This is a genomic window from Coprococcus sp. AF38-1, from assembly GCF_003603945.1.
Lineage (GTDB): Bacteria > Bacillota > Clostridia > Lachnospirales > Lachnospiraceae > Coprococcus > Coprococcus aceti.
Genome location: NZ_QVGO01000001.1, coordinates 57,672 through 173,014 on the forward strand (window position 1 = coordinate 57,672; position 115,343 = coordinate 173,014).

At 43.8% G+C, this 115,343-nt stretch carries 99 protein-coding genes and 2 pseudogenes (2 of these 101 cut by a window edge); 73 read left to right on the forward strand and 28 right to left on the reverse strand.

Annotated features, from left to right (window positions below):
* The 10 genes and pseudogenes from DW025_RS00275 to DW025_RS00315 all read left to right on the forward strand — a co-directional run.
* A protein-coding gene (locus DW025_RS00275) for a diguanylate cyclase domain-containing protein (protein WP_118017139.1) crosses the window boundary here: on the forward strand, positions 1 to 658 show its end. 2,462 nt of this gene lie to the left of the window's left edge; 658 of the gene's 3,120 nt are visible here — the last part of the coding sequence; the start codon falls outside the window, past its left edge; it ends in the stop codon at positions 656 to 658.
* Positions 659 to 700: 42 nt separating this feature from the next.
* Positions 701 to 2,371, forward strand: coding sequence for an InlB B-repeat-containing protein (locus DW025_RS00280; RefSeq protein WP_243003534.1), 1,671 nt, complete (start codon positions 701 to 703; stop codon positions 2,369 to 2,371).
* 115 nt (positions 2,372 to 2,486) lie between these two features.
* Positions 2,487 to 2,918, forward strand: a complete 432-nt coding sequence (locus DW025_RS15005; protein WP_243104847.1) for a LytR/AlgR family response regulator transcription factor — start codon at positions 2,487 to 2,489, stop codon at positions 2,916 to 2,918.
* 44 nt (positions 2,919 to 2,962) lie between these two features.
* Positions 2,963 to 3,118, forward strand: a pseudogene (locus tag DW025_RS15410) (LytTR family transcriptional regulator DNA-binding domain-containing protein); the annotation flags it as partial.
* A 380-nt stretch (positions 3,119 to 3,498) separates the two neighbouring features.
* Entirely contained in the window at positions 3,499 to 4,488 is a 990-nt protein-coding gene (locus DW025_RS00290; RefSeq protein ID WP_243104849.1) for a sensor histidine kinase, read from the forward strand.
* Between the two features lie 117 nt (positions 4,489 to 4,605).
* Positions 4,606 to 4,947, forward strand: a complete 342-nt coding sequence (locus tag DW025_RS00295) for a hypothetical protein (RefSeq protein WP_022216291.1) — start codon at positions 4,606 to 4,608, stop codon at positions 4,945 to 4,947.
* Positions 4,948 to 5,265: 318 nt separating this feature from the next.
* Complete coding sequence (locus DW025_RS00300; RefSeq protein ID WP_117550958.1) at positions 5,266 to 6,603, forward strand: aspartate kinase; 1,338 nt, start codon at positions 5,266 to 5,268, stop codon at positions 6,601 to 6,603.
* Positions 6,604 to 6,828: 225 nt separating this feature from the next.
* Entirely contained in the window at positions 6,829 to 8,754 is a 1,926-nt protein-coding gene (locus DW025_RS00305) for a hypothetical protein (RefSeq protein ID WP_119998077.1), read from the forward strand.
* Positions 8,754 to 12,716 carry a DUF262 domain-containing protein gene (locus DW025_RS00310; RefSeq protein ID WP_119998079.1) on the forward strand — a complete coding sequence of 1,321 codons (3,963 nt, stop codon included), beginning with the start codon at positions 8,754 to 8,756 and terminating at the stop codon, positions 12,714 to 12,716. The genes DW025_RS00305 and DW025_RS00310 overlap by 1 nt, the downstream gene beginning before the upstream one ends.
* Positions 12,717 to 12,731: 15 nt before the next feature.
* Positions 12,732 to 13,391 carry a hypothetical protein gene (locus DW025_RS00315; protein ID WP_119998081.1) on the forward strand — a complete coding sequence of 220 codons (660 nt, stop codon included), beginning with the start codon at positions 12,732 to 12,734 and terminating at the stop codon, positions 13,389 to 13,391.
* A gap of 74 nt (positions 13,392 to 13,465) precedes the next feature.
* Here the strand turns inward: DW025_RS00315 and DW025_RS00320 are convergent, their stop codons facing one another.
* On the reverse strand, positions 13,466 to 13,699 hold the full coding sequence (locus DW025_RS00320; protein ID WP_119998083.1) for a hypothetical protein: 234 nt from the start codon (positions 13,697 to 13,699) through the stop codon (positions 13,466 to 13,468).
* A gap of 159 nt (positions 13,700 to 13,858) precedes the next feature.
* On the opposite strand from DW025_RS00320, the gene DW025_RS00325 reads away from it, so the two are divergent.
* The 9 genes from DW025_RS00325 to DW025_RS00365 all read left to right on the forward strand — a co-directional run bounded on the left by DW025_RS00325 (position 13,859) and on the right by DW025_RS00365 (position 19,180).
* Positions 13,859 to 14,368 carry a hypothetical protein gene (locus tag DW025_RS00325; protein WP_119998085.1) on the forward strand — a complete coding sequence of 170 codons (510 nt, stop codon included), beginning with the start codon at positions 13,859 to 13,861 and terminating at the stop codon, positions 14,366 to 14,368.
* Between the two features lie 316 nt (positions 14,369 to 14,684).
* On the forward strand, positions 14,685 to 14,894 hold the full coding sequence (locus tag DW025_RS00330) for a hypothetical protein (RefSeq protein WP_119998087.1): 210 nt from the start codon (positions 14,685 to 14,687) through the stop codon (positions 14,892 to 14,894).
* A 184-nt stretch (positions 14,895 to 15,078) separates the two neighbouring features.
* Positions 15,079 to 15,843 (forward strand): endo alpha-1,4 polygalactosaminidase, encoded by a 765-nt coding sequence (locus tag DW025_RS00335; protein WP_243104850.1) that lies wholly within the window; start codon positions 15,079 to 15,081, stop codon positions 15,841 to 15,843.
* 178 nt (positions 15,844 to 16,021) lie between these two features.
* Entirely contained in the window at positions 16,022 to 16,270 is a 249-nt protein-coding gene (locus DW025_RS00340; RefSeq protein ID WP_119998091.1) for a tyrosine-type recombinase/integrase, read from the forward strand.
* A 130-nt stretch (positions 16,271 to 16,400) separates the two neighbouring features.
* Positions 16,401 to 17,222 carry a hypothetical protein gene (locus DW025_RS00345; protein WP_119998093.1) on the forward strand — a complete coding sequence of 274 codons (822 nt, stop codon included), beginning with the start codon at positions 16,401 to 16,403 and terminating at the stop codon, positions 17,220 to 17,222.
* A 433-nt stretch (positions 17,223 to 17,655) separates the two neighbouring features.
* Positions 17,656 to 17,877, forward strand: coding sequence for a hypothetical protein (locus DW025_RS00350; RefSeq protein ID WP_119998094.1), 222 nt, complete (start codon positions 17,656 to 17,658; stop codon positions 17,875 to 17,877).
* Positions 17,878 to 17,909: 32 nt separating this feature from the next.
* Positions 17,910 to 18,374: a hypothetical protein gene (locus tag DW025_RS00355; protein WP_119998096.1), complete on the forward strand. Its 465-nt coding sequence runs from the start codon at positions 17,910 to 17,912 to the stop codon at positions 18,372 to 18,374.
* A 4-nt stretch (positions 18,375 to 18,378) separates the two neighbouring features.
* Positions 18,379 to 18,744 (forward strand): hypothetical protein, encoded by a 366-nt coding sequence (locus DW025_RS00360; RefSeq protein WP_207666789.1) that lies wholly within the window; start codon positions 18,379 to 18,381, stop codon positions 18,742 to 18,744.
* Positions 18,734 to 19,180: a hypothetical protein gene (locus tag DW025_RS00365; protein ID WP_119998097.1), complete on the forward strand. Its 447-nt coding sequence runs from the start codon at positions 18,734 to 18,736 to the stop codon at positions 19,178 to 19,180. Before DW025_RS00360 ends, DW025_RS00365 begins: the two co-directional genes overlap by 11 nt.
* A 109-nt stretch (positions 19,181 to 19,289) precedes the next feature.
* Here DW025_RS00365 and DW025_RS00370 read toward each other — a convergent pair whose 3' ends face one another.
* Entirely contained in the window at positions 19,290 to 19,685 is a 396-nt protein-coding gene (locus DW025_RS00370; protein WP_119998098.1) for a hypothetical protein, read from the reverse strand.
* A 158-nt stretch (positions 19,686 to 19,843) separates the two neighbouring features.
* On the opposite strand from DW025_RS00370, the gene DW025_RS00375 reads away from it, so the two are divergent.
* From DW025_RS00375 to DW025_RS00405, 7 genes are all read left to right on the forward strand, one after another.
* Positions 19,844 to 20,683: a hypothetical protein gene (locus DW025_RS00375; RefSeq protein WP_119998100.1), complete on the forward strand. Its 840-nt coding sequence runs from the start codon at positions 19,844 to 19,846 to the stop codon at positions 20,681 to 20,683.
* A 147-nt stretch (positions 20,684 to 20,830) separates the two neighbouring features.
* Positions 20,831 to 21,211: a DUF7768 domain-containing protein gene (locus tag DW025_RS00380; RefSeq protein WP_119998582.1), complete on the forward strand. Its 381-nt coding sequence runs from the start codon at positions 20,831 to 20,833 to the stop codon at positions 21,209 to 21,211.
* Positions 21,212 to 21,604, forward strand: coding sequence for a hypothetical protein (locus DW025_RS00385; protein WP_119998102.1), 393 nt, complete (start codon positions 21,212 to 21,214; stop codon positions 21,602 to 21,604).
* 61 nt (positions 21,605 to 21,665) lie between these two features.
* Complete coding sequence (locus tag DW025_RS00390; RefSeq protein ID WP_330521857.1) at positions 21,666 to 22,097, forward strand: tyrosine-type recombinase/integrase; 432 nt, start codon at positions 21,666 to 21,668, stop codon at positions 22,095 to 22,097.
* A 235-nt stretch (positions 22,098 to 22,332) separates the two neighbouring features.
* The gene (locus DW025_RS00395; protein ID WP_119998104.1) at positions 22,333 to 23,253 is read left to right on the forward strand and encodes a DUF4268 domain-containing protein; all 921 of its coding nucleotides are present in this window, start codon (positions 22,333 to 22,335) and stop codon (positions 23,251 to 23,253) included.
* Between the two features lie 51 nt (positions 23,254 to 23,304).
* A complete protein-coding gene (locus DW025_RS00400; protein WP_119998106.1) occupies positions 23,305 to 23,598 on the forward strand; it encodes a hypothetical protein in 294 nt (97 codons plus the stop codon).
* 302 nt (positions 23,599 to 23,900) lie between these two features.
* Positions 23,901 to 24,140, forward strand: coding sequence for a DUF6061 family protein (locus tag DW025_RS00405; protein WP_006858432.1), 240 nt, complete (start codon positions 23,901 to 23,903; stop codon positions 24,138 to 24,140).
* A 76-nt stretch (positions 24,141 to 24,216) separates the two neighbouring features.
* Here DW025_RS00405 and DW025_RS00410 read toward each other — a convergent pair whose 3' ends face one another.
* From DW025_RS00410 to DW025_RS00450, 8 genes are all read right to left on the reverse strand, one after another.
* On the reverse strand, positions 24,217 to 26,430 hold the full coding sequence (locus DW025_RS00410) for an FtsX-like permease family protein (protein WP_119998108.1): 2,214 nt from the start codon (positions 26,428 to 26,430) through the stop codon (positions 24,217 to 24,219).
* The gene (locus tag DW025_RS00415) at positions 26,420 to 27,187 is read right to left on the reverse strand and encodes an ABC transporter ATP-binding protein (protein ID WP_006858430.1); all 768 of its coding nucleotides are present in this window, start codon (positions 27,185 to 27,187) and stop codon (positions 26,420 to 26,422) included. Before DW025_RS00415 ends, DW025_RS00410 begins: the two co-directional genes overlap by 11 nt.
* A gap of 111 nt (positions 27,188 to 27,298) precedes the next feature.
* On the reverse strand, positions 27,299 to 28,312 hold the full coding sequence (locus tag DW025_RS00420; RefSeq protein ID WP_006858429.1) for a sensor histidine kinase: 1,014 nt from the start codon (positions 28,310 to 28,312) through the stop codon (positions 27,299 to 27,301).
* Positions 28,309 to 28,977: a response regulator transcription factor gene (locus tag DW025_RS00425; protein WP_006858428.1), complete on the reverse strand. Its 669-nt coding sequence runs from the start codon at positions 28,975 to 28,977 to the stop codon at positions 28,309 to 28,311. Before DW025_RS00425 ends, DW025_RS00420 begins: the two co-directional genes overlap by 4 nt.
* A gap of 108 nt (positions 28,978 to 29,085) precedes the next feature.
* Positions 29,086 to 29,832, reverse strand: a complete 747-nt coding sequence (locus tag DW025_RS00430) for a DUF6040 family protein (protein WP_006858470.1) — start codon at positions 29,830 to 29,832, stop codon at positions 29,086 to 29,088.
* A complete protein-coding gene (locus DW025_RS00435) occupies positions 29,771 to 31,492 on the reverse strand; it encodes a MobA/MobL family protein (RefSeq protein WP_119998110.1) in 1,722 nt (573 codons plus the stop codon). Before DW025_RS00435 ends, DW025_RS00430 begins: the two co-directional genes overlap by 62 nt.
* A gap of 327 nt (positions 31,493 to 31,819) precedes the next feature.
* Positions 31,820 to 32,134: a hypothetical protein gene (locus DW025_RS00445; RefSeq protein WP_006859613.1), complete on the reverse strand. Its 315-nt coding sequence runs from the start codon at positions 32,132 to 32,134 to the stop codon at positions 31,820 to 31,822.
* Between the two features lie 140 nt (positions 32,135 to 32,274).
* Positions 32,275 to 32,505, reverse strand: coding sequence for a helix-turn-helix domain-containing protein (locus DW025_RS00450; RefSeq protein WP_004843519.1), 231 nt, complete (start codon positions 32,503 to 32,505; stop codon positions 32,275 to 32,277).
* Between the two features lie 171 nt (positions 32,506 to 32,676).
* Here DW025_RS00450 and DW025_RS00455 point away from each other — a divergent pair, with 171 nt between their 5' ends.
* The 6 genes from DW025_RS00455 (at position 32,677) to DW025_RS00480 (ending at position 38,291) form a co-directional block, all read left to right on the forward strand.
* On the forward strand, positions 32,677 to 33,306 hold the full coding sequence (locus DW025_RS00455; RefSeq protein ID WP_015529844.1) for a helix-turn-helix domain-containing protein: 630 nt from the start codon (positions 32,677 to 32,679) through the stop codon (positions 33,304 to 33,306).
* 86 nt (positions 33,307 to 33,392) lie between these two features.
* Positions 33,393 to 34,688, forward strand: a complete 1,296-nt coding sequence (locus DW025_RS00460) for a tyrosine-type recombinase/integrase (RefSeq protein WP_006859611.1) — start codon at positions 33,393 to 33,395, stop codon at positions 34,686 to 34,688.
* Positions 34,689 to 35,200: 512 nt separating this feature from the next.
* Positions 35,201 to 35,698 carry a low molecular weight protein-tyrosine-phosphatase gene (locus DW025_RS00465; RefSeq protein ID WP_119998112.1) on the forward strand — a complete coding sequence of 166 codons (498 nt, stop codon included), beginning with the start codon at positions 35,201 to 35,203 and terminating at the stop codon, positions 35,696 to 35,698.
* A 143-nt stretch (positions 35,699 to 35,841) separates the two neighbouring features.
* Positions 35,842 to 36,384 (forward strand): prolyl-tRNA synthetase associated domain-containing protein, encoded by a 543-nt coding sequence (locus DW025_RS00470; RefSeq protein WP_119998114.1) that lies wholly within the window; start codon positions 35,842 to 35,844, stop codon positions 36,382 to 36,384.
* 11 nt (positions 36,385 to 36,395) lie between these two features.
* Positions 36,396 to 38,021 carry a 23S rRNA (uracil(1939)-C(5))-methyltransferase RlmD gene (gene rlmD, locus DW025_RS00475; RefSeq protein ID WP_243104851.1) on the forward strand — a complete coding sequence of 542 codons (1,626 nt, stop codon included), beginning with the start codon at positions 36,396 to 36,398 and terminating at the stop codon, positions 38,019 to 38,021.
* Between the two features lie 24 nt (positions 38,022 to 38,045).
* On the forward strand, positions 38,046 to 38,291 hold the full coding sequence (locus DW025_RS00480; protein ID WP_021683568.1) for a DUF6061 family protein: 246 nt from the start codon (positions 38,046 to 38,048) through the stop codon (positions 38,289 to 38,291).
* A 51-nt stretch (positions 38,292 to 38,342) separates the two neighbouring features.
* Here DW025_RS00480 and DW025_RS00485 read toward each other — a convergent pair whose 3' ends face one another.
* From DW025_RS00485 to DW025_RS15015, 7 genes are all read right to left on the reverse strand, one after another.
* Positions 38,343 to 40,988: an ABC transporter permease gene (locus DW025_RS00485; RefSeq protein ID WP_119998116.1), complete on the reverse strand. Its 2,646-nt coding sequence runs from the start codon at positions 40,986 to 40,988 to the stop codon at positions 38,343 to 38,345.
* Between the two features lie 15 nt (positions 40,989 to 41,003).
* On the reverse strand, positions 41,004 to 41,675 hold the full coding sequence (locus tag DW025_RS00490; RefSeq protein WP_118606060.1) for an ABC transporter ATP-binding protein: 672 nt from the start codon (positions 41,673 to 41,675) through the stop codon (positions 41,004 to 41,006).
* Positions 41,676 to 41,810: 135 nt separating this feature from the next.
* Positions 41,811 to 42,710, reverse strand: coding sequence for a sensor histidine kinase (locus DW025_RS00495; protein ID WP_118606063.1), 900 nt, complete (start codon positions 42,708 to 42,710; stop codon positions 41,811 to 41,813).
* A complete protein-coding gene (locus DW025_RS00500) occupies positions 42,703 to 43,380 on the reverse strand; it encodes a response regulator transcription factor (protein ID WP_118606065.1) in 678 nt (225 codons plus the stop codon). Before DW025_RS00500 ends, DW025_RS00495 begins: the two co-directional genes overlap by 8 nt.
* Positions 43,381 to 43,396: 16 nt before the next feature.
* The gene (locus DW025_RS00505) at positions 43,397 to 44,569 is read right to left on the reverse strand and encodes a hypothetical protein (RefSeq protein WP_118606068.1); all 1,173 of its coding nucleotides are present in this window, start codon (positions 44,567 to 44,569) and stop codon (positions 43,397 to 43,399) included.
* A gap of 34 nt (positions 44,570 to 44,603) precedes the next feature.
* On the reverse strand, positions 44,604 to 45,230 hold the full coding sequence (locus DW025_RS00510) for an alpha/beta fold hydrolase (protein ID WP_055058962.1): 627 nt from the start codon (positions 45,228 to 45,230) through the stop codon (positions 44,604 to 44,606).
* 12 nt (positions 45,231 to 45,242) lie between these two features.
* Entirely contained in the window at positions 45,243 to 46,346 is a 1,104-nt protein-coding gene (locus DW025_RS15015) for a DUF6076 domain-containing protein (RefSeq protein ID WP_055058963.1), read from the reverse strand.
* 221 nt (positions 46,347 to 46,567) lie between these two features.
* On the opposite strand from DW025_RS15015, the gene DW025_RS00525 reads away from it, so the two are divergent.
* The 6 genes from DW025_RS00525 to DW025_RS00555 all read left to right on the forward strand — a co-directional run bounded on the left by DW025_RS00525 (position 46,568) and on the right by DW025_RS00555 (position 52,425).
* Complete coding sequence (locus DW025_RS00525) at positions 46,568 to 47,188, forward strand: CHC2 zinc finger domain-containing protein (protein WP_119998118.1); 621 nt, start codon at positions 46,568 to 46,570, stop codon at positions 47,186 to 47,188.
* Positions 47,163 to 48,554 (forward strand): DNA primase family protein, encoded by a 1,392-nt coding sequence (locus DW025_RS00530; RefSeq protein ID WP_119998120.1) that lies wholly within the window; start codon positions 47,163 to 47,165, stop codon positions 48,552 to 48,554. The genes DW025_RS00525 and DW025_RS00530 overlap by 26 nt, the downstream gene beginning before the upstream one ends.
* Before the next feature lie 378 nt (positions 48,555 to 48,932).
* On the forward strand, positions 48,933 to 50,222 hold the full coding sequence (locus tag DW025_RS00540; protein ID WP_119998122.1) for a plasmid recombination protein: 1,290 nt from the start codon (positions 48,933 to 48,935) through the stop codon (positions 50,220 to 50,222).
* A 15-nt stretch (positions 50,223 to 50,237) separates the two neighbouring features.
* A complete protein-coding gene (locus DW025_RS00545; protein ID WP_021683581.1) occupies positions 50,238 to 50,423 on the forward strand; it encodes a hypothetical protein in 186 nt (61 codons plus the stop codon).
* A gap of 90 nt (positions 50,424 to 50,513) precedes the next feature.
* The gene (locus DW025_RS00550) at positions 50,514 to 50,744 is read left to right on the forward strand and encodes a helix-turn-helix domain-containing protein (protein ID WP_015540908.1); all 231 of its coding nucleotides are present in this window, start codon (positions 50,514 to 50,516) and stop codon (positions 50,742 to 50,744) included.
* A complete protein-coding gene (locus DW025_RS00555) occupies positions 50,725 to 52,425 on the forward strand; it encodes a recombinase family protein (protein WP_279221683.1) in 1,701 nt (566 codons plus the stop codon). The genes DW025_RS00550 and DW025_RS00555 overlap by 20 nt, the downstream gene beginning before the upstream one ends.
* A 124-nt stretch (positions 52,426 to 52,549) precedes the next feature.
* Here the strand turns inward: DW025_RS00555 and DW025_RS00560 are convergent, their stop codons facing one another.
* On the reverse strand, positions 52,550 to 53,581 hold the full coding sequence (locus DW025_RS00560; protein ID WP_119998126.1) for a glycoside hydrolase family 5 protein: 1,032 nt from the start codon (positions 53,579 to 53,581) through the stop codon (positions 52,550 to 52,552).
* Between the two features lie 180 nt (positions 53,582 to 53,761).
* Here DW025_RS00560 and DW025_RS00565 point away from each other — a divergent pair, with 180 nt between their 5' ends.
* The 4 genes from DW025_RS00565 to pap all read left to right on the forward strand — a co-directional run bounded on the left by DW025_RS00565 (position 53,762) and on the right by pap (position 58,819).
* Entirely contained in the window at positions 53,762 to 54,523 is a 762-nt protein-coding gene (locus tag DW025_RS00565; RefSeq protein ID WP_117550934.1) for a helix-turn-helix transcriptional regulator, read from the forward strand.
* A 91-nt stretch (positions 54,524 to 54,614) separates the two neighbouring features.
* Positions 54,615 to 55,985, forward strand: a complete 1,371-nt coding sequence (locus tag DW025_RS00570) for a Mur ligase family protein (protein WP_022215873.1) — start codon at positions 54,615 to 54,617, stop codon at positions 55,983 to 55,985.
* Positions 55,985 to 56,701: a glutamine amidotransferase gene (locus DW025_RS00575; RefSeq protein ID WP_022215872.1), complete on the forward strand. Its 717-nt coding sequence runs from the start codon at positions 55,985 to 55,987 to the stop codon at positions 56,699 to 56,701. The genes DW025_RS00570 and DW025_RS00575 overlap by 1 nt, the downstream gene beginning before the upstream one ends.
* 636 nt (positions 56,702 to 57,337) lie before the next feature.
* On the forward strand, positions 57,338 to 58,819 hold the full coding sequence (pap, locus tag DW025_RS00580; protein ID WP_119998128.1) for a polyphosphate:AMP phosphotransferase: 1,482 nt from the start codon (positions 57,338 to 57,340) through the stop codon (positions 58,817 to 58,819).
* A gap of 286 nt (positions 58,820 to 59,105) precedes the next feature.
* On the opposite strand, the gene DW025_RS00585 is transcribed toward pap, so the two are convergent.
* Entirely contained in the window at positions 59,106 to 61,148 is a 2,043-nt protein-coding gene (locus DW025_RS00585; RefSeq protein ID WP_119998129.1) for a beta-galactosidase, read from the reverse strand.
* Positions 61,149 to 61,559: 411 nt separating this feature from the next.
* On the opposite strand from DW025_RS00585, the gene DW025_RS00590 reads away from it, so the two are divergent.
* Positions 61,560 to 64,913 carry a transglutaminase domain-containing protein gene (locus DW025_RS00590; protein ID WP_119998131.1) on the forward strand — a complete coding sequence of 1,118 codons (3,354 nt, stop codon included), beginning with the start codon at positions 61,560 to 61,562 and terminating at the stop codon, positions 64,911 to 64,913.
* A 33-nt stretch (positions 64,914 to 64,946) separates the two neighbouring features.
* A complete protein-coding gene (locus tag DW025_RS00595; protein WP_119998133.1) occupies positions 64,947 to 67,037 on the forward strand; it encodes a fibronectin type III domain-containing protein in 2,091 nt (696 codons plus the stop codon).
* Between the two features lie 87 nt (positions 67,038 to 67,124).
* Here DW025_RS00595 and DW025_RS00600 read toward each other — a convergent pair whose 3' ends face one another.
* A complete protein-coding gene (locus DW025_RS00600) occupies positions 67,125 to 68,099 on the reverse strand; it encodes a putative ABC transporter permease (protein ID WP_118758030.1) in 975 nt (324 codons plus the stop codon).
* 387 nt (positions 68,100 to 68,486) lie between these two features.
* Here DW025_RS00600 and DW025_RS00605 point away from each other — a divergent pair, with 387 nt between their 5' ends.
* From DW025_RS00605 to trxA, 3 genes are all read left to right on the forward strand, one after another.
* Positions 68,487 to 68,807, forward strand: a complete 321-nt coding sequence (locus DW025_RS00605; protein WP_022217250.1) for a DUF6110 family protein — start codon at positions 68,487 to 68,489, stop codon at positions 68,805 to 68,807.
* Between the two features lie 37 nt (positions 68,808 to 68,844).
* Positions 68,845 to 70,920 (forward strand): heavy metal translocating P-type ATPase, encoded by a 2,076-nt coding sequence (locus DW025_RS00610; protein ID WP_117550919.1) that lies wholly within the window; start codon positions 68,845 to 68,847, stop codon positions 70,918 to 70,920.
* Positions 70,921 to 71,275: 355 nt separating this feature from the next.
* Complete coding sequence (trxA, locus tag DW025_RS00615; RefSeq protein ID WP_022217252.1) at positions 71,276 to 71,587, forward strand: thioredoxin; 312 nt, start codon at positions 71,276 to 71,278, stop codon at positions 71,585 to 71,587.
* Positions 71,588 to 71,765: 178 nt separating this feature from the next.
* Here the strand turns inward: trxA and DW025_RS00620 are convergent, their stop codons facing one another.
* The 4 genes from DW025_RS00620 to DW025_RS00635 form a co-directional block, all read right to left on the reverse strand.
* Positions 71,766 to 73,112, reverse strand: coding sequence for a citrate/2-methylcitrate synthase (locus DW025_RS00620; RefSeq protein WP_118758116.1), 1,347 nt, complete (start codon positions 73,110 to 73,112; stop codon positions 71,766 to 71,768).
* 40 nt (positions 73,113 to 73,152) lie between these two features.
* Positions 73,153 to 73,803, reverse strand: a complete 651-nt coding sequence (locus DW025_RS00625) for an endonuclease III domain-containing protein (protein ID WP_015533674.1) — start codon at positions 73,801 to 73,803, stop codon at positions 73,153 to 73,155.
* A 181-nt stretch (positions 73,804 to 73,984) separates the two neighbouring features.
* A complete protein-coding gene (upp, locus tag DW025_RS00630) occupies positions 73,985 to 74,614 on the reverse strand; it encodes a uracil phosphoribosyltransferase (RefSeq protein WP_015533675.1) in 630 nt (209 codons plus the stop codon).
* Between the two features lie 38 nt (positions 74,615 to 74,652).
* On the reverse strand, positions 74,653 to 76,041 hold the full coding sequence (locus tag DW025_RS00635) for a uracil-xanthine permease family protein (protein WP_118758031.1): 1,389 nt from the start codon (positions 76,039 to 76,041) through the stop codon (positions 74,653 to 74,655).
* A 279-nt stretch (positions 76,042 to 76,320) separates the two neighbouring features.
* Here DW025_RS00635 and ftsE point away from each other — a divergent pair, with 279 nt between their 5' ends.
* The 10 genes and pseudogenes from ftsE (at position 76,321) to DW025_RS00680 (ending at position 88,568) form a co-directional block, all read left to right on the forward strand.
* On the forward strand, positions 76,321 to 77,007 hold the full coding sequence (gene ftsE, locus DW025_RS00640; protein WP_022216898.1) for a cell division ATP-binding protein FtsE: 687 nt from the start codon (positions 76,321 to 76,323) through the stop codon (positions 77,005 to 77,007).
* Complete coding sequence (gene ftsX / locus DW025_RS00645) at positions 76,997 to 77,905, forward strand: permease-like cell division protein FtsX (protein ID WP_015533677.1); 909 nt, start codon at positions 76,997 to 76,999, stop codon at positions 77,903 to 77,905. Before ftsE ends, ftsX begins: the two co-directional genes overlap by 11 nt.
* Positions 77,906 to 78,038: 133 nt before the next feature.
* Positions 78,039 to 79,331: a murein hydrolase activator EnvC family protein gene (locus DW025_RS00650; RefSeq protein WP_242992703.1), complete on the forward strand. Its 1,293-nt coding sequence runs from the start codon at positions 78,039 to 78,041 to the stop codon at positions 79,329 to 79,331.
* Between the two features lie 282 nt (positions 79,332 to 79,613).
* Positions 79,614 to 81,038: an MBOAT family O-acyltransferase gene (locus DW025_RS00655; RefSeq protein WP_119998135.1), complete on the forward strand. Its 1,425-nt coding sequence runs from the start codon at positions 79,614 to 79,616 to the stop codon at positions 81,036 to 81,038.
* Between the two features lie 11 nt (positions 81,039 to 81,049).
* Positions 81,050 to 82,144, forward strand: a complete 1,095-nt coding sequence (locus DW025_RS00660; RefSeq protein WP_119998137.1) for a GDSL-type esterase/lipase family protein — start codon at positions 81,050 to 81,052, stop codon at positions 82,142 to 82,144.
* 52 nt (positions 82,145 to 82,196) lie between these two features.
* Positions 82,197 to 83,075 (forward strand): DMT family transporter, encoded by an 879-nt coding sequence (locus DW025_RS00665; RefSeq protein ID WP_118758032.1) that lies wholly within the window; start codon positions 82,197 to 82,199, stop codon positions 83,073 to 83,075.
* A 540-nt stretch (positions 83,076 to 83,615) separates the two neighbouring features.
* Positions 83,616 to 84,410, forward strand: a pseudogene (locus tag DW025_RS15420) (patatin-like phospholipase family protein); the annotation flags it as partial.
* Between the two features lie 201 nt (positions 84,411 to 84,611).
* Entirely contained in the window at positions 84,612 to 85,175 is a 564-nt protein-coding gene (locus DW025_RS15425) for a histidine phosphatase family protein (protein WP_334290611.1), read from the forward strand.
* Positions 85,176 to 85,456: 281 nt separating this feature from the next.
* Positions 85,457 to 86,167 carry an ABC transporter ATP-binding protein gene (locus DW025_RS00675; protein WP_119998139.1) on the forward strand — a complete coding sequence of 237 codons (711 nt, stop codon included), beginning with the start codon at positions 85,457 to 85,459 and terminating at the stop codon, positions 86,165 to 86,167.
* 43 nt (positions 86,168 to 86,210) lie between these two features.
* Positions 86,211 to 88,568 carry an ABC transporter permease gene (locus DW025_RS00680; protein ID WP_119998141.1) on the forward strand — a complete coding sequence of 786 codons (2,358 nt, stop codon included), beginning with the start codon at positions 86,211 to 86,213 and terminating at the stop codon, positions 88,566 to 88,568.
* Between the two features lie 212 nt (positions 88,569 to 88,780).
* Here DW025_RS00680 and DW025_RS00685 read toward each other — a convergent pair whose 3' ends face one another.
* Positions 88,781 to 89,635, reverse strand: coding sequence for a DUF11 domain-containing protein (locus DW025_RS00685; protein ID WP_118758034.1), 855 nt, complete (start codon positions 89,633 to 89,635; stop codon positions 88,781 to 88,783).
* Between the two features lie 170 nt (positions 89,636 to 89,805).
* Between DW025_RS00685 and DW025_RS00690 the strand changes: the two genes are divergently transcribed.
* From DW025_RS00690 to DW025_RS00725, 8 genes are all read left to right on the forward strand, one after another.
* A complete protein-coding gene (locus DW025_RS00690) occupies positions 89,806 to 92,097 on the forward strand; it encodes a S8 family serine peptidase (protein ID WP_119998143.1) in 2,292 nt (763 codons plus the stop codon).
* A 15-nt stretch (positions 92,098 to 92,112) separates the two neighbouring features.
* Entirely contained in the window at positions 92,113 to 94,239 is a 2,127-nt protein-coding gene (locus tag DW025_RS00695) for a HelD family protein (protein ID WP_119998144.1), read from the forward strand.
* 245 nt (positions 94,240 to 94,484) lie between these two features.
* On the forward strand, positions 94,485 to 95,066 hold the full coding sequence (locus DW025_RS00700; RefSeq protein ID WP_242992701.1) for a TetR/AcrR family transcriptional regulator: 582 nt from the start codon (positions 94,485 to 94,487) through the stop codon (positions 95,064 to 95,066).
* A 102-nt stretch (positions 95,067 to 95,168) separates the two neighbouring features.
* A complete protein-coding gene (locus tag DW025_RS00705) occupies positions 95,169 to 96,653 on the forward strand; it encodes a DUF6937 domain-containing protein (protein WP_119998146.1) in 1,485 nt (494 codons plus the stop codon).
* Between the two features lie 17 nt (positions 96,654 to 96,670).
* Positions 96,671 to 97,684 carry an alpha/beta fold hydrolase gene (locus DW025_RS00710; RefSeq protein WP_119998147.1) on the forward strand — a complete coding sequence of 338 codons (1,014 nt, stop codon included), beginning with the start codon at positions 96,671 to 96,673 and terminating at the stop codon, positions 97,682 to 97,684.
* A gap of 19 nt (positions 97,685 to 97,703) precedes the next feature.
* On the forward strand, positions 97,704 to 99,155 hold the full coding sequence (locus tag DW025_RS00715; protein ID WP_119998149.1) for a glycoside-pentoside-hexuronide (GPH):cation symporter: 1,452 nt from the start codon (positions 97,704 to 97,706) through the stop codon (positions 99,153 to 99,155).
* Positions 99,156 to 99,166: 11 nt separating this feature from the next.
* Positions 99,167 to 101,656, forward strand: coding sequence for an alpha-galactosidase (locus DW025_RS00720; RefSeq protein WP_119998151.1), 2,490 nt, complete (start codon positions 99,167 to 99,169; stop codon positions 101,654 to 101,656).
* Positions 101,657 to 101,814: 158 nt separating this feature from the next.
* Positions 101,815 to 102,216, forward strand: a complete 402-nt coding sequence (locus DW025_RS00725; protein WP_015533691.1) for a Fur family transcriptional regulator — start codon at positions 101,815 to 101,817, stop codon at positions 102,214 to 102,216.
* 110 nt (positions 102,217 to 102,326) lie between these two features.
* On the opposite strand, the gene DW025_RS00730 is transcribed toward DW025_RS00725, so the two are convergent.
* The gene (locus DW025_RS00730) at positions 102,327 to 103,883 is read right to left on the reverse strand and encodes an asparaginase (RefSeq protein WP_119998152.1); all 1,557 of its coding nucleotides are present in this window, start codon (positions 103,881 to 103,883) and stop codon (positions 102,327 to 102,329) included.
* 318 nt (positions 103,884 to 104,201) lie between these two features.
* Between DW025_RS00730 and DW025_RS00735 the strand changes: the two genes are divergently transcribed.
* The 8 genes from DW025_RS00735 to dut all read left to right on the forward strand — a co-directional run bounded on the left by DW025_RS00735 (position 104,202) and on the right by dut (position 113,549).
* Positions 104,202 to 105,470: a glucose-1-phosphate adenylyltransferase gene (locus DW025_RS00735; RefSeq protein WP_022217270.1), complete on the forward strand. Its 1,269-nt coding sequence runs from the start codon at positions 104,202 to 104,204 to the stop codon at positions 105,468 to 105,470.
* 2 nt (positions 105,471 to 105,472) lie between these two features.
* Complete coding sequence (gene glgD / locus DW025_RS00740; RefSeq protein WP_022217271.1) at positions 105,473 to 106,597, forward strand: glucose-1-phosphate adenylyltransferase subunit GlgD; 1,125 nt, start codon at positions 105,473 to 105,475, stop codon at positions 106,595 to 106,597.
* 79 nt (positions 106,598 to 106,676) lie between these two features.
* Positions 106,677 to 106,937, forward strand: a complete 261-nt coding sequence (gene spoVG / locus DW025_RS00745) for a septation regulator SpoVG (protein ID WP_015533695.1) — start codon at positions 106,677 to 106,679, stop codon at positions 106,935 to 106,937.
* A gap of 151 nt (positions 106,938 to 107,088) precedes the next feature.
* Positions 107,089 to 107,823 (forward strand): sugar phosphate nucleotidyltransferase, encoded by a 735-nt coding sequence (locus DW025_RS00750; protein ID WP_119998154.1) that lies wholly within the window; start codon positions 107,089 to 107,091, stop codon positions 107,821 to 107,823.
* Between the two features lie 43 nt (positions 107,824 to 107,866).
* Positions 107,867 to 108,424 (forward strand): aminoacyl-tRNA hydrolase, encoded by a 558-nt coding sequence (pth, locus tag DW025_RS00755; RefSeq protein ID WP_015533697.1) that lies wholly within the window; start codon positions 107,867 to 107,869, stop codon positions 108,422 to 108,424.
* A 12-nt stretch (positions 108,425 to 108,436) separates the two neighbouring features.
* Positions 108,437 to 112,003, forward strand: a complete 3,567-nt coding sequence (gene mfd, locus DW025_RS00760; protein WP_055223059.1) for a transcription-repair coupling factor — start codon at positions 108,437 to 108,439, stop codon at positions 112,001 to 112,003.
* Between the two features lie 57 nt (positions 112,004 to 112,060).
* The gene (locus tag DW025_RS00765) at positions 112,061 to 113,089 is read left to right on the forward strand and encodes a peptidyl-prolyl cis-trans isomerase (protein ID WP_243104852.1); all 1,029 of its coding nucleotides are present in this window, start codon (positions 112,061 to 112,063) and stop codon (positions 113,087 to 113,089) included.
* A 13-nt stretch (positions 113,090 to 113,102) separates the two neighbouring features.
* The gene (dut, locus tag DW025_RS00770) at positions 113,103 to 113,549 is read left to right on the forward strand and encodes a dUTP diphosphatase (protein ID WP_055146693.1); all 447 of its coding nucleotides are present in this window, start codon (positions 113,103 to 113,105) and stop codon (positions 113,547 to 113,549) included.
* Between the two features lie 53 nt (positions 113,550 to 113,602).
* On the opposite strand, the gene nrdG is transcribed toward dut, so the two are convergent.
* Positions 113,603 to 114,142, reverse strand: a complete 540-nt coding sequence (nrdG, locus tag DW025_RS00775) for an anaerobic ribonucleoside-triphosphate reductase activating protein (RefSeq protein ID WP_055146690.1) — start codon at positions 114,140 to 114,142, stop codon at positions 113,603 to 113,605.
* A 147-nt stretch (positions 114,143 to 114,289) separates the two neighbouring features.
* Positions 114,290 to 115,343: the final stretch of an anaerobic ribonucleoside-triphosphate reductase gene (gene nrdD / locus DW025_RS00780; RefSeq protein WP_015533701.1), read on the reverse strand. Its footprint extends 1,073 nt past the window's final position; only the last 1,054 of its 2,127 coding nucleotides appear in the window; its start codon lies off the right edge, out of view; the stop codon is at positions 114,290 to 114,292.

The window sequence follows — 115,343 nt, forward strand, 5'->3', positions numbered from 1 at the left end:
CAGGGATATATATGTATTATGTACTGGAAGAATGTTTTATGATTCGGCACTTCAGAAAGACAGAGGAGAAATAGTAATAGTGGATGTATCAAGTACATATGCTTTGAAGATGCTGACAGATGCGGAGCAGAATAAGGCGGATGTGAGACTCAGAAACTGGGAGAATACCTATCGTACAGATCCCCTCACAGGACTTTTGAACCATGCGGCATTTAGAAGTGACATGGAGCAGAGACTTCTTGAGTGTACGCACACAGCGGTGATGATCATGATGGATGTGGACAAATTCAAGCAGTACAACGACACTTACGGACATCACAACGGTGACAAATATCTTGTCCTTGTGGCACAGGCACTGCAGGCAGCACTTCGCGGTGATGACCATGCATGCCGTATGGGCGGTGATGAATTTGCAGCTATGCTGTTCTTCAACAAGAGTGTGTCTGATGATGTGATAAGGGAACGTGCCCAGCAGATATTTGACAAGGTGAACCTGACTGTGAAGGCCACAGAGGGAGGAACAGGAATCTCCATGGGTGCGGTGATCGCAAGAACTGAACTGACATTCAACGAGATGTATGAGGAGGCGGATAACGCCCTCTATGATGTGAAGGAGAGTGGAAGAGGCAGGATTGAGGTGAAGAGGCATGGGGAGTAGATTTAAGGGTGCATGATTTGTGAAAGTGACGAGGTATTGCTTATGATAAAACGAAAATTTGCAACATTTATGTTGACATTAATACTGGTGATGACAGGTGTATCGACGATTCGTGTGATAGGCTATGCGCAGGAAGAATCTTCTGGTTCATCAACAAATCCCCAAGATGGAGTTACAGAATATAAGTACAGTGCTGAAAGTGATTCTCAAAAAGGTGTCGCATTAAAGGTTGAATGGAACGAACCCAAATTAGGAGAGGATACAACATTCCACGTTTCGGCGGATGGTGGCAGTGGCCGGTATTTGTTTAGAATGGATGCACCGAGTTATTCCAACCCGGGTGAGTATAGTTTTGAATCCGTGGCGGATCCAAGCCGCGGAGCGTGGATTCAATACACAGATGAGTGCGAATCTCACGACTTTGAATTCACAATGGCTGCTTCGGGAGTCTATAACTTCAGGTTTTATGTAATGGATAAAACCTCAGGGGTCTATTATATGCGTGTGAGCACAAATATACAGGTATCTGACAGGGCTTATCCGAGCGTGGGTGACATCGTGAATGCTGCGGTAAAAAAGTGCAGCAAGGAGACTGATGGTTCAGACTATGAAAAGGCATTGTGGCTGCATGACTGGCTGTTGCAGCAGCTTGATTACGATCATTCCCTGAAATGGTCTTCGGCAGAGAGCGCACTGACACGAAAGCTGGGGACATGTCAAGCCTATGAGAGTGCCTATTCAAAACTGCTTACTGCAGCCGGCATAACAAATGCTGAGACAAGGGATACCTATGATGGACATACCTGGAATGCCATGAAGCTGGATGGCAAATGGTATCAGGTGGACTGTACATGGGATGATACAAAAGACAATTATTATAACTTTGATCCTACGCATTTGTATTTTGGACTGACGGATGAACTCATGGCGTTGGCACACAACGGTCATAATAAGATTTATATGGCAAGCGGTTATGGTACACGTTCTACAAGCCTGGCAGACAACTACTTTGTCAGAAACGGAGATGCCGCAAAGTGGGCGCGGGCCTACGCTGACAGGATTCAGAAAAATCTCAATGCAGGTAAAACCAAATTCGAAGTTAGCACTGACAATGCGTCATATCCGCCGAGCATTTCGGGTATTCAAAATGGGATTATCGCATATGCCTTAAATCAGATGACGTGGAAGGCGGGAAGTAAAAAAGTTACATTGCGTGTGGCGGGAGCATCCACCAAGCTTTCTTTTACTGCAAAATATACGGACACAGTAAAGCGCGTGAGAATAGCATTTGCTCCAAATGGAGGGCGTGTGAGTTCTGGAAGTAAGACAGTCATTTGTGGAAAAACTTACGGAGCACTGCCGGCACCGACCAGAAGGGGATATACATTTGCAGGCTGGTACACAGCAAAGAGTGGCGGCAGCAGGATCGGCAGCAGCTCGGTTGTGAGGACCACCAGGAATCAGACATTATACGCAAGATGGAAGCTGGTAAAGTATAAGATCCAGTACAGGCTTGGCAAGGGGACAAACAGCCGGTCCAATCCAGCCGGTTATACCGTCAGATCTAGGACTATAGTCTTGAAGAAGCCGGTCAGAAAGGGTTATACATTCAAGGGGTGGTACAGCGATCCAAAATTCAAGAAAAAGGTTACGAAGATTGCAGCCGGCAGCACCGGCAGCAGGAAACTCTATGCCAGGTGGGTGAGAAAATAAATTCGTATAAATCGATGCAAAACGAAGAATAGCCCCTTTGTTGTCGAATTGTGAAAAATATGCGATAATGAGTGCTGGAGAAAATATTTGGCGCCAAGGAGGCATAAAGGGGATTATGGCAAAGATTGCGTTTTGTGATGATGATGTTTCTGTGCTTGCTGAGATGCAAAGGCTTATGGAACAGTATTGTGCGGAGAGAGACTGCAAAATAGAATACAGTATTTTTAATCATCCTTTTGACCTGGTGGCGGAAATAGAGAAGGGAAACAGATATGATATCCTGTTTATGGATGTCTTGATGCCGGGAGAGAATGGAATTGAAGCGGCAACGGAGATACGAAAATACGATAAAAACGTCAAGATCATATTTGTCACTTCGTCCTCTGAGTTTGCGGTGCAGTCTTACGTTATAGGTGCATACTATTATCAATTAAAGCCCATCTGGGCAGAGAGCTTTTTCCGTTTGCTTGATTCTGTGCTTGCAGCCTGTAAAAAGGAGGCGGAGACCAGCCTCATTCTGCGATGTAAGAGTGAATCACCCGTATAGATATAAAAGCCCTGGAATATTGCGAAGTCATTCACCGCACCCTTATATTTCACCTGAATACAGGAAAAGTACTGGAAAGCGCCGGCAGCATGGATGAGCTTGTAAAGCAGCTTTCCACGTATCCTTTTTTTCACAGACCTCACCGTTCTTATCTGGTAAATCTGGAATATGTGCAAAACATAACATTTAGGGGGATTACCATGTCTAGTCTTGCAGAAATACCGGTTCCACGGGGAAAATACAATGAAGTAAAGGATGCATTCCTTGAATATGCGTTCCAGAACAGGCAGGTAATGATATGAGCCTATATATTTCGCTTCTTAACAATATGGCTGTGAGCTTTTTTGGGGGAATATTATCAGCGTCTTTTTGTAATGCGCTGTCCACCAGGAAAAGAAAACTCATTTTCATAGGATGCATGGTTTTACTCCCGCTGATACAGAGCATATTATATTTCAGCAAGGGCGCTGATTTTGTAAGACATATTTATCCGTTGGCGGTGCATCTTCCATTGGTCATTGTTCTCTGGATGTTGACGGGAAAATTGCTGTGGTCTGTTTTTTCTGTACAGGCGGCATACTTGTGCTGTGAACTTAGAAGATGGGTTGCACTTGCCACAGTTGCTGCATTTTCGGGAAGGCAGATGATGCAGGATATTACCGAACTTGTGGTTACAATCCCTGCATTGCTGCTTCTGCTTCATTTTGTGTCACCTGCAGTCAGAGGATTGTCAGATAAAAGTCTCAGGGAGCAATGGCAGTTTGGAATCATACCGGCGCTATATTATGTATTTGACTATTTTACAATAGTGTATACGAACCTTCTTTTGAGTGGTAGTTACGTTGTAGCGGAATTTATGCCTTTTGTATGCTGTGTTGCATATCTGGCCTTTCTCTTATATAACTCCAAAAAGGAACAGATGCAGAATGAGATGAAGCTGATCCGGAATAATCTGGATCTGCAGTTAAGTCAGGCGGTGAGGGAAATCAGCAGTCTGCGTGAGTCGCAGACATTGACCAGACAGTATCGCCATGATATGCGTCATCACCTGCAGTATGTGTCTACATGTATAGAAAATGGTGAAGTTGAACAGGCGCAGGCTTATATATCGGGAATATGTAAGGAGATTGAGGCGCAGAAGGTCCAAATATACTGTGAAAATGAGGCAGTGAATCTGATCCTATCTTCATTTGCGGGTAGAGCCAGGAAGAAAGAAATTGAAATAAAGATACAATGTGCAATTCCCGCAGATCTTACGGTGTCGGAAAGTGATCTGTGTGTGCTCTTATCTAATGCCTTGGAAAATGCCTTGCATGCATGTGTGCCTTTGGCTGCAGAGGGAAGATCATGCGAGATTGATGTGAATTTTTATGAAAGAAATAAACACCTTTTTTTACAGGTGGTAAATGACTGTAAAGCTCCCATAAAGTTTCAAAATGGAATACCTGTGTCTGATATGGAAGGACATGGTATAGGCGTTCAGAGCATATGTGCGATCGTGCAGCGTTACGGCGGGGGTTTCAGCTTTGCAGAAAATGATGGCAAGTTTACGCTCAGACTGTCATTGTAAAAGAGTGTCGATTCGATACATTTTTGGTACGATTCGTGCATTTAGACCTCACTGATTGCAAATACATAATAAAATATACTCAGATTATGTGATTGCAATAAAGAGGAGGAAATTATTATGAAAAAGACAATGAAAAAACTGATGGTTCTCATAATGACCATGATGATGGGAATGTCGCTGGTGGCGTGCGGCGGTGCAGATAAGCAGCCTGCGATTGATGCGTTCAATAAGACAAGTACATCTTTTAATGAGGTTGCAAACATTATCAACGAAAATCCACAGGCTTATGATCAGGATTTGGTTGATACAATGGTCGACATGGCCGGAGTGCTCAATGAGCATAAACAGATCTTAGAGAGCGATGATGATGTTGAGGAAGAAAAGCTTCAGGAAATGATCGACTGGTATGGTACGGTTGATGAGTGGGTTGCTCAGGTTAAGGAAGAAATTTCAAAATAGTTTATTATTAGATCATGTGGTGAAGACTGTATACCAGAGGGGCGGGCGCATTGGAGTGCCTGCCCTTTTTTAATAGCAAAAATTAAATTTCTCTTGCTATATTGCAAAAAGACGTATAAAATGCATGTGTATTTTTATGTTTTATATCTCAGTCTGGACTCTCTATCTTCGACGGAGATATACACTCCGTGAGTATTGCTGAGCCGCTGATATGATATATGTCAGCAGAGCTGACTGGCAGCTTGCGGCAAGATTCGCCAGCGAATCTTAAGAAGAAAGACATTCAAATAAGAATATGGCAAAGGAAATAGTGGAATTATGAAAAAGGTAGTAAAATTTGGCGGAAGTTCATTGGCAAGTGCAGAGCAGTTTAAAAAGGTTGGAGCAATCATCACATCAGATGAGAGCCGTGTATACGTTGTTCCTTCTGCACCTGGAAAGAGATTTTCAGATGATACAAAGGTAACAGATATGCTCCTTCATGTGTATGAAACTGCGAAGGCAGGGAATGATTTCACAGAGGAAGTGAAGGCGATCAAGGCCAGATATGATGAGATCATCACAGGCCTTGAGATTAAGGATTTTTCACTTGATAAGGATTTTGAGGAGATTACAAAGCAGTTGGAGGATCTTACCAATCCGGACCCAATGTGCACACTGGACTATGTGGCATCAAGAGGAGAGTTCCTCAATGGTAAGATTATGGCTGCATATCTTGGCTTTGAGTTTATAGATGCTGCAGAGGTTATCTTTTTCAATGCAGAGGGCAATCTCAATAGCTATAAGACGGAGAAGGTACTTGGTGAGAGACTTGCCAAGACACAGCATGCGGTTGTTCCAGGATTCTATGGACTTGGCAAGGATGGCAAGGTAAAGACATTTTCCAGAGGCGGTTCAGATGTAACGGGCTCGATAGTCGCACAGGCAAGCAGAGCCGATGTATATGAGAACTGGACAGATGTCTCAGGCTTCCTTGTAGCTGACCCACGTATTGTTCCAGATCCAAAGCCGATCAAATATATTACTTACAGAGAGCTTCGTGAGCTTTCATACATGGGTGCATCAGTTCTCCATGAGGATGCGATATTCCCTGTACGCCACTGTGGTATCCCAATCAATATCCGCAACACAAATGCGCCTGAGGACGCAGGAACATGGATCGTTGAGAGTACCTGCCAGAAGCAGGATTATGTTGTAACAGGTATTGCAGGTAAGAAGGATTTCTGTACAATATTTATTACGAAGGCTATGATGAATTCAGAGATAGGATTTGGAAGAAAGGTGCTTCAGGCATTTGAGGAGAATGATATCTCATTTGAGCATATGCCATCAGGTATTGACACGATGACTATCGTAGTTCATGCAGATGAATTCGTACACAAGGAGCAGAGAGTTATATCTGCCATCCATAGACTTGCAGAGCCGGATTCAGTTGAGATTGAGTCAGGACTTGCACTTATAGCTGTTGTAGGCCGTGGGATGAAGTCAGCAAGTGGTACAGCAGGCAAGTTGTTCAGTGCACTTGCAAAGGAAGGCATCAACATAAAGATGATAGACCAGGGTTCATCAGAGCTGAATATCATAATCGGAGTAAAGAACAGTGATTTTGAGACAGCCATAAAGGCAATATATAACACATTTATAACAGACAAGTAATAACAGATTGCTAAGCATCGTAGGGGTGGGCACGTATTAGTGCTTGCCCCTATTTTATTGATAGGTATTTTGGGAAGCTATTTCAAATCAAGATGCTATTTCTTGGAATGAAGTGGTTGGAAGAGGTTAGAACGGCATATCAACCTTTATACTATAGGGGAAAGAAATGAAAAAATGAGTGCTTGATTAGACAATTTGAAAAGATACGAGGAGAAAATGAAGAAAATGTCAAACGATTTAGAACGAAAATGGAGTAATTTTTTGACCAGTTTAGAAAATAATCATTGCGAGGAAAAGAATTATTTTGAGGCTATAAAATATGTTTCAGATATTGACAGTAAAACGATTGATGACGAAGAGATAAGAGAAAAAATAAATGGTTACATTGAAACGATTGTACAGTTTATTGGTAAGCATAAAAATTATTATGAATTGAGTAATGTTAAGGGATTTAAAAAAAATGATGGTAGCATTAGAGGACGAGATTATTATTACTATATTGCAGATCAGCAGATTAAAGCAACGGTGTATTATGCTAGATATTTGAACTTTATTGAAGGCTGCGAAATTACAGCGGAACGAGATCTTGATGTACGCGTTAGACTACAGAATATATGTGATGAACATGGTGTTCAATTAGATTGTTCTAATAAAGATAACAAGGTTGAGTGCATATGCAAAAGCCTAGTAGAACATATTGAAACGAACGATTTTCCGGCTATGAAAACTTTGGAGAAAGAAGTGCTCGAACAAGTAGATAATCAGTCCGGCAACTTCGAAGACACAGATAGTCAAGTATCAAACTTGGGTGATAATGGGCAGTTAACATTAGATGAATTAAAGAGTATACGAATAGAGTTATTACGGTATGGGGAGGAATACAAAATCTCAAATAATATAGATTACAGATTATATATGATGCTTAACAATATGATGCATGAAATCCGTTTTTGGGGAGCTGCATACCAATATCTATGGCATTGGAAATCTTACAAAAAAACGTTGTATAGAAGTGGACTATTAGAAAAAAAAGATGCTGAAAAAAAACAAGATAAAAATGATGATATAGCTGTACATAAATTTATGAAAGACATGTTTCAAGAATGCATAGATCATATGAATTCGCCATCACTAAGTAGACATTCTTTTTCTGAAAATCTATTGATAGATGTTTATAAATACTTAATTCTAGAAAAAGAAGAACACAATGCGTTAATTAAGATTAAGGATGAAAATGGATTATGTATTGTTTGTAAGTCTATAAAAAATGAAAAGGAAGTGGAATTTCATATTATTAAAGGTGCTAGCATTAACAGTATTTTTGTTGATGGTAGTGATCAGGATTTTTCTACATTCATTCAGAATAATAAAATACCTGTCGATTATGGTTATACAGTCGAAATATATCCACAGGAGCTACAGGGGGAAACAAATGATAAGGGTACTATTAAAGGAATGAGAGATACCTTATTACCATTATACTTTAAATCATGGGGGATAGATGCAAGTCTAAGTAGGACAAAGGTTGCAGATGATAAGGAAGTAATTACATATGGTAAATGTTATTCGGACAGCGTGAAGCTAGATGCTGAAAATAAGTCATCTTTTATTGAAAAAAAAGATGGAACATTGTTTAGTATGAATTTAAAAAAAGATGATATCATCAAATTATTGTTACTATTATATCAAAAAAAGAAGGATTCTGATGAGGCGATTAAAATTTTGGTTGGAAAAATAGTCAACGGTATGAACTATAATCCAGGTTTAAAGGGAAAGTTTAAAAGTTTTTATGAGGGTGCAGATATATGGAGGCAACAATTAATTTGGAACAAGAATGACGGCGCCCCATTTAAGATTGATATAAATGTAAACAAAGATTATTTGGATCAGATGTCTGTGGATGCTAGAAAAGACCTTAAGAGTGCTAGTGACACAATAATAAACAAAGTTAGGGAGAGCATTTCAGATTTTTTAACAAATAGATATGCATATATTTTAGCGGAAGATAATACAAAGATAGAATTTATCATGAGTACAATAGAATATAAAGATTTTAATTTTTGGCTTGTAAGTCAGTACAATGAGTATATGGTAAATATAGAAGATCCTGAGATTGCAATGCTAAAATATATAGTTTTTAAGGAGGCATAATGGCTGCAAAATCTGAATTATTATCTCTTAGCGAGATATGTAAAAGATTAAATGAAAAAAGTGTTGTGATACCACTTTTACAGAGAAATTATAAATGGGATGTCGAGGGGAACAGTGGTAGCGATAACACATTAGAAATAAATAGTATGGCTGACTATTATGAATTGTTGGAGAATAGTGAAAGTACCAGAAAATCAAGACCATCCATAGAGAATTTATTTAACGATATTTTATATGCAAGGGAAAATAAAAAAGATGAATATACAATTGGAATGATAACATTATATGAAGAAAATAGTGAAAAAAAAGACAGCAAGCCTATTGTTCATATATTAGATGGACAGCAGAGAATGATTTCACTTGCTATTATTTCTAAAGCTTTAGGTAAATCAAAAGATTTTGTTCGTCTTACATTTGAAAGAGATAAAGAAAATAAAGAAAGAGAAAAATTTTTGTATAGTAGCAGTAGTGAGCAGGTAAAATCTAATAATGAAAAATCTGTTGATGTACAACATATGAAGACGGCGTGCGAGTTTTTGCAGGAAAAATGTTTAAAAAAGAATGAAAAAAAATGGTCTGGAGAAGAAAAGAATGATTATTTTGATTGGATGATGAGAAACGTAATGATTATTTGCCGATATACGGAAAATGAGCCATTGCAAGAATTTTTGTGCTTAAATGAGAAAAAGACACCATTTTCATCGACTGATTATGATAGAGCATATCAACTAAAATATTGGTCTAATCAAGAGATTACACAGGAAATGGTTCTAAAAGAACATGCAGAAATTCAAAGGTACTTATATACAAATGATAAACTGTATGATCTTGTAAAATATAGATATCCGGGCTTCCTTAATCATATGGATGTAATATTTCAAAAACTATTAGAAGATAAATATGATAAAGCAGAAGGAACAACTGGACAACATAAGGGCTATAAGGATGCTTTCTTTTATTTGCAATTATGCCATGTAGTATTAAGAAGCATTTATCAAGAGCTGGAAGAACAAGGAAATGCAAGTATGAATGTTAATGTCTATAATGCTGTTATGACATTATATCAACTGGATAAGAATTTCAAATTTTTCGATTTGGTTGATATAAACAGCAATGAGACATTCGAAATTCAATTGAGAAATAGATTCAATTTGTTGGGAAAAACATATAACTATATGAAGCAAAAAGAATATCAGAATGAGTTTTTACAAAGTCAGTTATATGGGAAAATTATTGTAGAAAATGGTAATATTGATAATGCTGTTCTCAAAGATGCATATAAAGAGGAAAAGCAATATATATCACCAGGCATATATAATATTGTTTCAGAAAAAATAAAAGTTACAGAAGAATTGATTGAGAGAGGGAAAAGCTTTTCACAATTAGTAAATGGAGGCAAAAAGTCTTTTTATGACATCTTAAATCTTGATGATATCAGAAGTATTATTGTTCCAGCAGTTCAAAGGGATTATACATTGGGAAGCAGTCAAGAGTACTTGGAAACACTTTTATTTGATATCAGTAAGTCGTTTTTGCAGAATAAACTGCCGGATAAAAAATATAGTAAAGGTAGTCCGGAATTGGTTGTATATAATTCTTTTTATGAGGGGGTGTTATGGGATCAACCTGAAATTCATCAGTATAATTATTATAGTGAGAATGACTTAACACCATATTTCATATTATGTCAAAAAGCAGGATATAATATTAGATCAGAATTTTATACTAATTGCCGAGACTCGGGTGGGAAAAAGAGACTAGTAAGCAAAGCAGGTGAACTGTTAAAAGTCCTTGACTTGAATGATGATTTGCAAAAATTGAAAAATGCAGATTTTTTCAATGACAAAGGGGCAAATGATAATAAAAATACATTTATCCTTAGTGCTATATTGGGATATTTAGAAGAAACGGGTATTTTTTATTTATATGATGGACAACAACGAGTTGTTACACTGGTTTATCTTTGTGCGTATTTATTAAACAATAAGTTTAGTGATAAAGATGAATGTGTTAATAAAGAAAAATATGAATTATATAGGAAGTTGTTGAATAAGTTCCGTTTTGAAAAGAGAGAAAAGGCAAATGAGATACTATATATATTGTTGAATGAAAGCGGAGTTACTTTAGATCAACTCAAAGAATATATAGTGGATCACTCTACGTATTCTATTTACAAACTATTAGAAACGTACGAAAATTACCAAAATAAATATGGGAAAAAAATACTGGCTTTTGATGTAGATTATTTATTGAAGTGTATACAGTTTGAATTTGCTGTTATTCAGGAGGCATCAATTGCAGATCAATTGTATATGGATTTGAATTCAAAAAATGAGCCACTGACAATATATGAGAATTATAAAGCTGAACTTGTATATATGTTAAGTAACAGAGTGAATGAAGAATATAAAAAAGATTGGGAAAAACAATTAGATAATGATTATTTGGATAGTTGCTATAGATTTGAAAAAACAGATGAAACACCTATATGGAAGAAATATTTAGCAGAAATAGCAGAAGAAAAGGAAATGCTGATGATACATTGGTGTTTTAAGATGGCATGCATGGAATATGGAATAACAATTCAGAATATAGATAATAAATCGAGGCTGGCATGGATTGATTCGAATAATCATACAGATGTTAAAAATATCGTACGCATTACCGGAAAAATTGCAAAAAAAGTATTCTTAGATGAAATTGCATTTATTGACAAAGTGTATAATGACTATACACAAAACATAAGAAAAGATGGAAAGTATTTTAAGAAATTAAAGGAATATGTTGATATATCTGAATTTGAGTCATGGATGGAGTTGAGATTTGAGGAGCAAAAAAATGAATATGCTTTTACAAAAATTGGAAGTTTTTTGCTACGTGTTCATAATCTTGATCTGGAATATCTAAAATTTTTGGCGGAATATATTAAAATGTTAGTTCATGAAAAGAACAATGGTATATCAGAAGAAGTAGTAGTAAGAAACTTAATGAAGAAATATAATTGCTTATGGGAAAATGGCTATCTTGAAGTGAATACATTTGAAGGTATACAAATATTTAGTAATGTGACACAAAATAATCAACAAACAAAAGATATAGATGGCATACCTGATTACTTGAATTATTTTAATGAGAACTATTTGTGTGCAACAGGTTCTGGGGATGGAGAATTCAAAAATGAAATAGATTGGATTGATTATATTTTCTTTGTAAAAATATATGAGCGATTGTTTATTGAGCTTTATGATAGCGTTAAGGAATGGGAACAATGGGAATTAAAACAAAAGAAAAGCTTTTCATTTCTAGAAAAGTCACTAGCTAAAGAAAAACTGAATGGAAATTTGAATTTGTATCTAAGATACAGAGAGATTTGTAAAACAGAGTGTTCTGTTCATGGGAGGTTATGTCAAGAAAATAATATATCCAAAGAGGTATTATCGTCATTAAGCGAAGAGCAGTGGAAAGTATGCATATCAAAAAAAGTAATAGAGAATCAACATACTGAATTAGAGGTTTTCATAGATTTTGACGATAATCAACAGGCAAAAGAAGCTATTATTAAATACATGTCAGAGAATCATGATAGTAAGTTAACCAAGGATTTTGTGGCAAAGGTGATAGAAGAATATTACTTTAACAAGAATAAAGATGAAATATTCTTTTGGAAATGGGATGACACAAATAAGAATTACTATGAGATACAAAAAGAGGAGGCGATTACTGTAGGTAAATTTCATATTCAAGTTTCTAAACTAGTTAAATTTAAAGAAATGTTTAAGCGGAATACGAGTGAGCATTTATTAAAATATATTTGGACAACGTATGAAGGTGAAGATAAAGATAATTGGTTAAGTGATAATTTAAATAAATTTGACTATAGTAGAGCGATGGGAATACTTGAGTTTGATTGTGAAGACTTTAAGAAAAAATGGATGGAATTATATGGGGATAATTCTATTTAGAAAAGAGGAATGTGCATGAAAGAGCTGAAAGAAGTTATTCAAGAACTATCGATAGACAATTTGCAGAAGTGTCAATTTGAATATAGTGATAAGTTCGATTTTGATGAGCTAGAGTTGAGTGATGGTATTGAAGAAGACTTTTGGATGCGTATGTATTACGGAGGTTCTGTTACCTCAGAGACACACAAAAAGTTCAAAGAAAATGGCAGCATAAAGCATGGAAATGTAAGAAAAATAATGAAAATATATGACTATATTTTCGATATGAGAGATGCATCGACAATAGAGGATAATGAAGCTAATGAGATAAGGCAATGTCTTGTTGATCTGTACATAATGAGACCAAAGGAAAACTTTAGTTATGAGGATAAGCTTAAGGAATTAATGTTTTACACGTATTTACATACAAAGGATAATTGCCTTAGGGAAGCTGCATTAGAATATTTTTCAAGATTAAAATATCAGAATGTCGATCTAAACAACTGTGAAGATATATTACGAATAAAGAGACCGAATGGAAAAGGCTACAACACGAAATATGGAATACAGTGTGAATCGTGTGTAGAGAAATTAGATGAAAATAAATCAACAGGTGATTCTCTAAATTGTATTGATGAAAAAAACGATGACTGGATATCAAAATATTTGAGTGGAGTGGAGTGGAGAAGGAGATAAATGACTAAATGACTAAATGACAGCCAGGGCATCATGAGTCCTGGCTGTCAGAGAGTAACGAAAGTGCTTCTTATCTAGGGGGTGTATATATATCCATCGCTAGAAGTTGTTCCTTTTAGCTTAAAGAAAGTACTACCAGCTGCTGTTAGCTCAAATAGATATCGACATAATCTTGGATGGGGAAGTAGTCCCATGAGATCAAATAGGTCTCGAGTTTCATAAAAGAGACCTTCTTGAAGCACTTGCGGTAAATCCGCCATCATTTTGTTAAATACCGCCTGTTCATTTTGGTTTAGCTTAAAATTCATAGATATTCTCCTTTTTGCTCAATAAGATAAAACCATAAGTAAAGCTTAAATGCGCTTTACCATATTATTGCATATGTTAAAGTAAAAGTCAATAACCCTATAATAAGATTTACTTTGTTGAATACCTGTGGTAACATAATTATTATGGAGGTATTAAGTATGTATATTTATGAACTTTCGATTTCAATGGCAGATAAAAGGATAAAATTTCATAGTGATGAGGACGAGTTGGTATTAGCTATCAAAAGGTCAATAGAGATTGCTAATAAATCATATTCCGCAACGCGTTACCATAGACATATAGAATACATAGAAAGAATAAATGAGGATAAAATTCATATTCAAATGACATCTCCAGAACCTATAAATCCTGTTAGATGTATTACTAATCTTTCGCGTGCTCTGTTAAAAGATGCATATTGGATAGATAATTTCAATGAAGAGAATTTGCCAAATAAGTGCGTGTTTTCTACAAAAGTATTAGAAAATGAGAAACATGAAAAGATAACATCATTGTCAGATACAGAGATATTAAAAGAGTTGATATCAATATTTGTAGGGCAAGGTGAATCGGATTCGTATACAGATAAGAAGCAAGCACGTGAAGTAGCTGAAAAGATAAGGGAAATAGTAATAGAATATGTTAATAGAAAAAATGATATTAAGTAAAAACTTGACATTTGGCAGCAAAAAAGGAGTAAATTAAACTATGATAAAAGTGCTCTTCATCTATTACGGCACTCCAATTTTATGATAATGCATACCTTTGCAGAATGGGGCAACACAGGGCAGAATATGGCGGAAAACCTTGGAATTACTACGGTTTAGACTACTAAGCGATGGCAGATGTACAAGAGTTTGAACAGATAAAGCCACAATCTTTGGTAGTAAGACTACCAGGATTGTGGTTTGGGGAGTATCCTAAAGTTTGTGTAAACCTCCAAACTGATGTAAGATAAAATTACTCAGTTTGGAGGTTATTTTTATGGCAATAAGAAAAGACGGCCCACAAAAAGCAGTAATGAGAGAAATGATGCGTGACTATCTGAAAAATAATGATATCAGCATCAAAGATGGCACCGATGTTAACAGCATCATGTGTGACATGATGTTTGTCATTTTGGAAGGTGCTTTGGATGAAAAATTAGGATATTCCAAAATGACGGTAGAACTGTTCACAAGTTTTAGGGTATAATTTGAATGCAAATTGAGCAACAAATCTGGGAAAACATAATCATCAATGTGTAAAATGTGATAGTCATGAGGAAAAAACGAGAATTACCGAAAGGGTGTGGGAGGCATTGTGCGGGAAGAGGACCAAACAAGCAGTAGCCTTGGCTGTATTATTTGTTCTAATGTTTATTGGTGGATGTTTTTTTGTGAAAGCCAATCAAGCAAAGAAATTTGAGAAAAACGATTATGGGGTGTTTTTAAATGCGGACGCCTCATCTTTGGAACGATTTAAAACGTATGAAACGATTGTAATTGATGCACAGTATTTTACAAAAAGGGATATTGAATTGCTCCATCAAAATGGAACAGTCGTATATACATATCTAAATATTGGGTCGATTGAAAACTTTAGGGAGTACTATACAACCTATGCGGAACTGGCAATCGGTGAGTATGAGCACTGGGAGGAAGAAGAATGGGTAGATGTAGCAAACCCAGACTGGCAGAAGTTTATAGGACAGCTTTCTCAGGAACTATATGAAAAAGGTGTTGACGGATTCTTTATAGATAATTGTGATGTATATTATTACAATCCGCACGAGAGTATTTTTGAAGGCATTACAGCGATTCTACAAAACATAATGACGTTTGGCAAAGCGGTCATCATCAACGGTGGAGATACTTATGTGGCGGAATATAGGGAACGCTATGGGGCGATTGATCAGATTATGACAGGTGTAAATCAGGAATCAGTATGGAGCAGTATTGATTTTGATAGTGGAACTTTTGGTGAACAAACGAGCGAGACGAGAGATTATTTCTGCAAATATTTGGAAACGTGCAAGGCGGATGGGATGGAAGTGTATCTTTTGGAATATACAACTAATCAAAAACTGATTCAAAAAATAAAAGAATACTGCAAGGAGCAAGATTTCCATTTTTATATTTCCAATTCCCTTGAACTTAGATAATGAGTGTTGAGAAATACGAAAAAGATGAGCAAATTAAGTTTCGTCAAGGTGGCTACACCCCCTTGCGCCGCTAAAGCGGCTATCCCCTGTGGACTTGCCGTCCGCAAACAGCATAAAATGCTGTTCGCCGCCAGCAAGTTTGAAAAAGAGACATAAAGCTTTAGAGGTGCTTATTTGAATGAAAAAGTTGATAGCATTGCGAGCCGTCCGTCACATGGCGAAATCTGGCAAGAATCCTAAGACATTGCAGTACCTCATGGGGCATTCGGATATTGCCGTGACACTTAATGTTTACACCCACGTTGGACTTGAAGATGCCGAAAAGGAACTTCAGAAAATGCAGGGGTTAGAAAATGCAAGAAAAGAGGTGGGGATTTCGGACAAGGATGATAAGCCTTTGAAACAGAATATGTTCAAGGTGATTTGATAATAGAATATTGGTGGAAACTGGTGGCACTCAGGCATATAGCTTGGGTGCCTTTTTGACTGGTAAAAATATGCCTTGGCCGATATAATGTAAATTGAAAACAAAAAATATTTTGTTAAGGAGAGATTTGATGGGAACATGGGGAGTAGGCATTTATCAAAATGACATAAGTGCAGATGTGAAAGAAGATTATATTGCAAAACTTAAGTCGGGGAAAAGTGATGAAGTTGCTCTGAAGGAAATATTATCAGAATATCAGGAGGACATGGAGGATATCGACTGCAAATATGATTTTTATTTTGGTCTGGCAGATACGTTGTGGAAAAAGGGAAGATTGACAGAGAAAATTAAAACAATAGCACTTCAGTTGATAGAAGAAGATAGAATATCACAACGTTGGCAAACAGAAAGAATTAGGTATGAGAGAAGTAAGGTATTGGACAAGTTGAAAGTGCAGTTAGAAGAGACGATGCCGGAATATAAAAAAATTCCTGTTCATAAACCATATGTCTTGGGATGGGAAGAGGGAGATGTATATTTTTTTCAAATTAAAGAGAAAATAGAGAGTTATGAAAAATATCTTGGTTGGTATGCTTTGTTTTATGTGAACAAAATATATTTGAGGGATTGGAATGTAAATGGAGTGGCTGATGAAGTAGCAGATGTATACTTTTTCTTAACTAAAGATAAACCCGAAAGTATAGATGTTCTTCGTACATCGAAAAGAGTATGCTTTCATATAGGAAAAACAGGTAATAGATACAAAATGCATATTTATGAGAGCTCGAGGAGAAATCGTCCAAAGGATTTAACTTTGCTTGGGAAGTGTGACGGAATTCATTATCCTTTAAATAATAGTAGTAAGGGAGGCCATTTTTGTTGGAGTAGAGTAGATATAAGGGAGATATTATATGGTTACGAAAATCAGTTGAAATTAGACAAGCCTTTTTGATATGACGCTTATTGCGATAAGCACTTCAGCCAGCTCTTCATCGAGTTCAGCATCACGCTCTTCGTAAGCGTCCATTGTCTTGTCTGCCATGATTCGCACCGCCTTCCTGAAAGGTTTGTTCTTATCCCTTCACTTTCCTATGGACATCCTTTCCGATTTTGGGCGGGATTTTTTTGAAAAGTTGTAGTGGATTTTTCCTTTCACTTTCCTATGGACAGAGATGTGGGATTTGGGCGGGGAAAAAATTAAAATCGTTCTAAAATAGGGTTGACAGCCGCATAGAACGATGGTATATTCCTTATTGGATGTGCCGTACAGAACGAATGGGCTGAATAGCACAATACATGAATAATATTGTTTGCCGGAAAACAATCAGAACCACTAAAACTACACAGCGCGGGGTAAAGCGGATTTACCCAGAAAGGAATTGAATATGAAATTGAATCAGACAGAATACGATTATTATGAGAATACCTTAAAGAGGAAAGTGGTAAATGCACCTACTGGGATATCATTTACCCCAGCATGGCTTTTTGATAAAGATCCAGTTTCACCGAGGATGTGCAGAAAGTTCTTTGAAGAAGTATCAGCTGGGCTTATTCCTAACATTCGCAGAATTGGAACTAGATCGCAGGATGGATATACTGTCATATAGAAGATGAGTGCGAAGAGGTATCGAGAACGACTATGTCTTTTGGTGGATACCCCAACAGCCCATCCGAGAGAATTGAGGCTTGTATTTATTGGCATCTTACAGCCTTTGAAGGCAGAGTATATTATGCCGAGCCTGGTCCATCTGTTGTGGCAGATTCGAAATATCTTGCTGAAGCATATAAATTGATTAACTTCATTAACTCTCATGTGTGGCCTAAAAATCAAGATGGTGCGGATGGCCGTGTTTATGGTTCAAGTTATCTGATCCAGCCACGGTTTTATATAACAGATGAATACGACATCACAGCTACGATTGTTGCAGATTATTCTTTATCTATAGAAATTGCCCCGTTAGAACTTGCAGATTTTATTACGGCGGCGATCCCAGAATTATTAGAATCCTTGGCTCCATATATCTTTGGGGTGGTTGTTGGGAGTTTGCGACTTGAAGATGCTATACAAGGTATTAAACATAATGTATTATTTGAGGAGGCTTGATGATTTGAAAGTTATTCTTAATGAAACGAAACTGCCGCTTCCATCAAAAGATAGTGATAAGGAATATTCTGATGTTAAATTGCATCATATTTGCGAAATTTGTGGATCGGAGGCTTGGCTAACCCCGGAAGAGGGATTCGCTGAAGGCTGGGACTACGCACCAAGAATGTATCCTTTTAAGGTCATCTCGCCACGGACTTGTGGGAATTGTGGGGGTATCGAGGGAACGGCATGGTACGAAATTTGTGTAAAACACAAGCGGTTTGATGAACTCACAGATAAACAAAAACAAACAGTAATGAGGATTTATAATGAGCTAGAAAGTATATTGGCTACAGATAATAAAGGAGGAGATGAAGATGCAGATTAATGTATTGGTTGATAAAAAAAGTGATGAACAGGCAAAGGTGTTAAGGGAGAGGTGGTACCCGACAACTAATGCTTATCAGACCCGCGATGCCTTTATCTTCAATGATGCTATTGATCGGTTTAAAGGAAGCCCGGAAGATTTGATCGATTACATTGAAAGCGGCGAGGAGAATGAAACCATACAGAGAAAAGTTACTATAAAAAGCGAGTCTAATGATAGATTGAAAACCATTGCAGCAGCGATAAATAAGCCTGTTACGACAACCTACAGAGCCATAATAGCATATACTATAGCTAATCTTCCAACTACTGAAAAAGAAGAAACTGCTGAGCCGGTAGGTGTATCACAGTTATTAGTCGAGAAGATTTCGTTGCTGGAAAAACAGATGGAGGCTTGCAACCAGACATTGAAGGAAATCAAAGAACTTACAAAATAATATGAAACAACACATGACCCCGGGGAGTGAACTCGGGGCTATTTTTATAAAAAAGAGCGAACCCTGTTACGGATTCGCACCCTGAAAGGAGGTGTATATGGAAAGGAGACTATTTTTCGGAAGGAGTGTTGTTATCGGTATCAGACTCTTCGGTCACATCATCGGAGGGAGTTTCTTCTACTATTACTGTGTTTTTGTTTGCGGACTTCTGAAGGGTGTTAAGGATAACCTTGCCCTCGGTTTCTAACTGCTTTTTCTGTGTTTCATGGTATATGAAAGCAATTCCTCCGGCTACGGCAGCAATGCCGATTACACCGACAAGGCCACCCTGTATTCTTCCAAGCCTTAAGTTGGATGCTGACTCGGCTGCGAAGTAGCTAACGATTCTTCGGAGACCGTTCTGCATACTGCCGTTACCAAGTTCTGCCAGAGCGTGAGTTGTGATAGGTGCTGAAGGGTTAGGTGTAGAGATAATCTTTGCTATTTGGTTTGCTGTAGTGTTCATAATTGTTTTCTCCTTTGGAATGAAAATATTTGTTTTCTTGTTGTATAAATCATACATCCGTGCTATTCTAAAGTAAAGAATAACAGTTCGTAATACTAACCGTTATAAGACGATGAATATATTTATAACGAATAGTAATTCGTTTATGAGGTGAGATAATGTCCAAGAAAGCCGAAAAGTATAATACATTTGGTAAAAGACTGCTGACCGTTGCTGACGCAAGGCAGATGGGAGATACAGGAACTCTTGCAAATGCCATCTACAGTAATAAAAGATGCCGTGAAATAGTAAAGATACGTGAACACAAAGAGTATACTAATCCTTTTGAAGAAGTTGAGGCAATAAGAAGGAACATTCAGAATCATTTAACGCAGGATAAATATGATGAGGCTTGGAAGGTGCCGAGTCAGTATATGTATGCATACAGCGTTATCTTGGATTGTTCCCTCGATTATTTATATGGAAAGTCCGAGATAATGTCATCTGATCTTGAGGTTGCTGACATATGCCAGAAGACTGGTCTGTCCGAAGATGCCGTAAACTGCCTTGTTGAAAATATGCCGGAAGGCGATGGCGATTCTGATGAGGAGAATGTCTTTTCTTATACATCGTGGTGGTCTGATTTATTATGTGGAGACAGTTATTATGCGATACCGATGTCCTGGTTCAGTTATGCCAGTCGAATTATAGAAATGAATGATATTGATAAACAGATTCGTGGGTCGGAACGTGCAGAAAAAGAAGTAGAAATATCCGACATCTGTACATCATTATTATTAAATGAGGATGGAAACCATAAGTCATTACAGATAAAGAAACGCAATATGGAAGATTCATTTCTTGGAGCCCATCATAGAATGCTATCATGTATAGAGCATTTCCTGTTGGACTATGCAGAGGAATGGGCAGAGAAACAACATACTGATTATGAAGAAAAGTATTATAAAGAGGCTTTGAAAATCAGAAAAGCCTTGAAAGCAAAAGAAGATAAAAAATAATATGAAACGATTCACACGGCCTTGAGGGTTCTCCTCAAGGTCATTTTTTTTATTTCTTGAAAAAATACCCCGCCCAAAATGAAAAAAGCTGTCTGTGGGAAAGTGGAGGGATAGACATCCCTATCACACATGAAAGGAGCGGACAGAATGCTCGAATATAAGAACCCAGAAGGCTATGCCGACCCGACACCATATCACGCTCTGGCTGATAAGGGTAAGTACAGACCAATGGTTTATATCTGTTCTGCTTACAGCGGAGATGTGGAAAACAACGTAAGACGTGCGAGAGGTTACTGCCGGATGGCAGTCGACCAGGGCGCTATTCCGATAGCACCACATCTGTTGTTTCCACAGTTCATGTCGGAAGAGACCGAGAGGGAACTGGCGATGTTTATGGATATTGCTGTTCTTTCCCATTGTAAGGAATTGTGGGTGTTCGGTGAGCCGACAGCCGGGATGCAGAAAGAGATAGTCTACGCAGAGCGTAAGCAGATGACAATTAAATACTTTAACAAGGAGGATACCTAAATGCAGATGACAATATTTACTGCCGACTGCGTTGGTAATGCAGCGAACTGCTCCTATCCCAATAAGGCAGAGGTTAAGTGTCCGAAGGATATGGAGACTGCCGTGGCAAGGGATCATGTATGCGCTACATACACCAACAACTACCGTAACGAACAGAACTTCCTTGAATCGGATGTTATCCCGATGGATATAGACAATGACCATAGCGAAGATCCCAAGGACTGGATAACGGAAGAGAAGATGAAGGAAATGTTCGGAAGTATCGACTTCATTCTTGTACCAAGCAGGCATCACATGGTTGCAAAAGACGGAAAGCCTGCAAGACCCAAGTACCATGTGTACTTCCCGGTATCTGCCATCAGCTACAAAGGACTTCCAAAAGAGAGTATGTAATTGAGCCAACAAAAACAAATGCCGGAACAAGGGTTATTCCAATGACAAATGAAGGACAGAGATGTTTCGAGCAATTATTGAGGATAGACCAGATTATAAGGTTGAAAAAGTGGTAGACGGTTACACGGGATTCCTTTTTCTGGACAAGGATGGAATGCCGCTTGTAGCCATGCATTGGGAACACAGATTCAATCATATGGTCAGCAGGTATAATGAAATTTATAAGGTTCAGATGCCAAATATTACTCCTCACGTTTGTAGACATACATATTGTTCCAATATGGCAAAGTCCGGCATGAATCCTAAAACACTGCAGTATTTGATGGGACATTCGGATATAGCTGTGACGCTCAATGTGTATACCCATGTAGGACTTGAGGATGCAGAAAAGGAACTTCATAAGATGCAAGGATTGGAAAATGCCAGAAAGGAGATGGGAATTTCGGATACGGATGATAAACCTTTGAAACAGAATATGTTCAAGGTGGTATGATAATATAATATATAATAAGGAAGAGATTTTGAGGACACTCAGGCTATACGGCTTGGGTGTCTTTTTGGCTGGTAAAAGAAGAACTTGGATGCTATAATAAAATTTAATCATTTAATATTTATTTTTGAAAGGTAAAGCATTGTAAAACAGAGAATTCATCCCGTATTGATATTATAGACTATTGTTAGCATCCGGGCGAGTTCTGGGTGCTTTTTGAGTGGAGGGATAAAAGGCTATGATTAACCTTGGTACATTAAAAGAAATTACTGATTTGAGAAGTATATGGCCACATGAAGCTTTGAATTTTACTCCTTGGGTGGCAGAGAATGTTGAATTACTTGCAGATGCTGTTGGTCTTGATATTACGGTTGATGAGACAGAGTCCTCTGTTGGAGACTTTAATGTTGATATCTATGCATCTGAAACAGGAACAGATAGAAAGATTATCATTGAGAATCAATTAGAAGATACAGATCATGACCACCTTGGAAAATTAATTACTTATGCATCTGGTAAAGATGCAGATGTGGTTATATGGGTTGTGAAACACGCACGTGAAGAACATAAGGCAGCAGTTGAGTGGCTTAATAATCATACAGATGATAAGATTGGTTTTTTCTTATGTGAGATAAAGCTTTTCCAGATAGGTGATTCTGATATTGCTCCATCATTCACTGTAGTGGAAAGACCGAATGATTGGACAAAAGAGATTAAGAAAACTACGCTTACAAACCCAACGCAGCAACAGAGACTTGAATATTGGAATGCATTCAATGATTATGCCTTTCAGAATACTGAATTCGCAAAATCATTTAATAAGAGAAAACCTAATACAGACCATTGGATGGATTTCAGTATTGGCTCATCAGCTTGCCACATCAGTGTTACGCAAATTCAGAAGAGAAATAAAGTTGGAGTTGAATTATACATAAATGATGATAAAGAACTCTTTAAAGGTCTTTATTCACATAAAGACGATGTGGAGTCTGCTATGGGCTTGGCACTTGATTGGAGAGAATTGCCGGAGAGGAAGGCAAGTCGTATTATCGTGGAAAAAGATGTGAAGTTTGATGATCAGAATGCCTGGCCACAGCAGTTTGAGTATATTATGGATGTCTGCATGAAGATGAAGAAGGCATTTAGAAAATATATATAAATAGAAGATTCGATTTTATTATATAAATAAATTAGAATTTATGGTGGCATTATGAAAAAAACAATTGTTAAGCTGATACTTTCATTTACAGCTTTTTTAGCCGCTAATATGTGGCTTATGTTTAAGGCAGCTGCTAAAGGCAGTGCTGACTATTTCTTCTCTCCAGTAGTAGAGGAAACCATTTTATTTATCCTTTTACAGCTATTTGTCATAGTCATTTACTTTATTCGTCCTCTCACAACAAAAAGGTCACAGTTAATCTATTGGTGTGTTTCCGAAGCGTTTGTTCTTATTACTGTTTTCTTTTGGGGGATATTTATTGTTGGACCTATATGGCTTCAATAATATAAATTCCAGTTGATATTTCACATATTTTAGGAAATTTAATAACTGTTATATTTGATTATCAAATTCTTCGCAAACCCTTGAAAATACTAAGTTTGTAGCAAGTGTACTTCCCCTTACTCTTTCCCTTGTGTTACATTCTCCCATTAGCTTTCATGAACCTTAATATGGGAAAAATTAAGGGAAAGAAAATTTCATAACACAGTATAACATATAACAATAACGACATGGTGAACTGATTGAAATGTTTTCGATATTTAACTCTATAACTGATTATCAAAAGAAAATGGAGATAAGATACGATGAGAACAATTTATGCAGAATACAACATAAATCACGATAGTATTGATGTTTACACAAGTGCTGGATATATGCTTCGCATTGACTGCTGGGAAGCTGAAAAAGATTTAAAAACCACATATGGATCAGAATGTGCACTTACTTCATTAGCTGTGGATGAGCCTTTGGAATATGCAAGATTATATCTTGAGGGCAATTTACAGATGTGGGTGGATGCAGAAGATTCATTAGAACTTTATTAAGTGAAAGAGGGATAGTGTTCATTAAGAGTGCTATCCCTCTTTAAAGAATGTGCGAAATGCAATAATTACATATTTTCTATGGATTAACAGAGCGCCTAAAAATAATCCATGTACTTATGAAGTAACAAATCAATAAAATTACCAAAATCCCCATTGTTGCCCCTATTTGTAACATCAATGTACTAAACCCAATATAGGCTGAAATTTCTGCTGATATGGTTTGGATAAAGTAAGCTATTACAACAGCAGCTACAATGATTGCTGTGATAATTGGAAGCCCAAACCAAACACTTAATTGTTGCAAGATAAGTTTTCCGATATGCTTTTCTTCCGCCCCCAATTTTCGGAGTACAGAGAAGCGATATTTATATTGTCCTGCGTCTAAGAGTTGTTGCAAAGAAAGTACGGTAAGACATATAACCATCAGTACGACAGCACCATAAATCATTGCAGTCTGTAAAATAAAGTTATTTGCTATGGAACTATTGATTTGCAGTGTGCTAAAACGCACGCCATAAATAGCCCCGGTTTCTGCCTGCTCGGGATATTTCTCTGTAAAAAGTTTTTCCAGTTTCCTTGCATTTTCATAGGAGATATTTTCCGTTGTTGTAATATATCGGTTTTTTATTACTGGCAACAGCTTTTCACAAATATTGTCTGGAAGTACATACAATACATTTGTATAGGAATTGTACGCTGTTTCTCCAATCGGATCCTCATAATAGGACTGCCCGGAAAGAGTCAATTCTCCTGCGTCTGTCATAATGCTGGTGTGTTCTTTCAAAAAGCTATCCCGTTCTTCCTCGGTGGCGATTGCTTTCCATTGTGTTGTAAATTCATCTTCCTCCAGAGAAATCTGTTCGTAACCCAGCATTTCCCGTATAGTGTTATAATCACTCAAAGAAATTGCTACAATCGGAAAATCATATTTCTGTCTGTTGTGAAAATCGTCTTTCTCTGGCAGATATAGATTGAACGTGCAATCATAAACTGTATCTATTTTGTGTTCTGTCAGAAACTCAGTAATGATTTCATAACTGTCTTGCGGCAGATTTTCTTCTTCATATACGTCATTATATCTTGAATATACCTGCACATCATACATAGAGCGCATATCCAAATAACCTGAAGCCCAGCCCGTCAAAATAGGGGCGGCAATAAACATGAAGATTGCAAGGACAAGGGTTATACAAATCAGCGTCATTGTTTTGCTGGTTGTATTTAGTTTTGATATAATTTGCCCGAAAAAGAACAGGTTTTCTCCCTTGTATCTATGTTCCGGCGATTTTACTTTCCATGCTACAATCAAGCTGCTGGCAAGATAAATCAATGCACAAATAAAGAAGAGCAAATCAATCAATACAAATACCAGATATTGATTCAGTATTCCACCATGTAAAGGCAAATAGTATTGATTGGTAAGAGCAGGTACGCTTGCTGCTAAAAAGGCGTGCAATACAGAACAAATAAGCAGCCCATCAATCAACTTTTGAAAAGCAATTTTTTTCTTTTTCAACATCCATAATGCCGCCCAGCCTAATGTAACAACAGGGAGCAAAATATTTCCCCAATACATGATTTTCACCGGGAAAACAAAGCGGGAGTCATAATAAAATCGGACATTTTGTATTCCTGAAAACAATTCCCATAAAGTAAACATTAAAAACAGAATTACTACGACAGGAATGAATCGGCTCTTTTTCAATTCTGGCTCATTTTCTTTCTCTGCGGAAAGCATATCAATAATTTTTGTTTTTTTGATTGTGCGTGTATTGAAAACTCCTACCACAAAAAAACTTACCACAAAAAATATCACTGTCAGCAAAACGGTGTCCGGGAACAATGTCCATGAGATTTCATAAGGCTCTCCATAAGCAGTAAGGAGCATTGCGGTAATGAATTGAGAGCAAAATACACCGCAAAAAATACCAATCAAAATGGAAAACATATCCATAATCAGTGTTTCTGCAAAGAAAATCCTGCCAATAGTTTTTTGTTCCATTCCCATAATGGACTGGACAGCAAACTCTTTTTGCTTCCGTCTTAGCATATAATGATTGACGAACCGTATCAAAAATAACAACAGCAATGTTATCATGCAGATTGCAATTTTCATTCCGTCACTTAACAGAGTAAAATCATACTCGCTGCCTATATCCGGGCTATAATAACTACTGGAAATAGACAAGAACGCATAAAACAAGGTAACACAGATTGTCATTGTGACAATGTAGACCAGATAGTCTTTTACAGACCGTTTTGCATTTCTGAAAACAAGTTTAGCATACATGGCTTTGTCCCCCTCCGATCATGGTAAGGACATTCAGAATTTTATCAAAAAAAGCACTTCTGCTGTCGTTGCCCTTGCGCAGTTCCATAAAGATTTCTCCGTCTTTCAAAAAAAGAATACGGTTGGCATAGCTGGCGGTAAAAGCGTCATGAGTTACCATAAGAATTGTCGCCCTAAGCTGTTCATTGATACTTTGAATGGTAGACAGCAACATTTGTGAGGAATGGCTGTCTAATGCCCCTGTCGGCTCATCTGCCAGTAAGAGCTTCGGGTTGTTGATAATTGCTCTTGCACAAGCACAACGCTGTTTTTGTCCGCCGGATACCTGATAAGGATATTTGTTTAGAATATCGCTGATATTCAGCTTTCCGGCTATATCCAAAATGCGGGATTCTACGCTCCCGGCAGGGACTTTGTTGATTGCTAATGCCAGTGCAATATTTTCTGAAATCGTCAATGTGTCCAGCAAATTGAAGTCTTGAAATATAAACCCTAAATTCTCCCTGCGAAAACGGGCAAGGGATTTTGGTTTGATTTCCGTTATATCTGTTCCATCTAAAAAAATATGCCCTGCACTTACGGTATCAATCGTAGAAATACAGTTGAGCAGCGTTGTCTTTCCAGAACCGGACGCACCCATAATTCCGAGAAATTCCCCAGCTTCCACAGAAAAGCTAATGTCTTTAATGGCTTTGGTAATATTCCCTTCATTGCCATAATATTTCTGGATATGTTCCAGTTTCAAAATCGTATTCATCTGATAAACCTCCTTAACTGTTCCATATCTTTATTGTAAATGGAGTATCTCATTTTTTGTATCAAGTTTTCTTACACAGTTCTTACAAAAATGTAAGAAGTGCAGAACCTGTCAGCCCTGCACTCCGATAATAAAATCATTCATTTGAAAGATAAGTGAAATCGTTGTTCCTCTGTTTTCGGAATAAGCAGTAAGCCCTATTCCCAGTTTATCACATAGACGCTTGCAAAGATATAAGCCAATTCCAGTAGAATTTTTCCCGGTTCGCCCATTCTGACCTGTAAATCCTTTTTCAAAAATACGGGGTAAATCACTTTTAGGAATACCTATCCCATTATCGCTGATAGATAGCACAATCTTGTCATTCGTTTTTGTTGCCCCAAAGTGCAAAATAGGCTGCTCTGCATGGTATTTGATTGCATTACCGATAATCTGATTTAAGATGAACCGCACCCATTTTTCATCGGTATAAACTTTTGTTTCTATATCGTCTATCTGAATTGACATATTGCTTTGACGCAAAAGATACTTATTATCTGCGATTGCACTATGCACAACATCGCATAAATTGACTTCACGGACAGAATAGTCTTTTTCAGCGTGTTCACTCCGGGCATAGTAAAGTGCCTGTTCTGTATATTGGTTGATATTCTCTAACTCTGCCAATACCTCTCTGGAAAAGGGAGAACGGTTATTCTCACACAGCAGCTTCATCGCTGTAATTGGTGTTTTTACTTCGTGTATCCATTGTTCAATGTATTCTTTATATTCCCTGCGTTCCCTCTGTACTTCGCCAATCCGTTCCAACATAGATTTTTCAGCCATTTTCATAATCTGGTAAAAAACCTGTTCATCAGCCCTTTCCGGCACTTGCATGATTTCCGGCAATAAATATCGTTCTTCTAATTGCTCCGTCATATTGAGCAATTTATTCAGATATTTTTTTCGTGAGAAATAAAATGCCAGCAAAGATAAAACAAGGACAATCGACCAGACTGCAAAAATAAACAGGACTGTTTGGATAGGATTATCGCTTGCAATCAGGAACAAAGCAAGGACAAGCATACCCAGCAGATTGATTAAAATAACGGGGAGTTGATTTTTCAAATATTGTTTTCCACTCATAATGTATATCCTTGCCTGTGTTTTGTTTTAATGAAATCTACAAGTCCGATTGCTGCCAGTTTGTCGCGAATACGGGTAATATTGACACTTAGGGCGTTATCATCAACATAAAGCTGATTGTCCCAAAGAAAATCCACAATATCATTTCTGGAACAGATTTTTCCGGAGTTCTTAAAAAGGTAGTAGAGGATTTTCAATTCATTCTTTGTCAATTCTGCTTTCTGTCCTTTGTACTCTATCATGCTACTCTCCAAATGCAGGGTAGCTTCTCTCCACATATAAATTTCTGTTTGAGGGGAACGGTAGGCTTTCTTTAACAATGCAGCAATTTTAGCAAGAAGAATAGCGGGATTATAAGGCTTTGTGATAAACGCATCTCCACCCAGCATAATGCTGTTCAGTTCGTCCATATCTGTATTGCTGCTTGTTACAAATACAATCGGAATATCTGAAAAGGTGCGAATCCCCGAGCATATTTCAAAACCGTTATTCCCCGGAAGTTTTATATCCAGAATAACCAGATGTGGCGCAGCTTCTTTTAACTGCTCTATTGTTTTGGAAAAATCCGTAACTGCAAATACTTCATATCCATTCCCAGACAAAAGAGTTTTAAGCTGTGTTTGTATCGTAAAATCATCTTCAATGATTAGTATTTTTTCCTTCATAGAGATACCTCCCTGACACTTTATTATACTGTATCAGAGAGGTTTTCTCAATCGTATTATTGAATGGGAATTTTAGAATGATTTTGTACATAGCTTTGTAAAAAATGCTTAATAGTTTCTTTTCTCAAGGTACGATTCTAAATAACACCTAAGTCCAACATATGCGCCCTGCAAAAGTACAAAAAGCAATAGAAGATTTACTGACAGTGCTTTTTTGATTGCTTCTCCAAAATAAATGATGACAGCAGCACTTGTCAGTATCATCAGTAGAGTAATGACATCCCAACACTTTTCCCTATATAATTCTATAACCTTTATTTCTATCAGTATCGCCAGTATCCCTGTTCCTGCCACACATATTCCTACAATCAATATTAGCAATATCCAATATACCATTCCGGCTATAAAAGGATTTGGAATTTTTGTGCTAATCTGTGCCACAGATTGCCCGACCTCAATCGTCCAACCGATAAAAGTTTGTATGAATGACGCTGCATCATGGAAGAATGATTTGCAATCGGAAAGGAGCACATCTGACTGTACTGCCTGAAAAAGAGTGGTTGTCAGCGAATACCATGCAAGAAGGAACAAGGTTGTTTGGAACATTACCGTTTTTGCTTTATATTGTCCTGCAAGTCGCTCTTTTTGTGTTTCGTATTTTGCTTTTGCATTCTGATAGTCTGTCCGGTCACAGGCTTCACATTTTTCATAGAGTACCGGCTTTTCTACCGGTATCTCTACGATTTTCTGATGTGTCCGGGCATAATCCCGTTGTTGTGTTAAGCATCGTATTTTATCTTGACATTCCCCTATCGTGACGTTTGCGCTTCGCAGCTTCTCTTTCTCGTTCCGCAATGCTCTGTCTGCTAGCTTCAAGTCGTTCTTTAATGCTTGAATATTCCCGGCTCTGTTCTCTTTGTTTAATTTCTCGTTCAAGGTCAGAGATTCGTTGAGCTGCGTCTTTAGTTCCACGATAAGCTGGTCTTTCTGTTCCAGTTCTTCTTGTATCTCCTCGGTCAAGAGGAGAAGTTCTTCCAACTGTTCGGCGTTCTTTGATTCTCTGGATTCGTTCATCTATATCACGTCCTTTCTCTATCTGCTGTTCCAGTTCAGCAATTCGGTGTTCTGTTTCAGTAATAAACTGTTTTCGCTGTTCAGTTTCTGTACCAATTTCTGCCATTGCTGATTTTCGTTTTCCAAAAGTTCTATCTTCGTTTTCTGTTCTTCCATCTTGGAAAGCAGTTCCTCGGTATTTGGCAAAATGTTGAGCAGCTCGGATAACTCGCTGTTTAATTTTTGCAATTTCTGATTCTGTTCCTGCATAAGAGAGAGTTGGGTGTCCCGGTTCTGCATTTCCAGAATCATTTCTGCCATTAAGGTCTGCTGTTCTTCGATTTGCCCAATCATGGATTCCATTAAGGGTATAATTTCCCGGCTTTCTTCTAATGTCATTTAATCGCTCCTTCCATAATGATAATGCACCCGATACTTTTCCAAAGGTGTCCAGTATCTTTTGCAATAACGTGTTTTGTTGTTTTATGATTTGATTTTCCGCTACTTTCCACGAACCTTTTATTTCCTGCCCGGCAAGAAACTTTTGTTCAATCTTTCTTGCGTCAGCGCCTTCATGGATGGTAGGAATCTGGAGTTTTCCCTGTTTTTCATAAGAACGGTGATCGACCTGATTATGCAAAGGAAGATGTTCATTACACACCTTTGCCCATTCACTCCGCCACAGTTCACAATTTTTTGGATTGTTCCATCCGGTAGCATCGGTCAGCACCCGTTTCCATTGCAGGCGGTTTCTTGCACCCATTTTCTGAATTCCGTTTTCGTCTAATACAGGGATACGGATTCCATGACGGTCAGGGTTTTTCTTATCCTGCCACCAGTTCGGATGGGATTCATCAATCACGATATTTCCGTTTTTATCTCTGAGAAAATCCCAATCCTTGACTTCTTTCTTTCCCCAAGAATGATCCGGGTTAAAAGGACGCATAGTCAGAAGCAGATGGACATGGGGGTTGCCATCCCCTTTATCGTGGATACTCCAATCAGCACACATTCCTCTATCTACAAAAGTTTTTTGAATATAGTCAGTTGTATATTGAATTTGTTCCTGTCTGTTCCATTCTTTGGGAAGGGCAAATTCAAATGACCTGCCAAGTTGGGCATCTGCATTTTTTTCAATCTTCAATACCTCATTCCATAACCTTTGTTTCTGAAATGTGATTTTAAATTTTTCTAAAGCAGCTTCTTTATCTTCTGATCTTTTGTATCGGACAGATTTTTGAAAGCGTTTTATATTTTCTTCTGGTACTATCTGCCATTCAGGAGGTGCGTTTTCACACATCATCAGCCGAGTGTAGACCACTTCTTTTTTAGAAGTGTAATAACTGATTCTCCCGGTTTCCTCGTTTTTCATCACATCCCCATTGAGATATGCGGAAGCGGAGATAACAGATTTCCCTTTACTTCGTCCGACTATTTTGACTGTGTAATGAAAAATCGCCATGTCTGGATTCCTCCTTTCTGCACATCCGGCATAGATTTCCGGCAACATTGCTTTCGGTTTTAGGAAAAGCAGCATTGCCGGAACGCCCTCTGCGTAAGAGTGCCCTGCGCATAGCAGCCTGCATGGAATGCGCCTCTCTGGCGAAGAGTGCCTCCTGCGGCATGAGCAGGTCTGGCTGAAAGCCCCGCCGACGGAACGAGCCCGGCAAGCGTGAACGCAGACCGGTTGCCACTTGTGGCAAACTTATTGGGACGACCTCTGGTTGTCCATAAGTGCGCCCTTCATGAAAAAGCAATGAAGGGAATGAAAAACTCATCCCCTCCGCCATTACACTTCCTCCATATCGGTATTGACTTCTTTCTGCATTGCCTTTGAGAAAAATTTCCCGTTGGCTTCCTGCCTTTTCAGAAAACCAATCAGCTTTGGGATGTCTTCTTCCTCAATAGGCGCACCGAGAACGGATTCCACCGCACCGCCAATCTGACAGAGCCTATGGGTTCGTTTTTTACTTTCTTCGGCTTTCTTTCGCTTCAGAAGTTCTTTCTTCTGTGCCGCATATCGTTTCGCCTTTTCAAGGCTTTCCTGCTCTTTCTTTTCCATTTCAAGCATTCGTGCTTCATAACTTTTTGTTGATTTTGCCATTCTTACATTCTCCTTTCCTTCACAAACATAAGTTCTTGGTTGCGTATCAGAAGAAGCACATGGTATAATCTTCTTGCGTGTAGGTATATCATGGCTTCGGTCTGATAGAACCTTTGGCGGTTTCTTGGGAAGCCGCCTTTTTAATTTGCCGCAGTTCTTGTTACGGCTTTTACATTTCCTCTATCCCTCAAATCACGACCTTCATTCGCTTCCATAAACATTTCCAGAATATCGGTTTTAATCAGGACTTTACGACCAACCTTTAATACCGGAAGTTTCTTCCATTCTACAAGCTGTCTTAAGGTGTTTCTGCCGATTCCCGTATAGTCGGCAGCTTCTTCGATGGATAATGCAATTTTTCTTTGCGTCATATAATCACCTCCTTATAAATTGCATTATGCAATTCCTGTGATGTAAGTATATCCTTTTCACATCTTTTTGTCAAGCGTTACGAAATGTTAAAAATAAATATTGCATTGCATATTGCAATTTCGGAAAAACAATGCTATAATTCATACATACCGAAAAAGGAGGCAGTCAGCATGAAAGATAAAGAATTACGCAAGCTGATAGGCAGCAGAATAAAACAGCGCCGTCTGGAATTGAATCTGACACAGCCTTATGTCGCAGAGAAGATGGGAGTTACCGCTTCTACAATCCTGCGTTATGAGAATGGTTCGATTGACAATACGAAAAAAATGGTGCTGGAAGGTCTTTCGGAAGCACTCCATGTATCTGTGGAATGGCTCAAAGGGGAAACAGATGAATATGAAACCGACATTACGGATAAGAGAGAATTACAGATTCGTGATGCGATGGGAGATATTCTGGAACAGTTACCGCTTGCCCTTACCAAAGAAGAAGATGCTTTTTCAAAAGATTTATTACTGCTGATGTTAAAACAATATGGTCTGTTTTTGGATTCCTTCCAGTTCGCCTGCAAAAACTTCAAGGGAAATGCTGGTCAGACGGATATTGCCAAAACGATAGGGTTTGAATCGAATGAGGAATATAATGAGATTATGTTCTTAAGGGAAATCACTCATACCATCAATGCTTTTAATGAGATGGCAGACATTGTAAGGCTCTATTCCAAGAAACCAAAAACAGCAGAACAAAGGCTTGCAAATCTTTTATCAGAAGTCTTATACGAAGATTCCGAATCGGTATAGTAAGACAACCGGAGTTATGATATACTTACACGCACGAAGCATTTCATCAGTTCCGATTGTCTAATATCGAAAGGAGACATACGATTATGGCAAAAGGATCTGTAAGAAAAAAAGGAAAGAAATGGTACTACCGCTTCTATGTAGAGGACGCAAGCGGCAATCTTGTTCAGAAAGAATGCGTTGGAACAGAAAGCAAAAGTGAAACTGAAAAACTGCTCCGTCAGGCAATGGATGATTATGAGAAAAAGAAATTTGTTGCCAAAGCGGATAATCTCACAGTCGGACAGCTTTTGGATGTGTGGGCAGAGGAGGAATTAAAAACAGGTACGCTCAGCAATGGTACGGTGGAGAATTACCTCGGAACAATCCGAAATATTAAGAAACACCCATTGGCAGAACGTAAACTGAAAAATGTAACCTCTGAACATTTGCAATCTTTCTTCGATTTGCTTTCCTTCGGGGGAGTTCATCCCGATGGAAAAGAGAGAAAGGGTTACAGCAAAGATTACATCCATTCTTTTTCCGCAGTCATGCAGCAATCATTCCGCTTTGCAGTATTTCCAAAGCAGTATATTACGTTCAATCCTATGCAGTATATTAAACTGCGGTATCAGACGGATGAAGTGGATTTGTTTTCTGATGAGGATATGGACGGAAATGTCCAACCAATTTCACGAGAAGATTATGAAAGACTGCTTGCTTATCTGCAAAAAAAGAACCCAGCCGCAATACTTCCAATCCAGATAGCCTATTATGCCGGGCTTCGTATTGGAGAAGCCTGTGGTTTGGCATGGCAGGACGTAAATCTGGAAGAACAATGCCTTACCATAAGACGCAGCATCCGATATGATGGCTCAAAGCGCAAATATATCATCGGACCAACCAAGCGGAAAAAAGTAAGGGTTGTTGATTTTGGAGATACACTGGTAGAGATTTTCCGTAATGCCCGGAAAGAGCAGTTAAAAAATCGAATGCAGTACGAAGAACTTTATCACACGAACTACTACAAAGAGGTCAAAGAGAAAAACAGAGTGTACTACGAATATTATTGCTTAGACAGAACGCAGGAAGTCCCGGCAGATTATAAAGAAATTTCTTTTGTCTGCTTAAGACCGGATGGTTGTCTGGAACTTCCGACTACTTTGGGGACGGTATGCAGAAAGGTGGCAAAAGCATTAGAGGGATTTGAAGGCTTTCATTTCCACCAGTTACGTCACACCTATACAAGCAACCTTTTAGCAAATGGAGCAGCCCCAAAAGATGTACAGGAATTGTTGGGACACTCAGATGTCAGTACCACAATGAACGTCTATGCTCACTCCACAAGAGATGCGAAACGAAAATCGGTTCGGCTTCTTGATAAAGTGGTAGGCAATGACTAAAAAATTTCCCTTATTTCCCTTGTGATTATCTCATAAGGGCAAAAATAAGGGAAACTACATATCATTTCACTAATGAACAGGCGGGAAAGCCTGTAAAATAGGGAAAGTTAGAGGAATAATTATATAAATTCCAGTTTGTGTAACTGAAATTAAAGCAACAGACCCAAATTGATGCTTTAGTTTTATAGCCGATAATACAAGAGTATGCCTATCTCAGTCCCCTTTCGTTAAATAATGCACACCCCCGTCAGTAGTCTGAACCCCCTTAACTGACTACGATTTGACTACTACACATTGCCTTGAATTGCACCATTTTGAAGTATTTTGCAAAAAGTGTAGTTTTAGAAAATAAAAATACGATGCCCGGAAAAGTCGATAAACCAACGCAAAACACGGCAATACAGGGCATTTTGCGCGTAACAACGAGCCTAATATGTCAATATGCTTGCATAATTGGCTATTTGGCGACTGTCGCGACATCGAGCGATAGCGAGATAGAACAGGAGAAATTTATGATTAGGGTATTATTCATCTGCCACGGCAATATATGCCGTTCCCCCATCTCCGAGTTCGTCCTCAAGGACATGGTAGAAAAGCTCGGCATAGCAGATAAATTTGAGATAGCCTCTGCGGCCACCAGCACTGAGGAGATCTGGGGCGGAAAAGGCAATCCGATATATCCGCCGGCGAAGGAAGTGCTGAGGGAGCATGGCATAGGTAAGACGGCTTATACAGACTTTAGTGGCAAGCGGGCAAGACAGGTTACAAGGCGGGATTATGAATATTATGATTACCTGCTCTGCGCAGATACAGCAAATGTGAGGAACACAATGCGCATAACCGGTCCGGACTACCAGGACAAGATACATTTGCTGCTCGATTACGCGGGAAGGCATGGACAATCTATAGCAGATCCGTGGTATACGGGACGATTTGATGAGACATACAGGGATGTGTGTCAGGGATGCGAGGGATTTCTTGAGTATCTCAGGCAAGGCAATAGGTTGTAGATATGTGTTTACACTCTCGAAGGCATGGTTTTATATTGATTTTATATTGCTTGTTTTATATAGCAACACCACAAGAAACGTGATATGATTTACGCGTAAATGCATGAGAGAAAATATATAAACCACCAACGGAGGGCACACAAATGGAATTATACAAAGGCAGACCGGATACAAATGAAGGACGACTTGAGAGGGAGATCAGAGTTTATGATTTCCTTGATGATCACGGCATAGAGTATTGGCGCACAGATCATGCACCAGCAGACACAATGGAAGTTTGCAGCGAGATAGATGCGGTGCTTGGGGCAACCATTTGTAAGAATCTGTTTCTGTGCAATAGGCAGAAGACACAGTTCTATCTGCTCATGATGCCGGGCGACAAGCCGTTCAAGACAAAGGAGATCACATCGCAGATAGGCAGTGCGAGACTTTCATTTGCATCGCCGGAGGATATGGAGAAGTATCTGGATATCAGGCCGGGGGCGGTCAGCATCATGGGTCTCATGAATGACCATGAGAATCATGTGCAGCTGCTTGTTGACGAGGATGTTATGAAGGGCGAGTATCTTGGATGCCATCCGTGTGTGAACACATCAAGTATGAAGGTCAGGACGGAGGATATATTTGGAAAGTTTCTTGAGGCGGTTCACCACGATATGATCAAGGTGACTCTCACTGGAGAATAGGAGCGATAAAAATGATGGCAGAGCGAAGAAACGGGGGCAAACCTCGCAGAGAAGAAAAAAATAAAACGAGTGGCAGCGTAAACGAAAGAAAAAGACAGACACATAGCAGAAAGTACGATGTAACAGGTGGAGAGAAACAAATAAAAACAGGAAGCAAAGGTAAAAATGTACAGGGAAAACCGCGACAGGCACACTCATCACAATATAAGCTCAACCCGAACAGTAAATGTCCTATATCCCACCTGTGCGGTGGCTGTCAGTATGTGGATATGCCATATGAGCAGCAGCTTGCTGAGAAACAGAAGTATATAGATGACCTGCTCAGCGTATTTGGTCCTGTGGACAAGATAATAGGCATGGAGAATCCGTATCACTACAGGAATAAGGTCACTGCGGCATTCAGGAGAATGAAGAGCGGAGAAATAATTTCCGGGGTGTACGAGGAGGGAACACACAATATACTTCCAGTCGAGAACTGTTATGTGGAGGATGAGAAGGCTGCGGCCATCATCAGGACATTTGCCGGACTGATAAAGTCGTTCAAGCTCCAGATATACAACGAGGATACAGGAACCGGACTTATCAGGCATTTGCAGATAAGAGTTGGAAGAAAGACCGGGCAGATCATGGTGATCATAGTTACAGCGTCGCCGGTATTTCCGTCCAAGAAGAATCTCGCAAAGGCACTTGTGACGGCTCATCCGGAGATTACAACGGTTGTTCAGAATATCAACATGAAGGACACCAGCATGGTCATCGGCGACAGGAATCAGGTTGTTTACGGTAAAGGTTATATAGAGGATATCCTATGCGGAAAGCGTTTCCGTATATCGCCGGGCAGCTTCTATCAGGTCAATCCGGAGCAGACTGAGGTTCTATATGGCAAAGCCATCAAGTACGCGGATCTCAAGAAGAAGGAGACTGTGATAGATGCCTACTGCGGTATAGGAACCATAGGCATAGCTGCAAGCGACCGGGCAAAGAAGGTCATCGGCGTGGAGCTGAATGAGGCAGCAGTGCATGATGCCCGGGTGAATGTGAAGATGAACAAGATACAGAATGTTGACATTTACAGTAACGATGCAGGTAGATTTATGGTGGATGTCGCTGAGGAAGGGGACAGCATAGACGTGGTATTCATGGATCCTCCGAGATCTGGAAGCACGGAGGAGTTCATGTCATCGGTCATCACCCTTGGACCTAAGAGAGTAGTGTATATATCCTGCGGCCCGGAGAGCCTTGCCCGCGACTTGAAATATATGATAAAGAACGGCTACCAGGTCATCAGGATGACCCCTGTGGACATGTTCCCACTCACCCGCGGGGTAGAGACGGTTGTCTTGCTTTCCAAGGGTAAGGTCGACTCGAAAAAGATTCGGGTTGAGTTCTCTTTGGAAGATATGGATATGTCCGAATTTCAGGATGGGGCAACCTATCCGCAGATCAAGGAGTATGTGTTGGAGCATACCGGGTTAAAGGTGTCCAACCTCTATATCTCACAGATTAAACGAAAATGTGGGATTGGGGTTGGTAAGAACTATAATCTGCCGAAGTCCGAGGATTCCAGACAGCCCCAGTGTCCACCGGAAAAAGAGAAAGCAATCCGAGAAGCATTCAAATATTTTGGGATGATCTAACATCCCGCAAAATGGAGGTTTCTTATGGATAGATTGATTTCTTGTGAGTTTAACATGGATACCGCTTGTGTGGAACTGAAATTTTTAGATGGCAGCATGATTGCCATTGATACCATCGCCGTGGAGAATGAGGTTGCTGACAATATGTATCAACGGTCAGAACTGGATTATCTAATCTACAATGATCCGGTTGGATATGCAGACTTGATCTTGAACGGTGATCCCGAAATTTATCTAAAAACTGTAACTGAATGTAAACCCTTAGATTAAAACTCAGCCCTCTGCCTTTTCCTTGGCAGAGGGCCGTTTTTTGCTTAACAGTTATTGAGCATCCCTTAATTGCTCTACAACACTGCATTTCGCTGCATTGTCATACATCATGCAAGGAATCAGCCACCCCAGCAGAAGAAATACCGGAATTGTCAGCAGGACAGGCAGAATGGTGAATCGATACTCAAAGAACCAGAACATACTGCCCAGCATTTTTCCTGCAAGAGGTCCCACCGCCAGCGACAGAATAAAGGCCGCCGATACGGAGGACATTGCGTAAAACAATCCCTCGTAGATCAGCATGGTTTTGAGCTGCCGGTTCGTCATTCCTACAGCCTGAAGCACAGCAAATTCACGGCGGCGGGAAAGAATACTGGTCATCATGGCGTTGAAGAAATTTAAGAGTCCCACCAGCCCGATGATAGCACAGAGGATACCACCTACCAGAAGGAACATCTGCCGGAACTGAGCAAACTCAGAGCGAGCCGTGGCCTTGCTTTCATACATCAAGGGTGAAAACTCACCGGCAGTGAGCTTCGATAGATATTGCTCTGCTTCGGCCTCGTCTGCGTCGTCTGCTGTGTCGAACAGGTAGAGCATCGGAATGGCCGCACCGCCGCTGTCCCTCTGTGCGGTATCCACAGACAAAACTGTCTCATATCCAATACCACCATAACGATAACTCATGGAATACGGAAGCTCTACCAAGGCGCAGACCGTGTACTCTACATCTCTGGCTCCATACAGTTTTTCCTGAAAGTACTCCTCCGGTGTATCTTCGGTGCGGAGTTCCCCGGTGCGGCTGTCGATATATTTCACATCGTCCGCATAGGTGGCGGTGATCGTGTCTCCCACCTTGGGGTAGTATTCAGGATTGGGCAGATTACCGTAGTCATCTAAGGAAACCGCAATGGCAATAGCGTTATTGTTTGACTCCAGCATAGGAGAAATATCTCCGTCGAACACTTGCAGCTTGTCAAACAGGCTGTTATCCAGAGCCTCGATTCTGGTATCTCCCATCACCATATCGCCCCGGTGCTCCATGCGGCTCATATGGCTGTCCAACTGCTCAGCACTTTCGTACCTTGCATAGTCCTGCCGCAGAGCATCCTCCGTCATCCAAAGATATACGGGTTTTCGCACAGCATATCCCGTGCCGGAAAGACTGGACTTTGTGTTTGCTGCGATCTCTCCGATCTGTTCTGGCGTGATGAATTCATCTGCTGAGTTGTAACGGAAATAGTCGGGCGTGCTGACGATAAAATCGGCGCAGGTCTTGGCGGATACATACTTCTCCATGCTGAAGCCGCCCACAAAGGTACACAGTGCATTGAACAGTGTCACCGACAGTGCCAGAGACACCACCACCAGTACCGTCTTTTTCTTGTTTCGTCCCAAATTGGCAAAGGCCATCTGATGGAGCTTCGCTCCCCGGGTGCTGCGCTGTTTTTTCTTGGTCTGCATTGCATCCGTATATTTGGTAGCCTCCACCGGAGAAACCCTGGCTGCCATTTTCCCGGGCTTGGAGCAGGACAAAAGCACCGTCAGCAGGGCAAACAGCACGGAGCCAACAAAGATCACAGGCGAAGTGCTGATGGTGGTGATGCCTGCATCCAACTGGGTGGAGCGCAAGACAACAGGCACCAGAACAGCGCCAATGCCATAGCCCAACAGCAGCCCCGCCGGAATGCCGATCAGACAAAGCAGAAGTGCCTGCTGGCGAATGATGCGTTTGAGCTGCCGGGGCGTTGTGCCAATGGTTTTCAGAAGCCCGTAAAACCGGATATCCCCCGCAACAGAGATCTGGAAAATGTTATAGATGATAAGATACCCGGTGAAAATCACCAGCAGCAAAAAAGCTGCTATGGCGATCACAAGTTCCGGATCGAGATGCGACTCCAGCTGGGATGAGGTATATCCCCAGTTGACGCCGATCCGGACGCTGTTGGGATCGGTATAGCTGTCCCATGTGTAGCCGAGATCGGTATCCACCTGCTCCATCTGCCCTTGAATGTTTGTACTGGAAGCCATCATGACATTCAAATCGGTGCGGAAAGGCTGTAAACCTGTTTTCACTGCCTGCGCTTCGATGTCATCTGCGTAATCACGGCTGATGTTGATGTAATGAACAGGCATTAGTTCATCATAGTCCCAATAGCCCACCAGCGTAAAGGTATCTGTTACAGTAAAGGCGGTTTGATCCTTGTCCGTAATGGAATAGGAAACCGTGACCTCGGCGCCCAGCTCCGGCGTTACGCCAAGCAGCTGCAACGCTGCCGTATCCATGGCTACCTCTTTGCCGCTTTCGGGCATCCGTCCGGTAGTAGGGGTTGCATAGCTCCATTTAGTGCAGTTGGCATCCATGTAGCTGATCTCTGCCGGTATTTTGGCAAAGACCCCCTCCGCAGTGATACCGATTACCTTCCGTGCCCCCGTAGCCTTCACCTTTGGGTGGGCAGCGATGCGTTCCGCCTGCTCGGGGGAAACATCCTTAAAGGTGCCATGCGCATAGCCGCCTACCTGCCGAAACTGGTAGGTTTCATAGCTGGCGTTCAGTGACAAGACAATGGTGAACATGGAAGTAAATAGCAGCGTTGTCAGCGCAATGGCAAAAATGGCGATCAGATTGCGGCGACGGTTCGCATAAAGAGATTTTAAGCTGAGCTTTCGAATACATTTTCTGTTTTTGACATTCATCGTAGCCACCTCCCGTTAGTTCTGGGAGACGATCCGACCATCTTCGATACGGATAATGCGGTCTGCCATCTGCGCAATTTCTTCGTTGTGAGTGATCATTACGATTGTCTGGGCGAACTTTTGACTGGTGACTTTCAAAAGGCTCAATACATCCTGACTGGTTTTGGAATCCAGATTACCTGTCGGTTCATCTGCCAGAATGATAGCGGGTGCTGCCGCCAGCGCACGGGCGATTGCCACACGCTGCTGCTGACCGCCGGAGAGTTGATTGGGCAGGGCATCCAGACGCTCATCCAGCCCAAGGGTCTGCACGATCTGCTGTACGAAATCCTTGTTGACCTTGCCACCGTCCAGCTCAATGGGTAGAACAATATTTTCATACACATTCAGCACCGGAACAAGATTATATGCTTGGAACACAAAGCCGATTTTCCTGCGGCGGAAGATGGTCAGCGCTTCCTCCTTCAGGGAGAAAATATCCTGTCCGTCCACCATGACCGTGCCGCTTGTAGGGCGATCCAGCCCGCCCAGCATGTGCAGCAGCGTGGATTTGCCGGAGCCGGATGTGCCGACAATTGCAACAAATTCGCCCTTCTTTACACTTAAATCAACTCCATCCAACGCATGAACTGCGTTATTGCCGGAGCCATAAATCTTTTTCAGGTTTTTTGCCTGTAAAACTTCCATAAATGAGTACCTCCATGAAAAAATCTGTATGTATGAAAGGAAATGATCCTTTGATACATACAGATTATCGCATAGGAATCTTTCCACATTCTTTCCGGCGGAAAATGAAATCTAACAGTTTTGATAGAATTGTTGTTATTTCGGCAGAAATATGGAAAACGTACTTCCTTTTCCCGGAACGGAAGCAACCTTGATATAACCGCCCTCGCCGGATATGATCTGTCGGGCAAGGTATAAGCCGATGCCGACCCCTTCCTGCTCCTGAACCGCCTTTGAGCGGTAAAAGCGAGCAAATATCTTCGCTTGCTCACTTTCCGGGATGCCTGAACCGGTATCCGATATATCGATCCTTGCAAACATTTCATAGCTTACGGCAGAAATAGTAATGGTGCCATGCTCTGTATATTTGATGGCGTTGTCTACGATATTAGCCAGCGCTTCCGCTGTCCATTTGAAGTCGAATACAGCAAAAGCATCGGTATCCTGCAGTCGCAAAGACAATCCTTTTTCAGAAGCCTTGGCGGCATATTGTTCTACTACGCTTTCAAGCAGCGGCTGTAGCGCTGCCGGCTGGGGGGAGAGTGAAATGATCCCATTTTCCAGTCTGGAAAGCTTTACGAGAGAATCGATCAAAAATCGCAGCTTTTCCGATTGTTTGTACAGCGCCTCCACATTTGCCTTCGCCGATGCAGGCAGAGTTTCCTCCTTCAGAAGCTCGCTGTATAACAGCAGGTTTGCAATCGGCGTTTTTGTCTGGTGCGAGATGTCCGCAATCAAGGTTTTGATTTTGTCTTTTTCCTGCGCTACATTTCGAGAAGATGCTTCTGCTGCGGAAAGATAGTGCGCAAACTTCGTTTCCAATGCAGACAGCTGGCTTTCATCAAAATTGGTTTCAGAAAAGGAGCCGGTCATGGCAGCGTCCAGCATCCTTTCGATTTCTTCCATCGTTTTTCTGATCTTCCTCCGCTCCCATAATACAGCAGCTATCGCCGCCAGAAAACACAGCAGTATGATCACAATGCCGGTTTTATTCATCTTTTGTCACCCAGCTATAACCGATTCCGTAGATGGTTTTAATGTATTTCTGTGCGCCAAGCTTATCCCTCAGACGCTTGATTGTAACAGACAAAGCATTTTCATCCACATATTCTGCGCCATCTGTCCAGATCCGGTCGACAAGGTCTCCACGGGTCATGGTTCGGCCTCGGTTTTCAACAAGCAGACGCAGTAATTTTTGTTCTGTTTTACTCAATTCCACTTTTGAATCTCCCACATAAAAGGTCATAGTCTCAAAGTCAAAGTGAAATAGATCCATATGGAACGGCGCATTTTTATGGTTTGACGCTTGCTTTCGCAGTTGGGTATTCACCCTTGCCCGCAAAACCGAAAGAGAAAAGGGCTTGGTAATATAATCATCAGCGCCCCTCTCCAGTCCGTCTACGATGTCCAGATCGGTGTCGTTGGCAGTCAGCAGAATAACAGGAATATAGGGTGTGTTTTCCTTGACCTCCCGGAGCAGCTCGAGCCCGCTGCCATCCGGCAGATTGATATCCAGCAGGATCAGGGATACACCGCCGCAAAGAAGCTGTTCCTTCGCCGTTTTTAGGTCTTGGCAGGATATAATCTGACGGTCATCTGCTTTCAGTGCTTTACTTAAACCCTGATTCAACCCTATATCATCTTCAATAATCAATAATTGTTCCATGTATCTCACTCCCTCGTTATTCAAAGGCCACCATTATTTCCTTGGGTAATTTTTCGTTCTCACAGTTCAGAAGATAGGCGATTGCTCTGCTTGCAAATTTGTTTATTTTCACTGTATCCCAATCGGCAAGCAAAATGACCTCTGCCTTGCCGTTCTCAAAATCTAATGATATTTCGCCCCATTCGCCGTCGCAGTCTGCCTGATATTCGTAGATTGCGGCGGCGATTTTCTTTTTTCGCTTGATCTTGGATTTCTGTTTTAGCCGGACTGCATGGATTGCGCCCTCGGCAACCAACAATTCCGTCAACTTGTCCACTGCTTTTCGGTAGGCTCGTTCTGCACCGCTGGCTGTACTGCCCTCAAACATAACCGCCAGTTCTTCAAAGGTGGGGCGGTCTTTCCATGAGCTGACACGCCCACAGGTCATGCAAATTGCTAACCGGTTTTCGAGCAAGGTCTGTTCCCGGTAATTCAGCTTCTCAAATGCCCGCTGCACCTTTTCTGCTTGTATGCCGTTCCAGAGGATATCGGTATAGTTCCAGCTATCGTCAAGGGCTACATCCTCGCCTGTTTCCTCGCCGTTCTCGTCTGTCACATAGAATGGCTGCTGATTGCGGATACCTCGCACAACTTTCAGATAGTCTTCGGCAAGAGCAAGATCACAGTTGTATTTCTTGGAAAACTCGTTGACCGCATCCTTGGTATTGTGGTACAGCCAAGCCATTGACCGCACCATTTTGTAATTAGTCAGAGAGGATACCGACCATTTTTCTTCGCCCATGCGAAAACGGAGCATAGCATCCCGGATGAACGGATAGATGTATGTAGCATACTCTGCGCCCTTGGTAAGGTCATAGTCCATCAGCTTTTGGAGCATTTGCTCCCGGCAGGAGAGCTTTATATCTATAAATCGGTCTGTGTCGTACAAATCGCCGCCATCCACACCGAGAAAGTCTTTGATGCGCTTGTTCAGCTGCGGCTCGTAGTGGTGTAGGAAGAATGAGAAATGTATCAAATTCTTTTCCTGCAAGGCAGACAGGATATATTCGTTCAGACTGCCCACCTTTGGCGGCTCAGGTTCCAGTTGGAAGATGCGCTCTGCCACATAGGGAATGATACCATCACCGTGCGGATTGACTTGGTGTTTCGGTATGTATCCGGTCATATTCCATGTAAAATCACTCAGCATAGCGCACCCCCCTTCTCATTTCTATAAGAATCCCTTAAGACATTCTTTCATAAAAAGCATGAAGTATTTCTGCCAATTCCTGCGGTGATTCAATATTAACTTCATGTCCGGCACCAATAATCGTTTTTAATTCCACGTTCTTAAGCAATTCTGCCAATTCAATAGAAGCATTTTTATTCGCAGTATCTTTCTCGCCATATAACAATAGTGTAGGGCATGATATTTTGTGCAGAGAGTTGTTAAAGTCCAACTCCATCATGGTTTCGCATAGAAGTAAGAAATCAGCTTTTCTAAATCCCATTTGTTGAAACATGGATTTAGGCATAAATCTAAAGAGAAGATTTTGAAATTTCAGAAGCTTCTTGGGCATTTTATATTGTGTGGCGATAAGCACCAAGGAGCGAACTTTTTTCGGATATTGTATAGCATAGTTCAGAGCTAATACGCCCCCAAGCGATAAACCGCACAAATCAATAGGCTCATCATATTGATTGCAGTAATCTGAAAATGCAGCATATAGATTATCATAGGTCACTTCTTTGCTATGAACTAAATCAGGAAGATTCGGACACAAGCTGTAATCAGTAGTTTGCAAAATATCTATTGTTTTTGTCCAACTGTCAGATGTTTGTCCTAATCCATGCACATATATTTGTTTCATATTGTTCCCCCACTAAATATGTATCTTAGCTTCTGCAAGCAAAGCAGCCTGTTCCATTTCTTTTTCATAAGCTCCTTTGGCATAAGCAACATCACTTTTTGCCCGGAGTTCTTTATCTTTTGCCAGTTTCTTCATGACCTCCGCAAGGTCAGCGTCCAGAGTACCACGCTTTACATAGCGATTTATGGTGTTCAGCCTCTTTTCATATATCTGGATAATCGGATGATCGTCTGCAAGCTCTCGCTGTTCTCTGCCTTTTAGATTGCCGATCTGCCGGCAAGTGCGGTGCAGCTTGTCCCCCGGTGCATAGCCGCCGCAGTATTTGGTGTGCCTTGCGTTGGTGGTGAGGAACCACTTGCCGCAGATTTTGCATTTTTTCGGGGCATGACCAACACATAAGCCCTCAAAAAGATCAGACCGGAACATCCCTACAAAGGATACATAGTGCATCCGCTTGACCAGCTTCGCAACTTTTTCGCCGGGACGGATGACCGATATATACTGAACGGAATTGTTCAGGGTAGACATCCAGGCATTGCCCTCTGTGATGGAAAACTCCGGTGGGAAATAGGTGCCGAACATTTTCGCAAAGCCCTCTGCGGTGCGGTCTGCTTCGTTTCCGTCCGATTGTTCTGCAAAATCAAGCATCGCCTTTTGGTATTCCTCAAGGGAGTAAGCCAGATGCCCGCATACAGCGGTATAGCGCTGGAGCATCACCGCATCAGCATATTTCGGAACTTCTTCGAACGGTAAAGAATTGGTTACGGCTTTTATGGCGAACTCCACATATTTCAGAGCATTGTCCGCAGTAAAGACCCTTTCTATTCGTTCCCGGTGCTTTGGTATATCCATATAGGAGAACGGCGGCGTTTTGCTGAGAATCTCTAACATTGTCAATGCAGCTTCCTTTGCCATTGGAAAGAGTGCAGAAGTATCCTGTCCGGCATTCAGCATCCCGAGCAGCAGATTGATTTTCTCGCATTGCTCGTTCATTTTTGTAATAGTATCCGCAGGAACATTCAGTGCATCACAGGCAAGCGTGCCGACAGGGAATGTTTTGCCCTCATATATGACCGTATCCTGCCAGAAGTCCAATGTCATCAATTCTTGGTTCATGCTTACCTCCTGTCCTGTTTTTTCACTTTCTTAATTGTATCATGCTAATGTAAAGAAATCTACATCTATCAATAAGTTGTCCTGTTTTTTGAAACGGAGTTGTCCTCCGATTAGCCTGTTTTTTGAGAAATCCGTCATAACCATAATAGAAGGAGCAAAGCACCTGCCAATCACTGCGGGTGCTTCGTGCTTTCCAGAATATTATGAACGGAGGTTTTTTTATGACAATCTATGGAACCATCAAAGCGGCAATCAGTGTCAAGCAAGCCGCCGAACACTACGGGCTGAAAGTCAACCGAAACGGTATGGCTTGCTGCCCGTTCCACAATGACAGGCATCCGAGCTTGAAGCTGAATGAGGACTATTTCTTCTGCTTCGGCTGTGGAGCAAAGGGAGATGTGATCGACCTTGTGGCAAGGCTGTTCAATATGAGAAGCTATGAAGCAGCGCAAAAGCTGGCTTCGGACTTCGGACTTGACCCGAAACCGCCCACTGCCGCAGCTATGGCCAAGCCAAAGCGTCCTTATATCCGTCAGTTCCGGGAGGATGAAATGCTGTGTTTCCGGGTGCTGACGGATTATCTGCATCTGCTGGAAGATTGGAAAGTGCGGTATGCACCCAAAACACCGGAGGAGGCTCTGGATGATCGTTTTGTGGAAGCCTGCCAGATGCACTGTCCTATCGAATATATGGCAGATGTGCTGACCGTGGGTGATCTGGAAGAGCGGGTGGCATTGGTGGACGAGCTGATGAAGGAGGGAAAAATTACTTTTCTGCAAGAGTACATCACACGAAAGAAAAAGGAGGTGGCGCACCATGGCGAAGAACCGGAAAACGCCTGATATGAATTTGCCTGTCTGGTTTGATGGGCAGAACATCAACGAAGCTCTGTTTTGTGAAGAATTTCTGCATGAGCGCAGAATCATCTTCGCAAACGGAGCTTTTTTTACGCCCGATGGTCGAGTGACGGACGATCTTCCGCTCCGTGGGGAGATTTACGACAAGCTGAAATTCTGTGCCGTGAACAACATCCCCCGGAAGATCACCAACATTCTGGAAGTGCTGAAACTGGAAGCGCAAGTGCCTGACTTCCCACCGGAGCAGGATCGCATCCATGTGTTCAACGGTACGCTGCTATTGAACGGCACATTTACCGAGGGCAGATCGGCTATCGTGCGAAGCCGTCTGCCTGTTGTCTACAATCCCGATGCTCCTGCGCCCGTGATCTGGCTGAACTTTTTGAATGGACTGCTCCATGCGGAAGACATTCCCACCTTGCAGGAGTTTATCGGTTATTGCCTGATCCCCTCCAACAAAGGACAGCGCATGATGGTGATTAAGGGCAACGGTGGCGAGGGTAAATCCCAAATCGGTGCGGTGCTTTCGGCTATCTTTGGCACAAACATGAAGGACGGCAGCATCGGCAAGATTTCTGAAAACCGCTTTGCCCGTGCCGATCTGGAGCACATCCTGCTGTGCGTAGATGATGATATGCGGATGGAAGCTCTGCGGCAGACCAACTATGTGAAGTCCATCGTGACCGCCCAAGGCAAGATGGATTTGGAGCGCAAGGGTAAGCAGAGTTATCAGGGCTGGATGTTCGCCCGGCTGCTGGCATTCAGTAACGGTGATCTGCAAGCCCTGTATGACCGCAGTGACGGATTTTATCGCAGACAGCTTGTGCTGACCACCAAGGAAAAGCCGGTGGACAGAGCTGACGATCCTGATCTTGCAGAGAAGATGAAAGCTGAAGCCGAGGGTATCTTCCTGTGGGCATTTGAAGGCTTGCAGCGGCTTGTTGCCAACAACTTTAAGTTTACGGAGAGTGACCGTATCCGGGAAAATCGGGAAGCGGTCAAGCGTGACAACAACAATATCTTTGATTTCATGGATTCTGAGGGATACATCCAGCGTAAAGCGGATGCGTCCATCAGTTCCAAGGATTTCTATGAAATCTACCGGATGTGGTGCGAAGAAAATTCCCTTGCACCGCTGAAAGCCCGCAGCTTCAGCGACGCCATGATTGCCAATGCCGGGAGATTCAATCTGGAACATTGCAACAATATCACCAACTCTGCCGGACGGCGGGTTTGGGGATTCATGGGCGTGGAAGCTATTGCACGACCTCATATAAATGGGTTTTACGGAGATTCGCCGTGTACGTACGTACCGGAGGACATTCCGGAGGAATGGCGGCAGGTCGAATAAATCCCATTGCTGGTACGTATGTACGCAGCAAAAGAGCGTGAAACGCTTGTTATAGAAACAGCACACATCCTCTCGCTCGGGCTGTTTCTATGTCCACAGGCTTTTGAAAAAGTGTCTGTGGACATCGGCTGCAAGAGGAAGTTGACACAGAACAGCTTCATGCAGACGGGGCTGACCATGGGAAAAGGCGCAGACATTTTCGCCTTGGTCAGCAGAGGTCACCGCAGTGACCGCATTCCCCCTCGGGAGAGCCCTCGGAGAGCCCACGGCACTTTGCAGCCAGTATGGATGAAAGTGTCATAGTGGGTTATTACACTTTGAAAAAGTGCCTCTCCGTAGTTCTCCGCTGTCTGCAAATCTCAAAGAAAGGAAACGCCAATGGCAAGAAACGATGGAATAGACCGTACCGTAGCCAGAAATCAGGACTTGGGAAACCCGGCAGATGTGGCAAAGGTACAGGAACACAATGAGCGTGAAAAGGACAGCTACAGCAATCAGGACATCGTGCCGGAACGCACTTCTCTGAACGTCCATTTCAAAGCACCCACGGACGATTATGTAAAAATGTTTGAGCAGATGGAACAAGACGGCGTGATCTCCACCAGAGGTCTGAAACCGGATGCCGTCAAATACGGTGAGTTGGTATTTGATGTGAATTCCGCTTATTTCTACAATCATGGCGGCTATGAATTTGCGAAACAGTTTTATGCCGATGCCTACAAAGCTGCTGCGGAGATCGTAGGTGGTGAGCAGTATATCCTCTCCGCTGTGATGCACGCCGATGAGCGCAACCGAGCAATGTCCGAAGCTTTGGGCGAAGATGTGTACCACTACCACCTTCATGTGGTTTATATCCCGGTGGTGGAAAAGCAGATACTTTGGTCGAAGCGATGCAAGGATGAAGCCCTCCGGGGAACCGTTAAGGAGGTCATCACACAGGTCAGCCGCAGTAAGAAATGGGAGTCCAAGCCGGTGCTTGACGAGGACGGTAATCCAATGTTGAACGCAAGAGGGAAAAAGATTTTGAGGTCATCCTACAGTGTGTTGCAGGATGACTTTTTTCATTTCATGCGAGTTGCCGGATATACCGATCTGGAGCGTGGAGAACGTGGAAGCACCGAGGAACATCTGACTGTGACCCAGTTCAAGGTGCAGGCAGAACAGCAGCGGCTGGAAACTGTGGCCGGGCAGGTAGCACAGGCAGAGCAGAGTTTGGAGGATGCCAAAGCTGCCACAGCAAAACAGAAAAAGAAACTGGAATCTTTGCAAAAGGAAACCAAGGCGGTAAAGACCATTGCGCTGACAGTGCAGGACATTGAAGCAATGGGCAAAAAAGCCACATTCGGAAACAATATCACGCTGACACCGGATGAATGCGACACACTCAAACGCTATGCGGTCAATGGCATTATCGCCAATGCTGACAACAAGCGTCTGAAAGAAAAACTGGCTTCCGCAGAAAAGACGGTTTCCATCTGGAAGCAGCGGTATGAAGCGGTAAACGAAAAATATATGGAACTCAAACAGAAAGCCCAACCCTTTCTGGATGCACTGGAAATCGCATCCGAAAAGGTTCGGGCTTTTATCAATTCTATCCTCATCAGAGGAAAGGAAACACAGGAACACGAACACCCTGCCCGGAAGCGTGGACAGGATATGGAACTTTGATGGAGGAATCGCCTATTGAAGAAATATTATGAGGAAGCGAAATATAATGCGGCATTTGACCGCTGTGTGGATGTTATGAGCCAGATGCTCCAGAAATATGGACATCAGGTTTTGGATAAATTGGAACAGGACGCACCGCAGGGAGTGGAGCATTCCGAGGAAAGTAATCAAGCGCAGCTTTTGACGGATAAGGCTGCGTAAAATTTGCAATTTACACGTTGCGTATTCACTATGGCTATGCTATAATGATTACGCAACGTGTATTTTTTTGCTTTTGTGGAGAAAAGACGGATGGATTGTAAAAACAGAATTATAAAGTTGCGTGAAAGCACAGGACTGAATCGGAAAGATTTTTGCAAGCTCGTCCATATTCCTTACCGGACTATGACTGAATGGGAATTGGACAACCGCCATGCACCGGATTATGTGCTGTGGCTTTTGGAGTATTATATCCGCAACGAGGGACTTATGGTAAAAGGAAGGAATGAGGGAGGTGGAGATTCTGAAAAAGAAACAACTTAAATGCTATCTTTATACAAGAGTGTCCACCTCGATGCAGGTTGACGGATACAGCTTGGATGCCCAGCGTGACAAGCTGCGGAAGTATGCGGCATACGAGGATATGATCGTTGCAGGGGAGTATTCTGACGAGGGCTTTTCCGGAAAGAACATTCAAGGGCGGCAGGAGTTTCAACGGATGCTGAATGACATCCAGGACGGCAAAGATGATGTTTCTTATGTGTTGGTCTTTAAGCTGTCCCGATTTGGCAGAAATGCAGCGGACGTTCTGAACTCTTTGCAACTCATGCAGGATTTCGGTGTCAATCTGATCTGCGTGGAGGATGGCATTGACAGCTCCAAGGATGCAGGAAAGCTGATGATCTCTGTGCTGTCTGCGGTGGCAGAGATTGAGCGAGAAAATATCCGCACACAGACAATGGCAGGACGTGAGCAAAAGGCTCGTGAGGGCAAATGGAACGGCGGTTTCGCTCCATATGGATACAAACTGGAAAATGGAAACCTTGTCATTGCAGAGGATGAAGTGGAAGTTATCCGAGTAATCTATGATCGTTATATTCATACAAACGAGGGTGTTACAGGAGTTGCAAAATATCTGAACCGCAACGGGTTTGTGAAGAAGCTGCGGCAAAATAACACCATCCCCGGATTTTCAAGGAACTTCGTGCAGGACGTACTGGATAATCCCGTTTATATGGGTAAAATTGCTTATGGCAGACGGAGAACCGAAAAGAGGCAAGGTACAAGAAATGAGATGCACGTGGTTGAGCAGTCGGAGTTCCCGGTTTATGAAGGACAGCACGAAGCTATCATTTCCGAAGAAGATTGGTATCTGGCACAGGAAAAGCGCAAGATCAATTCTTTCAAGCGGGAAAAGGTCAACAATCCAGACCATGCACACATCCTGTCCGGTATCTTGAAATGTCCATGCTGCGGTAAGAGTATGTACGGCAATATCGCCAAGGCGCACAGCAAGGACAAAAAAACACGGTATTATTACTACTGCAAAAATACGGTTACACCTACCGGGCATGAGTGCAGCTTCCGACTGAATATCGAGCAGACGGAAATCAATAAATTTGTGGCGAAGATTATTTCTGCTATGGTCAACAATCCCCGGTTTGTGGAAGCGATTCAAGCGAAAATCGGAACGGCGGTTGATACAGAGGATATGGAAAAGCAGATCGCCGTTCTGCAAGGGCAGCTAAAGCAAGCCTTTGGAACGAAAAGTCGCTTGGAGCGTCAGATGGATACCTTGGACATCAACGATGTCCACTATGACAGAAAGATTTTAGACTTGCAGCGCCGCTATGATGAGCAGTATGATACCATAGAGGAAATCAAAGTTCAGATTGGCGAATTGCAAAGTCAGATCCGCAACATACAGCAGGAGAAGATTTCCGGTGACAATATCTATCGCTTGTTACTGGCATTTGATGAAGTCTACCATTCCGCAACGGAAGCGGAGCAGAAGGAGTTTATGAAGGCCTTTATCGAGCGAATTGAGATGTTCCCGGAAAAGAGAAAAGACGGTAGTTGGATAAAGAAGATCGTATTCAATTTTCCTGTGCCTGTTGATGGTGAGGAAGTGAAAGAACTTCCCTTGGAAACTGAAACAACTGTTGAAACCGTGGTGCTCCTAACCAGGGCGGGCGCTGGACAACATGGATATAAAACAAAATAATAAATTCTGCATGGTAAAACACTCCTGTAGTTTTATTTATACAATAACAGGAGTGACAAAAAGCCGGTTCTCTATGAGTGAGAACCGGCTTGGTTTATATAACTGGGAAGGTTCGTTTTATGTATTACATATATTTGACAAGCTCGCTGATGATAGGGGCATAGTGCTCGCCACAAAGACCGTAGTCCTTTTCCTTGTAGTTCCATGCTGCACGGCCTATTCCGTACTTTTCAAATACAGAATGGATATCTTTGTACCAGTTCAGAGTTCCATCAAGTGGTGCCTGATCTATAACACCATATTCGCCGCAGTACATAAATCCGTCTCTTTCTTCAACAGCTTTTATGCCGTCGAGGAACATTCTTTCGAACAAATCAGGGCCGATGGAATTAAGTCCAAGGCTACTCTCGGTGATGGCCCCATGCATACACCCTTCGATCTGGCGGGATTTCTCCATGTAGTCATTGAAATCCCCCGGATATTCGATATGGAAATCTGAAGGCATACCTGTTACCCAGTAAGCAGACTGGTGGGTAAATACCATTGGCTCGTAACAGTGGAAATTGTAAACTATGTTCTCATCGTTGTGATGAGGGAGAAGTTTTATAGATGTAACAGCATTGTAGCCAACCCCACCGAGCAGGATCTTGGCAGTAGGTGCTTTAGCTCGGATGATCTCGATGAATTTGCTTGATATTTCGTTCCACTCGTTTACAACGGTTGGACTTACGACCTCGTTCAACGGCTCGAACATTATTATGTCTGCATCCTTTGCATATCTGTCTATAAGCTTTCTCCATATTCCATAGAATCTATCCTGAAGAGGTTTCTCATGGAAGAATTCAAGAAGATGAGCCTCGTCGTCAAATATATATCCATATGTCTTGTGCAGGTCAAGGACCATGTTGAGTTTGTACTTCCGGCACCACTCAATGCATGAATCGATGTAAGCGTAGCCGTATTCCTTATCACTTCCGTCCTCATTTTCAAAATTATCGTAATCGATAGGAAGACGAACATGGTCAAGTCCCCAAGATGCTATTCTTGCAATATCTTTTTCTGTGATAAATGTGTCAAGATGCTCCTTGTCAAGTGGTCCCTGTGAAAGCCATCCACCTAAATTTACGCCTTTTTTGAATCCGTCTAAAGTTCTCATAATCTTTAACCTCCTGTGAAATAATAAAATATATATTGCACTCATTTGCCGTTCGGGAGTGCTTATCAGTTTCGTTTTCTGTGACTTTATAGTAGCATTTGCAGCTTTATGCAAATACAACAAATGTGTCATTAATATAATAATTATGCTATAGTAATATAATAGAAAGGAGGATGGACCATGAATATATCGAACGAGATCGTAAAACAGCAGTTTGTACAGAGAGAATACGGACTGGCGCACCCGACATACGACAGTGAACTTGACTTCTATCAGCTTGTCAGCAGTGGCAATGTGAAGGCACTGTCGGGTATGCTCCTCGCAGGAGAGGAGGATGCCGAGGTTCTGGCAGCCAGGGGAATATTGTCGGAGGATAAAGTCCGAAACAGAAGATATCACGAGATCGTGCTTGTGGCGATGATATCCAGATTTTGCATAGAAGAGGGCATGGAGGAGATGGAAAGCTACAATCTCAGTGACTTCTATATTAATAAGCTGGACAAAGCACAGACCACGCAGCAGGTCATAGAGATACATAATCAGATAATCATGGATTATGCCAAAAGGATGCGCCGGGTGAAGAAGAAAACAGTCATATCGCCACACTGTGTCAAGGCTATGGATTACGTATATGACCATTTGCATGAGCGGATAGATGTGCGGGAAGTGGCAGAATTTGTGGGAGTGGAACGCTCTTATCTGAGCAAACTATTTCATAAGGAGGTCGGTCAGACAATCTCAGATTACATCATGGAGAAGAAGCTTCAGACTGCCAGAAATATGCTCCTGTATTCAGATTTTTCCTGTACGGAGATATCGCAGTATCTGGCATTTGCCAGCGGAAGCTATTTTGCAAAATGCTTCAAGACAAAATATGGAGCGACTCCGAATTCATATCGCAGGATAAATTACAGGAAACACTGGAAAGAGGCGAAATCATAGTCTTGTTATGTGCTGGTATAATTGACAACATCTGTCAAAGGTTGTAGAATTACATGAGTTTTATTTGTATATATAAGGAGAATGAATAGCTATGTCATCTTTTAGATTTCATGTGGCTCTCGCAGCCGCCAAACTGAGCAAGGGACTCATCCAGCTCCTGGGTAGGAACGGTACGCATACACCTGGAGTTATCGCCCTGAAGATATGTCCGGATTTCCTGGCACAGGCGCCCAAGGCACCGCTTACGATATGTGTCACAGGAACAAATGGTAAGACCACCTGTAGTAACCTGATAACTGATGTTTTGGAGAAGGATGGAAGAAGAGTTGTCAGCAACAGAACAGGTTCCAATATCGTCCCTGGCTGTACGACAAATGTCATCAACAGCCTTACATTTACGGGAAAGGTCAGAGTGGATGCCACTGTATTTGAGGTGGACGAGCGTGCTTCAAGGCTGATACTTCCATATGTGAAGCCGGATTATCTTGTTGTGACAGGGCTTTTCAGAGATTCACTCAAGAGAAATGCTCACCCTGACTATATTTTCAGTGTCATAGATACCTACTGCCCTGATTCTGCAAAGGTTATCCTGAATGCGGACGAGCTTTGCTCAAGCATGTTGAAGAAAGACAGCTACAGAGTGTTCTATGGAATCGGCAAGCAGCCTGATGACAAGACCGAGCCATACAACCTTATCGCGGATTACCAGATCTGCCCTAACTGCGGCGAGAAGCTGAAGTACAATTACCTCAGATATCATCACATCGGCGATGTGGTATGCCCGAAGTGTGGACTTCACTCACCAGACAAGAAGTATCTGGCAACCGACATAGACAGAGAGAAGATGACAATTACTATACAGGAGGGAGACAAGAAGACAGTTTATCCGCTGATCCATACAGCTCTCTTCAATATATATAATGAAGTTACAGTTATCTCGGCACTGCGCGAGATCGGTCTCTCGGCTGAGAGAATCAAGGAACTCATGGGTCAGATCCATATACCGGATTCCCGCCACAACGAGACCACAGTGAATGGTGTTACAGTAATCCAGGCGCTCTCAAAGGGACAGAGTGCTGTTTCTTCATCCAGAACATTTGAGTATGTGGCAAATGAGGAGGGCAAGAAGGCTATCCTCCTTGCGATGGACGATCTTGAGGACAGACAGAAGAGTATAGAGTTCTCAGGCTGGATATACGATCTGGAGTATGAGCAGTTCAACAGGGATGATGTTGTACAGGTCATCTGCACAGGACCTAGATGCTACGACCACAAGGTGAGATGCTTACTGGCAGGTATCCCTGAGGAGAAGATACTCACAAATCTCAGCGAGGTCGCTGCGGCAGATGATGTGACTATAGATGGTGTTGACAGAATATATATCCTGTACGACTGTGAGAATTACGGAATGTCATGTGAGATGAAGAAGAAGATAATCAAGAGACTGGAGGGTGACAAATAATGAAGATTGAGATTTTATATCCGGAAATATGTACACTCTACGGTGACAAAGGAAATACAATGTACCTGCAGAAATGTCTGCCGGATGCGGAATTTGTGACAACAGGACTTAATGAGAAGCCACTCTTCCTCAAAGAGAATATAGACATGGTGTATATGTGTTCCATGAGCGAGAAGAGCCAGGAGCTCGTGCTTGACAGACTGATGCAGTACAAGGACGAGATCGCAGCATGCATGAAGGATGGAAAGGCGCTTTTCCTTCTGGTTGGCAATTCCATGGAACTCCTTGGTGATTATATCAAGAGAGAGGATGGAACCAGAGTTACAGGACTTGGCGTTGTTCCGGGCATGTACTCAGTCCGCCAGACTCCGAATCGTTTCAACACGCTCATCAAGGCGAAGTTCAACGATATGACACTCATCGGATACACAAGCCGATTTGCCCACACTTACGGAATACCTGATGATATGACATTCTGCAAGGTGGAGATCGGACAGGGCAGCAATCCTGATACCATGAATGAGGGAATCTGCAAGAACAGAGTAATTGCGACATACATTCATGGACCACTGCTCATTCAGAATCCTGATTTTGTACATTATCTGTTGGAAAAACTGGATGCTCCTATGAAAGAGATACCATTTGAGGCAGCTATGCGCAAGGCATATGATGTGAAGCTTGCTGAGTATGGCAAGCCTGATCTGGAGCTGTCATAATATAGAGAATTATAGTGATAATTAAGCCCCGGTGGCCTTTGATATGTACCTGAAATCCAGGACACATGTCAGTATGCTGCCGGGGATTTTATATGTAGTAATGTATAAAACTATACATTTTGTATAGTTATGTAAACCCATTGAAAAGAAAAAGATAATATGTCACAATACAGATGTTGCCACCCCTAGACAGGCTAGGAAAGGGGGGAGCGCAGTGACAGAACTTCTTGTTTCATTTTTAATTTCCGTCGTGGCAAGTATAGTAGCCTACTATATTTGCAAGTGGCTGGACGGAGATAAGTAAGTGGTAATCAGCCCAAGGAGTACGTCGCCTTTAAAAGACGGAGAAAACCCCAGTAGCGCCAACTACTGGGGTTTTCGTTATGCTTTTGGGAAAGCATATGTCAGAATTTCTTGTTTCATTGTTGCTGACATTATAGCATATGAGTTCTAACTCTGCAATATGCTTTCCCTTACACATCTTAATGTTTTTTCAGATGTATCAACTCAAAAGAAAGTAGTATAATGATATCGCAAGAAGAAAAATGCGCGACGCGAAGCGGCATTTGTTTTCAGAAAATGGGGTATATTATTCATAAAAACAAACGAAAAGACAACGTGAAAGGAGTGGGTTACATGTTAAAGGATTGGAACAGGCCGGAGCGCCCATCGGATGAGGAGATAGATACGCGGTTAAAGATTGCCAGAGAGAATCTGACACGCAATCAGATCAAGGTAAAGGAAGGTAAGATACCTGTATTTGTCATATTTGAGGGCTGGGGAGCCGCAGGTAAGGGAAGTCTTGTGGGAAGGATCATAAAGAATATGGATCCGAGATTTTTCAACGTTGAGTCAGTGAAGTATTCCACAGATGAGGAAAAACGCAGACCATTTCTGTACAAGTATTTTACGAGAATACCGGAACAGGGGGAGTTTGTATTTCTGGATGGTGGATGGATGAGGGACATAGTAGGTGGCAAGATGTCTGGAGAATTGTCAGACAAGGAATACCGGAAGAGAGTTGACAGCACCAAGAGATTTGAGAGGACTCTGGCGGACAACGGATATCTGGTCATGAAATTTTTCTTCCAGATAGACAAGCATGAGCAGAAGAAGAGGCTTGAAACACTTCTTGAAGATGATACTACAAGCTGGAGAGTGTCTAAGCATGATCTGAAGCAGAACAAAAAGTATGACGAGTATCTTGAGGCATTTGACAGCTTCATGTATGACACCAATCTGTCAAATGCACCGTGGTACATGATAGATGCAAAGGAGAGAAAATGGGCAGAACTTCAGATACTCGATATCATCAATCAGGGAATAGATACTGCGCTGCTCAATCAGGGGCATGCTGTACCTATACTGCAGAATACATTTGCGCTCAAGAAGATCCCGAAACTTTCCGAGGTGTCTCTCGACAAGAAACTGACGGATGAGGAGTACAAGGAGGAACTTGACAAGCTGCAGAAGAAACTCGGAAGACTGCACAATGAGCTTTACCAGAAGAGGATACCTGTTATCATAGGCTACGAAGGTTGGGATGCGGCAGGCAAAGGTGGAAATATCAAGAGGATAGCGGAGGCACTTGATGCGAGAGGTTATGTGGTAAATCCTATAGCAAGTCCTGAGCCGCATGAGAAAGCAAGGCATTTTCTGTGGCGATTCTGGACAAGACTTCCTAAGTCAGGACATGTGGCGATATTTGACAGAACATGGTATGGCAGAGTCATGGTTGAGAGACTTGAGGGCTTCTGTTCGGAAAATGACTGGCAGAGAGCGTACAACGAGATAAATGAATTCGAGAAGGAACTCCACGACTGGGGTGCGATCGTCATCAAATTCTGGGTTCAGATCGACAAGGATACACAGCTTGAGAGATTCACACTCAGACAGAACACACCTGAGAAACGCTGGAAGATCACAGATGAGGACTGGCGCAACCGTGACAAATGGGATGACTATGAGACTGCGGTGGATGAGATGCTGGAAAAGACCAACACCAGCTTTGCGCCATGGCACATATTGGAGTCAAATGACAAGAAGTATGCCAGAATAAAAGCCCTCAAGATCGTTATCAAGGCGATAGAGGATAAGCTGGAGCATCTCGACAACTAATGATGGGCGCCGGATGCGATCACTCGATACTCAGAATGATATAACGCATTTGTGACAGATATAAGTAAAGGTACAAAAAACACGAGGCGGTGATACACCATACTAAGGTATCACCGCCTTTTAAAAAGGTTTTAAGGTATATGTTCCGCCTGGCGTGTATGACCGCAAAGGATAAATTTCAGATATTATCCGGGAGGGAGGTACGGCTTTAGCAACAGGCAGACTGCAAAATATAAAAACTATATTTTCCTGTAGGGTAAGACAGGAAGATAAGTCATTACCATAATTATATTAATTGTTTTTCTTTGATGATGGCGACTCCGAGCGGGGTTAACTCAAGCTCTCCATCAACTACATTCTGAGTCTGAATATTGGTTCCATGAACATCGGATATGGACTGAGGTTCATCGGTATTATTCAGGTAGAAACCATATGAGGTTTCGTCATCTGCGTATCTGCGGTGATATTGAACTCCGTCAGGCAGACATTTGGTTGCTATTCCGGCATCTGCCAGCATCCGCTCCATGATCTCACCAAGTTTGCTGTAATCTATTCTTGCAGCTACGTAGTAGGCCTTGCCTTTGCCGTAGCTGTTCACTGTCACTGCTGCATTTCCGGCGTAGAAATCAGAATCGTAGGTTCCAAGTACATCCGCCGTTCCGACTCTCAGGATCTCAGCATAGTCACGGAGTTCGCATGAACTGCCATCTGTGAAGCTCACGCTGTTTCTGTCAGATGGATACAGGGTGTCTATCTCTTCACTGATGATTCCAAATACATCTGCAAGTCCATTTCCCGGGAATCCACCGAGTATACAGAGCTGATCCTTGTCTACATAGCCCGTAAAGTAAGTGGATAGAAGCTGTCCGCCCCTCTTTACAAATGCGGCAAGAGACTCGGCTGCGCCATCTCTCAGCATGTAGAGCATAGGTGCAACAACCACATCGTAATCGTCGAGTGGTTCATCGGATGCAATGACGTCCACGTCAACGCCGCGCTTTGTCAGCTCTTTGTATACAGACATACAGGTCTCAGGATATTTTTTTGATTCCTGCCCCAGAGCCTTGACATCATCTATGGCCCACATATTGTCCCAGTCGAACAGCAGTGCAACCTTTGATCTGATGAGTGTGCCGGTTATCTCGGAGAGCCCATCAAGCTCTGCGCCGAGGGCGGCAACCTCCTTGAATATTCTGGTGTCATTTGTTCCGAGATGGTCAACAACGGCACCGTGATACTGTTCAAATGAGCCTCTGCCCTTTCTCCACTGGAAATACTGGACTGTATCAGAACCGCAGGCGATTGCGTTGTATGAGAACAGTCTGTGTATGCCAGGTCTCTTCAGCTTGTTGTATGGATGCCAGTTTACAAGCCCCGGAGCACTCTCCATAAGCATGAAAGGTTTGTCCTTCTTCATGGATCTCATAACCGCGTGGTCAAATGTATTCTGGCCCATGACATCCGCAAGACTCTCGTAGTCATTGTGGAATCTAGGGTATGAATCCCATGAGATCACATCCAGCTCCTTTGCCATCGGTCTGTAGTCGAGACCGTCATAGAGCTGCATGAAGTTGGTAGTTATCGGTATGTCAGGGGTGAGTTCTCTGAGGAGCTTTATCTCTGACTTCATGTAATCGTTCATGTTCCATGTGGTGAATCTCTTCCATTCGAGATTCAGTCCCATAATGCTGAAATCTCCATTTTTATAAGGCGGCTCGATCTGGGAGAAGCTGTTGTATGAGTGACTCCAGAAGGTGGTCCACCATGCTTTGTTCAGCTTGTTTATGTCGTGGTCGAACTTCTCTGCGAGGTAATTCTGAAATCTTTTCACACAGAGACGGCAGTAGCACTCGCCACCAAGCTCATTTGACACATGCCACATGATGAGTCCCGGATGGTTTCCCACATGGGCGTGGAGCTGACGGATGATATTGTCAACTTTTTCTCTGTATACAGGTGAGCTCATGCAGTGGTTCTCACGTACACCCTGGTGTTCCCGGACATCATAGGAATCCACACGCCTGATCTCAGGATACTTCTGTGCCATCCATGCCGGTTTGCCGCCCGATGGCGTGGCAAGAACGGTGTAAATGCCTGCATTATACAGGTTGTCCATAACATCCTTCAGCCAGTCAAAATGGTATTCGCCCTCAACAGGCTCATATGCTGACCATGAAAATACACCAAGAGTAGCGGAAGTCATTCCTGCCTCCTTCATCAGCTCGATATCCTTAGCCAGGATATCAGGGCGGTCCAGCCATTGTTCTGCGTTGTAATCTCCTCCATGTAGGATTCCATTTATCTGTGGGAAAAGTTTGTTTTTATTCATTTATCTGAAACCTCCTGTGTTTGGAACGGAACACCAGCTATGCATACCAGCTTTGCTTAACAATATGCGCAAGCGGTTGCATAACTTACGAAATAAAGGTAACATAGATAGACAAATAATTCAATGGAGATTTGAAAAATAAAATTAAATTGTGCAAAATATACAAAAGACTGCCAGGCGTGACGATTGATACAATATTGCCTGAAGCACTCGGAGATTGGCTTAAATAAAGCTGTTAAAACAATTTTACAAAACGGAATATTGTTGTTCAAAATTGCGCAGTTTGACATATCCTACAAGATGAGACGAAATGACCTAAAGGGCTGTCGGATGATGGAAAAATCATATATAATATTAAGTAATTGGGGGATGAACGGACTAGTACAAAGAGTGTGGAAAAGGAGGAGCTATATGAGAAAAGATATGCGCAGAAGATTATGCGTTGGTGTGGTGGCATTTTTTACGGCAATCGCGGTAATGGGAGGTGTCCGATATAGTGCATTTGCCAGTGATTATCATGCAAATGAAGACAGCTTTGAGGATGAGGCATTGGTGGAAGAGACAGTTGACCTGTCGGATACACTGCAAAAGGGTGGACTTGGAATATCGCAGCCATCCGGCGATGTTGCGACTCTGGCATCCACATATGATAAAGATGCATTTGATGCCCGTCTGGTGGAGGCATTCAAGAATTACGAGAGCAGTGTAGATGTGTCTGACATAGGGATAACCCGTGATGAGGCGTACAACGGAGGGATAAATACTGTCATAAATTCACATCCGGAGATTATTGGCATTGCGGGCACATCATATTATTATAGTCCGAGTACAAATCTTGTCACAAAGATTGTCATTACATACACTTCAAACGCAAGAGAAGAGCAGCAGAAACTGGATGCTGCGATCAATGAACTGAACAGCAGGGTGGACATAAGCGGAATGACTGATGAGGAGATAGTTCTTGCATATCACGAGTATCTTACATCCACAGTTGCCTATGCATATGCTGCATATCTGCAGGGATCTTTAGGCGGAGCTCACGAGTACGATATGTATGGAGCACTGGTAAATCACAGCAGTGTGTGCCAGGGGTATGCAGAGACGATGTTTTATCTGCTGAAAAAGGCAGGATTGTCATGTGCCATAGCATCAAGCCAGAATATAAATCACGCATGGAACATAGTGAAGGTAAACGGAAAATGGTATCATGTGGATGCAACATGGGATGACCCAGTGTGGGATATGCCGGGAAGGTCAAATCACGATTATTTCCTTGTGAGCTTTGATACAATGAATAAGAATACGCTAACCAACCACACTAAGGACAGAACGGATATGGTTGTCAGCGCACAGTGGGGAGATACATACACATCTGCGATAGATACAACATATGAGAGTGGTAAGTTCTGGAATGGTGTAAATAAAGCAATTTTATATAAGGATGGTTATTGGTACAGTATAGGAAGTGGGGCATCAGATACTGGTTACCAGATAAATAAGTATCAGTATTCAACAGGCACAAACAAAGTTATATATTCGGGCACAGCAAAATGGACAGCTCCAAGTGGCGGATACTATCCAGGTGTTTACGGATCAATATATCTTCATGGCAATAGTCTGTATTTTGCAACGCCGGACAGCTTGAAAAAGATTGATCTGATATCTGCAGCGGCCAGCCCGGTAGAGATTTTAAACATACGGACAAAGTATAACAGTGCATCTGGAAGTAATCTGTATGCATTTGGAGAGCAATATGGCAAGGTTGTGTATTTCATTGCAGATACACCAAATCTGAAACAGACAAAGGATACGAGCGATTCTACAAAGTATAATAAAAACTATGAAGAGTACACACTGGATATTTGTATCAGTCATAATTGGGATGCCGGAGTAATAGTAACAGCACCAACGTATAAAAACGAGGGAACCAAGAAGTATACCTGTACAAACTGTGGCGAGACAAAGACCGAGACTATAGCCAAGCTGGTGTGCACCGAGCATGTATGGGATGCCGGAGTAGTAGTAACAGCACCTACGTATACAAGCACAGGTACAAAGAAATATACATGTGAGAACTGCGGTGAGACAAAGATCGAGACTATAGCCAAGCTGGTGTGCACCGAGCATGCATGGAATGCCGGAGTAGTGACAAAACAGCCAACATACAAGACAGAGGGAACCAGGAAGTACACCTGTACAAACTGTGGCGAGACAAAGACCGAGACTATAGCCAAGCTGGTGTGCACAGATCATGTATGGGATGCCGGAGTAGTAGTAACAGCACCTACGTATACAAGCACAGGTACAAAGAAATATACATGTGAGAACTGCGGTGAGACAAAGACCGAGACTATAGCCAAGCTTGTATGTACAGATCATGCATGGGATGCCGGAGTAATAGTAACAGCACCTACGTATACAAACACAGGTACAAAGAAATATACATGTGAGAACTGTGGCGAGACAAAGATAGAGACCATAGCTAAGCTTGTATGCACCGAGCATGTATGGGATGCCGGAGTAGTAGTAACAGCACCTACGTATACAAGCACAGGTACAAAGAAATATACATGTGAGAACTGTGGCGAGACAAAGACAGACATAATCGGGAAAATTGGTTGCACAAACCATGCATGGGATGCCGGAGTAATTGTAACAGCACCTACGTATACAAACACAGGTACAAAGAAATATACATGTGAGAACTGTGGCGAGACAAAGACTGAGACTATAGCCAGGCTTGTATGTACAAATCATGCATGGGATGCCGGGGTAGTGACAAAACAGCCAACATACAAGACAGAGGGAACCAGGAAGTATACCTGTACAAACTGTGGCGAGACAAAGACTGAGACTATAGCCAGGCTTGTATGTACAAATCATGCATGGGATGCCGGAGTAGTGACAAAACAGCCAACATACAAGACAGAGGGAACAAGAAAGTACACCTGTACAAACTGTGGCGAGACAAAGACTGAGACTATAGCCAGGCTTGTATGTACAAATCATGCATGGGATGCCGGAGTAGTGACAAAACAGCCAACATACAAGACAGAGGGAACAAGAAAGTACACCTGTACAAACTGTGGCGAGACAAAGACCAAGACTATAGCCAGGCTTGTATGTACAAAGCATGCATGGGATAATGGAACGGTTACTAAGAAAGCTACATATACAGCTACAGGAGTCAGGAAATATACTTGCAAGACATGTGGCGCAGCAAAGCAGGTCACAATTGCAAAGCTGAAGCTCACAAAGGTAACAGTAAAGGCCGCACAGCAGACCTCAGCGGTAAAACTTACCTGGAACAGATCTGCCGGGGCGTCAGGCTACAAGATATACAGGAGAACCGCAAAGGGAAGATATGTATGTATCAAGACAGTCAAGTCGGGAACGACAAGCTATGTAGACAAGACAGTCAAGTCAGGAAACAGGTATTACTACTGTGTAAAGGCATATAATGGAAATGTACTCAGTGGATATACAGAGGCAAGTATTCTCTATATCAAGGCTCCGGTTGTCACGGTCAGGAAGTCAGCACAGGGAGTGAAACTTTCCTGGAAAAAGTCTGCCGGTGCAAAAAAATACATTGTGTATAGAAAGACACCAACAGGCAAATACAGGGCAGTCAAGACTGTAACAGCGAAAACTCTCAGTTGGACAGACAAAACGGCAAAGAAAGGTCAGACTTATTATTACATTGTGAAGGCAGTGAATAATAAGACATACAGTGCAGCGTCACCGCAGAAGAGAATAAAAAGGTAGATGCTTACTGCGTAATTATAAGGGAGAAAAAGAATGAAATATGAAAATGTAAGACTCACAGAAGCTGTGCGGCGTATCAGGATGATATTTGTGGTGGGCGTCATCGCTGCGTGTGTGCTGTACGGCGGAAAAATACCAGCATTTGCGGAAGATACTCAGGAACAGTATGACTCATCACAGAGCAGCTATGGTCAGTTGCTTGAGCAGGAGGGCGATACTTCAGGCATCCTGCAATTTGGCGGACAGATAATAGAAGATGAAGCATCGGATTCATCGGAAGCGTCACTGGCAGCGGCAAATTCAAAGAAATATGAGAGTGCCATTGTCGGCGCTGTGGAGAAATTTTCACCGAGACTCAATGTAAAGAGCTGGGGATTGACCACACGAAATGTTGCAAATGTAGTCACAACCGCAATGAATGCGCATCCCGAGGTCGTGTATGTGGCAAGATACAGTTATCTGTATGACCAGACCACAGGAAAGGTCGTGTATCTGAAGTTCTCATACAAGCCAAATGCCCGAACCGAAAAGAAGCAGTTGGATGCAGCCATAGCGGAAGTGAACAAGCAGATAAATACAAAGAACATGAAGCCGGCAGAGATCGTGCTTGCATATCATGAGTTCCTGACATCCACAGTTGCATATGACACCAGCGGGGCTAAGGAATTTGATCCAACAACCGGAAGAGACCACATGTATGATATGTATGGTGTATTGGTTAAGAGGAGCAGCGTGTGTCAGGGATATGCGGAGACCATGTGGTATTTCCTCAGGAAAGCCGGGGTTCCGAGTGGAGTTGCCACAAGCCAGTATGTAAACCATGCGTGGAATGTTGTAAATATAGGTGGAAAGTGGTATCACGTTGACGCAACCTGGGATGATCCCGCAAGTGATATACCGGGAAGGTCGATGCATGATTATTTCCTTGTAAGCTTTGACACCTTGAACAGTAAGACTAAGGCCGCCAGCAGCGATTATTATCTTGGCAGATATGACACAAAGGTGGGAAATGTATGGAAGGGAACATACAGCAATGCCACGGATAAGCGATATGAAAAAGGCCAGTTCTGGAATGGCGTTGAGAAGGTCATCTTTTATAGAAAGGGCTACTGGTACAGCATAAAGCAGGGCAGCCAGTCATCATACTATCAGATAAACAAGTACAGCTTCAGCAACGGTGTAAATACAACGATATTTACCGGGCAGGATGAATGGCTGGATACAGATGGTACGACACTTAACAAACAGTATGGAACACTGTTCCTTGCACAGGAAAAGCTCTATTTCTGCACATCGAGATATGTTGCATGGATAGATCTTGAGGTAAATGAGCGCAAGGCGTGGGCTATATATGACATAAGACAGAAGTATGTATCAGGTGTAAACATATATGGAATGGGATATTACGGAAATGATGTTGTGATCTGGGTTTCCGACACTCCATCCTGTACAAGAAAGGACGCTTACTATCTCGGAGCATGTATGAGCCACAAATGGCAGGCGGGAGAGGTTACAAAACAGCCGACATTCACATCCCAGGGATCGCAGAAGTACAAATGCAGCAACTGCGGATATACCAAGAATGTCACACTTGACAAATTGAAGCTTGCGACGGTGACGGTCAAAACGAAGAATACAGGTAAGGGAATAAGCCTCACCTGGAATACCGATTCAAAAGCCACCGGTTATAAGGTATACAGACGCACAGGCAAGGGTGCATACAGACTTATAAAGACAGTGAAGGGAAGCTCTGTGAGATCAATGGTAGACAGATCTGTTGTAGGAGGAAAGACCTACACATACAGAGTATCGGCATACAACAGCTATACAAAGGGCGGCTCCAAGGCAAAGAGCCAGTATTATATAGGTTGCACGACCGCAAGAGCAAAGAATACCTCACAGGGAGTAAGAGTCTCCTGGAAGAAGACAAAGGGAGCCGCCGGCTATAAGATATACAAAAAGACAGGCAGCGGCAGATTCAAATGTGTGAAGGTTGTGAAAGCAAAGACCACAACATATCTTGACCGCCGTGTGAAGTCAGGAACAAAGTACACATACTTTGTAAAACCATACAAAGGAAAGACGGCAGGAACCTACAAGAAGGCTAGTGTCAAGTACAGATAAAAAGTAAATAGAGCGCGTAAAAAATACCATGTACAGCATTTCGCCTGTACATGGTATTTTTGCTTTTGTTATATGCTTAGAAAGATATTATTTTTCATTCTTGTGTTCAGTTATGTCCCTGTGGGAATTATCGAACAGATCTGTGTCGGCCACATCTGATGAATCATTTCGATTCAGGGTCTCGCCTATGCGGGCCTTTGCCTCAGTTCCGGCAGCCTTGATACCCTCGGTGATCACCTCGCTCTTTTCCTTGAGATTTTCACTTATCACAGCGCTTTTTTCCTTTACGTTTTCTGTAAGCTCCTCAGCCTTCAGTTTGATCTTCTTTGTTATGGAGAAGCTTTCAGGGTTATTCTCAAATGCTCGTTTGATCGATGCTGTATCGTGAAGAGAGAGAAGGAAGCTTGGCTTCTCCTTGAACTTCTCACGATCCAGAGCCAGTCGGGACTTGAGTTCCTCAACACGGACAATAAGATCATTCTCTTTCGCAAATTTCTTCACCTTGTTCATCAGGTTGAATGATACAACGCAGTCGATCACGAATACCCCGTAGAAGAAACCGATGAAGAAGGAGAATGTCAGGTGATCCGCCAGCCAGTACACAGCGTTCAGTATGTGTGGATGGAGGAAGAAATAGTACAGTGCCGCGATCACACCCCAGAAGAATGAGAACAGCGGACATATGATGCCCTGTATATTGCCCCACTCATCTGAGTAGTCCCACAGCTTGATGTTCATTCCTATTATAAATATACGTCCGGCAATGTATTCCACAACGGTCATGGCGATGGCCATGATCAGTACCACCAGAACCTTTTGCAAAACAGGATGGGCGTCAACAGCATCTATATGGATCAGGGACAGGAGATACAGCACCACCAGGCCTGAACCGTAGAGAGGCAGGTAAGGTCCGATGAGGAATCCCGGGTTGATCCATTTGTGGCTTGGGTTGCTCTTGGAGAAGAACTTTCTGAATATGACTTCAATGCACCAGCCCATGATGCATCCTATGAAAAATAAAAATAATATTACCAGAATACTTTTGATATTGAAATTATCCATACATGGAATCTCCTTTGTATATATGACTTTGCCAATAGTAATAAGATAGTATATAGAAGGAAAAAAAGCAACCTTACAAAATGTCACAAGTGTAAGATAGCTTGTTGATACTTATTGAGAAAAAAAGTCATTTAAATTGCGAATGTTATATTGGACTAACGCCGGGGACAGTGCTATACTTACAGCAAATAAAAAGCCACGAAACAGATGCAGACTCTTTCTACAGTACGAAGATCGAGAATGCATTTTTTACGTTAAGGAGAGTTTGATTGAACAAACCGTGATTAGAAAAATCGAATCACGGCGAAGCCTGTCATATAATCTATCATGCGTATAAGTGGTCATATCATTAATCAGAATAAATATATAATCAAGGAGGACAAAATCATGATGAAGGCATTAAAGAAGGTAAACTGGAAGAAGCTTGGAATATTTGCAGGTGGAGTATTATTTGGAACAGCTGGTATCAAGGTTCTCTCAAGCAAGGATGCAAAGAACGTATATACACATTGTACAGCTGGTGTTCTTAGAGCAAAGGATTGTGTCATGAAGACAGCAAATACTATCCAGGAGAACTGTGGTGATATCTACGCAGGAGCAAAGGATATCAACGAGGCAAGAGCACAGAAGGCAGCAGAGGCTGACTTTGAAGATACTGAGTGCACAGAGGCTGAGAGCGCTGATGCAGCAGAGACTGTAGAAGAGTAATCAGTATAAGACAAAACATAAGAAAGAGGCGAAGATCTTGAAGTTTTCTATTTTAAATGAAACAAAGAATCGTCTGCGTATACACATGGCACAGAGCCGCATGACCATGGCACAGGCCGACATACTTCAGTATTATCTGGAGAACTGTGAGGCAGTGGAAGAGGTCAAGGTGCACGACAGAACCTGTGACGCGATCATCATATATGATGGTGACCGTGCAGCGGTGATAGATGCGCTGAGACAGTTTGGATATGACAGGGTGGAGGTTCCGGCGGATCTCACAGAGACATCAGGCAGAGTCATGAACAGACAGTATGAGGACAAGCTGTTTTGGAAGACCGCCTGGTACATGACCAAGAAATGGATCATGCCAATGCCGCTTCGGTATTGTCTGACATCCGTCAAAGCTCTCAAGTATATAGGCAAGGGGCTCAAGTGTCTTGCGAACAGGAAGCTTGAGGTGCCGGTTCTCGATGCAACAGCCATAACAGCATCCATTCTGACAAATGATTTCGCGACAGCGGGATCAGTCATGTTCCTTCTGGAGATCGGTGAGATCCTTGAGGAGTGGACACATAAGAAGTCGGTGGATGGACTGGCAAGAAGCATGTCACTCAATATCAATAAGGTATGGGTGCGTGTGGATGATTGTGATGTACTTATGGACAGTGCGAAGATCGCAAAGGATGATCTGGTAGTGGTTCATATGGGCAATGTCATTCCATTTGATGGTGTTGTGGATCAGGGCGAGGGCATGGTCAATCAGGCATCCCTCACCGGAGAGTCAGTACCGGTCCACAAGGGACACGGAGACAGTGTATATGCAGGTACAGTTGTTGAGGAAGGTGAGCTGGTAGTCAGAGTTGTAAAGACTGGTAAGACCAGCAGATATGATAAAGTTGTTGCGATGATAGAGGAGTCTGAGAAGCTTAAGTCAGGACTTGAGAGCAAGGCAGAGCATCTTGCAGATGGTCTTGTGCCATGGACTCTCGGTGGAACTATCCTCACATACCTTTTAACAAGGAATATCACCAAGACACTTGCGGTACTCATGGTCGACTATTCATGTGCATTGAAGATGTCCATGCCTATAGCGGTATTGTCTGCTATACAGGAGGCAAATAAGCATCACCTCACAGTCAAGGGCGGCAAATTCCTGGAGGCTGTAGCTGATGCAGACACGATAGTATTTGACAAGACAGGAACACTTACAAAGGCATCACCTACGCTTGTACGCGTCGTATCATTTGACGGAAGAGATCCTGATGAACTGCTCAGGATAGCTGCGTGTCTGGAGGAGCATTTCCCTCATTCCATGGCAAGAGCGGTTGTGGCAGGAGCTGCAGCCAAGGGGCTGGAGCATGAGGAGATGCACTCCAAGGTTGAGTATGTTGTGGCTCACGGTATCTCATCAAGCATAGACGGCAAGAAGGTTGTCATAGGAAGCTATCATTTCGTATTTGAGGATGAGGGCTGTGTGATACCTGAGGATAAGATAGAGCTGTACGAGTCGTTGTCCAAGACTCATTCACATCTGTTCATGGGAATCGATGGCAGGCTGGCAGCAGTCATATCCATCAAGGATCCGGTGAGACAGGAATCGGCCGAGGTTGTTTCAAGGCTCAAGAAGCTGGGAATCAAGAAGGTTGTCATGATGACAGGAGACAGTGACAGAACGGCCAAGGCTATTGCAGAGCAGGTAGGAGTGGATGAGTATTACTCAGAGGTCCTTCCTGAGGACAAGGCAAAGTTTGTCGAGGCCGAGAAGGCTGCGGGCCGCAAGGTCATCATGGTGGGAGATGGAATCAATGACTCACCTGCACTGTCGGCATCCGATGCTGGAATTGCCGTAAGTGATGGCGCGGAGATTGCCAGAGAGATCGCAGATATAACTGTCAGTGCAGACAATCTGTACGAGCTCGTAACACTTAAGGAGCTCAGCAATAAGCTGATGAGCAGGATCAACAGGAACTATCGCAAGATAGTGACCATCAACACAGGACTTATCATCCTGGGCGTGATGGGAGTTATCCAGCCAACCACATCAGCACTGCTTCACAATTCATCGACGCTTCTCATAAGTCTTGACAGTATGAAGAAGCTGCTGGATTGATGATTGGAGCATAGAATTATATTGATGATCGAAGCGTAGAATCATATAGAATATAAAATAAAGCTGCCCTCTTCACTGGGATGAGTACCCGGGATTCCGGAACATTAGTGAGGAGGGCAGTTTTGTAGTTAAAAAATGATTTTAAATTTAAATAATAAAAATAATCTGTAAGAATTGTTGACCGGGCCGACAGGATATGACAAAATGTACGTATAAAACATGAGTAGATAGCTGAACATAAGGGCAGAATATTAGCAGATATTATCTGGAATGTTTATGAAATGAAAATATACAGATGTGTGTGGAGCACAGCATGATGCGTGTGTTCATCACAATAGAATGGAGGATGATCAGTATGGTAAAAACGGTAAAAGGCGATAATTTTGAAGATATAAAGGCATGCGGTGTGGCGGTTGCGGATTTCTCAGCAACATGGTGCGGACCGTGCAAAATGATGGCACCGGTATTTCACACGGTTGCAGATGAACTGAATGGTGAAGTGGACTTCTTCAGTGTGGACGTGGATGAGAATCCCGGACTTGCGGCTGCCAATAAGGTGTTCAGTGTTCCGACATTGATACTGTACAAGAATGGTGTTGAGGCATCGAGGAGTGTCGGAGCTATATCCAAGTATGATCTTCTCGATTTCATTGAGAAGATCAAATAATTGTCTGTGATATGTATCCCGGATATTTTCATTGGGATCTGAATTGAAGTGGGGATACAAACTAGAAACAGGAAAAACATAAAGCCCTGTCAGACTTAACATTCATATGGGTCTCATATTATGGATACATATGAATGTTAAGTCTGACAGGGCTTTAAGGTTATTGAAAACACATTGACTATCTGGCGTCTCTGTCTACATATTCTCTATACTTAACCAGACTCTTATATGCCGGTCTGATGATCTTGTCTGTAGTGACAAGCTCCTCGATTCTGTGAGCGCTCCATCCAACTATACGTGCCACCGCAAAGAGCGGTGTGTAGAGCTCCCTAGGAATTCCGAGCATCTCATACACGAATCCGCTGTAGAAGTCTACGTTAGGGCTGACACCCTTGTATATCTTGCGTTCCTTGGCGATGAGCTTTGGCGCGATCTTCTCAATGTTGTTGTACAGAGTCATATCCTCGTCCCTGCCCTTGGCAGCGGCAAGCTGTTCGACAAATGACTTGAAGACTTTTTCTCTTGGGTCTGACAGTGAGTAAACGGCATGGCCCATACCATAGATGAGTCCCTTGTGGTCGTAGGCTTGCCTGTTCAGCAGCTTATCCAGATATGCCTCTATGGCCTCTTCGTCATGGTAATCCTTTATGTGCTCCTTTATATCATCCATCATGTTCATAACCTGCAGATTGGCTCCGCCATGCTTCCTTCCCTTGAGGGATGAAAGGGCGGCGGCAATGGCAGAGTATGTGTCAGAGCCGGATGACGTTACAACTCTTGTGGTGAATGTGGAATTGTTACCACCGCCGTGCTCCATGTGAAGCAGAAGTGCTATGTCAAGAACTCTTGCCTCAAGCTCGGTATACTTCATGTCAGGCCTGAGCATCCTGAGGATGTTTTCAGCCACGGAAGCATCCTTGTCAGGTCTGTGAATGTACATACTTCCGTCGTTCTCATAATGGTTGTATGCGTGATAACCATACACAGCCATCATAGGAAATGTTCCGATGAGACCGATACACTGTCTGAGAACATTGTCTATATCCAGGTTGGTAGCCTGATTATCGTATGAAGCCAGAGTCAGCACACTTCTTGTCATGGAGTTCATTATATCCACACTAGGTGCTTTCATGATGACATCACGGGTAAAGTTGGTCGGCAGGTTCATGGACTCGGCGATGACACTGCTGAATTCTGAGAGCTGAGCCTCGGTAGGCAGTTCTCCGAAGAGAAGAAGATAAGCAGCTTCCTCAAATATATGGCGTTTTCCTTTGCCGCCTTTTACGAGATCCTGTACATCATAGCCTCTGTACAATAACTGTCCGTCACACGGAACCTTCTGGCCATCCACATCCTTAAATGCTATGATCTGTGATATATTGGTAAGACCGGTCAGAACTCCCTGTCCATTCTCATCACGCAGTCCTCTTTTTACTCCGTATCTGGCATAGAGCTCTTTGTCTATCACATCATGCTGCTGACAGAGAGAAGCCTGCTTCTCCACGTATTCTGTCAGATTCTCCATATACTCCATATAAGTAACTCCTTTCCGTTTGTATGATAAATCAGATGATCTTTTTGCATATGTCGCTTAGACAACATGCGTCGCAATGTGGCTTCGTTCTGGCTGTGCACACGGATCTGCCGTGATCCACCAGCCTGTGACAGAAGTCATTGCTCTCATCTGGAGGTACAAGCTTCCACAGTTCCATCTCAACCTTCTTCGGATCTTTTATCCCGTCAACCAGTCCCATTCGGTTGACAAGGCGTATACAGTGGGTATCTGTTACAATGGCAGGTTTGCCGTAGATATCACCCATGATGAGGTTTGCGCTCTTGCGGCCTACGCCGGGGAGCTTAAGCAGCTCATCTAGACTGTCAGGAACCTGGCAATCATAGGAATCAACAAGCATATTCATACATGCACTAATATCTCTGGCCTTGCTCTTCCCCAGTCCGCAAGGTCTCACAATGGCCTCGATGTCACTGACATCGGCAGCAGCCAGTTCTTTTACTCCCGGATATTTGGCAAATAAATCCTGGACTACCACATTCACCCTTGCATCAGTGCACTGCGCCGCCAGGCGGACACTGACAAGAAGCTGCCATGCGTGTGAAGTATCGAGGGTGCATACTGTGTCAGGATATTCCTTCTTCAGCCTCTCGATAATGTCCAGTGTTCTCTGTTTTTTCGTATATCTCTTCTGTGATTCCATAAAAAAGACCTCCAGTCTCTATATGATAACATGAAAGGCCTGCAAATGGATATCGAAAAAGAATTCTTAATAAAAATGTTAGAAGTGTGAAAATGTTGGGAAGAGAAGACATGCCGCAGCCCAGTATATGTGCTGGGCTGCGGCATGTCTTTGCTGGTATAAATATCATGTCTGAAAGATCTTACTTTGTTCCGAAAATTCTGTCGCCGGCATCGCCAAGTCCTGGGCAGATGTAAGCATTCTCGTTCAGCTCGCGGTCAACATGTCCAACATAGAGCTGGATGTCAGGATGAGCCTTGAGAAGTCTCTCAATTCCCTGCGGTGCAGCGATGATCGACATGAACTTGATATGCTTACCGCCGTGCTGCTTGATGAAATCAACGGCAGCAACAGCTGATCCTCCGGTTGCAAGCATAGGATCCGTGACAACTATAAGTCTCTCATCGATAGGATCAGGGAGCTTGCAGTAGTACTCGTGAGGTTCATGAGTCTCCTCGTCTCTGTACAGACCGATGTGTCCAATCTTGGCTGTAGGAACCAGAGCCTGAAGTCCACTGACCATTCCAAGTCCTGCACGGAGAATAGGTACGATCGCAAGATTTCTTCCTGCGATGACCGGAGTCATGCATTCCTCGATAGGAGTCTCTATACATACATCCTCGGTAGGAAGATCTTTCAGAGCCTCATATCCCATGAGCATGGCGATCTCTTCAACAAGTGCACGGAATTCGGCAGTTCCGGTGTTCTTATCTCTGAGCTTTGAAATCTTATGCTGAATAAGTGGATGTGTCATAACTGTGTAATCTGTCATATTGTGTAACCTCCTAATAAATAATATACAGATAATTATTATGCCTCAATGTCAGAGTTCTGTGGATTCATTCCAAGTCCGCGGCTTACATCACCCTTGGTGTTCTCACCAAATGTATAGTCGTTACCAGGCAGTATAGCGTTCAGCAGGATGCCGGATATAGCTGCGAGGGCAAGTCCTGTAAGAGTGATAGTTGTGCCTCCGATCGTGAATGTAAGGCCATTTTTGAAACCAAGTCCACATACCATGATAACGGCTGCGATGATCAGGTTTCTTGACTTCGTGAAGTCTACGTGGTTCTCAACCACATTTCTTACACCTATGGCTGAGATCATTCCGTAGAGGATGAAACTTATGCCGCCAATGATGGCGAAAGGCATTGAGCGGATGACTTCTGCAACCTTAGGTATGAAACCGAGAATAACTGCAAAAATGGCAGCCAGTCGTATAACTCTTGGATCGTGAACGCGGCTGAGCTCGAGAACTCCTGTGTTCTCTCCGTAGGTTGTGTTGGCAGGACCGCCAAAGAGTGCGGAGAGAGATGTTGCCAGACCATCACCGATAAGTGTTCTGTGGAGACCTGGATCCTCAAGGAAATTCTGATCTACAGTTGCTGATATGGCACATATATCACCTATATGCTCCATCATGGAAGCGATGGCGATAGGAGCCATGACAAGTATGGCAGTTAAGTTAAATTTACAGATCTGGAAAGGTGGCAGACCGAGAAAATGTGCGTCTGAAACTCCAGAAAAACTGAGTATTGCTGAACCATCAGGGTTGGTCATACCACAGAAGTGAAGTATGAGTGCAACGCCATATGAGATAAGTACACCCATGAGGATAGGTATGATCTTGAACATGCCCTTGCCCCAGATGTTGAACACAATGACAACAGCCAGTGCGATAAATGCAAGCAGCCAGTTAGTGGATGCGTTTGATATAGCTGATGGTGCGAGGCTCAGACCGATACATATGATGATAGGTCCGGTAACCACTGGTGGAAGGAATCTCATGACACGCTTCACGCCGACAAGCTTGACGATCAGTGCAAGTACAAGATACAGAAGTCCTGCAACCACAATACCGCCACATGCATATGGAAGCTTTTCGCCCATTGGCATGTCCTTGAATATGCCTGTTTTAAGGTCTGCAACTGTGGAGAAACCTCCAAGAAATGCAAATGAAGAACCGAGGAAAGCAGGTACCTTAAGCTTTGTGCATAAGTGGAAGAACAGTGTTCCAAGACCGGCACATACAAGAGTTACCTGAATTGAGAGTCCCTGACCCTCGAAGTATCCGTTTACGAGAAGCGGAACAAGAATTGTTGCACCAAACATGGCAAACATATGCTGGAATCCAAGTAAAAGCATCTTTGGAATTCCAAGCTTACGTGCATCACGAATGGCTTCTTTTTGATTATCCATAAGTAATAATCCTCCCATATTTTTTCTTAGTTAAATATTATAAAGTTTATTTACACTAAGGTCAATTTGAATAGTGTAATTTCCGTAAATTTCATGTCACAATTTTGTGAAAACAGCGAAAAAATGGAGACGATGTAATGCCGCGAAAGGTCGAAAAAGAATTAAGAAATGTAATATATGGTAACGCTTGACAAAATGTTACAGAATTGTTACAATTCTGCTTGGATTGAGTAAAGGGGAGAAAAATAAAGATACAGGTCGAAGGAGACTACAGATATTATGATTGAATTAGAGAACGTGAGTATGACATATCCTGGGGGCAATCAGGCACTCAAGAATGTCAATATTAATATAGAGAAAGGCGAGTTCGTATTTATCGTTGGAAGCAGTGGTTCGGGCAAGACCACTCTGTTCAGGCTTCTGCTCAAGGAGCTCGATCCTACGGAGGGCAATATCACTGTTGCCGGATACGACTACGGCAAGATCAAGAGGAAGGATATACCGAAGGTCAGAAGAAGGATTGGAGTCGTATTCCAGAACTTCAGGCTTCTGAAGGACAGAACTATATACGAGAATGTTGCATTTGCACAGAGAGTCATCCAGACCCCGGCGAGATATATAAGAAGACGAGTTCCGGCCATGCTGACGCTGGTTGGACTTGCAGACAAATACAAATCATACCCGAAGGAGCTCTCAGGTGGTGAGCAGCAGAGAGTTGCCATGGCGAGAGCACTGGTCAACAATCCGGACATCATACTGGCGGACGAGCCTACAGGAAACCTTGATCCTAAGAACTCACTGGATATCATGAACCTCCTTGAGGATATTAACAAGAGAGGAACCACAGTTGTTGTGGTAACCCACAACAAGGATATCGTCAATGAGATGAAGAAGAGAGTTATCACCTTGAAGAAGGGCGTTATAATCAGTGATGAGAAGGAAGGAGGCTACATAGATGAAGATTAGTACATTTTTCTATGTCCTCAGACAGGGCTTTGCGAATATAAGAAGAAACATACTGTTCTCACTTGCATCACTGGGAACCATCATATCATGTCTGTTCCTTTTCGGAATCATATATGCGGTGGTTGTAAACTTCCAGTCAGGTATGCAGGAGCTTGAGAAGACAGTCACCATATCTGTATTCTTCGACGAGGATGCGTCCGATGAGACCATACAGCTCATAGGTGAACAGATAAGAACGGTCGATTATGTTGAGACGATGGATTTCATCTCAGCCGATGAGGCATGGGACAAGTTTGCAGATCAGAACTACGATGATCCACAGGTTGCAAAGAATGCATTTGGCGGAGATAACCCGTTAAAGAATGCTGCGTCATATGAGATCACGCTCAAGGATGTATCAAGACAGCCGGAGTTCGTGGCATTTGCCCAGGGCCTTTCAGGAGTCAGAAAGGTAAAGAGTTCTGACGTGACTGCGGACAGCATCACGACACTGTCATCCCTTGTGGGATATGCATCCATAGGAATAGTTGTGATACTGATGCTGGTATCTATATTCCTTATAAGTAACACGATCACCATAGGTATCACAGTGCGAAAGGAAGAGATAGGGATCATGAAGCTGATCGGTGCGACAAATGTATTTGTAAGAGCACCGTTCATCATAGAGGGTGTGATCATAGGCGCGGTCGGTTCGGCTATACCCCTGGTCCTTCTGTACTACATGTACGATAAGATACTGACATACGTTGCCGGAAGGTTCAAGGTTGTCACAACGCTGTTCGCATTTGTGAGCCAGCAGGATCTGTTCAGGACTATGGTACCGGTCGGACTTGTGCTCGGTATCGGTGTTGGTCTGGTAGGAAGTATTCTTACCACAAGAAAGCACTTGAGAGTGTAGTGTTAAATGCGGTCAGAGCAATGCACAAAAAATTCACAAATTGTTATTACTTTTTTAGGGACAATATGTGTTATAATGCTGATAAGTAGGGCAAAAAGATAATAACATTATGAAATGCGTTTAGGAGGCATGAATGATGAGAATAGATTTATACAAGATAAAGAAGAAAGGTATGCAGGTGGCAGTGGTTACTACCGGAGCACTGCTCATGTCGTTTACATCCATATTTGCGGCTCCTGTGTTCAGCGTGCATGCTGAGGAGACCAAGGAGGAGGTTGAGCAGCAGAAGGAAGAGGCTCAGCAGGCTCAGGAAGAGGCGAATGCAAACGCAGAGAAGTATCAGAAGAAGGTAGACAAGCTTACAGCGGCTGTAAATGAGCTCGATAAGCAGGCCACAGATATAAGCACACAGATCGTGGAGAAGAAGCAGGAGGCTGAGGATCTTCAGAATGAGATAGATGAGACTCAGACAAAGCTTGCAGAGGCTCAGGTCAGTGAGGATAATCAGTATGAGGCGATGAAGAAGAGGATACAGTACCTCTACGAGGAGGGCGATGTTGCTTACATAGATGCACTTATGTCATCGGCTTCATTTGAGGATAGTCTTAACAAGTCTGAGTATGTTGATCAGCTCAGCACATATGACCAGAAGCAGCTCAACAAGCTGGTAAAGACTAAGAATGACATAGCAGAGTATCAGCAGACACTCAAGGATGATCTGGCGGATGTAGAGAAGGTAAAGGCAGACCTGGAGACCAAGCAGGCAGACCTCGACGATGTTATAAGCCAGAAGAATGCGGAGATCAACAAGTACAGTGATGATGTTGAGATGCAGAAAGCTCTTGCGGCTGAATACGCAAAGCAGGAGTCAGAGCTGGATGACAAGTTGGCAGAGCTTGCGCGTCAGGAACAGCAGAGACTTGAGGAGGAGCGTAAGCAGAGAGAAGCAGAACAACAGCAGCAGGATAACAACGGTGGAAGCGATAACTCAGGCAGTGACAGCGACAACAGTGGAAGTAACAATGGCGGTTCAACAACCGGTTCAGGTCGGTTCATATGGCCTGTATCAGGACCTATCACAGACTACTTCGGACCTAGAGAGTCACCGACAGCAGGAGCAAGCTCCAATCATATGGGTATAGATATAGGATGTTCATACGGAGTGCCTATCGCAGCGGCTGATTCAGGTGTTGTAACGGTAGCCGAGTGGGGCGAGAGTGGTGGTAACTACGTTATGATAGATCACGGTAATGGATTTGTGACGATGTACCTTCACAACTCATCACTTGCAGTAAGCGTTGGCGATGTGGTTTCACAGGGACAGACCATTGCGTACGCAGGTTCAACAGGATATTCAACAGGAACACATTGCCACTTCTCAGTATTCCTGAATGGCTCATATGTCAACCCACTTGATTATCTGTAAGATGAGGCTGAGACATGGCACAGGGATATGTGTCATATCATAAGATATTAATATGATCATATATAGAACAGAGAAAAAATGCGTGATTCATGAAATATGGATCACGCATTTTTTATGTTAATAGGGGCGTGGATATGGGCGAAGTACCATATGTTGTGGTGGTGAGAAAATATGTCGAAAACAATAGTTTTTTTAAGAAAAAATAGGATTAGTGTCGGTTGACATAAGTGGTAAAAGTATTTATACTCACACTGGACTGAGTATTTATTTAAGGAGTATATTATGGTTTTTTCGAGCATGGAGTTCTTATTTAGATTCCTGCCTTTATTTTTGCTTATCTATTTTGTGACAAAGCCGAAGTACAGGAATGTTGTACTGCTTTTAGGCAGCCTTGTGTTCTACGCGTATGGCGAACCCATATACGTGTTCTTGATGATGTTTTCTATTATATTTAACTATTCGGTGGCAAGACGAATCAAGCGTTTTTATGATATAGAAGTATATTCGGAGATCGACTGTTCATTTGAGAGAAACTGCTGGCTGGCGGTGGCTATGGTGTTTGATTTTGGAATGTTGTTCATATTCAAATATATCAACTTTTTTATAGAGATAATAAACACTGCAGCGGGAACAAAGATATTTGATAGCGTGGCGATCACACTGCCGCTTGGAATAAGCTTCTATACGTTCCAGATAACATCGTATATATTTGACGTGTACAGGCTCAAGTATCAGGCGGACAAGAGTATAATCAAGTTCGGAACATATGTGAGCATGTTCCCTCAGCTCATAGCCGGCCCTATAGTCAACTACGATGAGGTGAAGCCTGAGCTGGATCACAGAGAGGTCAAGGCGGACGATATAGAGCGCGGTGCGACACTGTTCGTATTGGGACTTGCGTACAAGGTGCTTCTGGCAAATAAGATAGCCAGTCTGTGGAACGATGTGCAGACGGTTGGCCCTTATGGAATAAACACTGTGACCGCATGGCTTGGTTCATGGGGATATTCATTCCAGCTCCTGTTTGATTTCATGGGTTATTCCGTGATGGCAATAGGAATTGGCCTTATACTTGGCTTCAGGATACCGGAGAACTTTGTCGATCCTTATATGGCACATTCCCTCACAGATTTTTGGAGACGCTGGCATGTTACACTCGGACGCTGGTTCAGGGAGTATGTGTACATACCGATGGGCGGCAACCGAAAGGGAAAGCTCAGAATGATACTTGCCATGTTCACTGTGTGGATGTTTACCGGATTGTGGCATGGTGCGGACTGGAATTTCCTGATATGGGGCTTGTTCCTGTTCGTGTTCCTTCTCATGGAGAAGCTGTTCCTTGGCAAGGTATTTGACAAGGTGAAGGTTCTTGGCCATGTGTACATGTTCTTCCTGATACCGATATCATGGACAATATTTAACATATCTGATCTGAAGCTTCTGGGACTGTACCTGAAGAGAATGTTTGGCATGAACATAGAGGGATCAGTCACCACACATGCCATGGACAAGCTGATCATGCTGGGACACACATACTGGTGGCTGCTGCTGATCTGCGTGATCTTCTGTACACCGTGGCCTAGAAAGCTCATAGAGAAATTCTACAAGAACTGGGTATGCAAGCTTATAATGCTCACACTGTTCTGGTTCTGTGTATATCAGATAGCAAAGGGTGGCTCCAATCCATTCCTTTATTTTAGATTTTAGGAGGTGGGCAGATGAAGAAATTATGGCAAATGATAAAAGGCTGTCCACTGTTCTCGATACTCATAATATCCGGCGTGATAGTTACCGCAGGCGGTTATGTGGGAGCTGCGCTTGGCGTGTACAAATGGGATGTCAGCTTTCATCATCCTATGGCCCAGACTGTGCTGCTTGATGAGAGGGTGGCAACCGGAACTGACGCAACAAGCACGGATGCTCCGGGAAAGAGCGAGCTGACGTCGGAGTCCATGGGCAGTGAGGCTGCAGAGGAGCAGACAACGGAGGTGAAATCCACGGAGAAGCAGACTCCTGAGAATGCATCCACGGAGAAGACAACAGAGAAATCTACAGAGAAAGCGACCACCGAAAAGGCAACTACGGAAAAAGCAACCATAGATACAGGCGGTTCGGCTGCTCCGGTGACAAGACAGACTCAATACAAGAAGGTTAAGAAGAGAAAGGCAAGAAATAGCTGCTACAGAGATCTCACACAGATCGCTCTTGAGACCCAGTACCCATATATAAAGGTTGACAAGTCTTATTTTGACGATGCTCTGTTCATAGGTGATTCCAGAGTGGAAGGACTGGCGTTGTATTCCGGACTGGACAATGCAGAATTTGCATATATGGAGGGCCTTACTTCATTTGGACTGATGGGGGAGAAGATAGCCGCAAATGGAACCAAGACACTCACGGAATTGCTGCAAAGCAAACAATTCAGGAAGATATACATCATGCTTGGTATAAATGAGGCTGGATATGATACGGAGACATACGCATCCACATATATCGATGCGGTGACCCAGATACAGGCGCTTCAGCCGGACGCAGTGATCTTTATGATGGGCTGCATGCATGTATCCAGCGACTATTCGGCAAGCCACGATATTGTGAACAATGACAATATCGATGACAAGAATGGTGCCATAGCTGCATATGCTGATGGAATAAAGCTTTTCTATCTGGATATGAATACGGTTGTGGACGATGGCAAGGGTGGTCTTGTAAAGGACTATACCTGGGATGACATACATTTGCAGGCGCAGTATTACAGTCTGTGGGAGCAGTATCTGTATGAGCATGGGCTCAAGGATGATGCTTTCAAATAGATAAAGTGCTGCGGGACCTGGTGGCATTTTATCATTATCGGGAGTTGATCAAATGGCAAAAAGACTGGTAATAAAAGATAAATACAAGGGAATCCTGTTCATAATCATGGCAGGGTTCTTTTTCTCACTGATGACCTTCTTCGTGAGACTGTCTGGAGATCTGCCAACTATGCAGAAGGCATTTTTCAGAAATGCAGTGGCCGCTGTTGTGGCCATTGCCATGCTCATGAGGACTGAGGAGAAATTCAAGATAAAGAAGAGCAGTTGGCCGGGGCTGGCGGCGAGAAGTATTTGTGGAACGACAGGACTTATCTGCAATTTTTATGCAATCGACAAGCTCAACATAGCGGATGCAAATATCCTCAACAAGCTGTCTCCGTTTTTTGCGATCATAGCATCGTACTTTGTGCTCAAGGAGAAGGCAAATAAGATAGAGTGGGCATCCGTGGCATTGGCATTTACAGGTGCTTTGTTCGTTGTGAAGCCTTCGTTTCATATGGATTTTCTGTATGCCATGGTTGGTGTGGCAGGCGGCCTTGGGGCAGGGATAGCCTACACCTATGTGAGAAAGCTTGGAAAACAGGGGGAGCGCGGACCGGTCATAGTCATGTGTTTCTCTGTATTCTCATGTCTGGTGACGCTTCCATTTATCATATTGGACCACGCACCTATGACATGGCAGCAGATTGTGTGCCTGCTCTGTGCCGGACTTGCGGCGGCTGGTGGACAGTTCAGTATAACCGCAGCATACCAGAAGGCTCCAGCCAGGGAGATATCGGTATTTGACTACAGTCAGGTCATATTTGCGGCTATACTGGGATTTGTATTCCTAGATCAGATCCCTGACATGCTGAGCATTATAGGATATGTGATCATCATTGGAAGTGCAGTTTTCAAATGGTGGTACACCATGAGACAGGACCGCACTTAGCATGATCGGCAGGGCTGAGAGTGGCAGTGCCTTGTACAAATACTTGTAGAATAATTGATATATACAAAAAGACGGATGTCAGAAATGGAAAATGGGTAAAAGTTTCATTGTCTGATATCCGTCTTTTTTATAAAAGTTATAAAGGAAGGTTTTAGGTGTTGTGACCGGACTTGTGAGGTATCCGGCCTCCCATCTATATAAATTGGATTGTTGATAGTTTGAGTGACGGCAGATACGCTGGTGCTGCCTGGGCATGTCGCACATCTGCTGTCCTCATCAATCTGTATATATAATAAGATGGTACTGTGTACATTCTGTGTATCGGATGTTAAAGAAATATGTTCATAAAAGAAATAATATATAAAGCGTAAATAAATGTTCTATAAATGGTAAAGCTTCTGAATATAGTGAGTATAAGGTTGTGGGTATAGTTGCTGACATGTTAAAATGAAACACACATATGATCATAATTGGTGGATATATCAGATGACAATATTGGATAGAGCAGCTTTATTATGGAATAGTAAGGGGGATTAATATATGGATAAAGAAAAGGTTATACAGGAGCTTCAGGAGAGAACAGAGGAGATAAAGGAAAAGGCCGGGGAGCTTCATAAGGCGATAGAGGAGACTATATCGCAGAAGAAGCAGATACATTACACGGAACTGGGCGGTCAGGACGGGCAGCCGGATGTGCCGGTTAAGGAAGGATACGGTCTGGTGCTCGGTGGCGGTGGTGGCCGTGGCTCCTATGAGATCGGAGTGTGGAAGGCTCTTGAGGAGTACAGAGATGTGATCGATATAAAGGCGGTATCAGGAAGCTCGGTAGGCGCACTGAATGCGGCATTGTACGCTTGCGGCGATCTGGATAAGGCTACACAGATGTGGTACGACATAACCAACGACAGGATACTGTCTAACAAGGATATAGACGAGGACAACAGGAACAAATGGTTTGAGTCCATCAAGGAGAAGCTCACGACCATAGACAATCCAGTCATACAGAGTGCAATAGAGTGCATAGGACTGGATGCTGTGGCAAAAGGCATGAGGATAAAGGATGGCTTCTTCTCCAGAGAAGGACTTATGGACATACTGGAGAATTCACCAGTACTTGATGGTGTGTCGAACAGTGACATGAGCTGTTATGCTACATGTCTCAATGTGGAGGGCAAGCCTACTCCTGAGAGATTCCAGCTGTCAGGCATGGAACCAGAGGAGATAGAACGTATACTTCTTGCTTCTTCAGCCATACCGGTCATATTCCCTATGGAGACGATAGACAAGACAAAGTATTATGATGGAGGCTTCTTCCTTGGGGGAGATAATGTGCCAATACAGCCTCTCTATGATGAGGGCTACAGAAAATTTGTCGTGGTGCATCTCGATGAGAGGAAGACCGACAGATACGATGATGCAGAGATGATACATATATATCCGTCCATTCCTCTTGGTGGTGCCATAGATGGCATGCTTGACTTTTCGCCTGAAGGTGTTGAGAAGAGGATAACACAGGGATATGACGATGCAAAGGCAGTGCTTGTTGAGAAGTTTGGCCCAAGACTGTTCTTCACCCGCCATGGGCAGACCGTGTGGAATGTGGAAAACAAGATATGTGGAGCCACGGATATTGAACTCACAGAGCTTGGACATCAGCAGGCGGAGCAGCTTGGTGAGATGATAAAGAATGGAGATTATCACATAGATGAGATCCTGTATTCGCCTCTGGTCAGGGCTTCGGAGACGGCAAGACATATATCCGAGATAACAGGAATTCCTATGAGAGCCGAGGAGAGACTCCGTGAGCAGTGTTTTGGCAAATACGAGGGAACAGCCAGAAACGGCGCTATATTCGCCAAGGCGAAGACGCATTTTCTGGATCACTATGAGGGCGGAGAGACCATGGTTCATCTGTGTCAGAGGGTGTACAATCTGTTAGATGAGCTTAAGGCTGAGTCGGAAGATTCCGGGAAGACATATCTTCTGGTTGCCCACAATGGAATATCAAGAATAGTACAGTCGTATTTCAATGATATGACAAATGAGGAATTCGCAGCATTTGGCATAAAGAACTGTGAGATACGAGAATATAGATTCTGATCGCCACATGTGTGGAATCAGATGTAAAAAAGAGAAAACAGCAGGCAGATCAATATGATGTGAATGTGGTTTTCTCTTTTTTCTGGGATATCCCCAAATGCTCCTGTAAATGTGTATAAAAGAATACTTGATATTATTTATCACTAATATAGTTGACACAGAGCCTACACATGTGTTAATAAATATATGAACATATAATCATGTGTTTAAATATTGGCGTACGGCATGAGAGCTATGCGATGTGTTTATGGAGAATATAAAATGTGGAAAAGGAGAGAATCATGGGAGACAACAGTTTTTTAAAGATCAGTGGGATAAAGAAAAGCTTCGGTTCAGGGGAGAACCGAACTGAGGTACTTAGAGGAATTGATTTTGAGGTCGCAAAGGGCGAGTTCTGTGTGCTGCTTGGCCCATCGGGGTCTGGCAAGTCAACTCTGCTCAATATCATAGGTGGGATCGACAGCCCGGATTCCGGTTATATCTCCATAGATGGAGAGATGACAGGGGATATGGATGAGAAGACACTGACCAGATACAGAAGAAAGCATCTCGGTTATGTATTCCAGATGTATAATCTCATACCTAATCTCAATGTAAAGGAGAATGTGGAGGTTGGAGCATACCTTAGCGATAACCCTCTTGATGTGGATGATCTGTTAAAGACTCTGGGGCTTTATGAGCACAGACATAAGCTCCCAAATCAGCTGTCGGGTGGACAGCAGCAGAGGACCTCAATTGGAAGGGCAATCGTGAAGAATCCTGATATACTTCTCTGTGATGAGCCGACAGGTGCCCTTGACTACAACACTTCCAAGGAGATACTTAAGCTCATAGAGGATGTGAACCAGAAGTATGGCAACACAATAATCATGGTCACACACAATGATGCCATCAAGAATATGGCGGACCGGACTGTGAAGCTCAGGGACGGCATGATAAGACGCAACATTGTAAATGAGAACAAGATATCCGCTGTAGAGCTTGACTGGTAATTGGGCAGACAGGGTAGACGTTCAATAGGAAAGGGGATCTGTTATGAGAAATCCATTGTGGAGAAGAATTCCAAAGGAACTGAAGGGAGAGCTTGGAAAATATATAGTCATATTCCTGTTCATGGTCATAACGACGGGAATGGTGTCGGGCTTCATGGTTGCAGGTGAGAGCATGAAGAAAACCTACGACAATACATTTGACAAATACAACGTGGAGGATGGACATTTTGATCTGTCGGATGAGGCGTCAGACAATATGAAGGGCAATATAGAGGATGAGGGCGTGAAGCTCTATGACATTTCGTATTATGAACTGCCTATGAGTAAGATCGGATCAGACTCTGATGGCAATAGTGGTAATGTGGAAAGCGATGCAGAGACAACAGATGATATGGTGGACTCTGTAAATGACGCTGCAGATGGTGGGGTAAGAACACTGAGGATATTTGCACCAAGACACGATGTAAATAAAATGTGTCTGATGGATGGTGAATTTCCTGCAGAAACTGATGAGATCGCCATTGACAGAATGTATGCGGTGAACAACGATATAGAGATCGGTGATGATATAAAAGTGGGTGACAAGGTATACAGCGTGTGCGGATTTGTGGCATTCTCCGACTACAGCACCATGTTCCAGAACAACAACGACACCATGTTTGACGCCACGATATTCGGAATTGCCATTGTGACAAATGAGGAATTTGATGATCTTCCGGCACAGAGTAAGACATGGTCATACTCATGGATGTACGATGAAGGAATGCCGGAGGATGATAGTGATGAGAAGAAGCTTGCGGATGATCTCCTTGAGACAGTGTATACACAGGCGGCCATGAATGGTATTACGATGGAGAACTATATTCCACGATATCAGAACCAGGCGATCAACTTTGCAGGGGATGATATTGGCAGTGATACAAATATGATGAAATGGTTTGAATATATTGTCATAGTGATACTTGCATTTATATTTGCGGTGACCATCAGCAACACGCTGACAAAGGAGGCGTCGGTCATCGGAACCCTGAGAGCCTCGGGATACACAAAGGGAGAGCTTCTTATTCATTACATATCACTTCCTGTCATAGTTACTTTTGTGGCATCGGTGGTGGGAAACGTGCTTGGCTATTCGGTGTTCAAGGATATGGGGGCACAGCTTTACTATGCAAGCTATTCCCTCACTAAGTATGTGACGTATTGGAATGCCGATGCATTTGTGCTTACAACAGTCATACCTCTTATAATCATGATCGTTGTGAACCTGTTAGTGGTAAACAGCAAACTGAAGCTCTCACCACTGAGGTTCCTGAGGCATGATCTCAGCAGATCAAAGAGAAAGAAGGCGGTGAAGCTGCCTCACTGGAAGTTCATGACAAGGTTCAAGACCCGTGTCATACTTCAGAACATTCCAGGATATGTGGTCATGCTTCTTGGAATTTACTTCGCACAGGTTCTGCTGATGTTCGGACTTATGTTGAATCCTATGCTGAAGCACTATCAGAATGACATATTGGATAATATGATAGCTGACCACCAGTATGTTCTGGATTCACAGGTGGAGACGGCAAATAATAATGCGGAAACCTACTGTGTGAAGACGCTAAGGACGACTGGAGATATAGATGATGAGATCATGGTGTATGGAATACACTCTGACAGTAAATATTTCCCGGTTAAGCTGGACGACGGAGATGTGCTGGTATCTGACAGCTACGCAGACAAATATGAGATAGTTGATGGCGACAAACTTAAGCTCAAGGAGAGCTATACTGATGACACATATGATCTCAAGGTGACGGGTTCTGTGGTGTATCCGGCAGCTCTTGCGGTGTTCGTGACAGAGGATGATTTCAGAGAAATATTTGACAAGGACGAGGATTACTTCACCGGATATTTCTCGAATGACAAGCTGACCGATATAGAGGATCATGTAGTGTCAGAGATAACAAAGGATGACATGATAAAGGTATCCAGACAGCTCACCAAGTCCATGGGAGGTATGTTCTACATAGTGGTTGTATTTTCACTTGTTATGTTCATGCTTCTCGTATATCTGCTCACAAAACTAATAGTAGAGAAGAACACGGTGTCCATATCCATGGTTAAAATACTGGGATATGACACTAAGGAGATCAGTAAGCTGTACCTGTCATCCACGACTGTCATGGTTGCAGTGGTGACGCTGCTTGATATACTGCTCAGTTACCTGTCAATCAAGGTTATATACAGGGCAATGCTGATAGATATGCTAAGCGGCTGGATGCCGATATACATGGCACCATGGATATTCCCACTCATGTTCGTGCTCAGCTTTACATGCTATCTGGTGATCTCACTGTTGCAGATGAAGAGGATAAAGAAGATTCCGATGGACGAGGCGCTCAAGAATGTGGAGTGATGCGTCAAGCTGCGTTCAGGTATTATATTGAAAAAAGGGAAAATTTTGTGCTATAAAATCCCCAAATTCCTGAAAAGGATACATAGATTAGAAGTCGTGTATCTTTTCAGGGGAAATCCGGGAGCTTGAGCACAAAATTTTCTCTTTTTTGCTATTTTCTGGGAAATGTTCCCAAGGCTGTCAGGCTGTCGACCCGGATAGGCTCATGCCAGCTATATGGTTCCAGTGACAGTCACGGTTGCCGTTCCCGGTGTTGTGGTGATAACTCCCGTGGCTGCATCCTGTGTGAATGTTGCCGCTGGAACAGTGATCTGTCCGGCAACTGTTGCGAACTCGCCTGTTGCTTCATTGTAGGTGTAGCTGTCCGGCGCTGTCCATGCCTTTCCATTGTAGGTCACAGTGATTCCGGTAAGGATCGGATTGAAGGTATCTGTGATGATGACGTTGTCACTTGCGGATGCCTCGGTGTTGCCGTAGTTCTCTATAAGGAAGGTGTAAGTGATCTGCCCATTCTCTGCAACTACGCTAGGACTCACAGACTTTGTGATGGCGAGATCGGGAGCCGCAACAGGGGAAACCGACTCAGTTGCAGTGACTGCGTTGGCAAGTCCTGCGCCGGTTACTGTAACAGTGTTGGTCACGGAATCCTCATTGCCTCTAGGTGTAAATTCATTTGTTGCTGTCTCATATATAATAGTAGCATTTCCGCCCGCTGGAACGGAGATTCCAGTGATCGTCAGCGGTGCTGCAGCACCGACAGCCGGGGCAGCTACCAGAGTTCCGTTGGTGTAGTATCTGATGGAATCCGGAATATATGTGAGAGGATATACTGTTGTATTTCCCACTGCATATGCTCCCAGATTATCCGTGAGAGACAGACCTGTGAGTGTGGTAGTTCCGGAGTTGATGAGACTTATCACATAAGTGATCTTATCCGGTGTTCTGTAGGTGTCCACCACAGCCGTCTTGGAGACTGTGAGGACTTCAATGATTTCTCCAGTTATGATATTGGAATTGGTGGATCCTCCGTTGTAGGACAGAGTTGCCTGATTAGTGAATGTTGCCATTACTTTACCTCCGTATTGTGTTGTCAGAGGTTTATATACCTCTGATATAAAATATGTGCTGTGGAGGCTTTGGGTTACAGATATTACTCACCATCTGCGGCACATTTATGTTATACTAAAAGATAACTATGTGGTTTAAAGAGCTGTTTTTATATACAGGAGGAATATAGGTGAGAAGGAAAAGGTGGTCGTACCTGATTGCCTGTGTGGTGCTGGCAGGTGGGCTGGCAGCGCCTGGCACATATACCAAGGTGTACGCGCAGGATTATGAAAATGTAGAATACGTAACCAGTGTGTCAGAGCTTAGAGATTCCATGGACGAAGCTGATGTGGTAAACTCTGCCGATGTGATGGATAGAGGAGCGGATGTCGATGCAGCGGCAATGTACAGCTGTGAGTCAGCCGACATATACAGTCTTCGCAGGATCATATTGTATACAGATGAAGTGCCGGAGACCTATGGCGCGACAACAGTCATCTGTTATGACAAATATGATTACTATGTGCTTGGCTACGATACCGAGGAAGCGACGAAACAGGCATACGAAAGGCTTCAGGAAGAGTACGAGCCTGACAAATGTATGCTTGATCAGGTCATATATTCAGAAGATGTGCTGGCGGATTCAGATTTGGATTCAAATTCGTATGCTGCACAGCGGAACGTTGATGCCATGCTTGCTGCATCGGAGACATATAAGGCTGTAAGCTGGGGCACAAGGTACATGGGAATGGACAGGCTCAAGGCGGAGGTGTCAGAGTACAAGCTGGATGCTAAGGTAAATGTGGCGGTCATAGATACCGGAGTTAATTCCTCGGATACTCTGTTTGAAGGCAGGATAAATGAGAAAGGAAGTATGAACTGCTGTGAGGGCGAAGACCGGAGCGACTACGGAGACAACATGGGACATGGAAGTCATGTGGCGGGTATAATAGCGGATGCGACACCGGACAATGTCCAGCTCACGATCATCAAATGTTTCACAAGCCGGGGAGCAACCACAGTGTCAACGGTACAGCAGGGAATCATGGCTGCTCTTGACAGCGGCGCAGACGTGATCAATATGAGTTTCTGCTTCTATGGTAAAAATGCAAATGACACCACCAGGGCAATGCTTGACGAGCTTCTGAAGAGTGCCAGGGAAAACAATGTGATCATGTGTGTTGCTGCGGGCAATACGAACAGTGCTGTGAACAACTGGGAGATCAGCGACGTGGAAGGTGTGTCATATCCTGCGGACAGCAGTGATGTGATAACAGTGTCGGCACTTATGCAGAAGGCTGGAACGGAGGAGACAGCAGACAGGATCGCTGCAGATACGGTGGAGTTTGACGATGCATATTCCTACTATGGTGATGCAGTGGATTTCTCTGCTCCGGGAACTTATATAACATCGGCGTGGAAGACCGGAACGAATCACGGACATGTCAATACAGGAACATCCATGGCGGCACCTCACATATCGGCTGCAGCAGCCTATGTGAAGCTGGCTGAGCCGGGGCTTGGCAGTGACCAGCTGAAGGACAGACTCATATCTTATTCGGTGGATCTTGGAACGGCAGGCAAGGACAAATATTGCGGATATGGATGTCCGTATATGGCAGATTACTTTGCAGATACATTTGCGGGGGAAACGCCGGAGACGGCGGTTGGAGACTGCAGTGTGAGCACGCTGGTAAACACAAAGGATGGACTCAGGCTGACCTGGACGGCTGCTGATGGAGCGACGGGGTACAGGATATACAGGAGATCAGTCACAGATGGATATACATGTATAGCTGAGCTCAATGGAGCGGATGTCAGAAGCTACACAGACAAAACAGCAGTGCCGGGAAGCAGATACCGGTACGCTGTGAAGGGTGTACAAGACTCTCTGACAGGAAAAGCTTCGGTTACAAAGGCATCTGTACGGCTCACCCAGCCAAAGTACACTGTGAAGAATGAATATTCCGGCGTGAAGGTATCTTGGAACAAAGTAAAGGGCGCGAGTGGATACAAAATATACCGCAGGGCACCGGGGCAGAACGGATGGAAGCAGTACAAGGTGCTGTCAGCGGGAACGCTCACATTTGTCGATAAAAATGTGTCAGATTACAGGAACTACACATACACTGTAAAGGCGTTCAGGAGTACTGTGGCGAGCTCATATGATATGGCTGGTGTCAGATTGTACAGGATGCCGGGATGCAAGGCGAAAACGGTCAGATCAAATTCCAGAAAGACGGTGGATGTAACATGGAACAAGGTCAGGTATGTCAGCGGATATCAGATCCAGTACAGTACATCGTCGAAATTTGACAGATATAAGGTGGCAACGATAAATAAGTCCACAAAGCTCAGGCGCAGGATAAGCTCCCTGTCCTCAGGAAAATATTGTTATGTGAGGATGAGAACCTACAGAAGAGTTGGCGGCAAGACCATTTATGGCGGCTGGAGCAGTGTACAGCGCGTAAAGGTAAAATAGTGAAAGGCAGATAAGATGGCAGAAAATAAGGATTTGGAAGAATATAAAGTCTCCACGATGGAGGATGAAGAGGATTATTTTGACAATGTGGAGATGGAGCTCGACTACAGCATCAGTATAACTGAGGGCTCCATGGAGCTTGGAAAGGACAATATAAAGGAACAGAAGAAGTACATGCGTGACAGCCATGGAGACATGGACGACGAGGAGTTCCTGCAGAACATGCAGTCGGTGAACAATGATGAGGCATTCCTCAGAAGAGCTGCGAAGCGCCTGGAGGTGTATGAGCACCAGAAGAAGGTGCCGTACTTTGGCAAATTTGTATTCAAATATAAAGATGACGAAGAGTATCTCCCGGTATATGTGGGTATGAGCGGTTATCAGTCAGATATGAATGGGCAGCAGCTTGTGTACGACTGGAGAGCACCTGTATCCTCTATGTATTATGCTTATGAAAAGGGATCGGCATCCTACAATGTCCATGTGGATGACATGGAAGATGATGAGTTTTCTGGAGACATAGTGGAGAAGAAACAGTTTCTGGTGTCAAATGGCAGACTTAAAGACGCGGTGGATACTGACTCCAACATCAACGACGCCATATTGCTGGAGGCCCTTGGCGGCAACAGTGGTGTTAAGATGAAAAATGTGGTGGCTACCATACAGAAGGAGCAGGATGCGATCATAAGAAACCGCACGGCGTATAACCTTATAGTGGACGGCCGCGCCGGAAGCGGTAAGACGGTCATAGCCATGCACAGACTGGCGTGGCTGTTGTACAACTACAAGACACTTGAGAGTGACAATGTCATGATACTGTCTCCAAACAGTATATTTGGCGATTATATATCAGAGGTTCTCCCGGAGCTCGAGGAGAACAGTGTGCCTGAGAAGGAATTTGACAGTCTGCTTGAGGAGCTTCTTTTCATAGAGGAGGAATATGAGAGCAAGCTGGATCAGTCGGAGTTCATTATAGACAGCGGCGATCAGGACAACCAGAGGATGAGAAATATCAAAGTCAAGTCGTCCATCTCTTTCTACGACAGTTTCAATGAGTATCTGGACAGGTATGTGTCAGGTATAAAGTTCAGAAATTTCCACTATCAGAAGGTGGAGTATACAGGCGAGGATATAGCTGCCATGTTCAATGGAAGATTTGCGAGAAAACCTGTGTATGAGAGATTCGAGAACATAGCATACTTCATAGTAGACAGGGTGGAGGATAATTCACCAAAGGAGTTCCCGGACGAGAAGAAGCGTAATCTGGCAAGGCAGATACAGAAGCAGATGGTAAATTTATTTGCAGAGAGGAATCTGGTTGAGCTGTATGTTGGATTCCTGGCGGAGATGGAGAAGAAATATCCGGGTATATCGGAGTACAGAAATGAATATGGAAAGATATGCTATGAGGATATCCTTCCTATACTTTACCTGCAGGTGTATTTCTACGGATGTCATTCCTACAACAATATCAAGCACCTCGTCATAGATGAGATGCAGGATTATAACATATTCCAGTATGCGGTGATAGACAGGGTATTTGACTGCAAGAAGACTATACTCGGCGACAGATATCAGGTGCTCTTCTATGATCCGGAGGAGACGGTTGTTGATGTCCTGACGAAGATATTTGCAAGAAGGAACGGACGAGGCGGTTATGAGCTCAAGGAGCTGCTCGCATCGTACAGATCCACAGCGGAGATCACCGAGTTCTGCAACGGTATACTTGGCGGAGAGGGCGTAGGCGGCAACACTGTGGAGAGACACGGCAGGGTGCCTGAGGAGATACAGTGTGAGTCACTGGATGAAGCTGTGGAGTTCATAAATGACAAGCTGAGCTACGGAGACATGGACGCCTACGACAACATAGCTATCCTGACAAATGACGAGGCAGACGCCTACGAAGTGTACAAACAGCTTTCCGAGTACACCGAGGTGACGCTCATCACCAATCAGTCGGTTGTCTATGCGGGCGGTGTGGTCGTACTTCCAAAGTTCCTTGCAAAGGGAATGGAGTTCGATGCAGTGTACGTCATGACGGACGGAACCTACGACGGAAGCATGGTCACAAGACATGCGCACTATATAGCCTGTACGAGAGCACTCCATGAGCTGTATGTGCTTGATGTGGAGCAGCCATAGGAGTGATACAAAGACAGAAATATTATATCTAGAAATATTTTTCGGGAAAATCGCGATTCCAACTGAACATATATGATGTACTATACGGCATTTCCGCTTTGGGAGATGCCGTATTTTTTATTATTGCAATATCTACAAAGAAATGTTATCATTAAGGAAACGGGAAAACTAAAAATAGTTTCCGAGTTTCCTGAGCGGGAAGTATGTACAGGAAGCTGACAGACACGGATGGACAGGAGGGAGTTATGGACGGAGAAGCACAGCAGCAGCTTAAATTGAGGATATATGAGGCGACCATAGAGGAGTTCCGGGAGAAAGGGTTCAAATTCACCATGGACGATATGGCAAGACGACTTGGAGTGAGCAAGAAAACCATATATCAGGTCGTCAGGGACAAGGAATCATTGTTCTTTGACACGGCGACATATATATACGAGCAGATCAAGAGAAGTGAACAGGCGGTCATGGATGACGACCGCCTGACCACGGTGGAGAAGATAAAGGCGATTCTCATAGCCATGCCGGACAGCTACAGCGAGCTGGATTGGCGGCAGATATACCAGCTGGAGAATTCATATCCACGGATATTTGCCCGGGTGAGAGTAATGATGGAGCAGCAGTGGGATAATACCATAGAGCTTCTGAAGCGCGGAATTGCCGAGGGTGTTATAAGGAATATTCCGATTCCGGTCATCAAGACGATGTTCGAGGCCACGCTTGAGAAATACATGGAGACTACAGTCCTGATAGACGCGGGACTTACATTTGACGAGGCGGTGCAGTATACACTTGATGTACTTATGGATGGCATATCCTGTAAGGAGTAGGAACCGCTATGAATGAAGTGATTATATGGAATTGATGCCCGCGGCCGGTTTCATTCACTGGGGCGAGATGGGCGGTATATATAAAAGACAGGAGGTTGTGTTATGGGTAAGAGATCTGAGGTTGTATTTGGCAACAGGATGAGCAGTCAGGTCGTCAAAAAGGCGGAGAACTCCAAAGAGAGATTTGTAAAAAGATTCGGTGATGACAGTGACGTGGATTATCCTCTTGCAGTTGTGAAAAATCCGTATATTGGGGATTCTCTTGGGGTTTCAAATATTGTGATCGATGGCGGAGTCAGTGATGATGCGGATGCCGGTGAACGTGAGGCGTTTGACAGGGACAAAGGAATCATAGTTGGCAATATCAGGATGGGATTCGGACACTACAGGATATCCATGGCGATAGCATCAGCGGCCAATCATCTGGGATACAAGCCGTACTGGATGGATCTCAATTCCTACAGTGAGACCACTGGAGGAAAGGTCATAGAGGCGCAGAACAAGCTCTATTCCCTGGGATCCAGGATCTCTGGAAAGAGTAAGGCTTTCAACAAGGCGGTGTGGGAGCCTATGAATTATGAGGGCTTCAGGAAGCTGTCATACAATGCCACAGATCAGATGAATGCGGAGCTCATGACACCGGTGTTTAGGAATGTTCCGAAGGATATCCCGCTTGTGGCGACACATGTGTGGCCTGCCCAGGCGGCGGTTCATGCAGGAATGAAACATGTGGTGAATGCAATCCCTGACAACTGGCCTATGGCGCTCCACCTTGCGGAGGGAAGCCTTCACACGGTTCAGACCAGATCGGCATACCTCGGATACAGGACCCTGAACGGAATGCAGGGCAACGAGGTGCTTAAGCCTATGCCCGGTGATTCAATCAGATACGTTGGACACTATATAGACCATGAGCTGGTGGCAGCCATAGAGGAGGACTGCGACAGGAGAATAGAGAGAAGAAAGAAAAAGGCACCGATGCGTTTCCTTCTCACCATAGGAGGTGCCGGAGCACAGAAGGATATATTTGCAGCTATCATCAGGACGGCGCTTGCCAGCGTGAAGAAGGGCAACATGGTCCTGTATGTAAATGTGGGCGACTACATGAACGTGTGGGAAGAGCTGGTGAGAGAGATACCCGCCGTGGAGAGCCTTGTCACTACACATTTCGATGACTGGAGCTACACCACAGCATTTGCGGATAAGGCTCTTAAGGAAGAGGTGTACGGAATACACGCATTTTGCCATGAGAATATATATGAGGCTGTGTACTGCACCAACCTTCTCATGAGAAGCTGTGATGTACTCATAACGAAGCCGTCTGAGCTGGCCTTTTATCCAGTTCCAAAGCTGTTCATCAAGAGAGTTGGCGGGCATGAGCAGTGGGGGGCGATACACTCGGCGGAGATCGGAGATGGAACACTGGAGTGCCGTGATATACCGCACACTCTACAGATGATGAAGCTGTTCATGCAGGATGACAGCATACTCACAGATATGTGTGAGAACATAAAGCGGAACAAACTGGATGGAATATACGACGGAGCGTATGAGGTCGTAAAACTGGCGATGAATATGAAGAACTGAGAATGGAGGGTTACATTATGTATAAGGTAAAGAAGAAAGAGACATTTATACCATCATCAAATGGCAAGGACAAGCTGCACGTTATCGTGTGGGAGCCACAGGGGGAGATAAGAGCGATACTTCAGATATCCCATGGAATGATAGAGCTGATAGACAGATATGATGAATTTGCAAGGTATCTTGCAGCAAAGGGCTTTGTGGTGGCAGGAAATGATCATCTGGGACATGGACTCACGGCGGCAAATATGGATGAACTTGGATATATGAATGCCTACGATGCGAGCAAGGCAATAGTCGCGGATCTTCATAGAGTCACTAGAAGTCTGAAGAAGGCATACAAAGGAGTACCGTTCTTCCTGATGGGACACTCTATGGGTTCATTTATGGCGAGACGATACATGAGTGACTACGGCTGGGATCCAAAATATCCGTCACCTTACACGGAGGGCTCAAGTGTGGACGGCTTTATCTGCATGGGAACTGGAAGCATGCCTGAGTATATGCTGCAGATCGGAAGACTTGTGTTGGAGCTTGAGAAGAGTCAGCACGGCGAGAGATACAGAAGTACCCTCATGGAAGTGTTGGCATTTGGAACATACAACAGGGGTATCCCGAAGACCACTATCGTGGACGGTGAGGTGAGAAAGAGGACGAATAAAGACTGGGTGAGCCGTGACCCGAAGCGCGTGGATGCATATGTGGATGATCCGCTGTGCCAGTTCTCATTTACCTTGAAGGGCTACGAGACGCTGTTCAATACACTCCACTATATACAGGAGGACAGGAACATAGCGAAAATACCGAAGAATGTGCCGGTTCTGTTTGTGTCCGGTGACAGGGATCCTGTTGGACATTACGGCAGGGATGTTCTGAAGCTCTACGAGTTATACCACAGGAGAGTTTCGCACAATGTGGCATGCTATCTGTATGAGGACTGCAGACACGAGATACTGAATGAGCTGTGCAGGGATAAGGTATTTGACGATATTGACAAGTGGCTTGAGACAAGGCTTGCAGATATAAAAGGTTAGGCCTTTAAGGAGGTTATATATGGGAGAAAATTCACAGGATAATACACAGAATGGCGCACCTGCGGGCGGCCTTCAGAAAAAGACAAAGATAGCCTACGGAGTAGGGGCCGTGGGAAAAGACATGGTGTATATGCTGGTAGCCAGCTATATACTGTACTACTACAATTCTGTGCTTGGCGTCAGCTCAGTGTTCATAGGAACAGTGCTGATGGCGGCGAGAGTGTTTGATGCATTTAACGATCCTGTCATGGGTATCGTGGTGGCAAAGACCAGAAGCAGATGGGGAAGGTTCAGACCGTGGATATTCTCGGGAACCGTGCTGAACGCGGTTGTCCTCTATGCGATGTTCGCCGTGCCGGAAAGCATGGGAGCTGGTGGGATGAAGGTGTTTTTGACAGTGACATATTTCCTGTGGGGAATCACATACACGTTGATGGATATTCCGTACTGGTCCATGATCCCGGCCATCACTGAGCCGGGCAAGGAGAGGGAGAATCTGTCTGCACTTGCAAGATCCTGCGCGGGCGTGGGTTCTGCCATCCCTACTGTACTTACTATGATAGTAGTTCCAGCCATCAGCGGCGCAGCCCTGGCGGCGGACAAGCTGAAGATCACGGATTACCGCATCGGCTTCAAGTGGTGGGCTCTTCTGGTTGCAGTGGTGTTCGTCATCTCGGAGGCCATTTGCGTGGCAAATGTAAAGGAGAGGGGTGACACAGTAGTGGAGTCCCATGGCATAGGTGAGATGTTCCATTCACTGGTGACAAATGACCAGGCTCTGGCGGTGGTCATCACCATCGTGCTCGTAAACTCTGCACTCTATATAACAAGCAACCTGCTCATATATTTTTTCACATATGACATAGGAAGTGAGAGCGGATATGCGCTGTTCTCCGCATTTGGCGGCGGTGCGCAGATACTTGCTATGATGCTGTTCCCGCTCTTTAGAAAGAAGATGTCCAAGAGAAAGCTGTTTGTACATTCGGTAGTATATGAAATCGTCGGATATGTGATGCTGCTTGCCTGCAGCCTTGCCGGTGTTACCCGTATGACGGTGGGCGGAGTGCCTTGTTGGTACGTTCTGTTCATCCCGGGACTTCTGGTATTTGCGGGAAGCGGACTTCTAAATGTGCTGATAACTGTGTGTCTTGCCGACAGCATAGACTACGGAGAGTACAAGAATGGGCAGAGAGATGAGAGCGTCATATGCTCCATGCAGACATTTGTAGTAAAGCTTGCATCGGGAGTTGCAGTGTTCTTTGCCGGACTTGCGATCAAATGGGTCGGACTTACCCAGCCGGCAGATGGAACATCGGAAGTCATAGAGCAGAGCACAGGAACTCTCATGGGACTTTCCATGATGATGACGGTCGTTCCGATAGTCCTTCTCATCATAGGACTTGTATTCTTCATCAGGAAATACAAGCTGACCGAGGAGAGGATGCAGGAGATCATGACGAAACTTAGATAGGAGGAACCGCTATGAACAGATATATAGAAGAACATCAGGTATTCATACTGGAGACAAAGTCGACGCAGTATGCCATGTGCGTGCGCCCGGATGGACACCTTGAGCACCTGTACTACGGTGGCAGGAGTCTGGACTGCGGAGATCAGAATATTGCGGGACTTTGGGATGTGGCACATGACCGCAGCCTGTTCGAGACCGGCAATGCCATAGCGCTGGATGGTGGACTTACCTTAGAAAGTCTGCTGCAGGAACTGTCGTCAACCGGCAAGGGGGATGTCAGCGAACCATTTGTCTGTATGACCCATGCAAATGGCAGTACGACCTGCGACTTTGTGTACGACTCATACGAGATAAAAAACGGCAGGGATGAGCTTGAAGGACTTCCGTGTGCGGTGGAATATCATAGGGGGACAGATGGCAGATTCAACACAGTAAATGAGCAGCAAGGCACAGAAGTGGGAAGCGGTGTGGCTGGTGAATTGCAGAGCATACAAGCATATGAGCGACAGAATACAGCGGGCGAGGTAACACAGCTCACAATAACCCTCCGGGACAAATTCTACAGACAGAAGCTTGAGCTAATATATGTCACATGGGATGACTGCGACGTGATAACCAGAAGTGCCCGCCTGACAAATGAAAGTGATGACGTGGAGCGGGTGGACAGACTTATGTCCATGCAGTTTGATATGAGAATGTATCAGGAATATGACATGATACATTTCGGAGGAGCCTGGGCGAGGGAAATGCACAGATCGGTGCACCCTGTAAGGCAGGGAAGAGTGTCTGTCTCATCGTCGACCGGAACCTCGGGCAGCAGGGCCAATCCGTTCTTCATGGTGGTTGAGCACGGCAGTTCAGAGGAACACGGTGAGTGTTACGGCTTCAATCTCATATATTCAGGAGACCATATGGAGAGCTGTGAACAGAATTCATATGGACGTATGCGTATACTCAGCGGCATCAATCCGGAAGGATTTTCATTTGCGCTTGAGCCGGGACAGTCATTCCAGTCGCCGGAGGCGGTCATGACATATTCAGATTCAGGATTTTGCGGTGTCAGCAGTCATATGCATGCATTTGTCAGAAGACATATAGTCAGAGGCCGCTGGGCGGACCGGGAGAGGCCTGTTCTGCTGAATAGCTGGGAGGCCGCATACTTTGATATAAATGAGAAGAAGCTGCTGAAGCTTGCAAAAGAGGCAAAGAAGTGCGGCATAGAGCTGTTCGTCATGGATGACGGCTGGTTCGGACACAGGGACAATGACACATCCTCACTTGGAGACTGGCAGGAGAACCGCAGCAAGCTTCCGGGCGGAGTGAAGCAGCTTGCTGACAAGATAAATGCACTTGGACTTGACTTTGGTATATGGGTCGAGCCGGAGATGGTGAACGAGGACAGTGATCTCTACAGGGCACACCCGGAGTGGGCGGTCAGAGTGCCGGGACAGAGCCACGCCGAGGGGCGTCATCAGATGCTTCTGGATCTCACCAATAAGGATGTGAGAGACCATATAGTGGAAGCCATGACAAATGTGTTCTCATCTGCCAATATATCGTATGTTAAGTGGGATATGAACAGGATTATGTCTGACCGCTACAGTCAGACGCTGCCGCCTGACAGGCAGAGTGAATTTGGACACAGATATGTGCTTGGACTCTACGACATCATGGGAAGACTCACGGAGCGTTTCCCTGAGATATTGTTTGAGGGATGTGCCGCCGGGGGAAACAGATTCGATCTCGGTATACTGTGTTACATGCCGCAGATATGGGCGAGTGATGACACGGATGCCAGGGAGAGGCTTGAGATACAGACGGGTTACAGCTATGGCTACCCTATGTCGGTAGTCAGCAGTCACGTGTCCGGATGCCCGAATCACCAGACACTCAGAGTCACCCCGCTTGAGACGAGATTCGGAGTGGCGGCATTTGGCGTGCTGGGCTATGAGTGCAATCTGTGCGATATGAAGAAGAAAGATCTGGAGGCAATAGAAGAGCAGGTGGAGTTCTACAAGAGACACAGGCGCACATTTCAGTTCGGCGAATATCACAGGATCGAGAATGGCACAGTGTCAGATCTCCGGAGGAATGTGTACCAGTTCATGGTGGTTTCCCAGGATGGCTCCGAGGCGGTGTCCTGCTATTATGAGGGACAGGTGATACCGAATTACACTTACAAGCATATGCGGACTAAGGGACTTGACGAGAATGCAGTTTATGTCATGGAGGGCAGAAGCCTGCAGTACAGCGTAAAGCTCATGGGAGATCTCATCAACACTGTTACGCCGGTGCATGTGAAACCTGATTCCCTGACCCAGAGTGCGATAGACAAGGTGGTAAAGCTTCAGGGCGAGAAGGAATATGTAAAGGCGTCCGGTGCAGTGTTTAACCGCGTTGGAGTGAACCTTGCTCCGAACTTTGCGGGAACTGGCTACAACGACCAGACCGCTCTCTGGACAGAGCATGGACTGAGGTTATATACCTTCACCAGACAGTGATATATATGATCACATGCAAATGCTCATATATGGAATCGAATCACAGGAAAAACTTACATTATAAAAATAGTGGAAATAATATATGGAATGTGTTATCTTACTCTTATAGAGAACTGTTCCTAATAGAAAATTATAAATACCAGAAGGAGGACTATACAATGAGTGAGAAGCGTAACACATGGCAGAAACAGGTCATATACTCTGTTATAAAGGAGCTCAAGACTCATCCTACAGTCCAGAGTCTGATAGATGAACTGGAAAAGAGAGGATATAAGATAGGCAAATCAACTGTGTACAGGGTGCTCTCTGATGCGGTTGATGAGGGAATTGTCATGAATGTGTATTCAGGGGACAAGATGGAGCATTTTGATGGCAATACCGAGAATCACTATCACATACGCTGCAAGGTATGTGACAGGATATTTGACAGTGAGCTTCCATATCAGGATTCCATCACACAGATGGGCGTGGAGGCGGACAGCGATTTCGTCATACTGTCACACAACCTGGAATTCATCGGGATATGTCCATCCTGTAAGGACAGCCTGAAAAGTCTGTGATGGGGAATGCAAAAGACCGGTACACATAAACGCATATTGTATGCGGTGTATGTGTACCGGCCTTTTTGTATGTGCAGGCAATGCCAAGAGCCTGTATCTTATCTGCTCTGTCAGTCTCTCTTTTTCTGTGAAATGATATTTGCAGATTTTATTTCCTTCTTTATAAATTCAGGAATCGCGGAATTGTCTTTCTGGTCAGATTCAGGTGTGTCCGGCTGCGCCTCAACTGTATGTGAGTTTACACTTATAGGATCCACGCGTGGATTGCTGATAAATGTCTTGTTGGCCGAAGGCTTTACAACTGTCATTCCGAGGATGGACTTCTTGTTGCGAAACTCTCTTTCCTCCTCTGGTGTGCGCTCAGGGGCGGCATCCACCAGATTGCCGTCTCCGAAAAGGTCTATCTCAAAGCTGCTGTCATTTTCCTCCTGCTCATCATCCGTATCGTCATCCAGCGCATCTGTAATTATCGGTTCTGCGTGGATGGAAGTATCCGTATCGTCGTCTGCAAATGCACTGTCGAGATCAGGATCGTATTCATCAGCAAATGCGCTGTCAAGATCAGGGTCATATTTTTCATCTGATTCAGTGTCGCCAAATTCAGGATCGGAGTCGACATACTCCTCAGGCTTCTCAAAAAATGTAGGATCTATATCGAGCTTGAAGTCGACCTCTGAGTGACCCACTTCAATGCCGCAGTCGTTGAACAGCTTGGTCGTGTAGCAGTTTTTCAGCTTCTCGATGAGTTCAGTGTTTTCGTACTTGAGCTGTTCGAGTATGTTTGCGATTATCATTCCCTGATATTCATCCGTCCATCCGTCCTCAAGCTTTACTGCGATACCGAGCTTCATGCTCTTTATCGCCATACATATAACACCTCTGGAGCCGTCCTTCATTATGAGGTCAGGATTCTGGTTGATATAATATGAAGGTGTTCCGTAATCGTTGATCTTCTCAGGATATTTGTGGATGCATGAGAAGTTGTAGTCTATAGTCTCCCGGAGTTCGTTTGACAGGCTGAATGGATCCATGAGCTTTGCGTAGGACATGGCGATGCTTCTAAGTGGCAGTGCAAATACCGGAACTCCACAGCCGTCTATGCCGAGCCCGATCTTGAATGTAGGGGTCTGGCTGAGCATGGATATGAAATTGATTATCTGCTGCTGTACAGGGGAATCCTTGAGCTGATAGCCGTCCGGCTTACCGGTGAGCTCTCTCTGGAGCAACATAAGGCTGAAATGTTTTCCCGAGCAGCAGTGCTGAAGTTTGCTCTGTCCCTGCCTTGGGTGGAGCTTTGACCTGTCGGTGAGCTTTGCCGCCAGCGCTGAAGCTGATGTGGAAGCGCATGGCTTCATGATCATGTCATCGGGATTCAATCCTGTCTTGCGCGAGATCTCCTCCAGCACAAATATATGATGGTTGCTTCCCCAGTGGGAAGAGTTGAACATGGCAACATCCTCGTCGGTGAGGTTGAACCTTCTGTGAAGTCCTGCCAGCAGTGTAGGCAGCACCTGTATAGGCTTGCTTGCGGAACGCATGAAAGTCTGTTTCTCTATGTCGCCAAGGTAGGCGATTGTATCTCCCGTGGATGACACAACTGCGATGGAGCCGCGGTGTGCATTCTCAACAATATTTCCACGGTATTCTTTTACTAATATCTCTGACATATATTCAACACCTCATTTGTATTTTGTATGATTTTCTTCCGATATAGTCATTATATGAAAAAGATATCCGTTTGCAAAATGAAAATTACATAATATATAAGAAAAATATGAGAATGTAATTGAGTGTAAGTAAGTAATAACTAAAAAATACCGCCTGATACTGACAAAATACATCATTTGTCATATATACCCTGAGTAAAAAATGTTTAAAAAAATCGAAAAATGCGCATTTTTTTTGTGAAAATGCATAAAAAACTTTGATTATTATAAAAAGGATGGTATAATGTCTTTATAATTTTGCATGGAGAGGTGACTTACATGATTAAAAAAGAAATGATCGCCATGCTCCTTGCTGGCGGACAGGGCAGCCGTCTTGGAGTTCTTACATCCAAGCTTGCCAAGCCAGCGGTAGCATTTGGCGGCAAATACAAGATAATCGATTTCCCACTGAGCAACTGTATCAACTCGGGGATTGACACAGTAGGTGTACTTACACAGTACAGACCACTCAGACTTAACCAGCATATCGGAATCGGTATTCCTTGGGATCTCGATAGAAACATTGGTGGTGTCACAGTGCTTCCACCATACGAGAAGAGCAACAACAGCGAATGGTACACAGGTACTGCCAACGCTATCTACCAGAACATAGAGTTCATAGATTATTACAATCCAGACTATGTTCTCATACTTTCCGGTGATCATATCTACAAGATGGATTATGAACACATGCTTGACTATCACAAGTCCATGAATGCGGATGTGACACTTGCCACATACCAGGTTCCATGGGAGGAGGCAAGCAGATTCGGAGTAGTTATAACGAATGATGACGGCATCATCTCAGAGTTTGAGGAGAAGCCGGAGAACCCAAGAAGCAACAAGGCTTCCATGGGTATATACATATTCAACTGGAAGATCCTCCGCGAGGCACTTGTTACCATGAAGGATCAGCCGGGATGCGATTTCGGTAAGCATATCATTCCATACTGCCATGAGAACGGCAACAAGATATGTGCATACGATTTCAAGGGATACTGGAAGGATGTAGGAACTCTCGGTTCATACTGGGAGGCCAACATGGAGCTTGTCGACATAGTTCCTGAGTTCAATCTGTATGAGGAATTCTGGAAGATATATACGAAGACAGACGCCATACCACCTCAGTACATAGATGAAGCGGCAAAGGTATCCAAGTGTATCATCGGAGAGGGGACCGAGATATACGGAACCGTTGAGAATTCAGTTATAGGCTCTTGTGTAACCATAGGAGAGGGTGCGGTCGTTAAGGATTCGATTATAATGAATGGGGTTACGATCGAAGCTGGTGCCTATGTTGAAAAGGGAATCATTGCCGAGAATGTCAAGGTTGGTGCAAATGCCAAGCTTGGAGTTGGTGAGGAAGCTGTCAATGAGATGAAGCCTAATATCTACGCATTTGGCCTTGTTACTATAGGTGAGAACTCAGTTATACCTGAGGGCGTAACAATAGGTAAGAACACTGCAATATTCGGTGACACAGATCCTTCGGATTATCCGGACGGAACACTTCCGAGTGGCGGTAGTATTATAAAGGCAGGTGAGTAGACATGAGAGCATTAGGAATTATTCTGGCAGGTGGTAACAGCAATAAGCTGGGAGATCTTTCAGCAAAGAGAGCCGTTGCAGCCATGCCTATCACAGGAAGCTACAGAGCAATTGATTTCGCACTTTCCAATATGACTAATTCTCATATTCAGAAGGTAGCGGTATTCACACAGTACAACACAAGATCACTGAATGAGCATCTGAACTCAAGCAAGTGGTGGGATTTCGGAAGAAAGCAGGGAGGTCTGTTCATCTTCACACCTACCATCACAGCAGCTAACAGCTACTGGTACAAGGGAACAGCAGATGCACTTTATCAGAATATCAAGTTCCTCAAGGAGAGCCATGAGCCATATGTAGTTATCGCTTCAGGAGACGGTATCTACAAGCTTGACTACAACAAGGTTCTTGAGGAGCATATAAGCAATGGTGCAGATATCACGGTTGTATGCAAGGATATGGCACCGGGCGAGGATGACATCAACAGATTTGGTGTTATCAAGATGAACGAGGATGGCAGGATCATAGACTTCGAGGAGAAGCCTCTTGTGGCAGGAACCAACACGGTTTCCATAGGTGTATATGTCATAAGAAGAAGACAGCTCATCGAACTTCTTGAGACATGTGCCAACGAGGGAAGAAATGATTTCGTAAGAGATATTCTCGTGAGATATAAGGGTGTCAAGAGAATTTACGGATACAAGATGGACAGCTACTGGAGAAACATAGGAACAAAGGAGTCATATTACAGAGCTAATATGGATTTCCTCAAGAAGGACGTAAGAGACTTCTTCTTCAAACAGCATCCGGATATCTACTCAAGAGTGGATGATCTCCCACCAGCAAAGTACAATGCAGATGCGGTGGTAAATAACAGCTTGATAGCAAGCGGTTGTATCATCAACGGAACCGTTGAGAACTCAGTTATATTCAAGAAGGTATACATTGGAAATAACTGTGTGATCAGGAACTCGATCATACTTAACGATGTCAACATCGGTGATAATTCCATCATCGAGAATTGTATCGTGGAGAGCAGGGATACACTCCGCGCGAACACAGTACATCAGGGAACACCTGAGGACATCAAGGTAATAGTGGAGAAGGATTTCAGATATGCGTTGTAGGATGCATACGGTATAAGTAGTACAAATGACAATTGCGTGTGGGATCGCAATGTGTGTCAGGGTTAAGGGGGTAATTCAGATGCAGATAACTGATATCAGGATCAGAAGTGTTGAGAAGGAAGGCAAGATGAAGGCGGTTGTTTCTATTACGATCGATGACGAGTTTGTTGTGCATGACATCAAGATCATCGAGGGTGAGAAGGGCATGTTCATCGCGATGCCGAGTAGAAAGGCAGCGGATGGAGAATATAGAGATATCGCTCATCCGATCAATACAGCTACAAGAGAGCGTCTGCAGAGTATGATTCTTTCAAAGTATCAGGAATCTTTGGAAGAGTAATACCAGTCTCAAATAGACATTCAGAGCCAGTGCTAGAGGCGTAAGTCACCAAGCTGATAGCATTGGCTCTTTTTATATGGCCTTGTAAAAAAATATAGTATAAAGTAGAATGTATCTGTTCAGATCCAGATAGAATATGGAGGATATAATAATGGTAAAATCAGTTATACTTGCGGCAGGCAAGGGAACAAGAATGAAGTCAGATAAGCCAAAGGTAGTTCATCAGGTGATGGGAAAACCGATGGTATATTATTCTATAGAAGCGGCGCGCCAGGCGGGTGCAGACGAGGTGTGTGTGATCGTTGGATACAAGGCAGACGAGGTGAAGTCAGCCATAGCTGCCAGTGTCAACGATGTGAAGGTTGACTATGCGCTTCAGGAGGAGCAGCTCGGAACAGGCCATGCGGTAAAGTGTGCTGCAGATTTTATTGGACGTGATGGGGATGTGATCATACTCTGTGGAGATACACCGCTTGTGACAGGGGATACACTCAGAAAAGCACTTGATTTCCACAAGGATAGCGGGAATGGTGTAACCGTAATATCGGCGATGCTTGATGATCCATTTGGATATGGAAGGATCATAAGGGACGGTGACAGCCTGGCAAAGATCGTGGAGCAGAAGGATGCTGACGAAGCGGAGCAGGCTGTGAAGGAAGTTAACTCGGGCATGTATATATTTGACTGCGCAGCACTTCAGGACGCACTGTCACAGATATCAAATGACAACGCCCAGGGAGAGTATTATCTTCCGGATGCGATAGAGATAATAAAGAAAATGGGGCTTCCGGCTTCCGCTGTTCCGATGGACGATGCTGACCAGATAAGAGGAGTCAACACCCTGGAGCAGCTTGCAGATGCTGAGAAGATCATGGAGGACAGATAACAATAGAACGATCCACCTGGGTGGAGGAAAATGGAGAGACCAAATGAAGATCATAGTTGGACTTGGCAATCCCGGTGCGAAATATGCCGGAACAAGACACAATGTAGGATTTGCGGTTCTGGATGAGCTGGCAGAGAGACATAATATAAGGATAGACACTGCAAAGCATAAGGCACTTATAGGAAAGGGTATAATAGACGGAGAGAAGGTCATACTCGCCATGCCTCAGACATTTATGAATCTCAGCGGAGAGAGCGTAAGGGCGATAATGGACTTCTACAAATGCACGGTTGAAGATCTGATAGTCGTGTACGATGACATAGATCTTGACGTCGGCAAGCTCAGGATTAGACAGAAGGGAAGCGCCGGCGGTCATAACGGTATGAAGAATATCATACAGCACGTTGGCAGCCAGGAATTTGTCAGGATCAGAGTGGGTGTTGGCAAAAAGCCGGATCACATGGATCTGGCTGATTATGTGTTGTCGAGATTTGGAAAGGAAGATCTGGCGAATATAAGAGAGAGCTGCGGTAATGCCTGCGATGCGGTGGAGACCATACTGGCGGATGGCACAGTTGCAGCTATGAATAAGTTTAATTGAGAGTGATGGAGAATGATACGTGTACTTGGTGAGCCATTTGAAAAACTGAATATATATACAGAGTTGAAGGAGTGGCTTGCATCCGGAGATGGATTTGTCAATGTGACAGGTACGACGGGCGAGGGCACGGACAGAGTATTCATGATGCAGGGCTTTGGTGATGACGCATCGGTGCGCCTGATACTGACATATAACGACAGGCGTGCGGAGGAGCTGTACAGCGATATGAAGTTCTACGGAAGGGATGTATATATGTATCCTGCAAAGGATATTCTGTTCTTCAGTGCAGATGTCCACGGCAATGCCATAACCAGACGGCGCATGGAGGTCCTTCGGCGTCTGGCAACGGGAGAACCATGTACGATCATAGCCACGGTAGATGCAATGTATGACAAGATACCTGCACTGTCCTATATGAAAAAATACGTGATAAATATCCATGCGGCACAGTCCCTTGATCTGGATGAGCTCAAGGGCAAGCTGGTGGACCTTGGTTATGAAAAAACTGACAGTGTGGAGGAGCCGGGACAATTTGCCATACGAGGCGGTATCGTGGACATATTTCCGCTGACTGAGGAATGTCCATACAGAATAGACATGTGGGACGATGAAGTCGATACCATCAAGACATTTGATGCGGAGAGCCAGAGATCCATAGAGAATGTGGATGAACTTGTAATTTATCCCGCGGGAGAGATGGTGCTTTCAAAGGAGAGGATCGACAGAGGTATACACAGGCTGGAGGCAGAGCTGAAGCCGTATGCGAAGAAGCTTAAGGATTCATTTCAGACGGAGGCGTATGCCAGGATAAAGGGCGAGATAGCCACGCTGAAGGAACAGCTCACGGAGTTCAGTGCGATATACGGAGTGGACAGCTATGTTGATTATTTCTACAGTGACACGGTGTCTCTGGTGGACTGCCTGCCGGAGGATGCGTACATTTTCATAGATGAGACGAAGAAGGTCACGGAGAAGGCGGATGGCAGTGAGAAAAGTTTTCTTAGCAGCCTGACGCACAGGCTGGAGGGGGGATATATCCTCCCGGGGCAGATGAAGGTTCTGTTCACTTATGATGATGTTCTGGAAAAATGCAGACGCTACAAGGTTGTGGGCTTTGACTCATTTGTGGGTGAGGATGACCGTGTAAAGTATGCTCACCGCGTGGAGATCGAGAGCAGGGAGGTTCACAGCTACAGGAACAATTTTGATGCGCTGGTTACTGATATCAAGAAATGGAAGAAGGACAAATACAGCGTCCTGTTCGTATCGCCATCATCGGTCGGTGCGAAGAGAATGGTCGATAACCTCATGGACAATGACGTCATATGTCATTACCTGAACGACCCGGACAAAGCTCTGGCTGCCAGAGAGATGGCGGTCATGCCGGGAAGGCTCAGAGCCGGTTTTATGATACCGGAGATGAAGCTCATCGTGGTCAGTGAGGGAGATGTGTTCTCCAGCAAGACATCACATTCGCAGGCTTCGAGGAAGAAGCTGCCGCGTGCCGGGGAGATAGTAAAGTCATTCTCGGATGTGAGCGTGGGCGATTATGTGGTCCATGAGAAGTACGGAATAGGTATCTATCGTGGGCTTGAGAAGATAGAGGTCGACGGTGCCTTGAAGGACTATCTGGTCATCGAGTATGCTGAGGGCGGCAAATTATATGTCCTGGCTTCCGAGACGGACAGGATACAGAAGTACAGGAGCAAGGAGAGCCGAGCCCCGAAGATCAACAGACTCGGTGGCAGTGAGTGGCAGAAGGTAAGAAACAAGGTTAAGGGCCATGTCAGCGAGGTGGCTCAGCATCTTGTAAAGCTGTACTCAGAGAGACAGGCGAGGGAAGGCTTTGCCTATTCTCCTGATTCCGAGTGGCAGAAGGAGTTCGAGGAGACATTTCCTTATACTGAGACTGACGATCAGTTAAAGGCCATAGAGGATGTCAAGGCGGACATGGAGAGCCATAAGATCATGGACAGACTGGTGTGCGGAGACGTTGGATTTGGCAAGACTGAGGTGGCGATCCGTGCTGCGTTCAAGGCTGTCGGTGACAGCAAACAGGTTGCGTATCTTGTGCCGACCACGATCCTTGCCGAGCAGCATTATGAGACGTTCACAGAGCGAATGAAGGATTATCCAGTGACGGTGAGACTGTTGTGCAGATTCTGTACCCAGAAGGAGATAAAATCTACACTCAGAGAGCTGAAAGAGGGCAAGGTGGACATAGTCATAGGAACCCACAGGCTGCTCTCAAAGGATGTGGAGTTCAAGAATCTGGGACTTCTCATAATAGATGAGGAACAGAGATTCGGTGTAAATCACAAAGAGAAGATAAAAGAGATGAAGACCAATGTGGATGTTCTGACACTGACGGCGACGCCTATCCCGAGAACACTCCATATGAGTCTTGTTGGAATCAGAGACATGAGCCTGCTTGAGGAGCCTCCGGTGGACAGGAGGCCGATACAGACCTATGTCATGGAATATGACAGGGAGCTTGCCAGGGAGGCGATTGCCAGAGAGCTTGCAAGGCATGGTCAGGTATACTATGTGTACAACAGGGTCGAAGGCATAGAGAGATTTGCGGATGATGTGAGAAGCCTCGTGCCATATGCAAATGTAGAGTTTGCCCATGGACAGATGGATGGCCGCACGCTGGAGGACATCATGTACCGGTTCAACAAAAAGGAGATAGACGTGCTTGTGTGCACGACCATCATAGAGACCGGACTTGATATTCCGAATGCAAATACCATAATCATACACGACGCTAACCTGTTTGGTCTGGCACAGCTCTACCAGTTACGCGGAAGAGTTGGTCGCTCGGACAGAAGTGCATTTGCATTTATGTTCTACAGGCGCAACAAGATGATATCCGAGGTCGCTGAGAAGAGACTTAGAGCGATAAAAGAATATACGGATCTCGGCTCGGGAGTCAAGGTGTCCAAGGCGGATCTCAACATCAGAGGTGCGGGAAGCGTCCTGGGCGAGAGTCAGTCGGGCAACTATGAGGTCGTGGGCTATGACCTTTACTGCAAGATGCTTAATGATGCGGTCAGGGAGCTCCGCGGCGAGAAGGTTTTCCATGAATACGAGACGGAGATAGACCTTCCGGTGGATTCGTTCATCCCTGAGACGTACGTCAAAAACGACTTTGTCAAGCTGGAGCTTTGTAAGAGAATATCCCTCATCAAGAATGAGGATGAGTACAATGACATAGTGGATGAGCTCATTGACAGATTTGGCGACATCCCTGACGAGACAATGAATCTTCTTGATGTGGCACTGTTAAGGGCAAATGCAAATATCTGCTTCATAACCCGTATATGGTACAAGGACGGAGACCTGAGATTTGTCATGTACAACAGGGCTGACATAAATGTAGATGGGATAGATGAGCTCGTTAAGAGTTATTCAGGCAGGATGAAATTTGTCATGGGGGCAAAGCCTGAGTTTATATTGAAGCTTGGACGGGAGGAGAAAAATGATCTTCTCAGAAAGGCGGAATTTGTCGTGGCGGATATGTCACAGATGTTGATAATGACCCACAGTGAAGAAGACAGTGTGGATAACAAAGCATAGATAATGAGTTAGAAATATACAGACAGGAGAATACAAAGATAAGGAGGTGCGGTTCAGTTGAAGAGATGGTTGTGTGTGCTGCTGGCGCTCATATGTGCATTTGCCGTGACTGGATGTGGTAGTGATGCCACTGAGGAGACTGGCAAGGAGGTAGTTCTCAGATACAATGGGCAGAACATAGAGATAGACGAGGTGTATATTTATGCCAAGACTGTGAAGGAGGAGTACGAATCAAAGTATGGCAGTGACGTGTGGAAACAGAGCATAGTGACTGATGATGGTCTGGAGATGGATGCCGTGGATGCAGCAAGGCGTCAGGCGATATCAAAGCTCATAAAGACCAAGACTCTTATAACCAAATCCGGGGAGTACGGCATAAGCCTGACTGCAAGCGAGCAGAAGGATCAGGATACGGCGGCGCAAGAGTTCTATGACAAATTGACTGATGCCCAGATCGCAGAGGTTGGACTTGAACTCGATACGGTGAAGAGAGTTTTGCGTGAGAGCGCACTGGCAGACAAGATATATGATTATGTGATGAAGCAGAGCTCCACGGAGATATCCGATGAGCAGGCCAGGATGAGTACATTTTATGACATGTTCTTTGAGTGCTACTCGGAGGATGATTATGGAAATATCACCCTGTACTCACAGGACAAGATAGATGAGCAGAAGAAAAAGGCGGATGAGGCATATGAATCCATAGAGGAAGCCTCGGATGGCACAGATATGGATATATCATTCCTTGGAAGCGCAAAGGAGCTTAAGTATGCGGGAACACATACGATGAGCAGGGATGATATATTGAGCACCTATGGCCAGGATACGCTGGACATACTGTACAGCATGTCGGATGGCGAGATATCCACGGTGGTGGAGACTGAGTATGGTTACCATATATTCCAGATGATAAGCATTACGGATGAGAAGGCCACGGCCGAGAACAAGAAGAAGCTCACGGATGCCGCTGATGCGGAATACTATGACAACCTTATGAAGGACTGGATAGATGAGCTGGACAGCGGATATTCATACAGTAAGAGTGTGGATATGGATGTGTACAACAAGATAAAATTTGACGAATAAGAGGAGAAGAAAGATGGCAACAGTATACGATATCAATATTAAGAAGCTGGATGAAAAGGCAGTCATACCGACATACGGTTCAGAGTACGCAGCGGGGGCGGATTTGTATGCGTGTCTTGATGAGGCGATTACTATAGAGCCGGGACAGACGGTGATGGTTCACACGGGTATAGCCATGGAGATACCTGAGGGATTTGCAGGACTTGTGTATGCGAGAAGCGGTCTGGCATCCAAGAAGGGGCTTGCACCGGCCAATAAGGTTGGAGTTGTGGATGCGGATTACAGAGGGGAAATCATGGTTGCACTCCACAATCACGGAACCCAGGCACAGACGGTTGAGCCTGAGGAGAGAATAGCACAGCTTGTGATCGCTCCTTATATCGTTGGAGCATTCCATCAGGTGGACGAGCTCAGCGATACAGTCAGAGGAGCCGGCGGATTCGGTTCAACAGGAAAGTAACAAAAAAGCGGCCGTGCATCATCATTTTAATGGTGTGCCAGACCGCTTTTCTTTTATTTAAAATACTTTCCGCTTTCATCCCACAGGACTGTGGTGCCTGTCTTCAAGGACTTTGGTACATCTATGATACGCTGGTTCCTTGAGCCCTTGAATCTCAGTGACAGATCCTTCTGTTCGTCTATGAATTCTCCGTCCACAAGGACGTCAATGTAGGAGAGAAGTTCTTTTGTATACTCCCATTCATTACACATGCGGTCTAAGAGATCGGTTTCAAATGTATAACCGGTGTAGCACCAGATGGTCTTGTCAGGGTAGGTCTCCTTGAACTTTCTTGCCAGAGGAAGAAGCCCCTGCTGGTTCACATATTCCATAGGTTCTCCGCCGAGCAGGGAGAGACCTGCTATATAGTCCTCCTTGCAACTATCTATTATGTGGTTGATCTCCACATCCGTGAACGGCTTGCCGTAGCCGAAATCCCATGTGTCAGGGTTGAAACAGTTCTTGCAGTGGTGTGTGCAGCCGGATACAAATACAGACACTCTGACGCCGGTTCCGTTTGCCACATCAAATAGTTTGATATCTGCGTAATTCATAATGTGATCCCTTCTAAATTTATCTTAAAACAAAAGTATGGCCTGCGTTGCCCTCTACGACATGCAGACCATACAATTGAAATTATTAATGCATATTGTTATTTTATATCAGTTGCCTGAATATATCAAGTGTTTTTCTATAAAAGACTATAGATGAAGCACTCTTGCCTTTATCTCTTTGGTCTTGCCCACGTTCCAGAAGTTCTCGCCAAGATAACCGCAGGTTCTTCTGGTAACATTCATCTTGTTGTGATCCTTGTTGCCACACTGCGGACATTCCCATTCGCCGTCATCGTTGATGAGGATCTCACCATCGTATCCACATACATGACAGTAGTCAGACTTGGTGTTGAACTCAGCATATTGTATGTTGTCGTATATATATCTTACGACCTCTGCCAGAGCATCCAGGTTGTTGCGCATGTTTGGTATCTCAACATATGAGATGGCACCACCTGATGATATGGTCTGGAACTGGCTCTCAAATCTGAACTTGCTGAATGCATCGATCTTCTCACGGACATCAACGTGGTAAGAGTTGGTGTAGTAGCCCTTGTCTGTGACATCCTTTATGGTTCCGAAACGCTCTTTGTCGATACGTGCAAATCTGTAGCAAAGGCTCTCGGCCGGAGTTCCGTAGAGTCCGAAGCCAAGTCCCGTATCTGCCTTCCATTTGTCGCAGGCTGCGCGGAGCTTGTGCATAAGCTTCAGTGCAAATTCCTCGCCCACAGGATCTGTGTGGCTCACACCACGCATGAGCTTGGTGGTCTCATATACACCGATGTATCCCAGTGATATGGTTGAGTAACCGTTGTGGAGCAGTGGATCGATGACCTCGCCCTTCTTAAGTCTGGCGATGGCACCGTACTGCCAGTGGACTGGGCTGACGTCAGAGGTTACACCCTCGAGGGCTCTGTGGCGGCACATGAGTGCGTCGTAGCAGAGCTGCAGTCTTTCATCCAGAAGACTCCAGAACTTGTCATCGTCTCCCTTTGCAAGTATAGCTATCTGTGGAAGATTAAGACTGACAACTCCCTGGTTGAAACGGCCTTCCCATTTATATTCTCCGTTCTCATCCTTCCATGGGGAGAGGAATGAACGGCATCCCATGCATGAGAATACATTTCCCTCGTAGTTCTCACGCATCTTCTTGGCTGATATGTAATCAGGGTACATTCTCTTGGCAGAACACTTGATGGCG

Coding starts and splice junctions, on each gene's coding strand:
- DW025_RS00650 (WP_242992703.1), top strand. CDS start 78,039: ATGATGAGAATAGATTTATACAAGATAAAGAAGAAAGGTATGCAGGTG.
- DW025_RS00565 (WP_117550934.1), top strand. CDS start 53,762: ATGAATATATCGAACGAGATCGTAAAACAGCAGTTTGTACAGAGAGAA.
- DW025_RS00525 (WP_119998118.1), top strand. CDS start 46,568: ATGACAATCTATGGAACCATCAAAGCGGCAATCAGTGTCAAGCAAGCC.
- DW025_RS00295 (WP_022216291.1), top strand. CDS start 4,606: ATGAAAAAGACAATGAAAAAACTGATGGTTCTCATAATGACCATGATG.
- DW025_RS00710 (WP_119998147.1), top strand. CDS start 96,671: ATGTATAAGGTAAAGAAGAAAGAGACATTTATACCATCATCAAATGGC.
- DW025_RS00730 (WP_119998152.1), bottom strand. CDS start 103,883: ATGTCAGAGATATTAGTAAAAGAATACCGTGGAAATATTGTTGAGAAT.
- DW025_RS00445 (WP_006859613.1), bottom strand. CDS start 32,134: ATGGCAAAATCAACAAAAAGTTATGAAGCACGAATGCTTGAAATGGAA.
- DW025_RS00420 (WP_006858429.1), bottom strand. CDS start 28,312: ATGAGTGGAAAACAATATTTGAAAAATCAACTCCCCGTTATTTTAATC.
- rlmD (WP_243104851.1), top strand. CDS start 36,396: ATGATGGCAGAGCGAAGAAACGGGGGCAAACCTCGCAGAGAAGAAAAA.
- DW025_RS00510 (WP_055058962.1), bottom strand. CDS start 45,230: ATGAAACAAATATATGTGCATGGATTAGGACAAACATCTGACAGTTGG.
- DW025_RS00435 (WP_119998110.1), bottom strand. CDS start 31,492: ATGGCGATTTTTCATTACACAGTCAAAATAGTCGGACGAAGTAAAGGG.
- DW025_RS00365 (WP_119998097.1), top strand. CDS start 18,734: ATGCAGATTAATGTATTGGTTGATAAAAAAAGTGATGAACAGGCAAAG.
- DW025_RS00355 (WP_119998096.1), top strand. CDS start 17,910: ATGTCTTTTGGTGGATACCCCAACAGCCCATCCGAGAGAATTGAGGCT.
- DW025_RS00315 (WP_119998081.1), top strand. CDS start 12,732: ATGAAAGAGCTGAAAGAAGTTATTCAAGAACTATCGATAGACAATTTG.
- DW025_RS00425 (WP_006858428.1), bottom strand. CDS start 28,977: ATGAAGGAAAAAATACTAATCATTGAAGATGATTTTACGATACAAACA.
- DW025_RS00680 (WP_119998141.1), top strand. CDS start 86,211: ATGAGAAATCCATTGTGGAGAAGAATTCCAAAGGAACTGAAGGGAGAG.
- DW025_RS00460 (WP_006859611.1), top strand. CDS start 33,393: ATGGCAAAAGGATCTGTAAGAAAAAAAGGAAAGAAATGGTACTACCGC.
- DW025_RS00310 (WP_119998079.1), top strand. CDS start 8,754: ATGGCTGCAAAATCTGAATTATTATCTCTTAGCGAGATATGTAAAAGA.
- DW025_RS00660 (WP_119998137.1), top strand. CDS start 81,050: ATGAAGAAATTATGGCAAATGATAAAAGGCTGTCCACTGTTCTCGATA.
- DW025_RS00575 (WP_022215872.1), top strand. CDS start 55,985: ATGAAGATTGAGATTTTATATCCGGAAATATGTACACTCTACGGTGAC.
- upp (WP_015533675.1), bottom strand. CDS start 74,614: ATGACAGATTACACAGTTATGACACATCCACTTATTCAGCATAAGATT.
- ftsE (WP_022216898.1), top strand. CDS start 76,321: ATGATTGAATTAGAGAACGTGAGTATGACATATCCTGGGGGCAATCAG.
- DW025_RS00405 (WP_006858432.1), top strand. CDS start 23,901: ATGAGAACAATTTATGCAGAATACAACATAAATCACGATAGTATTGAT.
- DW025_RS00550 (WP_015540908.1), top strand. CDS start 50,514: ATGGATTGTAAAAACAGAATTATAAAGTTGCGTGAAAGCACAGGACTG.
- DW025_RS00725 (WP_015533691.1), top strand. CDS start 101,815: ATGAGTGAGAAGCGTAACACATGGCAGAAACAGGTCATATACTCTGTT.
- DW025_RS00665 (WP_118758032.1), top strand. CDS start 82,197: ATGGCAAAAAGACTGGTAATAAAAGATAAATACAAGGGAATCCTGTTC.
- DW025_RS00595 (WP_119998133.1), top strand. CDS start 64,947: ATGAAATATGAAAATGTAAGACTCACAGAAGCTGTGCGGCGTATCAGG.
- pap (WP_119998128.1), top strand. CDS start 57,338: ATGTTAAAGGATTGGAACAGGCCGGAGCGCCCATCGGATGAGGAGATA.
- DW025_RS00375 (WP_119998100.1), top strand. CDS start 19,844: ATGTCCAAGAAAGCCGAAAAGTATAATACATTTGGTAAAAGACTGCTG.
- DW025_RS00455 (WP_015529844.1), top strand. CDS start 32,677: ATGAAAGATAAAGAATTACGCAAGCTGATAGGCAGCAGAATAAAACAG.
- DW025_RS00385 (WP_119998102.1), top strand. CDS start 21,212: ATGCAGATGACAATATTTACTGCCGACTGCGTTGGTAATGCAGCGAAC.
- DW025_RS00705 (WP_119998146.1), top strand. CDS start 95,169: ATGGGTAAGAGATCTGAGGTTGTATTTGGCAACAGGATGAGCAGTCAG.
- DW025_RS00490 (WP_118606060.1), bottom strand. CDS start 41,675: ATGGAAGTTTTACAGGCAAAAAACCTGAAAAAGATTTATGGCTCCGGC.
- DW025_RS00380 (WP_119998582.1), top strand. CDS start 20,831: ATGCTCGAATATAAGAACCCAGAAGGCTATGCCGACCCGACACCATAT.
- DW025_RS00720 (WP_119998151.1), top strand. CDS start 99,167: ATGAACAGATATATAGAAGAACATCAGGTATTCATACTGGAGACAAAG.
- DW025_RS00395 (WP_119998104.1), top strand. CDS start 22,333: ATGATTAACCTTGGTACATTAAAAGAAATTACTGATTTGAGAAGTATA.
- DW025_RS00695 (WP_119998144.1), top strand. CDS start 92,113: ATGGCAGAAAATAAGGATTTGGAAGAATATAAAGTCTCCACGATGGAG.
- DW025_RS00560 (WP_119998126.1), bottom strand. CDS start 53,581: ATGAGAACTTTAGACGGATTCAAAAAAGGCGTAAATTTAGGTGGATGG.
- DW025_RS00655 (WP_119998135.1), top strand. CDS start 79,614: ATGGTTTTTTCGAGCATGGAGTTCTTATTTAGATTCCTGCCTTTATTT.
- DW025_RS00340 (WP_119998091.1), top strand. CDS start 16,022: ATGAAAAAGTTGATAGCATTGCGAGCCGTCCGTCACATGGCGAAATCT.
- DW025_RS00390 (WP_330521857.1), top strand. CDS start 21,666: ATGTTTCGAGCAATTATTGAGGATAGACCAGATTATAAGGTTGAAAAA.
- DW025_RS00605 (WP_022217250.1), top strand. CDS start 68,487: ATGATGAAGGCATTAAAGAAGGTAAACTGGAAGAAGCTTGGAATATTT.
- DW025_RS00590 (WP_119998131.1), top strand. CDS start 61,560: ATGAGAAAAGATATGCGCAGAAGATTATGCGTTGGTGTGGTGGCATTT.
- DW025_RS00505 (WP_118606068.1), bottom strand. CDS start 44,569: ATGCTGAGTGATTTTACATGGAATATGACCGGATACATACCGAAACAC.
- DW025_RS00305 (WP_119998077.1), top strand. CDS start 6,829: ATGTCAAACGATTTAGAACGAAAATGGAGTAATTTTTTGACCAGTTTA.
- DW025_RS00370 (WP_119998098.1), bottom strand. CDS start 19,685: ATGAACACTACAGCAAACCAAATAGCAAAGATTATCTCTACACCTAAC.
- DW025_RS00500 (WP_118606065.1), bottom strand. CDS start 43,380: ATGGAACAATTATTGATTATTGAAGATGATATAGGGTTGAATCAGGGT.
- DW025_RS15015 (WP_055058963.1), bottom strand. CDS start 46,346: ATGAACCAAGAATTGATGACATTGGACTTCTGGCAGGATACGGTCATA.
- mfd (WP_055223059.1), top strand. CDS start 108,437: ATGATACGTGTACTTGGTGAGCCATTTGAAAAACTGAATATATATACA.
- DW025_RS00400 (WP_119998106.1), top strand. CDS start 23,305: ATGAAAAAAACAATTGTTAAGCTGATACTTTCATTTACAGCTTTTTTA.
- DW025_RS00330 (WP_119998087.1), top strand. CDS start 14,685: ATGGCAATAAGAAAAGACGGCCCACAAAAAGCAGTAATGAGAGAAATG.
- DW025_RS00450 (WP_004843519.1), bottom strand. CDS start 32,505: ATGACGCAAAGAAAAATTGCATTATCCATCGAAGAAGCTGCCGACTAT.
- DW025_RS00320 (WP_119998083.1), bottom strand. CDS start 13,699: ATGAATTTTAAGCTAAACCAAAATGAACAGGCGGTATTTAACAAAATG.
- DW025_RS00750 (WP_119998154.1), top strand. CDS start 107,089: ATGGTAAAATCAGTTATACTTGCGGCAGGCAAGGGAACAAGAATGAAG.
- DW025_RS00415 (WP_006858430.1), bottom strand. CDS start 27,187: ATGAATACGATTTTGAAACTGGAACATATCCAGAAATATTATGGCAAT.
- DW025_RS00700 (WP_242992701.1), top strand. CDS start 94,485: ATGGACGGAGAAGCACAGCAGCAGCTTAAATTGAGGATATATGAGGCG.
- DW025_RS00585 (WP_119998129.1), bottom strand. CDS start 61,148: ATGAATAAAAACAAACTTTTCCCACAGATAAATGGAATCCTACATGGA.
- DW025_RS00350 (WP_119998094.1), top strand. CDS start 17,656: ATGAAATTGAATCAGACAGAATACGATTATTATGAGAATACCTTAAAG.
- DW025_RS00715 (WP_119998149.1), top strand. CDS start 97,704: ATGGGAGAAAATTCACAGGATAATACACAGAATGGCGCACCTGCGGGC.
- DW025_RS00685 (WP_118758034.1), bottom strand. CDS start 89,635: ATGGCAACATTCACTAATCAGGCAACTCTGTCCTACAACGGAGGATCC.
- DW025_RS00470 (WP_119998114.1), top strand. CDS start 35,842: ATGGAATTATACAAAGGCAGACCGGATACAAATGAAGGACGACTTGAG.
- DW025_RS00675 (WP_119998139.1), top strand. CDS start 85,457: ATGGGAGACAACAGTTTTTTAAAGATCAGTGGGATAAAGAAAAGCTTC.
- pth (WP_015533697.1), top strand. CDS start 107,867: ATGAAGATCATAGTTGGACTTGGCAATCCCGGTGCGAAATATGCCGGA.
- DW025_RS00625 (WP_015533674.1), bottom strand. CDS start 73,803: ATGGAATCACAGAAGAGATATACGAAAAAACAGAGAACACTGGACATT.
- trxA (WP_022217252.1), top strand. CDS start 71,276: ATGGTAAAAACGGTAAAAGGCGATAATTTTGAAGATATAAAGGCATGC.
- DW025_RS00485 (WP_119998116.1), bottom strand. CDS start 40,988: ATGAATGTCAAAAACAGAAAATGTATTCGAAAGCTCAGCTTAAAATCT.
- glgD (WP_022217271.1), top strand. CDS start 105,473: ATGAGAGCATTAGGAATTATTCTGGCAGGTGGTAACAGCAATAAGCTG.
- dut (WP_055146693.1), top strand. CDS start 113,103: ATGGCAACAGTATACGATATCAATATTAAGAAGCTGGATGAAAAGGCA.
- nrdG (WP_055146690.1), bottom strand. CDS start 114,142: ATGAATTACGCAGATATCAAACTATTTGATGTGGCAAACGGAACCGGC.
- DW025_RS00465 (WP_119998112.1), top strand. CDS start 35,201: ATGATTAGGGTATTATTCATCTGCCACGGCAATATATGCCGTTCCCCC.
- DW025_RS00325 (WP_119998085.1), top strand. CDS start 13,859: ATGTATATTTATGAACTTTCGATTTCAATGGCAGATAAAAGGATAAAA.
- DW025_RS00570 (WP_022215873.1), top strand. CDS start 54,615: ATGTCATCTTTTAGATTTCATGTGGCTCTCGCAGCCGCCAAACTGAGC.
- DW025_RS00495 (WP_118606063.1), bottom strand. CDS start 42,710: ATGAATAAAACCGGCATTGTGATCATACTGCTGTGTTTTCTGGCGGCG.
- DW025_RS00300 (WP_117550958.1), top strand. CDS start 5,266: ATGAAAAAGGTAGTAAAATTTGGCGGAAGTTCATTGGCAAGTGCAGAG.
- DW025_RS00410 (WP_119998108.1), bottom strand. CDS start 26,430: ATGTATGCTAAACTTGTTTTCAGAAATGCAAAACGGTCTGTAAAAGAC.
- DW025_RS15005 (WP_243104847.1), top strand. CDS start 2,487: ATGGCAAAGATTGCGTTTTGTGATGATGATGTTTCTGTGCTTGCTGAG.
- DW025_RS00480 (WP_021683568.1), top strand. CDS start 38,046: ATGGATAGATTGATTTCTTGTGAGTTTAACATGGATACCGCTTGTGTG.
- DW025_RS00540 (WP_119998122.1), top strand. CDS start 48,933: ATGGCAAGAAACGATGGAATAGACCGTACCGTAGCCAGAAATCAGGAC.
- DW025_RS00735 (WP_022217270.1), top strand. CDS start 104,202: ATGATTAAAAAAGAAATGATCGCCATGCTCCTTGCTGGCGGACAGGGC.
- DW025_RS00345 (WP_119998093.1), top strand. CDS start 16,401: ATGGGAACATGGGGAGTAGGCATTTATCAAAATGACATAAGTGCAGAT.
- DW025_RS00600 (WP_118758030.1), bottom strand. CDS start 68,099: ATGGATAATTTCAATATCAAAAGTATTCTGGTAATATTATTTTTATTT.
- ftsX (WP_015533677.1), top strand. CDS start 76,997: ATGAAGATTAGTACATTTTTCTATGTCCTCAGACAGGGCTTTGCGAAT.
- DW025_RS00635 (WP_118758031.1), bottom strand. CDS start 76,041: ATGGATAATCAAAAAGAAGCCATTCGTGATGCACGTAAGCTTGGAATT.
- DW025_RS00530 (WP_119998120.1), top strand. CDS start 47,163: ATGGCGAAGAACCGGAAAACGCCTGATATGAATTTGCCTGTCTGGTTT.
- DW025_RS00280 (WP_243003534.1), top strand. CDS start 701: ATGATAAAACGAAAATTTGCAACATTTATGTTGACATTAATACTGGTG.
- spoVG (WP_015533695.1), top strand. CDS start 106,677: ATGCAGATAACTGATATCAGGATCAGAAGTGTTGAGAAGGAAGGCAAG.
- DW025_RS00620 (WP_118758116.1), bottom strand. CDS start 73,112: ATGGAGAATCTGACAGAATACGTGGAGAAGCAGGCTTCTCTCTGTCAG.